Here is a 115343-nt window from a genome sequence, read left to right as displayed (position 1 = left end):
ACGCCTAAATACTGATTTTTGAGAAGCTGATAGCGCTGATTGCTGTAGTAATTTTTCATCAATCTTGTAGTCACCACCGTAATAACCAGTAGCATCAACTGGCTGGTCTGTCTTGGCGTTACAAATTGCAGAGTTACCACGTACAGCAAATTTTTGCTGCCCTTCGTACATGATTACTTTCATCTCATCATAACTTACGTCACCACGACAACCGAGATAATAAGGCACACTCACTTCGACAACACCGTTATTATTAATATCAGTCACTACGGCGGTGTTTTTAGCGAATTCTGCGATTACATCTAACCCATCGCAGGGTACATAATCATATATTTGCCATACTCGTAAAGCCTCTTGTTCATCTATAACATATAAATGCGTGAAGACCTCTCCTGCTGGCTCGTCAGGGCTATTGGTTGAATTGAAACGCTGTAATTGAACCAAATACTGTTCTCCTACTGTGCCAATCCAAGAACGAATAGCAACAATATCTTTGGTCTTTAGCCTCATTTTATTTTTTTTAGAGTCTATTTGATAATAGTTTTGAATAGAAGGCGGCAATTGACCCCATGATAGATGGCTCACAGATATATTATTCACATCTGTCTCTGCCATACTGAAACTGGAGCTAAAGGCTATCATTGCTGTGACGCTAAATTGCATAAGAGTATTTGGTATGTTATTTCGCATCATTTAATAACCTAAGGCAATCAAGTATAAGTTTTAGATAAAGGCTTAATATATCATCAATGTAAAAAGAGCATTGATTCTTATCGAACCAATGCTCCCATATTATACCTATCTTCTATCAATGGCGAATTCGCAAAGGATTGTCATCAATAAGCACTATCTAGCAATTAATAGCGTGTCACCAATGCAATTGGTTGATCTTCACCCATAATATCTTGTGGCATAAATACTGCTTCGCCACCATTATGAATGACATGCTCAATGATTTCGCCAATGGCATCATCAGTAACGCCTTCTGAAGCCGCATCATCTGCAAGACTCAAAGTCTGTGCCTTTTCATCAATTTTGGCCGATTGTATATAACCACGACGGACATAAAGCGTCTCGCCTGCACCTTGGAAGGCACTGCGGTAGACTTCTTGTAGATCTGTTTGCAACATATTGGCACCGCGTGCTTTATCAATCTCACCCATGGCAGCTTGATGCAGTGATGTACGATAGCCTTCCACCGCCTCTTGCACGCTATTGATAATATGCTGAGCACTACCATCTTCTAAATTGGTCGCATTTGACACTGTGGCAATGATGTTGTCTGGACGATCACAAACTTCTTTATAGTAGCCGATATTTTTAGCATCGCCAACGACAACCAAAGGCATTTTGTGCTCACCCCACAGCTCTTGTACACTTTTATCCACTTGGTTAAAAAACTCTTTTAGATAGCTGCTTTCATTATTAGACGAGCGATCCGATCCACCATCGCCTGTCGTATATAGACCATTGTTTTCAATAGGAAATGGGATATTATCCATATTTTTTTGCAGGTCGTCGTCCTTATCGAACTCTCTCACTACGCGATCATTAGACGCTTCAATCAAGCGGGCATTATCACGAGTGAGCACCAAGGTGTAATAATGCACCGCACTTGCCATATCACGCACCAAATCTCGAGTCGCAAAACGATGTGAAATCACCACACGCTCCGTGGTGTCAATCGGCATACGGATCACTTGTACATCCTCAGTACTGGCAAAAATAGCCAAGGTATCAAGATTTAAGTTGTGATTTAGCTCTTTGGTTTTATCATGAATCTTATCGAGTATGGTAGTCGCTGTGCGCTTATCGTATTCGTTGGTTAAGCGTTCTTCAGCCACTTTTAATTGGTTCTTCAGGGCAATGGGATCTTGATCATTAGCAGGATGCTCGCGATGAGTCTTAACAAAGATACTAACCGCAGGATTGGCTTTGGTTTCACGTAAACTTTTGAGAGTCGCTTTCATTTATTGCTCCTTGTTTTATTATCATTTACTTTTAACATTGTGATTTTTACTATTAATTAACTGATTCATAGTTTTTGCTATAAATAGTGCTTAATCTTTTTATTCCATTGCCTTGATGCTAGCAGTCAAACCTCACTCGCTGTAGGGTTAATTTGCAAGCAAATGATAGCGCTTTGTAAGTAGAACACTCTGTATTGTTCTAAAAGCCTGACGGAACGACTTTAAACCCGTTTAATATTCACTATCTTCTCGCTTCACTTTCTTTATAGTTAATGATTAGGTTGTATTTTCGTCAAACGAACCCATCTTTTATATAGCTTATCGATAAGACAGCAAAAAATAAAAATAACACAAAGCTAATGATGTTCTAAATGTCACGGCAAGCCAATCTCTTATATAAAGCTACGTTTACTCAATAATAATTCATTCACTACGATCAGATATCGGATACTTTTATGAAAACCCTTCCTGCAGATTTACGCCTTGTCGATTTTGACAACGTTTCGCCAAGTACATTACAAAGCCATGTCATCAGTGCCATCGATGCAGCCAATACATTTTTAGATGAGATGAGTGCAGATACTGACAACCATGATAGCGCTGCTAATATCAGTGCTGAGCAAGCGCTGGCTGATATTATGACTTTTGATCATATTAATCTGGCATTGGATCGCAGTTGGGGCATTTTATCGCACCTGAATAGCGTCATGAGCAATGACGACATTCGTCATGTCCATCATGAACTGCTACCCACACTATCAGCTTATGGCACACGTGTGGGACAGCACCAGCCGCTATTTAATCGTTATCAAACTATCGTCAATGACACAGCATTTTTTGCTGCGCTTGAGCCTGCACGAGCGCGGGCTATTGAGCTTGCGCTACGCAGTTTTGAGCTGTCAGGTGTCGCATTACCAAAAGATAAACAGGAAAAGTTTGCAGCTATTCAAAGTCAGCTTTCTACCTTATCAGCGACCTTTTCAGATAACGTATTGGATGCCACCCAAGCTTATGCCTTACCGCTGCAACAAGAACAATTGGCAGGTCTAACAGAAAGTGGACTGGCGCTACTCGCAGATGCTGGCGAACAGTATAAAGCGCGCGCGCTTGCCAACGGTACGCTCACGCAAGTAGAAGTCGATGCGTTGCCAAATCCTTACTACGTGGCAAGCTTAAACATTCCTGTTTATCTTGCCATCATGACCCATGCGGATGACCGTGAACTGCGCGAGACCCTATACCGCGCTTATGTCACTCGTGCTTCTGAGTTTGATGCGCATACCAATGCCAAAGGTGAGTCGCTAAATAACGCCGATATCATGAGTCAAATCCTGCAACTACGTGAGCAAAAAGCCAAGCTATTGGGTTTTGACAATTATGCAGAAGTCTCACTATCGACTAAAATGGCAGATAACGTGGCAGAAGTAGAAACCTTTTTACGGAGTTTGGCCACGCAAGCAACTCCAGCGGCTAAGCAAGACTTAGCTCAGTTGCAAAAGTATGCGCAAGATTATGGTATAGATGAGTTACAGGCATGGGACAGTGCGTATATCGCTGAAAAAGTCAAACAAAGCGAGTTCAGCTTATCGCAAGAAGAAATCCGCCCGTACTTTCCCTTACCAAAAGTAATTAGCGGATTATTTGCCATCGTTGAGCGTCTGTACGGTATCAAAGTCCAAGAGCAAAGTGAATCCGTATCACGCTGGCACGACGATGTCAGCTTTTATCAGTTGTTTGATGCTGATGATAACTTGCTTGGTGGCTTTTACTTTGACTTATTTGCACGCAGTGGTAAACGCGGCGGCGCTTGGATGAGTGGTTTTCAGTCACGTTATACTTACAGTGAACAAAATCATCAGCAGCTACCAGTATGCTTTATGGTGGGTAACTTTACCCCTGCCCTCGATGGCAAACCAAGCTTATTGACGCATGATGAAGTATTGACTCTATTCCATGAGTTTGGTCACGGCCTACATCATTTATTAACCCAAGTGACGGTCGGTGATGTCGCTGGTGTCAATGGCGTTGAGTGGGACGCGGTCGAGCTGCCCAGTCAATTTATGGAAAACTGGGCGTGGGATGCCGAAGGTATTGCGCTGATTAGTAGCCACGTCGAAACCGGTGCGCCATTACCAAAAGACAAACTTGCAGCGTTATTGGCGGTAAAGAATTTCCAAAGCGGCATGCAAACCCTACGTCAAATCGAATTCGCACTGTTTGACTTATTGATTCATGCGCAGACGCCAGCGCTAGATTATGATGGTATATTAGCCACGCTAAATACCGTTCGAGACGACATTGCTATCATGCAGACACCTGACTACAACCGTTTTGCCAACGGCTTTAGTCATATCTTTGCAGGCGGCTATGCGGCAGGTTATTACTCGTATAAATGGGCAGAGTTGCTATCGGCAGATGCCTTTAGCAAGTTTGAAGAAGAAGGTATTTTTAACCCTGTCACTGGTAAAGCCTTCCGTGAGACAATTTTATCCGTTGGTGGTAGTTTCCCTGCCAAGACCAACTTTGAAAACTTCCGTGGTCGTAGCGCCAGCATTGATGCGTTATTACGTCATAGCGGTTTTGATAACGCTAAAAATGACGATGCTGCCAATATTGAAAGCAATGCTCAAACGACTCACGAGGCGATTTAAATGCGCTACCAATCATCAAGCCCTAAACGCCGGTTTTTAGCAGGCGTTCGCTGCCCAAAATGCCAAGCGATAGACGCGGTAGTACAGGTGAATATTGTGACTCCTGCACCTGATGAATATATCGAGTGTACTTTGTGTGGGCACGCAGAGCATCGCCCCGACCCTGATGCCATCAGTGCTAAAAACCATGCTGAAGACCAAATTGCTCGTGATGCTATGGCTACTGGTACCAGCGGCATAGTAAAATTCAAGCCTTAAATATTAAGCGTCAAGTCTTAATAGCTACTAGCCTATCTAGCAATAGATAGGCTTTTTATTTTGAGTTTGCTATAGTATGGCTACTTATATTTCTAACATAAATCGACTATAGTATGAAAAGCCAAAAAATGCGTCCTCTGTCAACCAAATCACTGAAAAAAGAGCCCACTAAGTCACGCCAGAAATGGTGGTCAATTATTATATTAGCGGCATTACTGATTGGCTACTTGGTCTGGAAAAACAATTCAATAGACACTAATACTGCGCCTATCGAAAGTACACCACCGACTACCGAACCAGATAGCGCTACTCAATTAGATGCTACGCCCTTAGGTAATAATGACAATAGTTCAAACAATAGTGACTTAACGTCAAATACTAATGAGACAACCACAGTTAATCAAATACCTAATGCTGATGCGATCTTAAATGCGGCTTTACCAGAAACAGATAGTCTTGCCAAAGAAGAAATAGATCGCTTAGAAGACGAGCGTAAGCGCTTAGCCGAACAAGAAAAATTGGCGGCTGAACAACTGACGATGAACAAGCAATTAACTGATATGAAAGCAGAGCAAATCGCCCTACTTGAACAACAAATAGCGCAATTAGAAGCCGAGACAAACGGCGACAAACAGTAGCTAATTATTTAGACTTTTATCAAGGGGCTGACAATGGCGACTTTGCAACTTACCCACGCCCCTATCTTAAATAGTAGCGCGCAGCTGCTTATTCTACCAGTCAATACTGCAGGGATTCTTTTAGATCCTGTTCTCACAAAAGCTAAGACTTTATTTGCTGATAATTATCAACGTTACTATCGCGCATGCCGCGATGGCAGTCTGAGTGTTGGCCGCTGCTTACTGCATAAACGCGCGCTTGAGCAAGCTGGTTTAAGTGTCAGTAGTAATGGTAATCAGCCCAGTTATATCGCTAATCTTGTGGTATCAAATCATCCTTACCACCCCACACGGTCACAATGGTTAATTGCCGGGTTGAATGATTTATCTGAGCAGCTTATCCCGCTTATCCGTTATCAAGGCATCCGTAGGGTTGCCCTCCTCGCACGCCCACTTATTCATAACCACTCACGAAATGAGACAGCTAACGTGTCTAACGCAGCCAATTTAGCAAACACAGGCTCACTTGCGTTAGACTGGCCTGCTGATATCTTACCGTTACTCATACAGCACCTACAAGATTTGCCTAAAGTTCAAATCGATATTCACCTTCCTAAAAACATCAATATATAACGCCTCGTTTAATTCCTAGGGCATGTATTCCTTTTGAAAATAATGATAAAAATAAGATAAACTGCAGCTAAACAAGAGAAATAGCACTGATAATATCAGGATATTAACCAGCTGTTTGATGTAGCTTGGCAAGATTTGACCGTTTTTAGCCAATTTAGGCGCTTTCGTTCAGATTGAGGACACGCCTTAATATTTTTTAATTGCATAAAAAAACCGCCTTAAGCACTCATGACGAGAGACTTAAAGCGGTTTTTTTATGTTGACTATATTAGATATCGATTAGCTTTGCTCGATACCTTTCATAGTCAATTTAATACGACCACGGTTATCGACGTCTTGGACGAATACTTTAACGATCTGACCTTCTTTTAGGTAGTCAGAAACATTCTCAACGCGCTCTTCAGCGATTTGTGAGATATGTACCAAGCCATCAGTGTTTGGCAAGACGTTAATAAACGCGCCAAAATCAACGATACGAGCAACCGTACCTTCATAAGTTTTGCCCACTTCAACTTCTGCCGTCAACGCTTCGATTCTACCGATAGCTGCTTTAGTTGCCGCTTTGTTTTCACCAAAGATACGAATCGTGCCGCCATCATCGATATCGATAACTGCGCCAGTCTCTTCGGTTAGCTGACGAATCATCGCGCCGCCTTTACCGATTACGTCACGGATTTTATCCGGATTGATTTCGATAACCGCATAGTTTGGTGCATGAGCGTTGATTTCAGTACGACTCTCAGGCAATACTTTATTCATCGCATCTAAGATGTGGATACGACCAGCATGGGCTTGCTTAAGCGCTTGCTCCATGATGTCAGGCGTAATACCTTCGATTTTGATGTCCATCTGCAGCGCAGTGATACCATCTTTAGAACCAGCAACTTTAAAATCCATATCGCCAAGATGATCTTCATCACCTAAGATGTCTGATAGTACAGCGAAACGCTCGCCTTCTTTAACCAAACCCATGGCGATACCAGCAACTGGTGCTTTTAGTGGAACACCAGCATCCATCAATGCCAAACTTGCACCACAAACAGACGCCATAGAAGATGAACCGTTTGACTCGGTAATCTCTGATACCACACGGATGACATACGGGAAGCGTTCGCTATCTGGTAGCATCGCTTGTACACCGCGGCGAGCTAGACGACCATGACCGATTTCACGACGTTTTGGAATACCTTCACGACCTGTTTCGCCAACTGAGAAATGCGGGAAGTTGTAATGCAGCATGAAATGGTCACGAATCGTGCCACCTAGTGAGTCAATCATGTTGACATCACGGCTGTTACCAAGCGTGGTCGTAACCAATGCTTGCGTTTCACCGCGTGTGAACAATGCTGAACCATGCGTGTATGGCAATACACCAACTTGTACGTCAAGGGCACGAACAGTCTCAAGATCACGACCATCAATACGCGGCTTGCCTGACAAGATATTGTCACGAACCGTACGATATTTAAGATCGTTATAAATTTCTTTAAGCTCAGATACCGTATCAGCGTAAGTTTCTGACTCAGCATCACCAGCGAGCGCATCGATAATTGATTGCTTGATTTCATCAAGCTTAGTATAACGAGCTTGCTTATCAGTAATCGTATAAGCGTCAGCAACTTGCTCGCCAAACTGCTCTTTCATGCTGCTGGTAAGCGCTTGATCACGCTCAGGGGCAGTATACTGCTGCTTAGCAGTACCGATTTCTTCTGCCATTGAAGCAATGTTATCAATAACGATTTGCTGTTGCTGATGACCATATAGTACCGCGCCTAGCATCTGATCTTCTGACAACTCAGCTGCTTCAGATTCAACCATTAGTACCGCAGACTTCGTACCAGCCACAACCAAATCAAGATCACTCTCTTTAAGCTGCTCAATGGTTGGGTTCAGGATGTACTCGCCGTTGATAAAGCCAACACGGGCAGCTGCGACTGGACCATTGAATGGTGCATCAGAGATAGCCAGTGCCGCTGAAGCACCGATTAAGGCTGCGATATCTGCAGACTGCGTTTTATCTGATGAAACAACCGTTGCCGTAATTTGAATTTCGTTAACATAACCTTCAGGGAATAGCGGACGAATCGGGCGGTCAATCAAGCGTGAGGTTAGGGTTTCGAACTCGCTTGCACGACCTTCACGTTTGCCATAGGCACCTGGGATTTTGCCCGCTGCATACATTTTTTCTTGATAGTTGACCGTTAGCGGAAAGAAGTTTTGACCTTCTTTAGCCTCTGACTTTACCACTGCTGCGACAAGTACCGTAACGCCGCCCATATGTACTAAGATAGAGTTTGCTTGACGAGCAATACGACCTGTCTCGATCACAACCTGTTGGTTGCCATACTGAAATTCACGCTTAATGGTGTTAAACATTGTCATATAATCTTCCTAATGTTGACTGACGAAAGTAATATCAGCATTATAAAAAGCTGATATTTTTCATTAAAATTCTGTGTATGTGACTACTAGTGTATATGACTAATAATTGACAGTCTTTCTCTCAGAAATCATCTCAACCAGTGCCAATAACATTACCTAGTTATTCCATATGCCTATCGGTGCTAGACATCGTACTATTGTGTATATTTGGTCATTCAATTTTGGCTTTACTATAAATACTATCAAAAAGACCTTAAGTCAAAAGACTTCGGTGCTAAAAACCCTACAGGCTATTTTTCTGCGCTTTTGAGAGTTGGATATTAGCGCAGCTAGCTATTCTATAAGCTAAGAAATAGGTATTTTATAAATAGTCACCATATATGTAGTAGATATACTATCAAACTCACAAGGCATTATTTTACAGTGATTTATAGCCATTGACCAATGAATTGCGGAACACAGCAATTATCGATAGAAAACACTTAGCTCTAGTATTACTGTTTTCACGAAAAATTCTATTACCTACTTGAATTGGTCTTTATAACCAATGCTATCCAAAATCAATCTTGAAAATGAATAAGCATAAAAAAACGGCGTGAAACTATTCCACACCGTTTTTAGAAAAATCTATTTTATCGATAGCAACAAGCAAGTTCCAAGCGATTCAGCAAAACTTCTAGAATAGCACCATATGATGGCTTCTTTTATTTTAGCATCCACTCGTACTATTGTCGTTAGATTAACGACGTAGACCTAACTGGCTGATAAGCGTGGTGTAACGACCAAGATCTTTACCTTTTAGGTAATCAAGCAATTTACGACGCGTGTTAACCATACGGATAAGACCGCGACGGCTATGATGATCAGCTTTATGTGCTTTAAAATGGTTCTGCAAATCGTTGATACGAGCACTCAATAGAGCTACTTGAACTTCTGGAGAACCAGTGTCATTTTCGCCACGTTGGTATTGAGCAATGATTTGTTCGCGATCGGTATTAGTTAGCATAAATATCTCCGGCAATGCTAAAAGCTTTAAGACATTCTCGAATTTGAGTAAGATCTAAAGCAGTAGAATAGTAAATAGAATAACCTGCACGTCATTCAGGACAACCCTGCATTACTAGAGTTGACCTAGTGTACGACAAGCTAATTAGTCATAACGACCATTTAGGATAAGTTGCGATGAGAGAGCACTTAATATAACTATCCGTTTTGGACAGCCTATGAAGCACGATGTCTTATCTCAACCTAATGTAAATGTGACGGTGATTATAACAAAAAACTGCTGAACTAGCAGCAGTTTTTCATAATACTTGTAAAGTCAGATTTATTTTTTATAGTTAAATCATCCGTCAATAGGCAAAAGAATTTGCTTATTTCTTAACGTCATCTTCCGTCGCGTTACCGCCTAGTTCATCATCTTCAAGCGGTGCAGCTGTGGTAACTTCTGCTAAACTATCAGGAGTAGCATGCTCGCTAGGATTGATGTCTTCTGCAAGCCTTTCAATCTCTTTTTCTTGCTCATTCATGTTATTCAATGAATTACTCATATTAGCTCCTGAATTATTATTTTTTGAAGTAGCTGTTTTATACTTTTTACATTGAGATGCAAATGTCATCATTGATATTGAGATGATAAGCAAATATATCAGTGTCACCTTATTATGGATGACACTTTACGTACTCTACTTGTCTTCTTTAGCATTTCCTAGGTTGTCCGCAATACGATCTGCTGCGGCTTCACTATCTTCAGTATGATTGTTCTCAGTTTGGCTTTTAAGCGCTGCAGTTGCTGACTCAGAACGTTGTTGCTCAAGCTTGGTATCGTTTGGATTAGAATTTGACATAATATTTTCCTCAGTTACGGTTGTGAACGTTTAAGAAATATAAATAATTAATTATTCAGTAGATGGGTAGAAAAATTAAGATAACGCCTTATCAATAGCATCAACGAAATTGCTGATATCATCTGGATTACGTGAGGTAATCAAATTACCGTCTACCTGTACTGTTTGATCTACAAATTTTGCACCAGCGTTTTCTAAATCTATCTGAAGCGTATGATAAGCAGTGAGCGTTTTACCTTTGGCAATACCTATATTGATAAGTACCCAAGGAGCATGGCAAATGACAGCTAATGGCTTGCCTGCATCATTGATAGCATTGATAATACTATGAGCCTCTTCATTGCCACGAATCGTATCCGCATTGACAGTACCACCTGGTAATACCAACGCATCATAATCAGAAATGCTTGCGTCTTTTGCAAAAATATCAGCAATAAAGGTGTCGCCTTTGTCTACATCTTGCTGCATGGCTTGCACTTCTTTTTCTTTATTTGTGGTTATAAGAAGTGTCTTGTAACCTTTATCTTTGAGTTGATTATTAACCTCTTCGTATTCTGCTTGCTCGAAGTTATTGTGTAGTAAAAAAGCGATGGTTTTCATGATATTCCTTTTTTCGTTATGAGTGATTTTCTTTTAGTTGTTTTATTATTCATACTTTATTTTTATGAGTCGTTATTATTATTGGCTATATAGTCTTCCTCTGACCCACCTTGTTCCTATTAAATATTCTCTTTCGAACCTAGTTTTTATTTTTGATATATGACTTTTTATCTTATTATTTTTTTATGTTCTTATTTTTAGAGTCTTAGTTCGATTTATTTTTCTATCCAGACTTCCTATCCGGTAGATCTAAAGTACAAAAAAAACAGGTTCCACCATAGGTGAAACCTGCAATAAAATGTGAGGATATGTGATTAGTGTAAACTATTAGTAAGCTAAATCGTGTTTAAACGAGGGTTATATAAGAACCGTAACATTAACGCTGGATTAATTTTTTAGGCTGCAATCTACCGTTGAGACTTACGGCACCCAATCCAAGAAACTGACCTTGCTGATTTATTAAACGAATATCAACTGGAATCTCATGGATCAAGGGTTGTTGGTCATCTTCACTACTAACCATATCACTATCTAGTTGGGTATCATTGTTTTCTGACACAGACGACTGATGACTGATACTAGTTGAAATATAGTCGCGCAGACTGTCTGTCAGTTGCTCAAATACGTTCAAACGTTGACCCATGTGTATACGCTCACACTGCTCAAACGTCAACACCATCTCAGCTTCAATATTAATGCAAGCATCTACCGGCATCAATTGCTCTTGCCTGTTATCAAACGCTAATGCTTCTAAGTCTGGCAAAGTAATCGCATCATTGATTTTAAAATCACCAACCTGCGTACGGCGTAATGCAGTCAAATGCCCTAATGTACCCATCGCTTTGGCGATGTCTTCACCGAGTACACGCACATAAGTCCCTTTAGTACAGGTCACTGTCAATTGAATTTTCTCATGATCAAGCGCTTTTAAATCAATGGCCTTGATTACAATATCTCTAGGCACTCGTTCTACCTCAATTCCCGCACGAGCATACTCATAGAGTTTTTTGCCATCTTTTTTTAGTGCAGAATACATCGGTGGTATCTGCTGCTGAGCACCTAAAAACTGCTGGGCGACTTTGTCTAAAAGTACATCATCAAATTTTGGAATGGGTGCTTGTGCAACGATTTGACCATCGGCATCACCAGTATCAGTTTGACCACCAAGTAGAATAGTTGCTTGATAAGATTTATCTGCATCTAGCTGATAATGGCTAAATTTCGTCGCTTCACCCATACAAATCGGCAATAGACCGGTTGCCATTGGGTCAAGTGTCCCTGTATGCCCCGCTTTTTTACTGTCATGATTTGGCGACTTAAAAAGATACTTCACCTTTGACACCACTTGCTGAGAAGTCATGCCTTTGGGTTTATCAACTAAAATAACACCCGAGACTTTAATCTTGTTAGGATGATTACTAGACTTTTTATCCGCTTGCGTAGATGCGATAGACATAACGACTTTTACCCTTCTACTCTTCGTTTTCTTGCTCGTCTGACTCATTTTCTTCAGTCTTAATAACTGCTTTACTGATTAAATCCATCATGTAATTACCACGAGCAGTCACTTCGTCATAATGAAAACGCAAGCGTGGTGTGGTACGTGTTTTTAGGCTGTGGCTTAATTCGGTGCGCAAAAAGCCCGCCGCTTTATTAAGTACTTTGATGCTTTCTTCATGATTGGTCTTATTCATGGAATCATTAAGCTCAGGCTCCATGATGGTGACATAGACATCAGCATACCCTAGGTCAGGACTAACTTTGACACTAGAAATAGTGACAAAACCAGTTAAACGAGGGTCATTGACTGCATCACGGATGAGAACAGCAAGCTCACGTTGAATTTGGTCGGCTAAGCGTTGTAGACGTTGGTTCATATTGTTACCTTACTTTAATATGGCTTATTTTCACTGATTGATATATTGGCTTATTAACAAATTTTAGGACTAATAGTTGGTAAAAAAGGCCTAGCAGGATGTACCTGTTAGGCCTAAGTACAGCTAGATATTAAGAAGATACTAATCTGCTCAGCTGATTAAGCATATTGCATGATTAGATATCCTGCTATCGAACTGTAACGTTAGATAGTACGTGCAAACTCTTGGATTTCAAAGACTTCGATCTTATCGCCAGCTTCGACATCATAGCCACGAACAGCCATACCACATTCCATACCAGTACGTACTTCATTAACGTCTTCTTTATAGCGACGCAATGATTGCAATTGACCGGTAAAGATAACTTGGTCATCACGCAATACGCGGATAGGTTTGTTGCGATAAATTGTACCTTCAACCACCATACAACCAGCAGCAGCACCGAACTTACTAGAACGGAATACTTCACGAACGTCTGCAACACCAAGGATTTTCTCACGATGTTCTGGCGCAAGCATACCACTCATAGCTGCTTTGACATCATCAATCAAACCATAGATAACGCTGTAATAACGGATATCCATGTTGGCGGCATCCGCTTTGCGACGTGCGGTCGCATCAGCACGAACGTTGAAACCTAACAATACCGCTTCGCTAGATTCTGCAAGTGTCACATCAGATTCAGAGATAGGACCGACACCTGAGCTGATTACTCTGACTTTAACTTCATCAGTTGATAGCTCATTCAATGCTGAAAGCAGTGCTTCAAGCGAACCACGAACATCGGTTTTCAATACGATATTCAAGAATGACACATCACCTTGTTCCATCTGATCAAACATGCTTTCTAAACGCATGGCATTCTGACGTTCAAGTTGACGCTCACGCTCACGGTTGCTTCTAAACTCTGCCACTTCACGAGCTTTTTTCTCGTCGGTTAAGACTAAGAACTCGCTGCCAGCTGCTGGCGTTTCAGGTAGGCCTAAAATTTCTACAGGGATAGAAGGACCCGCTGATTGAATACGCTTACCATGTTCATCAGTCATCGCACGAACTTTACCGTAATGCTCGCCTGCCAAGACCAAGTCGCCTTGCTTTAATGTGCCTTTTTTAACTAAGACACTAACAACCGGACCGCGCCCTTTTTCAAGTCTTGATTCAATGACCACACCTTGAGCAGCGCCATCTAACGGTGCTTCTAGCTCCATTAGTTCAGCTTGTAGGCTAATAAGTTCTAACAGCTCATCAATACCATCACCGGTTTTGGCTGAGATGCGAGCCATTGGCGTATCGCCGCCCCACTCTTCTGAAACAACTTCTTTAGCAGTCAATTCATTAAGAACGCGATCTGGATCAGCGCTTGGCTTATCCATTTTATTAATTGCAACGATAATTGGCGTACCAGCAGCACGAGCATGATCAATAGCTTCTGCTGTTTGCGGCATCATACCATCATCAGCGGCAACAACTAACACAACAATATCAGTCGCCTGTGCACCGCGTGAACGCATAGCACTAAAGGCCGCGTGACCTGGAGTATCAAGGAAGGTAATCACACCACGATCGGTTTTAACGTGATAAGCACCGATATGCTGAGTAATACCACCTGCTTCACCAGTTGCCACTTTTGTTTCACGAATTTTATCCAGTAATGATGTCTTACCGTGATCGACGTGACCCATGATCGTGACTACTGGCGGACGAGTTTGAACGTTACTGCTACGCTCATCAACGGCGTCTTGTAGATCGTCTTCAACCTTAGTATCACTAACCAGTACTGGATTGTGACCCATCTCTTCAACGAGCAAACTTGCTGTCGCTTGATCAATCGTATCTGACTCACGAGCCATCTCACCCATTTTCATAAGCAATTTGGTGACTTCGCGCGCTTTAACTGCCATACGTTGAGCAAGATCTGCGACTGTAATTTGTTCACTAATCTCAACATCGTAAACAATTTTTTCAACAGGTTTTTCGAACTTATGCTGTGATGCTTGCGTTGAACGCAAACCGTTTTTACGGTTTTTGATTTCACGCTCATCTTGATTCTTACGACGACCACGGCCACGAGCACTAGTACTACTGGTGCCACGCTTGATTTCACGACGTTCTTTTTCAAATGATTCTTCTAAGGCATCACCAACCAAACCTTCAGCGAGTGGCTCATCTTTACGAACTTCAGAAGCAGGCTGATCTGTATATTTTCCAGCCATTTTACGCATTTGTTCAAGCGTACGTTTCTGTGCTTCTTCAGCTTGAGCACGGCGTGTTTCTGTTTCGATTTCACGTAAACGAGCTTCTTCTTTCTCACGCATTTCGCGCGCTTTACGCTCAACCGCCGTTTCAACTTTCGGTTTCGTCGCTGCAACTTTTTTCTTCGGTTGGTCTTTAGGTTTGACTTCGACAGTGGTTTTGCCACCTTTTTTCACAACCACTGAGGTTGAGATATCGTCGTTTTTATCATCTGACTTTTTGCTAGAGCCTAAGCTTGCACGCATTGCAGCCAAGGTTGCAGCTTGACGTTCTTCAGATTTCTTCTTGGTAGCAGCACGCTCTTCAGCATCTTTAGCAGCACGTTCTTGCGACTCAATCATCGCTTGCTCACGCGCAGCCAACTCTTCAGCCATTTTTTCTGGATCAGGCTTTTCAAATACTTTCTTTTTACGCACTTCCACATTGACGCTCTTAGATTTACCTGAAGAGCCGGTCACGCGCGCAGTGCTAGTTGTCTTAGATTTAAGACTAATACGACGCTTTTCTTGCTGACCATGACTTTGCTTTAAATACGTCACCAACTTCTCTTGCTCAAGCTCAGTGACTAGGTCACCTTCTGCACGAGCAGGCAGTCCAGCATCTACCAATTGCTGTTGTACAGCACTTGCGGTTTTGCCTACCATATCTGCCAGTTCTTTGACGGTCTTATCTGCCATTTATTATCACCTACTGTCTATTATTTGCTATATGTTCAATTCAGTTGTTGGCTACAAATGATTGGGGTAAGGCTGGTATTGGTACTGCGTTCATACCAGCACTTTATTATCGATAGCATATCACTAAAAGACAGCGATATGCAGTTACCGCTTATTCATTGAACCAAGATTCCCGAGCTTTCATGATGAGTTTTCCTGCGGTTTCAGAGTCTAAACCTTCGATATCTTCGAGATCGAAGACTGCTTGTTCTGCCAAATCATCAACGGTAATAATGTCTTTTTGTGCCATTTTATAGGCCCAATTGACTGTCATACCTTCAAGCTCTTGTAGCTCTTGACTTGGCTCTTTCATGTTCTGTTGTTTGACCAGCTCATCAGCGATGACGACTTCTTTTGCACGCTCTTGAATCATCTCAATCGCTTCATCGTCTAAACCTTCGATATCATAAAAGGTTTCAACTGGTACGTAAGCCACTTCTTCAATACTGGTAAAACCAATATCGACCAGTGCTTGTGCTAAGTCTTTATCCACTTCTAAACGTTCATAGAATAATTCGATAAAGGCTTTCGATTCATTTTGTTGACGCTGCTGATATTCTTCTTCTAGCATCATATTAAGCTTATAGCCCGTTAGCTCAGACGCCAAACGTACGTTTTGACCTTGTGAACCGATCGCACGCGCCAACTGATCATTGGTGCTAAAGATAATATCAGCCGTTTGCGTATCTTCATCCAAGATGATGCTACTGACGTCAGCTGGCTCTAAAGCACTGATAATGAACTGTGCTGGATCGTCTGACCACACCACCACATCAATGCGTTCGCCATCAAGCTCCTGCTGTACGGCTTGGATACGTGTACCACGCATACCAATACAAGCGCCAACTGGATCGATACGATGATCGTTGGTTTTCACAGCTATTTTAGCACGAGTACCCGGCAAGCGCGCGACGTTGCGGATTTCAATAATTTGTTCGGCAATCTCAGGTACTTCTTTTTGCATCAATGCTGAAAGCATTTCAGGATGAGTACGAGACAGTAGCAACTGAGCGCCGCGGTTTTCACGGTTGACATGATACAAAATAGCATTGATACGTGATTTTGCACGTAATTGCTCACGCGGCAGCATCTGATCACGTGACAAATAGCCTTCGGCATTGTCACCTAGATCAATGATATAGCCATCACGAGTCTGCTTCTTGACTTCACCATACATCATCTCGCCAACACGCGGCTCAAAAGCATCTGCTACTAAATTACGCTCAGCTTCACGAATCTTTTGGATGATGACTTGTTTGGCTTGAGTCGCAGCAATACGACCAAACTCAATCGATTCAATCTGTTCTTCTTTGACATCGCCGATTGACCACTCTTCTGGATCAAGATCGCTGATGGCTAGCTGACAAGCAGGCATTTCATGGTCTTCATCTGCAACCACTGTCCAGTAACGATAAGTATCATAATCGCCCGTTGTACGGTCGATAGCAACCCGTACTGCCACTTCTGGCTGTTCGGTGTATACTTTTTTCTTAGTCGATACCACCAAAGCATCTTCTATCGCTTCAAAGATATCTTCAGGATTTAAGCCCTTTTCATTACTGACAGTTTCTACTACCGTTAAGATTTCACGACTCATGCTATACCTGTCCTATCATTTTTAATTGACTTAAATTTTATAATTTATGTATTGCTATTATATTTTCACCGTAAGCTATATAAGCTGTTTGGATATTAAAATGCTGATGGATGATTTGTTACTTCAAGTTGTCAAATCAAACCAAGCTGTACAAAAGCTTAGGCATCTTCATAAATCAAATTGGCTTTATCAATATTACTCAGCGCAATCTCAAACTGCTGACCATCGCTTGATGTCAGATTTAAGACATTTGCATCGATACTATCTAAAATACCTGTCGCTTTGCGACGTTTTTGATCACCTTCACCAATCGCTTGTATTAAACGCAAGCTGACGGTTTGACCAACATAGGCATGCATCTGCTCATCGGAAAAGAATGCACGGTCGAAACCTGGTGAAGAGACTTCTAAGATAAACTCACCAGCAATCGGATCATGAACCTCAAGAATACCGCTCACTTGATGGTTCACTGCTGCACAGTTTTCAATGGTTACTTGTTTATTTTGGGCCTGCTCTTCTGGCAATGCCTCAATATAAATGCGTAATAAAGAGCGATTACCTTGCGGTGCAAACTCGATACCCCATAATGCCACATCGCAAGCCGCGACGGCAGGAGCAATAATATTGGTCAGTTCTGTAACTTTGGTTGAAAGCTTCATAATCTATTTATCTTTTCCTATTCACGTATCTATCGTACTTAGTAAACCGCGTAATTGTCGCTCACTCATGGAATTTATTTATTAGTAAGAGACACAGTCATTATATTATCTTAAATCACAAACATATTATTTTATATGATATGCGCTTATATAGGGATGAGCACAAAAAACATCAAGCTCAGCCAGACAATGCTTTTATTATTCACAAAGCAGTACTATCGATAAAGGAGTGAGGAATAAAGGATAGTGTGCTTAAGAAGCAGCGCGCCGATAGCGGCAGGTGACAACCAATAACGAATAATATCGCACTCTATAGAACTAGAGCTTAGCATAAGTAGGATAGATACCGCGATACCACTGACCGTCAGATACAAAAAAACCCACAAACATAATGGTGGGCTAATCGTTACTGACAAATTTAGTGTACAAAACATCAGTATAAAAAGTGGTAGCGGGGGCTGGATTTGAACCAACGACCTTCGGGTTATGAGCCCGACGAGCTACCAGACTGCTCCACCCCGCATCAATCTATGGTGCGTATTATAGAAGGGTTTTATATAAGTGTCAATCTTTATTTTAAATAAATTAAACTAAATTTCTTACCTATATTACTAACGCCGCACTCAATACGTTACAACTTTAAAAACTTGGTGCGATTGGGGGGACTTGAACCCCCACAGCTTGCGCTACCACCCCCTCAAGATGGCGTGTCTACCATTCCACCACAATCGCATTTTTCACTGCTCTATTATTACTATCTAATCTATCATAATAGATGCTTAAGGTAGGCATCGATAGAATCAGACTGCTAAAACAGAAAAGCATTGTAAATCTAACGCCTCAAAATAGCAAGAGCTGCCTCAATTAAAAGGCAATGACTAAAGACAGCTATTAAAGGCAAGTGTCTTTAAAATACAGTTATTGAGGATTCTGTGTCAATGGACGGGGCGTTTGTGGTGCTGACACAGGTGCATCTAAACGGAACTGATCTTCAGCCTGTTTGCGCGCGTGAACGGCTAGCGTCATACTGGTGATAAAAAATATCACTGTTAATACTGCTGTCGCACGCGTTAAAAAGTTCGCTGTTCCTGCCGCACCAAAGACCGTACCTGACGAGCCAGCGCCAAAAGAAGCTCCAGCGTCTGCCCCTTTACCATGCTGTATCAAAATCAAGCCGATCATGGCAATCGCCACGATAATATGCAGGGCTAATATAAACGTAAACATGGTGGCCTCTTTTGCCGCGTAATGACGACTGATAACGGAAAATAAATCTTACGGTTAATAGGAATAGCAATTGACGGGTAATGCTGCCAAATCGATTATATAAATAAGGCGCATTGTACACGATTGCAAGGGCACTGTTAAACCTACTTTTGCCAACTGATAAAGACATTTTATAATCGAGACCGCCATGAAATGCACGTTTTATCTTTATTGACTAGTCTTTAGCTCGACTAAAGGCATTGGCAATTGCCAAAAAACTCTCTACCTTTAATGATGCGCCGCCAACTAATGCCCCATCAATCATAGGATCTGCGGCAAAGCTATCAGCATTGTCCGCATTGACACTACCACCATATAGCACACTCATTACCTTTAGTGATTCTGCAAAGCCTGTGATGGTTTGCTTAATATGCTGATGCGTTTGACTGACTTCGCTCACGGTTGGGACTTTGCCAGTACCAATCGCCCACACTGGCTCATAAGCAATGATCAGTCGATCAGATAGTGATGATATGAGATCTGGTTGGGTAGTAATTACTTCTTTTATGACTGATAACTGAGTGTCAATTACGTCAAGGGTTTGCTTATCATCATATTGAGCCTGAGTTTCACCAATACAAAATACCACGCCCAAACCTTGGGTGAGTGCGTGAGTCACTTTCTGCAATAACGTATCGTGAGACTCGCTATGATACTGGCGACGCTCAGAATGACCTAGTATTGTCCAAGTTGCCCCAGCGTCTGCTATTTGCTGTGCTGAGCATTCACCCGTATAAGCGCCAACACTGGCACTATGCGCACTGACGTCTTGCGCTGCACTCAATATCGAACTACCGGCTAAACGCGTACTGACAGCTGCCAGATGAATACAGCTTGGTGCCACCATCAACTGACAGCGACTACTTGACCGTTCTGTGTCGGCTTGCTCTTTAGCATCAATCGTAGTCAACAAATTATTCAACAACAAATCGACGTCGTGACTCGTTGCTGGATTTTGCTTCCAATTACCAATTACCCAAGCTTGCATACTCATCTACCTTGTTTCATCTATTCTTGCCAATTTGGCTAATATGCGCGCCAGTATAACAAATAATTCCCAAGTGCTATAGTATGCTGCCGCTAGCAGAAAAACAGACAGTCAATGCAAATATTTACTAGGGCGTGTCCTCACTCTAAAAAATGATGATAAAAATGAGATAAATTACTGTCAAACAAGGAAAGTAGCGCAAATATTATCGAGATATTGATAGGCTATTAAACGATGTTTGGCAGAATTTAGCCTATTTAGAAAATAGTCTATTGAATTGAAGACACGCCCTAGACATTGTCTCAAGCTATGATTTTTTGGGTCAAGCACTCAATCGTCCATATAAAACCTTTAAACTAAAGTAATGTTTTATAGTATTGTGTCTATATATAACAGAACATTATCAATAATCTAACGACCAAGCTACTGATAACCCACACTATTAAAACGCTTTCTCTGCTAAATCTCTTATAAGAGCATCTCTGCATTGACTGTTATTAATGATGGCCTAAAGGCAAACAATGACTTATAGCAGGTATCTGTTAAAAATTATAATAGTAAGTGGCTCTCAGAAGTATATGGATTTCAGACAAATATATAGCATATTGGGTATTAAGGAGAAGTCGTAATGTCTATCACCACGAGCAAATATGGTGGTTTAGCGCATCAGCTAATCAGCGAAGGTATCGTCAGCGAAGCGAATATGAAAATCGCGCAGACCGAATCGCAACAGCAACAAGTAGGACTAGTGCCCTACCTAGTCGACAATAAATTGGCAGATGCTTATCATCTTGCACAGATGTTGTCACAAGCTTTTGGTGATCCTCTTTTCGATCTTGATGCTTTACATGTTGATGTCATTCCAAAAGACTTAGTAGATGAAAAAATCGTTCGTAAATTTAATGCGTTGCCACTATTCAAACGAGGACAGCGTTTATTCGTCGCGTTGAGTGATCCAACTCGTGTGGATGCAATTGACGCTATTGCTTTTAATTCACGGTTGTCTATTGAAACTATTGTCGTCGAAGAAGACAAGTTAAAAAAGCGTATTGAAAGTCTTTACGCTGATGCTATGCAAAATTTTGATAGCTTCTCTGATAGCGATTTAAATGTTGGCTTTGATGAAGGTGAAGAAGAGGAAGGCGAGACCAAGCTTAGTGATGGTGTCGAGGAAGCACCCGTTGTAAAATTTGTCAATAAAATGCTGGTTGATGCCATTCGTATGGGTGCCTCTGACTTGCACTTTGAACCCTACGAAAAAATCTATCGCGTTCGCTTTCGTGTCGATGGGGTGATGCAAAAAATGGCCAATCCACCCGTACAACTGGCTGGGAAAATCGCAGCCCGTTTAAAAGTCATGTCGCAGATGGATATTTCAGAGCGCCGTGTGCCACAAGATGGACGTATCAAGCTCAAGATATCTAAAGATAAAGCCATCGACTTTCGAGTAAGCTGTCTGCCTACCCTATTTGGCGAAAAACTTGTACTTCGTATTTTGGATCCTTCTTCAGCGATGTTGGGTATTGAAGCGCTCGGCTATGAACCTGATCAGAAAGATATGTTTTTAGAGGCACTGCATAAACCACAAGGAATGTTGCTTATCACGGGACCAACTGGTTCTGGTAAGACCGTGTCGCTTTATACTGGTATTAATATTTTAAATACTGGCGCGACCAACATATCCACTGCCGAGGATCCAGTGGAGATTAACTTGGAGGGGATCAATCAAGTCAACGTCAATCCAAAAGTGGGTCTAACTTTCGCAAATGCCCTCAAATCTTTTTTACGCCAAGATCCTGATATTGTCATGGTCGGTGAGATTCGTGACCTTGAAACTGCTGAAATTGCAATTAAAGCAGCACAAACAGGGCACATGGTGCTCTCAACCCTACATACCAACTCAGCACCTGAAACACTGACTCGGCTGCGTAACATGGGTGTGGCCTCCTTTAATATCGCGACTTCAGTGAACTTGGTCATTGCCCAGCGCCTAGCACGACGTTTGTGTAAAAACTGCAAAAAACCTATTAACATCCCTAAGCAAAGTCTGCTTGAGCTCGGCTTTACAGACGCCGATTTGGACAATCCAGACAATATCATTCACGAGCCAGTAGGCTGTAATGAATGCCGTGAAGGTTATAAAGGACGAGTCGGTATCTACGAAGTCATGAAGGTCAGCCCTGATATCTCACGCATCATTATGGAAGACGGTAACGCGATAGATATCAAAGACGCTGCACTTAAAAATGGCTTCCGAGACCTGCGTCGCTCTGGGATTTTAAAAGTCTTGCAAGGCGTAACCAGTATTCAAGAAATGATGCGCGTTACTTCCGAGTAAGGATGTTTGCTTTTTTACAGGTCAAATACGCACAGAAAAAAGCACTGCTGATTGCTGAAAGGGAACGTTCAAAGCGACTAACCAACTACTTTTTAATCTTTAGCTATCTAAAAAGCAGTCTTTGTCAGTGCGATGGTGAAAAGTATAGTCGAAAGTTCAGAATCACTCTTATATGAATAATGCCATTATTTATATGAGGACTTATATGATGGGTGGTAATCGTACAGACTTTTATAAATTAGCAATAATCCCTACCAGATATACTTAAATATAAAACAGAGTTATACTGGTTTTTTACGTTAAAATAAAGTATGCCTTTTTGATGTAATGAGTCAGGCATCGTTGTACATCTTTGCAATATATATATTAGACAATATTTTGAGGGTAGTAACATGGCAAAAGCGAAGACCGACATGCTGTTAGACTTTGTCTATGATGGGGTGAATCGACGCGGACAAAAAGTAAAAGGGGAGACTACCAGCCGTAGTTTAGAGTTGGCAAAAGCGACTTTACGCAAACAAGGTATCAGTGTCAAAGGTATTAAGAAAAAACCGAAGCCGCTTTACACTTTCAAGAAATCCATCAAACCTATTGATATTGCTATTTTTTCTCGGCAAATGGCGACCATGATGAAAGCGGGCGTGCCATTGACCCAATCCTTTGAGATTGTTGCTGACTCACTTGACAATCCCAGTATGAAAGACTTGGTATTACAAATAAAATCGGACATTGAAGCGGGTGGGACTTTTGCTTCAGCATTACGCAAGCACCCACGTTATTTTGACGATCTGTTTTGTTCACTCATCGATTCTGGTGAGCAGTCAGGTGCACTGGAAACCATGCTTGAACGCGTTGCTACCTATAAAGAAAAAAGTGAATTACTTAAAGCCAAAATTAAGAAAGCAATGAAGTACCCTATCGCCGTTATCGTCGTTGCTATTATTGTGACTATCATCCTGCTAATTAAAGTAGTACCTGTATTTTCTGGTTTATTTGAATCTTTTGGTGCAGAGCTGCCTGCTTTTACCCAAATGGTTGTCAATATGTCTGAGTGGATGCAGGCGTGGTGGTTTATTTTAATTATCATTATCGGCGGTACTATCATTGGCTTTTCAGAGACGAAAAAACGCTCTAAGAAATTCCGTGACTTCTTAGACCGTGCGGTTTTAAAAGCACCAATATTTGGCAATATTGCCTATCAAGCTATTATTGCGCGTTTTGCTCGTACACTATCGACGACCTTTGCTGCGGGCGTGCCACTTATTGATGCCCTCGACTCTACAGCTGGTGCCACTAATAATGTTGTATTTTATAATGCCACGCAGCAAATCAAAAACGATGTTTCTACTGGTCAACAATTACAGTTTTCAATACGCTCGACCAACCTTTTCCCAAGTTTAGCCATTCAAATGGTCGGTATCGGTGAAGAATCCGGTAGTTTGGAAGAGATGTTAGATAAAGTTGCTGTCTATTATGAAAATGAAGTAGATAACGCTGTTGATGGATTGACCAGCTTGATGGAACCTTTGATTATGGCAGTCTTAGGCGTATTAATCGGTGGCTTGGTGATTGCCATGTATTTACCGATTTTCCAGATGGGCGCAGTAGTAGGCTAAAAGCTAACTAAAGGACAGCTTGTTCATGCAATTTATAGAGTTATTACAAGATAATATGCCTATCGCTTTAGGCATATTCGGCCTATTAGGTCTTTGCGTTGGCAGTTTTTTAAATGTGGTGATTCACCGTATTCCGCTGATGATGGTTTATAGTTGGCGACAAGAGTGCAGCCAGTTTATGTCAGAACAAGCAGACATGCCTCGCGAACACACTCTGCCCCTAACAAATATCGTAGCAGCTGACCAGCCGATTACTTTGAGTCGACCAGCCTCACGCTGCCCTCATTGCGCCCACAAAATAAAGTGGTACGAAAACATACCGTTAATTAGCTGGTTAATACTACGTGGCCGTTGCTCAGAATGTAAAGCTGCGATTGGACTGCGTTATCCACTGGTTGAGCTAGCAACAGCCCTACTATCAATGTTAGTAATTTATCAGTTTGGCGTAACTGCAGCTGGCTTGTCAGCCCTGATTTTGGTATGGATGCTGGTCGCCTTAACCGGTATTGATTTTGATACCCAATTACTGCCCGATCGCTTGACCTTTCCATTAGCGGGTTTAGGATTAGCAGTAAATTCACAAGGCTGGTTTGTCTCACCTATCCAGTCAATTTGGGGCTTATTGCTAGGATTTTTGTCATTGTGGATAGTGGTTAAGATATTTTATCTAATCACTAAAAAGCATGGTATGGGACAGGGAGATTTCAAATTATTGGCAGTATTAGGTGCTTGGCTTGGACCCATGATGTTGCCATTGATTATTTTATTGTCTTCTCTATTAGGCTCAATCGTTGGGATTATTTTGATGAAGAAGCAGGGTGAAAGCAAGCCGTTTGCCTTTGGTCCTTATATCGCTATCGCTGGTATTGTTGCTTTATTATATGGCTCAGATATCGTCAACTGGTATCTCGGCATGTATACTTACTAAATTGTCCTAGAAAGTATTTCGGTCGCTCCTTTTCAAGCAGACACCAAATCTTAAAATAGACACCAAAATACTTCCTTAGCTTATAACCATCACTGTCATTATATCGAGCAGATAAGTCATTATTATGTCAAAACAATCATCTTCACCTTATTCTCATAAGCCCCAGACCCCGCAAAAGAAAAGCAAAACCTTAGTAGTTGGCTTAACGGGTGGTATCGGTAGTGGCAAGTCCGCTGCGAGTGCTTGGTTCGCTGAGCAAGGCATTGATATTATCGATGCGGATGTGATTGCCCATGAAGTCGTCGCTAAAGGTAGCAACACTCTGCACAAAATCCAGAAAAAATTTGGTGATTGGGTGTTGAATAGTGATGGATCAATGGATCGAGTGGCAGTAAGAACGCACGTCTTTTCACATCCTGAGGCATTGATTGAATTAGAAGCAATCACTCACCCAGCGATACGCGAAGCAGCAAAAGCACAGTTGGCAACCAGTACTTCGCCTTACGTGATATTGTCAGCGCCTCTACTTATTGAAGCAGCAGAAGCAGGGCTTGCGAATTTATGCCAACGTATCTTAGTAATGGATGCCACCGAGGATACGCAGATTGCGCGTGCCAGTCAGCGCGACGAACAAAGCATACAAAAAATCAAAGCCATCATGGTGAATCAGCTGAGCCGCGAAGAGCGTAATCGTCATGCAGATGATGTGGTGCTCAACGAAAGTGATCTTGCGGCTCTGTATGTGCAACTAGCGCCATTACACCAAGAATATCTTAAGCTTGCCCAGCAGCTAAAGTACGCTGTCGATTGACTTCATACAGCGCCATACCAGTGGCAACACTCACATTTAGACTTTGAAGGTTGCCATGCTCATTTCCTGACATCGGAATATACACCAGCTCATCACAGCTCTCCATAGTCAGGCGACGCATCCCCTCACCTTCTGAACCCATGATAATGGCTGTTTTACCAGTCAGATCAGCGGCATGAATCGGTTTGGCATCTGCATTAAGAGCCGTACCAAACACAAATACCCCGGCATTTTTGATTTGCGTGAGCGTACGTGCCAGATTGGTAACACTAATAATCGGCATCATCTCTGCTGCACCGACCGATACTTTAGCCACTGTTGGTGTCAGACTTGCCGCATGATGTTTCGGACAAACCACGGCATCCACACCCATCGCCACGGCGGTACGCAAGCAAGCACCAAAGTTATGTGCATCCGTAATTTGATCCAAGACCAGTAATAAGCATTGGTCACGCCCAGCAAGGGTAGCAAGCAAGCCTTCATCAGCAAAGCCTAGAGGACGCGCATTTAGCACCACACCTTGGTGCTGCGGGCTGCCACACAATTGCGTGAGCTTGTCTTTTTGCGTGGGTTGGATACTGATACCATTGTCACGTGCTTGCGCCATGATCGCTTGTACATGGCTATCAGTCTCACGACCTTGCTGCACAAACAAGCTTAGCCCATCTAAAGGACGATATTCGAGTAAGGCATCAATCGCATGAATGCCATAAAAATAGGTAGGTTTTGCCATAATAGGCCTATTGATTATAAAGTGGGTATCGCGCTATATGATAAAAACTAGGCGATAAAAAGAGATGACAGTAATTGTATCAATAAATGGATATCTGCATATAAATAATATCAGCAGAAAAAGAAAAACCTTACCAATCCGATAAGGTTTTTCTTTTTTTGAGTAAAAGGCTTTTTGCTGTCATCAATCACTTAATAACAGCTTTAGCAAACTTACCCTTCTAAGTGGCAAATATATTGAACAATTTCTTCTGTCCGCAGATTAAAACCACTATTGCCTTCAACCACGAATGATTGACCAGCGCGGTAATAGCTGAATTCTTCGTCACCATTAATTTTGACCTCACACTCACCGCCCGTAATCTCGATACGCTCGGAGGTATTGGTGCTAAAATGATAATGCTCAACCAAATTATCACAAGGCAAGATAACGCCCAGTGTTTTATGTCGACCATCTTCGAACATAATAGTGTGACTTGAACAACGACCATCATAAGATACCGTCGCTTGAGCATTGACTGTTACATTAGTAAATTGCGCCGCTGTCATAGTGGCTTCCTTATCAAATAATCATTACGAAACTAAAAAATAAGTAATTGGTTAGAGTACCGCCAGAGTTGCATCGTTAACCGACACCTCTGTACTACGTACTGTATCCTTCTATATTAGATATCTGTGCGCTAAAGCTTAAAGCTAGCTACAGGTTCTATGAAAATACTTTAGAATAATGACCGAGTGGCATACTCTTCCAACTATACGCCTATCATTTTACAAAATTATGACTCGTTATCGTGTATTACATTGCACCAATCTAATCAGAAGAGTTTATCATTATGTGAGATTATGCTACCACATTATATCTATAAAGTTTGTTAAAGCGACTAGGAAAATGCTGTTTGATGCGAATCTTAAACTTACTTACTCATCTTTTTTTGAGTCAGCACCTTATCACTATAATGGGGCTTTTTTTATACATTTGATCCGCAACCATTCTTAGTCTAACGCCATCATTTTGACAGGCTTAGTCATCTTAATGATTGATATTGTGAATATTATGATGACGACTCATTGCCAGTTTTTGATAGCTTTATGGTAATCTTCCAACAATAATATCTATTATACAGTGCCTGAAAGTTTGTATTTAAGCGCGTTTAACATCATACTATTTGCCTATAATATTTATCTCATTAACACGGTTAAATGAATAATTTCACTCCCTTATCTACCCTACTTTATCTATGGCTTCTTGAGATTTATATGAAGTCTATTGTCTGTCATGAGAGGCGTTGATGCTAGTATCATTAACTTTACATCAGTTTGCGTTGATCGCTCAGCATGAGCTGAGTGTGGCCGAAGGCTTCAATGTCATCACGGGTGAGACCGGTGCTGGCAAATCGCTATTACTCGATGCACTGTCTTTATGTGTTGGTGAGCGCGCAGACAGTGCGATGGTCAGACACGGGGCGGCGCAAGCTGATATTTATGCGCAGTTTGATGTGGAGCATAACAATGTCATCGCTGAGTGGTTTGCTAAAAATGATCGACCATTAGAAGAACCTGAAGTCCTAATTCGTCGTCAGCTCAGCAATACTGGACGCTCAAAAGCGTGGTTAAATGGCACGCCTGTCAGCTTGGCGGAGCTCAAAAGCTTAGGCGCATTGCTGGTCAATATTCATAGTCAACATGCTCAGCAAGCGCTCCTCAAGCCGCAATTTGTGGTGCAATGGCTCGACGAGATGGCACAAATCACGCCATTAGCCATACAAACTGCCAGTAGCTATCAAGCTTACCAGCAGCTCAAACGCCGTGCTGACGATATTGCGAGCCGTGAGGCTCAACGACAAGACCGTATTCACCTATTGCAAAGCCAACTTGCTGATATTGCGCCATTATTGGCGGTTGATTATGCAGAAGTTGAAGCAGAGCACGAAGAGCTGTCTAATATCGAAGCCCTCATGATAGAGGCCAGTCATGGCTTGCATCTGCTCGACAATGACACGGATGAGCCAGATGTGATGACTTTGCTTGGGCAAGCGATTAAGCTTTGTGATAACCAAATGAGTGTCAGTCAAACCTTTGAGCAAGCCTCCGAACAGCTGCATTTAGCACAGCAACAAATTACTGAGGTAACAGGCTTACTGTCAGATTATGCTGAGCAACAATTGCCTGATCCTGAGCGTTTGCAGACATTAGACAGTCTTATCAGCTTAGGACATCGCTTATCACGTAAACATAGCTTGCCAACGAGAGACTTAATCGATGAAGCAAAGGGTTGGGAAGCGCAATTAGAGCAGCTAGAAAACGAGCCAAGCAGTGATGCGATGGCGGCACAAATTGAACAAGCTTGGCAAGACTATCTTGTATTCGCCACTCAGTTAAATAAAGAGCGCTCAAAAGCCGCGCCGATCGTCAGCAAACAATTAATGCAGCAACTACAACCGCTCGCGCTACCCAATGCCCGCTGCGAGTTTGTCTTTACCAAGAAGGCCGAGCCGAGCCACTATAATGCGCAAGGTTGCTATGATATCGATTTATTATTTAGCGCCAACGTCGGTATGCCTATGCAGCCATTACATAAGATTGCCTCAGGCGGTGAGCTGTCACGAATGGCACTGGTGATGCAAGTACTGCAAGCGACCAATGCCGATAATAATGCCGCTAAGCCGATGCTCGTCTTTGATGAAGTCGATGTCGGTATCAGTGGCGGCACGGCGCAAGTGGTCGGTGAGCTACTGCGCGCACTTGGGCAGACGCAGCAGCTACTGGCCATTACCCACCAAGCACAAGTCGCGGCGCAAGCACATCAGCATATTTTGGTACAAAAACATCATGACGAGCAGACCGAAAGCGAGCTATTAATACTGACTGATAGCGCGCAAGTCGACGAGCTGGCACGCATGTCTGGCGGTGTGATCATCACTGACGTCACTCGCGACCATGCGCGTAGCTTATTGACCGATGTGAAATAAAGGCTTGGTCATTCATCAACCAGTTGTGCAGCGCTGTGTCTCATCACCGCTAAATATTTGCTTTGGTTGATTTTCACCTCAGTATCGCCATATAGTGGTGTGTCATTTCTGTTATTTTACCTTCAATATTAGGGTGCGTTTGTCTCTATGTCTAAAGCCAATTTGACCCATCATTTTTTAATCGCGGCACCAGAACTGTCAGACCCACGGTTTGAGCAGGCGCTGATTTATATTTGCCGTCATGATAAACATGGCGCACTCGGTCTGATGGTCAATCGTCCATTAGAGCAGGCACGTGTGGGCAAACTGCTAGAAGATCTAGACATTGAGGTGACGGATGCGCAAGTGATGGAAGATGTGGCGTTAGAGGGTGGCCCGATGTATCCAGAGGTTGGCTTTGTGCTGCATACGGGTCAACCAGAATGGGCATCGTCTTTTGCAATCTCAGAAAACGTCTGTATTACCACCAGTCAAGATATCCTTAAGCGTATCGCCGCAGGTCAAGGCGTTGGGCATTATCAGCTATGCTTGGGTCATGCCAGCTGGGGTAAAAAACAGCTCGATCAGGAACTTAATAATGGCGATTGGCTTGTCTGTCCTGCTGATCTGAATTTATTGTTTGATACGCCATTTGAAGAACGCTGGCAAATTGCCGCGGATAAGATTGGCGTTAACTTTGATTACCTTAGTAGCGATATCGGTCATGCTTAATGATTGGTTATGATTGTTAAATTATCCATTTAAACTAAAGATGCATTTAAATTAAAGCCGTTAAGCTAAATGAATCATGCCCAATAGAAATAGGAAGTATGCATAATGATGGTAGAGTCTGATACGAGCATTAAAATCGAAACTGCTGACACTACTGTGGCGGAACTTGCTATTAAGCCTCATCTTATTTTGGCGCTCGATTACGGGGTAAAAAAGATGGGTATGGCGCTGGGTAACACCATTACCGAGACTGCGCGTGCCTTTGATATTTTAGCGATGAATAATGGTCAGCCTGATTGGGACAATCTGCTCGGTATTATCAAAGTCTGGGGCGTGGCAAAAGTGGTGGTTGGGTTGCCACTTAATATGGATGGCAGCAGCTCAATGCTGTCTAAGCGTGCGCATAAATTCGCTCGTCGTCTAGCGCATCGAGTCATGGAACAGCATCTACCAGTGGTTGTGAGCCTTTGTGATGAGCGTCTAACCTCAGTGGCAGCGCGTGAGATCGCGTGGGATAATGGTTGGATTAAGCATGAACGCGACCCAATTGACGACATCTCTGCCTGCATTCTGATGTCGACTTATTTCGCTGATCCCAGTAGCAGTATCGCCATCGACGCTATCAAAGCCGATTAAATCAGCGACAAACCTGCTGTTAAAGCACTCTTAATTAAAACACTGCCAATTCTGACATATCGTCACTCTACACGGATAAATACCTGATTATTATGACCACTGTCTCAGACCACTCCCTGCAAAACAAATCGCAACATGGTTTTGCGCCGCTTGCCATCGCCCGTATAAAAGGCGCACAGCGAGCGAATCAAATAGCGATTTATCTCATTTATGCCGCTATTCTCGCCTTTATGGTCTTTGGCACCATTGCCAGTATCAAAGCCTTTCATGACAATCAACTGCTTTATCAACTTTTCTATAACTTGCCTTATGCCTTGGTTGCGCTTACGATTCCTATTACTATTTATGATGCGCTGGTGATTTATCGTTATCGATTAAACCAAGCGTCGATGATTGCCATGAGCATTGGCGTATCGACCATCATATTGATTGGTGGCTTATTATTCGCTGATACCGCCTGGTTAGGCTTATCTTGTTGGCTAGGTGTGGCGTTTTTATTTAAAGTGAGCTTTAAGCGCTTTTTTAATTTTCTAGAAGCAGAAAAAGACACTGAAACCGCTGAAGAAGCGTAAAGCATACTTATAAATGACGCAAAAAACTTTTACCTTATATTATCGATTTAAATGACTACTATGAGCACTTCTACCATACAAACGACGATCAATCATCATTTAGACACTCAAGGGCTGATTTGCCCTGAGCCAGTCATGATGCTGCATCGAACCATCCGTAACGCAGATGGTGGTGAGGTGATTGAGATATTGGCCACTGATCCCGCCACCACGCGCGATATTCCGAATTTCTGTCGACATTTGGGCCATGAGCTGCTCGGTCAGGAGACGCTGGCTGAGAATGTGAGCTTAGATACTGACCCTGATGAAATCAAGGTAGATAGTGATGATGCACCCATGAGTGTGACACTTTATCGCTATTTGGTTAAGAAAAAAAGCGCTTAAATGTACTCAAGTTACCGCAGCAAAGCATTGATAACAGCACAACATTGACAGCGCAATAAACAATATAAAGATATCTTTGCATTTTAACCAAAGTATTATTCAAAAAAGGTAGGCTATTACGTGTTACAAACAGAAAAGCAGTATGTACAATGGCAAGAAAACGAAACTCTACGTAATGCTCTTTGGTTGTCTGAAAGCAATCATATGCCACCTGCGCGCATTGTATTGGTCGATGATACAACGACCGCAGATGATGCTTACCGCTTGGCTTGCGAAGGCAGCTCACTGCTGTGGCGCGGTGACTTTCATAATGCACGCCAGTTGCTACAAGCGCTCGGTCGTCGCATAGATCGTACCAATGAGCGCTCTGAGCTGCGTAAAGCAAAAAAAGCGGCTAAATCTAAAACAGAATCTAATTCAATCAACTCTAAAGAAATACCCAATCTATTTCATCAGCAGCGCCAACTCCAAGCCCAGCGTTCGCGTATATTAAGCCGTTTGCTACTAGAGCTCGATGCCAGTTATGTCAGCCAACTACGCCGCGCCCCTGATGTCAGTGCAGCCTGTACAGCCGCTTTTGGCCCGTTGTATAAGGCGATGGATGAGTCTTGCGTGCTGTCGTTTCGTGACTTGCAAGGCGCACTTGGCGCAGCAGGATGGCGCGAAAAAGGCGTCCCAATAGATAGCTTAGGGCTATCAATTTTCCCGCATTATGGTGTGTTTGCACCAACCCGTCATGAGTATGTGCAGCTGTTGCTCGATGCACCGCTACCAGCGATCCATGATGTCGCTTATGATATCGGTACCGGAACGGGATTACTGGCTATTATCTTAGCGCAGCGCGGTGTTCCGCAAGTGATAGCAACGGATTTGAATCCACGTGCTTTGGCTTGTGCCAACGAGAACTTTACACGGTTAGAGCTGCCTGCCGTACAACTACAGCAAGCCGATTTGTATCCGACTGATGCGCCACTCGCCAATCTGATTGTCTGCAATCCGCCTTGGTTACCTGCTAAGCCAAGCTCGTCTCTTGAGTACGCCGTCTATGATGCCAAGAGCGCGATGCTACGTGGCGTTCTACAAGGTGCCAAACAGCATTTAGCTAAGCAAGGAGAGCTTTGGTTGATAATGTCGGACTTAGCTGAGCACCTGCAACTGCGCACTCGTGATGAGTTATTAAAATTGTTTGCTGATGCTGGATTGGCCGTAAAATATCGTCTGGATACCCAACCTAAGCATGGTCGCAGCCAAGATGATACGGACCCTCTACATGTCGCTCGCAGTGCTGAAGTCACTTCATTATGGTGTCTAACGCTTATCTAACATTCAACCACCGAGTACTGAGTTATGAGCCGTGATCGTGCCGTGCAACAGCGCCAACCTAAGGCGCTGGCAGTAGATGACGAACCCAGTTATATGACTGAGTTTCGTCAAGCCATGCTGGCACGTGGTCTAGCGACACGTACTCGTAATGCTTATGTCCGCGACCTGCGCTCTTGCGAGCTGACCAATCCTATTGCCCTGACACGCTGGCAGCCTGATGACGTGCTGCACTGCTTATCAACGCTTACTCAAGAAGGCAAAACCCCACGTACCCAAGCACGTATGCTCTCAAGCTTGCGTCAGTTTTATCTGTGGATGATTGCCAGTAACGTCCGTGAAGACAATCCTTGCGAACGTATCAAAAGCCCAAAGCTTGGTCGTCCATTACCTAAAGACTTAGCAGAAGCAGATGTCGATAATCTCCTTGCCGCGCCTGATACCAGCACCGCGCTCGGACTGCGTGATAAAGCCATGTTAGAGGTGTTATATGCCTGCGGTCTGCGGGTGAGCGAGTTGATTAACTTATCACTAGAGCAGGTCAATCTAAACGCTGGCTGGCTACAAATCACGGGGAAAGGCAATAAAACGCGACTGGTGCCATTGGGTGAATATGCTAGCGATGCGTTAGAAGATTATCTAACGCATGCTCGTGGTGATTTGATTGCACATTTGAAATCAGGAAATTGCCAAGCGGTATTTTTGACGGCACAAGGTGGCTATATGACGCGGCAGAATTTTTGGTATTTGCTCAAAAAGTACGCCAAGGTTGCTAGTATCGATAAAGAGCTATCACCGCATACCCTGCGCCACGCATTTGCCACGCATCTACTGAATCATGGCGCGGACTTGCGTAGTGTGCAGTTATTACTTGGACATAGCGATTTATCAACCACACAGATCTATACCCATGTGGCGACAGCGAGGTTGCAGAAATTGCATGCTGAGCATCATCCGAGAGGCTAGCGTTGTACTAGATATTTAATCTATCTATCCTTCCGTTTTTTCGACCTACTCTCAAAGTATTGCTAGGGAATAATGGCTGTATTACAACATTTTCATTAAATATATAAACTTTAGAAGATAATGCCATAACATCGTAAATATTATCTATTATTAGTTTTAAATTAGACTTGAAGATAGGTATTTTTTCATCATCAGCTAGAACGTAAAAATGGATTTTCGCTAGATCTGAGAAGTCACTTAACAGCTCTTCCATATAATCATAATCTTTATACTCAATTCTACCCCAAACCATATAATTCTCTTTCAAAGGAAAAGTTTGTAGCAGCTTTATTGCTTCCTTCTCATTATCTACGAGATTAAAATCCTGCTCTAAGACTTCTCTACATTCTTCAAATAGTGTCATAAATTACTCTTTATTTAAGCGGTTACGTTAAGATGACCATTATTTATCTCTTAAATTATTTGACATGCCGTAGCTCAAATTCCAGCCTGGAATTTTTAGCAAAAAATTTTAGTTAATCCACTTACCATAGTCGGCCTACTCTTTTTCTTCATCTATCACTATTTTAGGATTACGTGCTTGTATCTCTTGATAAAAACTTGCTCTATCTTTCGGTGATATCAATACTTCTTTGTCCGATATTCTATTTTAAATCTATCCAATGATAGTGCTGGCGCAGATGTCATGCTTCGAGTTGGCGTAATATGTATGATATCTGCCAGCTCAATGGTTTGAGTAGACAGGCCACTATCAACATATAGCTGGCTATCAGTTAGAGTGTATTTAGTACCAAAAAAAGGCATAAGCATCAGTACTGCAAAAGGCAGTAGGATAACCATTAGCAGTATGTTTCGCATACGTGAATTACTTTTGCCCCAGCGCCATTCCCATAATGGAATGAGGATAAATGATAAACTACCGACCCATAAAATCAACGCGATCCAGAAGTCGACTTTAGATACGAATATAATGTCTGGCATAAATAATACTTAGAGACTATCAGGTTAAATTTGATTCTATCTTAAGCGATACCTCTTATCTCTAGCATTTTTTCTTAAAAATTTTTGCGATATAGCAAAATGCAGTTCTAGAAATAGATAGCTGCAAACCTGCCCTTTTCTCGTTACAATACACTTATGATGTGCACTCTGCATGATTGAGCACCGCACCACCTTTTACTTATCTATTATCCGAGAACCTCATGAGCCATAGACCACCTGCTGACCTATTAAAAAACGCCCAACATTGGCGCGAAGACATTAATTTTCGCCAAGACGTACTGGGTAAGCCATTTGATTTTTCGACCACGTGGGGCATTTTTTCACCGCAAAAGCTTGATGATGGTAGCTTGATGCTGCTTGATTATATTGATTTTGAAGCGGATGACGATTCGATTGATTTGGGCTGTGGCTATGGCGTACTCGGTATGACGGCAGCGCGTGAATGTCCAAACGGCCTGCATACTTTGATTGATAAAGATTTTATGGCAGTCGAATATGCCCGCCTAAATTGTGAGAAAAACGGTCTAAAAAACGTCGATGTGCATTTATCAAATGGCTTCAATCACGTAGCAAAAGACAAAGACTTTAGCCTTGTGATGTCGAACTTACCAGCCAAAGTAGGTAAGGAGCAGCATTATCTGTATTTCCTCGATGCTTATGCACGCATGCGTAAAGGTGGGCGTTTTTACGTGGTGACGATCAATGGCTTGCGTCAGTTTATGAAGCGCTCGTTTACCGAAGTGTTTGGCAACAGCGAAAAGATCAAACAAGGTAAAACTTATACCATTACCATGGCGACCAAAGACTAAGCTTTAAAAGCTTATGTATTAAAAGCTGCGTAAACAAAAAGCCCGCTAAATCGTCATGATCTAGCGGGCTTTTTTTATGGCTAAATTTCTAAAATTACATCTGCCGTTTAAGCAAATAGCCACCCAATATCGCACTGGCGATAATCGGTAATATCACCATTAATAATGGCGAAAATCCAGTCGCCAATGAGACAAAGCCAACCAAGTCTTGCACATAACTAAACAGCAAGCCAAACAATAATGCTACGACGATACGCAAGCCTAAGCTATGCGTCCGCAGTGAGCCAAAGACGAATGAGCAGGCAACAATCACCAGCGATAAAATCGATAGCGGTGAGAGCAGTTTTTGCCAAAAAGCCAGCTCATGACTTAACGAGCGTGTGCCTTGTTGGCGCATAAATTGACGATGCTCATACAGCTGAGTCAATGATAAATCCTCTGCCTTACGGGTAAGCAGATATACCGATTCAGGGGCAAAGGGCAGGCTTAAGGTATCTGACGGTGAGATGGCTTGGCTACTCTCAAAGCCTTGGTTAATCATCAGCTTGGTCATGTTGTTCAGCTGCCACTCATAGCGATATTGCTCGCTCGGTTTGCTGCTGGCAGGATTAACAGGTTCACGACCAATATATTTACCACCCTCAGCGTGAATGGCCGTTTGCAGATTGCCATTATTGTCTAAATGCCAGCGTTTAACTTCACCGATATTACCTTGTACATCGGCATAATCGATATATAAAATATCGCTACCATCTGGCTTGGCACTGCCGTCTTTTGTACTCTCAAAGCGTGGCTGCAACGTCCAATAACCGCGTACCGAGGTGACCAATGAACTGCTGTCTTCGTCGTTGATTTCTTTTGCCAATTGATTAGAGTGCGGCAGCACGAACTGATTGATAATCAATGCGAGCAACACAAAAATCAAAGCAGGCTGCAATACCCAACCGACGATACGATAAACGCTGACGCCAGCGGCACGCATCACGACCAGCTCACTTTTATTGGCAAGCAAGCCCAAGCCAACCACTGCACCTAGCAATGCGCCAGTGGGAATAAATTGCTCTAAAAAATAAGGCGAGCGATAAAAAATATACTTAATCGCCTCGCCCATCGTATAGCTATCATCTAACGAATCCAGCTCAGACAAATAAGAGAATACCAGCTGTAATGCCCACAAGCCTATGACAGCTCCGACGATTGCGAGCAAAGCGTTCAGTTTGACGTAACGGCTCAGCACTTTTAGCTTGGCAGGTTTGCGAGCGTACTTAGCATGAGCGTTTTGCGAGTCAGGATTAGATGGTTTAGAAGATAAGACACTCATTAGGACTGCCCTCCTTGTGAGCCACTGCTCTGATGATCGGCAACCGTTAAAGGCGTGTTCTTCGGTTTGCGAAAGCGTAATCGATGCTGCACACGGCTGCCCCAATTCATATAGAGTGCCAATGCCATAAATCCTAAAATGAGCCACGCATATGCCCAGACGCTTACGCTGCCTTTGCTAACAGCATTTTTGAGTGAAATAATACCCAGCGCACAGCTGACAAACAATAAAATAGAAGGGAATAGGCGCAACCAGCGACCTTGACGCGGACGTACTTGCGCCAGTGGTACAGCGAGCATTGGTGCAATGATCATTAACCACGGCAATGCCAAACGATAGCCAAGCTCACTTTGTGCCACACGCAGCGAGTTGCCACTACTTGCCGTACCACCCGTCGCGGCTTGCCATAATGGTCCAATCGCTTGCGTTTCGATATTATCTTCGGTGATAACTTCTTTTGAGGATTCTGTCAAAGTAATGCGGTAACGATCAAAGCCCACTTGATTGTATTTCAGACTGCCAGCACCGACTTCATAACGCCGCCCTTGGAACAAGTCCAATTGGGTCACACCGCTATTACCCGTGTCTACTTGCTCGGCACGCTTAGCCAACGTGATAGTATCTTTGCTGATGTTGGTATTATTAGTAATCGCCGTTGGCATATTTGGTATGTCTGAAATATTTAATTGCTCAGCCGTTTCTGGATTGATGGTATTTTTAACATCGACGGCAGCCTCTTTAGCAGTACTATTTTTTGCTGCACCGCCCTTTTTTTCAGGCTCAGATTGAATCAATATCACATCTTGCAATTGCTTTTTATCATCACTCAAGCTGCCCACATACAAATGATAATTGCCACTACTAATAAATTCATTGGGACGAATTAAATCAAAAGCGCTGGTCAATGCCTGCTGTTGCCAGACACTTTCCGATGAGCGTACGCCCCACGGTTTACCAACGATAGATAAAGCCGCTTCCCCAACGAACAATGCCAATATTAAAGGCGTCATCAAACGGGCAAGTTTACCACGCGACACCCCACTGGCATTAATCACCGCCATTTCTTGATCAACATACAGCCGCCCGAATACCAGCATGAGAGCGATAAAAAATGCTAATGGCAGGATAAGCTCTAAAAAGTACGGCAAATTATAACCAATGATGGTAAATAATAAGCTGATATCTAAATTGCCTTCTGCGGCAATCCCAAAGTAACGGATCAAACGACCACCCAGCATCATCACCACTAAAAACCCCAAAACCAATGCGGTCGTTGAGGCAACTTGTTGAGTCATATAGCGGCGTAATATCACAATGGGTACTCTTTTAAAAAGGTTGATAGTCGCACGATTTATCGCAGCTTTAGTGGCAAACACTGACAATTATGGACCGCTCTAAATACAATAGCTGATACCGATAACTGAACAATAGAAATACAAGACCGTGCTGCTCAATCAGATACTTAAACAGCCCTAAAAGCAACGGCAAAAGATATGAAAATATCTGCGAGACGGGTTAACGACATGCTGTAAAAATTAGCGATAAAGATAACCGCTAATCCTAGCATATTTTGCTCAAAAATGGCTGTGAAATGTGTTCGCAAACATTGCGTCTATCTTGCTATAACGCTGTATGGCTCACCAATAATAGATAAGATATGAAAAGAATAATGAGAACTTAACTCATTAGTTTGTCTTATCTAAGAAGCCTTTTTATTAAGTCTTTGCATGATATTTTTACTTGATGTCATTTGGAAACCTTTGTGTGTCATTCGTATCACTGCCCTCGCACCATTAAGATTACTTGTTAAACTGAGAAAACTAAGAATTCCTAATTAGCTCGCCCAATGGAGAATATTAATGACAAATAAACTCGGTTCTACCCCTTCTACTTTACTTGAAATCGCTGGTGGTCAATTTGATACGCTCGATTGGTCAAATTGCGCCGTAGTTTTTATTGACTATCAAAACGAATATGTCGATGGTGCGATGCCATTGGGGCAAGCTGGTACGAATGCCATTGCAAATGCGCGACTATTGCTAGATAAAGCTCGTATACAGAACGCTCCGATATTCCATATCGCCCATCACGGCGCAGATAATGGCAACGTTTTTGATCCTTTATCATCTAACGTCGAGATTATCGCTGAATTACAACCAAAGGATGGCGAAACCGTCATCGTCAAAAAAAATCCCAATGCGTTCCATGATACCCAGCTGCAAGCACTTATTTCAGCTGCGCAAAAACAGCAAATTATTTTTGCAGGTTTTATGAGTCATATGTGTGTTAGCTCAAGCGTGAGAGCCGCCTTTGATTTAGGCTTTGACAGTTTTGTTTGCCATGATGCTTGTGCCACTCGCGACCTGCCTGACTATAAAAAAGAGAAAATCAGCGCTGATACCATGCATGCTACCGCCATGGCAGCACTGCAAGATAGATTTGCCGCTTTAGTAGCAACCGATGAGTTAGTTAATAGCTAATAAGCGGTTCGAACCCATGACCTAAACCTTGCTCACTGCGCACTCACCTCGCAATATGCTACACTATTGCGATTGCTTGATTGGCCAAACAATCTGATAATTTAACAGGTATCAGCAATTAAAAAATCTGCCATTTTCATAGCGCTAACGTCATAACTATAATGTCATAACCCCAATAAGGATAAATATATGAATATTAAATTAACCCAAACACTGCCAAAAACCCATACGCAAAAAATCCTCAAAAAAGAAGCCAAAAGTAAAGACGCGGCCTGCCTTGTCGTTTTGATCGATGATAAGAAAAATATCTTAGCTGAGTCAGTATTGAGCGATTATCAAACCCGTATTGAGCAATTAATTGAAGTATCACACTTTAACGGCAAAGCTTGTGAAACAGTTGCTGACTATGCGCTAGCGGGTGATAAGAAAACCACCAAAGAAAATCCAGTACAGCTATTATTGGTCGGTGTGGGTAATGTTGATAAATTGCGTCATAGCGTTCTAGAAAAAATTACCAATACCATTTATAAGAGCACCCAAAAACGCGTCGACTCTATCACTGTGGCGCTGGGCGACAGCTTAGAGGAAAACCAGTTTAGTCAATTTGCGCTGAGCCTACTGGCAGCAAGCTATCGTTTTGACAAGTACAAATCTGAGCAGCAAACACCTGTTTTAACGGACATCTACTTACTGGCAGAGTCGTCTTTAGAAGATTCGTTAGACTTTGCACAAGCGGTCTTTACTGGTCAAAGCTTGACCCGTGATGTCGCCAATGAGCCAGGTAATATCTGTTTCCCAGCGTATATGGCTGAGCAAGCACAGGAGTTGGCAGCCACTTATCCTGACCTACTAAAAGTAACGGTACTTGGCGAAGACGAGATGTCAGCACTGGGTATGAACTGCTTCTTATCGGTCGCGCAAGGCTCTACCAAAGAAGGTAAGCTGGTACTGATGGAGTATCGTGGCAAGTCTAACTTTAGCGTCAATGCTGATGCCGATACTAGCAAAGCCACTACCAACAGCGCAAAAGTAGCTGGCGGTCTAAAAGCCTTGGCTGATAAATTACCAACCAAAGCTGCTAGCAAAAAAGCCGCTAAAAATGCTGAACAGAATAGCGAAGACAATGCCAATGCTGTAAATAATGACGCGCCTATCGTCTTAGTCGGTAAAGGTGTTACCTTCGATTCAGGTGGTATCTCAATCAAGCCGGGTGCGGCGATGGATGAGATGAAATTTGATATGGGCGGTTCTGCTGCGGTACTTGGTACCCTAAAAGCACTATGTGAAGCGCGTCTACCTATCAATGTCGTCGGTGCACTAGCTTGTGCTGAAAATATGCCATCAGGAGAGGCAACGCGTCCAGGCGATATTATCATAGCAATGAACGGTAAGTCCGTTGAAATCCTAAATACCGATGCTGAAGGTCGTTTAGTATTGTGCGATACCTTATGCTACGTACAAAAGTATTATCAGCCAAAAGCTATCATTGATGTCGCAACCTTGACTGGTGCTTGTGTGGTTGCGTTGGGTCATGTACGCTCGGCAGTCTTTAGTAATGACGAAGATGTGTTGTTTGACTTAGAAAACGCCAGTAACTTATCGGGCGACCTAATCTGGCACATGCCGATGGATGACGAATATCAAGCGCAGATTGACTCGCCTATCGCTGATATTCAAAATATCGGTGGTAAAGGTGCGGGCGCTGTGACTGCTGCCTGTTTCTTATCGCGCTTCATCGAAGAAGGTCAAGCATGGGCGCATTTAGACATCGCTGGTACGGCATGGATTTCAGGTCAAGACAAAGCCGCGACTGGTCGTCCTGTGCCATTATTCATGCAATACCTAAAAAATAGCTCAAATATGGCATAATCTATTGATGAATCATTACTCAATGAAAACCACTCTATGAAAGTTAGCTTCTATGTATTAACTGAGAATAAAGCTCAAGATTTCTTGGGCTTTATTTGTCAGCTGACCCAGACGGCGCTCAACAAGAGCAACCAATCGTTATTAATCCTTGCTGAGGATGAAACGTTAATTGGTGAGCTTGATAAAGCGCTTTGGGCACAAGACGATACGAGCTTTATACCACATCAACGCCTTTTATATTCTAATACAGAAGGCGCTGATATGGATGTTGCTAATACTAATACTGATATTAATAATCAATTATTAGCACCAGTGTTGCTTGCCAGCTATATGCCAACCGATTTTAAAGGGATCGTACTCAATACTACGATACGTCCCGTTAATGACTTTATAAATGCTACCAGCAATACATTGCCAACTCGTATTCTAGAGCTTATCAAACCTGATACGGTCAGCACTGAGGCAGGCCGCGCTAAATATAAGCACTACCAGCAACTCGGCTATGAGCTTACCCATTTCAAAGTTTAGTTTTCTATTACAAAATCAAACGCCAGTCATGGCGTTTTTTTATGCTTAAATTTTGAATTTTAAAATCCTTAGAGGCTTATAAGTAAGTTATTGCCTACTGCTTCATAAAATCTGTCAGTAGGCGCTCATCACAAAAAATGCTAACATCCTTCGGTTGTTAAGCTAACGATTGTTAAGCTAATATTTATTTCCAAATGGACTAAAGGGGTAAAAATGCATTCATTAATAGCGATGTACCAACGAATCGGATTGGTAACGCTGATTGTTATCGGTTTAGTACTAGGTACTTTGATAGGATGGCTGGCGCCAAGTGTGGGTATTGCCTTAGGGATTTTGGGGACTCTGTTCGTAGGTGCCCTAAAAGCCGTTGCCCCTATATTGGTGTTTTTCTTAGTGATGGCAGCTATCTGTCAACATCGTAGCGGGAATAAGGTCTATGTAAAACCAGTGCTGTTTTTATATCTGATAGGCACTTTTATAGCCGCTTTGGTCGCTGTTGGTGCCAGCTTTTTATTCCCAACCGAATTGACGTTAGTGAATGCGACCATCGAGCAAGTACCGCCAGCAAACTTAAAAGAAGTATTGAATAATTTATTACTCAGTCTCGTCGCCAATCCAGTTGCTGCACTAGCCAATGCTAATTATATCGGTATATTAGCTTGGGCCGTTATTATTGGCATTGCGCTACGACAAGCTGGCGAGACGACTCGCAGCACTGTCAATGACGTTGCAGATGCCATCTCAAAAGTAGTCAAATGGGTCATCTCGCTAGCACCTTTTGGCATTTTGGGATTAGTCGCCAATACCGTCGCTGATACTGGCTTTGCTGCGTTATTGGGCTATGCACGAATTTTGCTAGTATTGATAGGCTGCATGTTGTTTATTGCTTTGGTGACGAACCCTCTCCTCGTATATTTCAAAACGGGTAAAAACCCTTATCCACTGGTATTCACCTGCTTACGTGAATCTGGTATTACTGCGTTTTTTACCCGTAGCTCTGCTGCCAACATTCCTATCAATATGAACCTTGCCAGCAAATTAGGGTTACATGAAAATACTTATTCAGTCACCCTGCCATTAGGCGCCACTATTAATATGGCAGGTGCCGCTATTACTATTAATGTGTTAACCCTTGCAGCCGCGAATACACTCGGTATTGAAGTGACCTTTGGCTCAGCATTACTGCTAAGTATAGTCGCTACAATCAGTGCTGGCGGTACCTCTGGCGTCGCTGGTGGCTCATTACTACTCATTCCTTTGGCGGCCAGTTTATTCAATATTCCTGATGATATTGCGCTACAAGTGGTGGCTATTGGCTTTATTATTAGTGTGCTGCAAGACTCCGCAGAGACCGCATTGAACTCATCAACAGACGTCTTATTTACTGCCGCTGCTGATCCAAAATATGCACGCTAATGTTGGGTCTGTTAAAGACGACCATGGCACTGACAGTGCCTATTTGTGAATATTCAACAGACCATGTTTAAGACGACCATAACAAACCAATCATCTTAAATTGATAGGTATAAAAATAAAAAAGGGCTTAACTGCCCTTTTTTTAGTTATAATTTACCCATTTTTATTCTGTTTTACGAATCTTACCTGTATATGAGTATGAGACTAGTAAAGCAAAAAACATAAAATGGCTTGATCTCTTTTATTATTCATTAGATTGTCGGGGTAAGGATGTATTCATTTTTTGCGATGTATAAGCGCATTGGTCTAGTACCACTTATTATTATCGGTTTGATAGCGGGAGTATTGATAGGTTGGTTGGCACCAGATATCGGTATTGCCTTAGGATTGTTGGGTACCTTATTTGTAGGAGCACTAAAAGCCGTTGCACCAATACTGGTATTTGTGTTGGTCATGGCGGCCATTAGCCAACATCGCAGCGGTAATGAGGTTTACGTCAAGCCTGTGCTTATCATGTATATGTTTGGCACTTTTTTAGCCGCACTGACTGCTGTTGGCGCGAGCTTTTTATTCCCGACAGAACTGGTATTGGTCAACGCCACAATTGAGCAAGTCCCACCAGCCAACCTCAAAGAAGTACTGACCAACCTACTACTAAATCTGGTTGCCAATCCTGTTAATGCCATCGCTGAAGCCAACTATATTGGTATTTTAGCGTGGGCAATTATCATCGGTTTCGCACTGCGCCAAGCCAGTGATACCACACGCGCTGTGGTCGGTGATTTTTCTGACGCCATCTCCCAAGTGGTGAAGTGGGTCATTGCCCTAGCACCTTTTGGTATCTTGGGTTTGGTCGCCAACACCGTCGCTGAAACAGGCTTTGCGGCTTTGGCAGGTTATGCGCGTATCTTGATGGTACTGGTCGGTTGTATGTTATTTATCGCTTTGATTGCCAATCCTATTATTGTACTGATCAAAACGGGCAAAAACCCTTATCCGCTAGTATTCAAATGCTTGCGTGAGTCAGGGATTACCGCATTCTTTACGCGTAGCTCGGCTGCTAACATTCCCGTCAATATGAACCTTGCCCGCAAACTGGGTCTACACGAAGATACTTATTCGGTAACGATTCCACTGGGTGCGACCATTAATATGGCCGGCGCGGCGATTACGATTAACGTCTTAACGCTTGCAGCCGCGCATACACTCGGTATTGAAGTGACCTTTGCCTCAGCACTGCTACTCAGTTTGGTTGCAACCATTAGTGCCTGCGGTGCCTCTGGTGTCGCTGGTGGTTCATTACTCTTAATTCCATTGGCAGCAAGCTTATTTAGCATTCCAAATGATATCGCCATGCAAGTGGTTGCGATTGGCTTTATCATTGGTGTGATACAGGATTCAGCAGAAACGGCGTTGAACTCTTCAACGGATGTACTGTTTACCGCAGCAGCTGATCCAAAATATGCGCGTTAAACGCTAAATATATTATTTGCAAAAAAAGGGTCTCATTTTAGAGACCCTTTTTTTGTGCTGATTTTTTATGTACTGAATAAAGGGGAAATAAGTTATTTTAAAGGATCGATTTCAATTTCAATCACTGGTGTCTGCATGTCTAATTGGCGTTTAAATTGGCGTAATTGTTCGAGCTCATCCAATAACTCAAGTATCAAGCCAATCGCAGGAACACTGGCTTCAAAGTCGCGGCTAAGGCGCGAGGCACGCCGCACTGTCGTCAGCTGATAACCAGTGAACTGCTCACGTTCCGGCACATCATATTCGATGATGTCCTCTTCAATCAATTCGATGACCCATTGGCGCTCTTGGCCACAGGCAGATACCAGCTCATCCAAGCTCATGATAATGTCGGTAAATTCAGGCGAGTGTTTCATAGCTATTATCCTCGTTTGCTCTTTATTTCATCGTTGTCGTATGGTCTTCATCTCTATTACAGTGTTTCAATGTGAGTAATTTTTGGTGGCCATTAACGACTAATATTGATATCGGCAAAGGCTTGTTTTAGTTGCTCATAAGCTTGGGTCGCGGCCTCAGTGCTGATATCAGGGTTCACGATGTTTAAGGTTAGATACAAATCACCCGCTTGCTTAGCAGGGATACCTTTACCTTTTAGGCGTAAATTGCTGCCAGACTTACTGTTCTTAGGCACAGTCACAGCAAGCGTACCAGCTGGCGTACTGACGTTGATTTTTTCACCCAACGCCGCTTCCCATGGCGCTATATTGACGGTTTGATAAACATCAGCGCCTTCGATACGGATATTGTCTGCGTGACGGATTTTTACTTTTAAAAATAAATCGCCATTTTTACCGCCACCAATACCAGCGGCACCTTGCCCTGCTAGGCGAATTTGCTTACCATCAGTGATGCCTTTAGGAATTTTAATTTTCAGCGTTTTGTTGTCATACTCGACACTGCCATTCGGTTGACGAATAGGGACATTCAACTTAATGCTGTAGTCGTCGCCATTATAAACGGACGCCAAATCAACCGTAATCTCTGCATGTTGATCTTGACCTTTACTATCTTGCGAGCCAAAACCACCACGCTGCGATTGTCCACCCGCTGAACCACGTGCACCGCGACCAAATGCCGAAAAGATGTCATCGAAGCGGAAGCCACCATCGCCATAAGCTTCGCCTTCACCAAACTGATCTTTGATATCTTCCCAGCGATAGCCGCCTTGCCCGCCACTTGCAGATTGACCACCAAAACCACCACTTTGACCAGCAAAGGGATTGTCTAGCATGGCGTCGTATTCGGCACGCTTTTCTTTATCTCTAATGGTTTCGTAAGCATTATTAATCTCAGCAATCTTATTGTCTGCATCTGGATCATCGCTCACATCAGGGTGATATTGACGGACAAGCTTACGGTATCTTTTTTTAATATCTGCAGCTGACGCGTCTTTTTTGACCCCTAAAATGTCATAGTAATTTTTCTCTGCCATGTTTTTGTCCTCAACATAAAAGCATGTTAATGATACTGGTATGCCCATTTTAAACGATATGGTACGGAAATTTATTCAACTGCGACATAACAGGTGGTAACGATAGTCTATCTAATAATGATAGTAATATAAAAATTCAATACCGTTATACAAATATTACCAGTAATAGTGCCGAACAACAGCAGTGTTTAAGTTGTTTGAAGCATTTAATACATTATGATTCGCCTTTGTCACTGCATTGGCATATTTCTCTATGATTCTGACATTACTATTCTTTGATAACCACAGACGTTATATCAATTTAACACTCGCCCTAATGAAAAAATAGAGTGTCAAGCCAAAAATACCATTAACAATGTAAATCATTATTTAAAACAATTACATACAGATCACTGGTATTCACTAGCTAGCGTGCCTAAATGAGCGTTTTGACCTTGGTAGTTCTTTTACAGAACCGTAAGAATATGACAAAGTATGTGTTGTAAAATGAATATATTATTTGTACTCATAGGGAGTATGAATAACATAGGCAAGTGTATCTGTCTATTTTATAAATTGCTTAAAGGTATTAAATGTCTTATTTAATCAAGTCTTTGGTTATCACATTATCACTATTGCTGAGTACCACCGTTTTTGCTGGAAACACCAGTTATTACGGTAGTCAGTTCCACGGTAAACGCACTGCTAGTGGTAGTATCTTCAACATGAACTCTTTGACCGCTGCGCATCGCACGTTGCCGTTTGGTACGAAGGTACAAGTGACCAACAAGAAGACAAAGCAGAGTGTAATCGTAAAAATTACCGATAGAGGCCCTTTCATTCGGGGTCGTATTTTGGATTTATCGAAAGCCGCTGCTGGTCAAATAAACTGTCAGTTATGTACGACCACGATGGAAATACTGTCTTATGGTGATGGTAAATACCGTAAGGAATAACGTAATAAAAAAGGGAGAGCCAGCGCTCTCCCTTTTTTGTGACTGTCTTTATCAAGTAAAAATAGCTTAAAAAACAATCAAAACCCGCTATTTACTATAACGAACAGCTCTCTACTCAAAACCCGCTTCCATTTCTTCTAATGTTGTCATCAAAAGCAATAGTTTTTCTTCATTGTCACTGTGCTGCTGCTGCAATGCCGTTTGCTCGTTAAGTAATAACAGCAAATCAGACTTGCGACTTTCTTCGTACAAATCCGTATCAGCCAGTTTTTCTTCAAGCGTCACGAGCTGTCCATCAATTTTAGCCAATGCTTTTTCTATCTCTTCTATCTCACGGCGAATAGGCGCGGTGAGTTTGCGTTGTTCAGCCGCCAATTTGCGCTGCGCATCTTTACTAAGCGTAGGCGTCGTCGCTTTACTTTTTGATGAATTATCAGGTGCTTTATTATTCACTTGACCATTATCTGTTTCACGTGAAACGAATTTCTTACTCTCTTTTTTACTTTTCTTCTTACTGGTACTTTTATCTGATGAGTTCTCTTGTTTACGCTTCTCTGCCAACCACTTACCGTAGTCGCTGATGTCACCATCGAACTCCTCGATTTGACCATCATGTACCAAAAACAGCTCATCACAGACGTTGGCAATCAACTCACGATCATGCGAAACCAGTACCACTGCCCCCTCAAATCCTTGCAAGGCGATGGTCAACGCTTGGCGCATTTGTAAGTCCAAATGGTTGGTCGGCTCATCGAGTACCAGAACGTTGGGACGTTGCCAAACAATCAATGCCAGCGTCAAACGCGCACGCTCGCCCCCAGAGAATAGCTCACTCGGCGTATCAATACGCTCACCGCGGAAGTCAAAACTGCCTAAAAATGAGCGTAGCATCGCATCAGAGGTTTTACCGGCTAGACGACGCAACATCTCTATCGGCGTGGCTTTGGCATCCAAGATATCCATTTGATGCTGGTTGAAGTAGCCTAATTTTAGGGTATCCGAAACACGATACGTCCCTGTTAATACGCCAAGCTCGCCGACCAGTGCTTTAATCAGTGTTGATTTACCTGCGCCATTCATACCTAGCAAGCCAAGACGCGTATCCGGCGTTACTTGCACATTGGCATTATATAGAAGTGGCGTATCGCTATAGCCAATATCCGCTTTGGTCAGCTCAATCAGTGGTGAGCTCATATTTGCTGGCTCATAAAAGCGGAAAGAGAACGGGTTGTCCGCCATCATCGGTGACAGCTCAGCCATGCGCTCAAGCTGCTTGATACGGCTTTGTGCTTGCTTAGCTTTACTGGCTTTAGCACGGAAACGACGAATAAAGTCATCCAAGTGTGCTTTAGTCGCTTCTTGTTTTTCAAACGCTTGCTGCTGCTGCGCCATACGCTCGTGACGGGTGCGGATAAATTGCTGATAGTTACCGGTATAAAGGGTGATTTTTTGTTGTTCGACATGCAAGATATGACCAACGGTGGCATCCAAAAAGGCTTGGTCATGCGAGATGACGATGACCAGACCAGTATAGGCATTGATCCACGTCTCAAGCCACAGAATCGCATCCAAATCCAAATGGTTGGTCGGCTCATCGAGTAACATTAAGTCCGCACGGCTCATCAATGTTTTGGCGAGATTCAAACGCATGCGCCAACCACCCGAAAACCCTTCTACTGGCAATTCATGCTGGCTGGTATTAAAACCAAGACCTGCCATGATTTGTGCCGCTTTAGTCGGTGTGCGATAGCCATCAATTTCATCGAACTGCTGATGCAATACCCCGATCTGATCATCACTGACGCTACTCAAATCATTCAAAGAAGCATTAATCTCATACCACTGCTCATCACCGCTCAATACATAATCGATCGCAGACTGCGTCGTAGCGCCAACTTCCTGAGCCATGTGTGCCACATGCCAGCTATCAGGAATACTGACTTCACCTCTATCAAGCGTGACCTCGGTATCTCCTCTGCCCATTCGCGTCAACAATAAGGCAAATAAGGTAGATTTGCCGGTGCCGTTGTTGCCCGTCAAGCCAACTTTGTGGCCCGGATGTAGCTGGAAGCTTGCCCCTGCAAACAACTCACGACCATCACGGCGAACACCAACGTCTTTAAATTCGATCATATAATCTCTTCAACTCAACAGTAATATAAAATATAAGGCAATAAAAAACACACATCTGGCATGTTAACTGGCGGCTATTATTTCAAACGCTTGCCCCATAGGCAAACGATTAAATAACTATTTCAAAACCAAGTGTTTATTCGCACAAAAAGTCTTTCTCTTAGCATGAGTTTATGGGGATAATAACCACTAGTATCAATCAGCCACCTTCAGCCAGTAGCGTCACTCTTGACAAACGAATCAATACCCCCATTATGATATACTGCGATGAGATAAGTGCCCATTATCAACCAAATCGTTGTAATGACACAGATATCATATTTATAATGCGCCATTAGTCATACCAATAGCAGCGCCATAATAACAGCACCCAATTGAATCAAACGCCGTGCGTATCTTTATTTGCAACTATTTCATTGCAAACCCTAACTGGACGACCGCATTTGATCCTAGCAACTGAGGTAGATATGAACGAATCAGCCAACCAATTTAATCCAAGCGCCAGCCAGCCAGTAGACCCAACTGTTTTAAGCTTAACCGATAGCGCTGCACAAAAGGTGCGACGTCTACGTGAAGAAGAAGGCGACAGCGATCTGATGTTACGTGTCTATGTGACGGGCGGCGGCTGCTCAGGTTTTTCTTACGGCTTTAACTTCGCCAATGAGCTCAATGAAGATGATGCCAATTTTGATAATGACGATGTAACCTTGGTCGTCGATTCACTAAGCTATCAGTATTTACAAGGCTCTACCGTTGACTATACTGAAGGGTTAGAGGGCGCACGCTTTATCGTCACCAATCCAAATGCCACCACCACGTGTGGCTGTGGCTCATCCTTCTCTATTTAAGTTGGCAAGACGCATGACTTTTGATCAAGATACCTTCCTCGTTAGTCAACGCTATCATAAACCGCTTAACGTCGTACTTTTGAAGCATCTATCTCGTAGGTAGATGCTTCTTGTTTTATGCGTTTTTTAGAAAAAAGTAACGCGCTGTTCATAAAATTTTTTATTGAAATACCTATTAAAATCAAGATGAATGAGCGCCTGTAAAGCTTATCGTATTTGTAATTGTCCGTGGTTTTCAGGGCAGCTTTGAGCTAAACTGACGGCATTCTTAATCCAATATTTACCTTCATTATGGTCAAACGCCAGTCGTGTTTTGTGCCGCCATAATAAATAACAATAGATGACTATTATGAGTAATTTTGCGAGTAGCTTTGTGAATTTTGACATTCCTAATTGGTTTGATAGCAAGCATTTAACGGGCATGCTCCGCGGTATCGAAAAAGAAGGGCTGCGCGTAAGACCCGATGGCTACTTGGCTCAGACACCGCATCCAGCCAAACTTGGCTCAAAGCTCACCCATCCGTTTATCACAACTGATTATTCAGAAAGCCTACTTGAGCTAATTACTGACCCCAAAACCTCACCAAAAGAGACGCTAAACATGCTGCGTCAGTTGCATGTATTGGTCTATCAAGCCATGCCTGAAGGTGAGCTGATGTGGCCGCTGTCTATGCCTTGTATGCTGTCATCGAATGATGAAGACATCCCACTGGCTGATTATGGCAGCTCTAATACAGGTAAGCTCAAGACGCTATACCGTAGCGGGCTTGGTATCCGCTATGGTCGGCGCATGCAAACGATTGCAGGTTTACATTATAACTTGTCTTTTGGTGATGGACTATTTGAAGTCTGGCAAGCTGAAATGCCTGCTGCACAAGCGCAAACGCTGACAGAATTTAAAAACGAAAAATACTTAGGGCTTATCCGTAACTTTAAGCGGCTGACCAGTTTGGTACTGTATTTACTGGGTGCTAGCCCTAGTGTTTGTCCTTGTTTCTTAGCTGGTCGTGAGCATGATTTAGAGCTGCTGAACGACTCAACTTATTATAAGCCTGCTGCCACCAGCCTACGTATGGGCAAGCTCGGTTATACCAATAGTGTGCAAGAACAGCTCGATATTCGTTATAACTATCTGCCAGAGTATGTCGATGGACTGCGCCGTGCGATTCAGACTCCGCACGAAAGCTTTGCCAAGCTTGGCTTAGATGATACCGATGGCAACCCTATCCAAATCAACAATCATATTTTACAAATAGAAAACGAATACTATAGCCCTATTCGTCCCAAACAAATCGCGATGAGCGGCGAGACACCGACCGAAGCATTAGAGCGCCGCGGTATCGCTTATGTTGAGTTCCGTGCAATCGATCTGGATCCTTATAGCGATGTCGGTATTCGTCTATCTAGCGCCTGTTTCTTAGAGGTCATGGCGCTGTACTGTCTGCTGAGCGACTCACCTGATCTATTACCTGAGGAAGAAGAAACCTTAGCCATCAATCTTGAGCGCGTGGTAAACGAAGGTCGACGCGAAGGCTTACACATTATAAACAACGGCGAAGAGCAACTGCTTGAGAGCTGGATGCTGGTGCATTTAGAACGTATGCAACCACTTGCCGCGCTACTTGATGCGCATTATGGCGGCAACGATTACCGTGCAGCAGTCGCGTTAATGCAAGGCAAAGCAGGGCACTCAGAATCGACTATTTCAGCACAAGTAAACTCTGATAGTCAGCGTTTAGGCAGCTTATGGCAGCTTGGCTTTACCTTGGCGCAGCAGCATCGTGAGTCTTTATTACAGCAAACGCTTAGCCCAAACACCCAAGCCAAATATGAAGTGTTGGCAGAAAAATCGATATTACAGCAAGCTGAGATTGAAAAAGCCGAAACTGAAGATTTTATGGAATTTTTACAGCAATATCGCTAAGCTTTGAATACTAAACTCTGACCGTCACTTAACGTGTATAAATGATCTACCTTATAAGAGTAACTGCCCGATGCTAAAGCTGACCACTTACCGCAATTTGCAAATATTTTTGGTGATAATAGCCGTAATAGGTATGAGTTTTGCGCTGTTTTTTTTACAGCGCTATATGGGGTTTTCGCCTTGCCCACTGTGTATTTTTCAGCGTATTGGCCTCATACTCATGGGCAGTTTTGCTTTGATAGCCGCATTATTCAACCCTAAATCTAAGGCAGTTAGACTGGTATTGTGGCTTGGTAGCTTAGCAGGTATCGGCTGGGCGACTGCCGTGGCTGGACGACATGTTTGGCTACAGCATCTGCCTGCCGACCAAGTACCTTCTTGTGGTCCGGGGCTGGATTATTGGTTAGATACGCTACCGATTTTGCAAGTATTTAAAGAAGTTTTTGCGGGCTCTGGCGAATGTGCCTCTGTTGAGTGGACATTTATGGGACTGAGCATTCCTGAACAATCTTTGATTCTATTTAGTCTGCTATTGGTGGTACACGGGTTGATATTATGGCGTATTTTACGACCTGTTGCCCCTAGCCGCCTTGCTTGATAGCGAATTAGCCCCTACGTTGCTTTTTGCTATATCCTTTGTTTTTACTATATCCATTTTTCCAAACGAACAGGTGTGTTTATTAATAAACATCTGTTCTTTAATGAACCACTATTAAATATCTCCGATAATTTTCGTTCGTCATATCTATCAATGTTAAACCATTATTCTTAGCTCATGGCTAAACCTATCATAACAAAAAGGCCACAGAGATATCTTTAACCTTTGATATCTTGACACAGTTTATTTGCTTTTGATGGGTAAAATAGCGTTTTAAATATCCATCACTGTTGACTGATTGGCGATAGGCTACCGATAGCTTCTTCTTGCCGCCTAGCCTCAGATGGCACTTGTAGTCTCGTAGTCTTCTACTCTAATTTAAACATTTATACTTCCTATTATCTTTCCTTTTTGACAAAGTATTGAGTTGTCGATAGTGTCGATAATCATTTGGAATGACTATTAAAAAACTGTTTTTTGGTGTGACCATGATATATTTTTTGCCTACTTGTTCTAACACGCTAACTATCCTCAAACGCGGTGGTCGTTGTTTGCTAGCGCTGCCCCTCTGTGTGCTGCTCATCGGCTGTGATAGTACCTCGTCTAGCGGCGATAAAGGTATGACGACTAAGATTGCCCCTATCGATCATGTAGAAGAGAACAGCGCACAAGCTAGCGCAGAGGACTTAACAGAGACCAATCTCTTAAATACTGGTAGTGAGCTAGATAAAGTGTCAGAAGGACAATCGCTGATTGCGGCTGCCCAATCGAGTAACGGTGCATATCCCCATCAATCGCTGACACGCTCAGAGCCGCGTAAGGGCACGTTACAAGCCACGTTAATGGGCGATTATGGTGGCATGGTACCCTGTAAATCTTGTGATAGCACTGATATTACATTGAATTTGTTCGCTGATGGTTCAGTGCTAAAAACCAGTATAGATAACAACCCGGAAATGCCGAATGCACCCCTGTTTGAGCCGGGTGTTTATCGTCAAGACAATGATATGATTACGATTGTCTATGAAGACAAAAACATTGAAACGTATCATATTCAAGACAATCATCTTGTCTTAATGGATGAACATAAAAAACCTAACAATGACTATACCCTGTCGCGCAAATAATAAAATAGCGGCATAAACATTTAGAGGCTCTAAATTTTAGGTGCTCTGAATATAGTGATGCTCAATGAGCCAAACCATTCTTTTAATAACGCCTACTTACTGGGCGTTTTTTATTGGTCATCATACGGTGTTTACTTTACAATAAGTGCTTGTTTTCGACGCTGCTATTTGGCGAACCTATGCTGTTTTTGTGACAGAATATAGGGTTGAAGCAATATAAAGTAGAGGTAAGCCAAGCGGACGTCAATAGTACGTTTGGTACATGAAGCACGGTTAACGCCGTCGCCATTTATAATATTTTAACTATAGCCAAGACTGATGATCATTAGGTTGAGCGTATCCTAGAATACACCACGGTTAATATCGGTAACTTTTGGGATAATGCTCCATTTTTATTCTTTTAATTTAAGCTCGTACGGAACGTCTATGCATATTCATATTCTTGGTATTTGTGGTACTTTTATGGGCTCGCTGGCATTGCTAGCGCGCGAGCTTGGGCATACGGTTACGGGCTCAGATGCCAACGTTTATCCGCCGATGTCCACCCAACTGGAAAACGCGGGCGTGACCATTGAGCAAGGCTATCTGGTAGAGCATTTACAACCAGCACCAGATTTAGTCGTCGTTGGTAATGCCATGAAGCGCGGTATGGATGTCATCGAATATATGCTGGACACAGGTCTACGCTATACCTCAGGACCACAGTTTTTATCTGAGCAGGTATTACAATCGCGTCATGTGATAGCCGTTGCCGGTACTCACGGTAAAACCACGACGACGACTATGCTCGCTTGGATATTGCACTATGCGGGTATCGACACTGGGTTTTTAATCGGCGGTGTGCCACTGGTTGATACCACTGATGAGCATTTACAGCACGTCTTCGCTCACAGCAGTTATTTGGGTGCGGATAAAATTGATAATGACGATTCGGTAAATACTGGCTATTTCGTTATCGAAGCGGATGAATACGATTCTGCATTTTTTGATAAGCGTTCAAAGTTCGTTCATTACCGTCCGCGTACGGCTATCTTAAATAACCTAGAATTTGATCATGCGGATATTTTTGCGGATCTTGAGGCTATTCAGACCCAATTCCATCATATGGTGCGCATGATTCCAAGCATGGGCAAAATCATTATGCCTACAGCGACTACCAGCTTAGAGGAGACGTTAGCGAAAGGGGTTTGGACACCCGTTTGGCGGACCGCAGTACTGGGCTCAGCACCACATACCACCCATACTATCGATGAGCACTCAAAAGATAGTAGCGATTGGCAAGCTGAACTTATTAGCGAAGATGGTGGTCAATTTGCGGTTAGTTTTACGGCTAATGTTGCTGATGAAGAAGCCACAGGAGTCGTCGACTGGTCGATGAGCGGCATGCATAATGTGAATAATGCCTTGGTTGCTGTAGCAGCAGCTTATAACATCGGCATCAGTGTAAAAACTGCGTGCGCGGCGTTATCAGCATTTGCTGGTATCAAGCGTCGGATGGAGCTGATTGGCGATGTCAATGATATCTTAGTCTTTGATGATTTTGCCCATCATCCTACAGCCATTACTACTACTTTAGATGGTGCCAAGAAGAAACTGGCGGACAGACGCATTTGGGCGATTATTGAACCACGTAGTAACACCATGAAAATGGGCATTCATCAAGACAGCTTGGCTGAATCTGCTGCTCTCGCCGATCATACCTTATGGTATGAGCCGACAGGACTGGAGTGGGGGTTAAAAGAAGTCATTGAAAATGCCAATAGCGCAAATCCTAACATGGGCAACCAACAGGTGCTCTCTAGTATCGATGCTATCATCGAGCATATCGACACGCATGCAAAAGCGGGTGACGCCATTGTGATTATGTCGAATGGCGGTTTTGAAGGTATTCATCAACGCTTATTAACTGTGCTACGTAATAAAGCAACTTAATAAAGCAACTTAATAAATAATTTAGCCGGTCTAGTTCTGGTGTCAAATAAGAGCGTTGCTTATTATAAATGAGCAACGTTTTTTTATGATCAAATTTTTCTGATTACTTGCGATTACTATAGAAAGTATCAGTATTAGGGAGCGTCGATATCCAAAAATGCTTTAATATATAAACAGCGTTTTCGACTTCACTACCTTTGTAACCTTTCATTTACCTATTCTACCTGCATATTAGCAAATCTACGATTTTCCTCACATAGCTCATACACTGGTAACATTTCGCGCTTACCTTTACGTCTATACAGTGCTTACAATGGGCTTATCAAAATTGGTTAACTATTATAAATGATAATAAATTAGGAGAATAATATGAGCTTTATTTGGATGATTATTGTAGGTCTGGTTGCAGGTTTATTGGCACGAGCTATCAAGCCAGGTAGCGACCCAATGGGCTGGATAATGACGATTGTATTGGGTATCGTCGGTGCTTTATTAGGTGGCTTCTTAGCTGGTCTTATCGGTATCAATGCTGATGGCGGATTTACTGGTTTGATATTCTCAGTAATCGGTGCGATCATCCTGTTATTTATCTATGAGATGATTATGAGCAAACGTGGCGTATAACTTGGCACTTTTGCTCAGATGTTTTAGCTGCCCCAAGTGACTTTAATGACTCAGAAGTGATTTGATTTACTAAACTCAATTTACTAAAAAGCAGCTCTACTTATACAAGTTAGATTACATCTAATCTAGCTTATATAAATCAAAAAGCCTTGCGAATTGCAGGGCTTTTTTATACCTATAATAAAAGCGATCTCCCTCATTTTTTACAATGATAAAAAGCAATAATTGTGCGAAAGTATTGATAAGCATTACTTTTGTCCCCATTTATCCTATAATATCAACCCTATTTTATCCCTATCATTGAGGTGAGCGTTATGGCTTTACTCCCTATTTTAAATTACCCAGACCCGCGCCTGCGCACTATTGCTACGCCTGTTAAGGAAGTGACTGCTGAAATCAAAACCTTAATCGCTGATATGATTGAGACGATGTATGAGGCACAAGGTATCGGTTTGGCGGCAAGCCAAGTGGATCGCCATATTCAGCTCATCGTTATGGATCTGTCTGAAGATAAAAATAGCCCTAGAGTTTTTATCAACCCAAAGGTGACACCATTGGTGGAAGAGAAACAGCCCTATGAAGAAGGTTGTTTGTCCGTACCTGAAGTCTATGACAGTGTTGAGCGCCCGAACAAAGTGCGTATTGAAGCCTTAGATGAGAATGGTCAAAAAATCGATGAAGAAGTAGAAGGCTTACTCGCGGTATGTATCCAACATGAAATGGATCATTTAAATGGGGTCATATTCGTCGATTATTTATCACGTCTCAAGCAAACTCGTGCTCGCGATAAAGTGCGTAAAATCGTTAAAATACGCGAAAAACAAGGCGAACAAACGGCGGATAAACAGCCGCAGCCCACCCATTCTTAGTCCATTCATCATCTAAGCTATTTTTACGTCATTTAATCAGCATGGAAGCAAGGTTTTATCACCTGTGAGATGCGTGATGACACTAATGTGAGATGACAATGACGTGATGCGAGCATTTACTCTTTAACACCTACTGTCTTTATTAAAGGTTCCCTACCATGACCATGATCAAAATTGACCAATATTTTGACCCTGCCGGCTGGCAGAAATTCACTCAAGCTGCTGAAGGTCGCGAGACGCCATTTTTGGTCGTGGACCTTAGCCGTATCAAAACCAAATATCATGAAATGGTTGGGTTTTTTCCCAATGCTAAAATCCATTATGCAATGAAGGCCAGTCCTGCTGTTGAAGTGATTAACTTGCTTGCTGATCTTGGTTCGAACTTTGATTGTGCCTCCATCTATGAGCTTGATCGCGTATTAGACTGCGGCGTTGAGCCATCGCGTATCTCTTATGGCAATACCATCAAGAAAGCGGAGCATGTCAAATACGCCTTTGAAAAAGGTATTGACTTGTATGCGACCGACTCAGAAGCGGATCTAAAAAATATTGCCAAGCACGCCCCTGGTTCAAAAATCTTTGTGCGTATCTTAGTACAAGGCTCTGAGACCGCTGAATGGCCATTGTCTCGTAAGTTTGGTTGTCATCCCAATATGGCGATTGAGCTGTTGATTCAAGCTCGTGATTTGGGTCTAGTGCCTTATGGAATCTCATTCCACGTTGGTAGTCAGCAAAAAGACGTTGCCGCTTGGGATGATGCGCTAGCCAAAGTCAAATACATGTTTGATTGGATGAAAAACGAAGAAGATATTAAGCTACAAATGATCAATTTGGGTGGCGGCTTTCCAGCCAACTATATCAGTGAAGTGAACCCTATAAAAGTCTACGCTGAAGAGATCACTCGTTATTTGACAGACGACTATAGTGAAGAGGACATGCCTGAGATTATCCTTGAGCCAGGTCGTTCATTGGTTGGTGGATCGGGCGTATTGGTCAGTGATGTGGTGCTTATCTCGCGTAAGTCGCACACGGATTTAACGCGTTGGGTCTATACCGATGTAGGCTTATTCCAAGGCTTAATCGAGACATTGGGAGAGGCCATCAAGTATCCAGTTTATACGCCTAAGATGGAAACATCCACCAGCAAAGGCACTGTAGTACTGGCAGGTCCTACTTGTGATTCAACCGATATCATGTATGAAGAAGCGGGCTATCAATTGCCAGAGGAGCTGGAGATTGGTGATAAAATCTTTTGGTTGACCACGGGTGCGTATACTAACTCGTATTCATCTATTGAGTTTAATGGTTTTCCACCGTTAGAAGTGATCTACGTTGACTAATCTGCAATAAATTATTATCGATAAAAAGCGCGCTCATGACGGGCGCGTTTTCCATTGACAGTAGGTCTCTTGTAAAAGTACCCTTTTATTGAGTCCAGTAACGGAACATCTATGACTTACCATGTCCCTGACAAAAGGCATTATTATCGAAAAATTTTATGCCAATAGAATCTACAACCTCCTGATAGCTATTTACGATATTAAATGTAGGTAAAGCTTTCTCTAAGACCTCTTTTGAAGGTGAGAATAAGTATCCATGAGATACTGCTTCTAACATACTAAAATCATTAAACGCATCGCCTATTGCCATACTATTTCCCAATGATAAAGGATATTTTCCTATAATCTCATGTTTACCATGCTGGCGACTGTATAGCACTTTATTAATATAACCTGCACTATCAACCTGTAAACGATGACAATATATGGTGTCCATTGGAACTTCGAGCTGCTGCAAGAATCCTTCAAGTAATTCATGAAAGCAGTCTGACACGATCTTAATCTCAAAACCTTTCATCTTTAATGCATGCAGAAACTCTTTTGCTCCTTCAATTGGATTGAGTGGCCCGATAATACTTTGTATTTTTGGCAGAGTAATCTGATGCTTTTCTAGAACAGCTATGCGATATAGCATCAGTTTTTGATAATCCTCTACTTCCCTTGTTGTTATGCTTAGCTCAGATATATATAGGCGCTTAGCTAAAAACTTCCATATCTCTGGGACTAAGACACCTTCCATATCAATAAAGGCTACTTTATTCATTTTGACTCTCCTTAGTTTAAGTTTGTAAAGAGCAAAAATACACCTAACAAACCTAATATGGAACCAATCACTCGATTGATCGCTACTTGTTTATTTAACATTTTTTCTCTTAGAGTACGCTGAGAGAACAATAAAGCCACTAGAGCAAACCATATAAAATGAGCTACAGACATGAACAGCCCGTAACCGATTAAAATAGATTTTGGGGTGATAGCGCTAACAATTTGTGTATAGGTACTAATAACAAACAAGGTAGTCTTAGGATTCAGGGCGTTCGTAAAGAAACCATATCGTAACGCTTGTGCAGAACTGATGCAGGTAGAAGAACCCACATCCTTTACAGGTTTTTGTCTAAATGTTTTATAACCAATATAAATGAGATAAAATGCACCAAGATATTTTATGATAGTCAAAAAATTGGGCGCAAACTCCATGACAATGGCAACGGCTAACAAGGTATAAGCGACATGGACTAATACTCCTAACGCTATACCAATAGAAGTTAATACACCAATAGAGCGCCCATATAAGTAGCTATTCTTGGTTACGATAGCGAAATCAGCGCCTGGACTGATGACAGCAAGAATAGTAATCATAATAACGGCTAAAAATCCCGTCATTTGTCTATCTCTTTAAAAGTAACAACTAGTACATCTCTTAGAACTACTTTGTTATTCCTATAATCTTGTAGTTTTTGGAATAATTTACTATCAATAAAAACATATCCTATATCTTCTAGGATGGATACAAACTGATCAATATGATTAAATTTATTTAGCTCTATACTTCTATTAGCTATATTTCCTGTGTTTTTCACACTTACCTCATGTAATTATTCAATTCAGTTGTATCTTCCTATATTTATTAGTAAACTAAAATTGATTTATTTACATGAGTGTTGATGAGTTTTTGGCATGATAGAAAAGATATCCTTAAATTCGCTAAAGTTTTTTTATTACGTTGCACAGCATGGTAGCGTGACGTTAGCATCTCAAAAATTATTTGTGACACAGAGCGCAGTAAGCAAACAGATTAAAAATCTAGAAGATGCTTTAGGTCTTATTTTATTTGATAGAGTGAACAAGAAGCTCATACTTACATCCAATGGCAGCTTACTTTTCGCCTGTTGCCAGCAAGTTTTTGCAAAATTAGACGATTGCCTTGTCGATTTGAAGAATCAACAATATGAAAAAAAACAATTGGTACTATCCTGCGAACCTACCATTTCTATGAAATGGTTGATACCACGTTTGGCTGAATTTAACTCACTAAACTATGGCTTTGAAATTGTGTTACTGACGGGCGGTGGAATCGTAGACTTTCAAGGAAAATCTATCGATATTGCCTTGCGCAGAAATGATTTTGAATGGGACAAGAATATATTTCATGAAAAAATTATTGAAGAATACATAGTTGTTGTTCGCAACACTAGAACGGATCAGACCAATACACTTTTACTTACTTCTTCTCGACCACATTTATGGCAACACATAAATAAGTCTAAGTTGGTGAGTAGTGACATTTTATCGTACGAACACATGGTGTTAGAACATTTCTATTTGTGTATTGAGGGATGTTTAGCTGGTTTAGGAACAGCCATTGTTTCAATATTTATGGTGGAAAAGGAAATCTCACATCAATTTTTAGAATTGGTACATTCTCCCGTAGCGGACAGTTCTTCTTATCATTTATTGTCCTACTACCCTTTTTACGAAGATGAAAGGAAGGTTATATTTAAAAACTGGTTGAAAATAGAGATGACACGCAGTAAAGAACAATTTATGAAAAATTTGCAAGATAAGTTGTAAAGTATGTCGGCTATCTGCCCTCTAAAAACAAGGCTAACATTCTCTAGTTACGGTCACATAGACGAGTACATCAGAGATGAATAATAAAAAACGCGCTCATGATGGGCGCGTTTTTTATTACCATTAGTTTTGTTCAGATATTCAACGCTATCTAATCATTCAAACCCAACACATCCTGCATATTATATTGCCCAACCTCTTGTTTGATAACCCAAGTAGCGGCACGTACAGCACCCGCGGCAAAAGTCATACGCGCGCGGGCCCGATGGGTAATTTCAACCACCTCACCATCGGCAATAAACATCACGGTATGATCGCCAATGATTTCACCGCCGCGAATGGCATGAATACCAATAGTACCTGCTTTGCGTTCGCCCGTTTGTCCTTCGCGACCATAAACAGCGACGTCTTTTAGATTCTGTCCACGAGCTTCTGCAACAGCTTCTGCCATCATATATGCTGTGCCTGATGGCGCATCGATTTTATGCTTATGGTGGGCTTCGATGACTTCTACATCGGCATCCTCACCAAATGCCTTCGCTGCCATGTTGAGCAATTTCAATGACAGATTAACACCTGTTGAATAGTTACCAGCATAGACAATCGCAATTTTCTCGCTGGCTTTTGCCAACACTTGCTCTTGCTGCTCATTGAATCCTGTCGTACCAATAACCATCGCGACATTGTTTGCCGCGCAAATCTGCATATTTTGCTCAGTAGCATCAGGCAAGCTAAAGTCAATCAGTACATCGATGTCATTAATGACAACTTTTAAATCATCGACAATCTGCACCTCTAAGCGACCGATAGCGGCGACTTCGCCAGCATCTGCACCAACAAGGCTTGAACCTTGACGTTCTATCGCGGCATTTAATATCGTTTGCGAGTTGTCTTGTACTGCCTCTATTAGCATACGCCCCATACGACCACCAGCACCAATCACCCCGACTTTGATGGCTTGTTTATTTGTATTTTCTTGCGCTGTTATCTGTTGGCTCATATGTTTACCCTAAAAGCTCTATATTAATAAGAAAGGTTTTAAATGTTATGATGCTAAGTTTAGCAAATATCACCACCTGAATGGTTTTTTATAACGTCAATAAAAACCCCCAGTGTTTCATGTGAAACACTGGGGGTTTTGTATCTAGTCATTTAACCAAACGGGTGATTAAAACAACTCAGTTAATCAAATAAGTCGCCAATCTTTTTAAAGAATGACTTCTTATGTGGCGACTGCTGATGCTTGCTATCACCGTCAAGCGTATCTTGGAACTGGCGCAACAGGTCTTTTTGCTCGCGAGTTAAGTTCACTGGGGTTTCGATAACCACACGGCAAATCAAATCACCTTTCATGGTGGTGCGTACTGGCGTCACGCCTTTGCCGCGTACACGTAGCAACTTACCACTTTGCGTGCCTTCTGCAACCTTGATTTTCACTTTACCATCTAGGGTTGGTATTTCGACCTCTTTACCCAGTGCTGCATCGGTGATGCTCACAGGCACATCCATATATAGATCAGCGCCTTGACGGGTAAAGACATTATGCGGTTTTACGCGTACTTCAACGTATAAGTCGCCGTTTTGGACGCCCGCGCCGCCCGCTTCACCTTCGCCTGCTAAGCGGACGCGATCACCATCATCAACACCAGCTGGGATAGACACTTCTAGCGTACGTGATTTATCTTTAACGCCATTACCATGACAGTCAGAGCACGGATTTTTGATTTGCTTACCAGTGCCGCCGCAATGTGGGCAGGCCTGCTGCACGGCAAAAAATCCTTGCTGCATACGCACTTGACCTTGTCCATGACAGGTCTGACAAGTCACGATATCAGAGGCATTTTTTGCCCCTTTACCATCGCACGTGTCGCAAGGCGCAGGCGCAGTAAAGCTGATTTCTTTTTTACAGCCACGTACCGCTTCTTCTAAAGTCAGCTCAATCACATAGCGCAAATCTGAGCCACGGCGCGAACGTCCACTGCCGCCGCCACGCTGCTGACCGAAGATATCGCCGAAGTTGCCGAAAATATCACCGAAAATGTCTTGGAAGTTGCCACCACCTGCACCGCCAAAGCCGCCGCCGCCCATACCATTTTCGAAGGCTGAATGACCCATGCGATCGTAAGCAGAGCGCTTCTCTTCGCTGCTTAGTACTTCGTAAGCCATCGATGCTTCTTTGAATTTATCCTCAGCATCGGGATCATCAGAGTTACGGTCAGGGTGATATTTCATAGCCAGCTTGCGGTAAGCTCGCTTAATTTCTTTGCTTTCAGCGGTCTTGCTCACACCTAATACTTCATAAAAATCGCGCTTACTCATGGGCTCTCCTATCGTCTTTACAGTCCACCGGACAGTCGATTCAGTAGTTCTAGTCAACCACCACCTTAATACGACTCACTATGGCACTCAAAGGTTTCACATGAAACATCATAAATAGTGAGAGAAAAGAGGTGATACTGCTATGAATCTTACAAAGCGAATACGGCGGGATGCTGCTTAGCCAAATCAATTATTAAAAGTTTGCGCTATTTATGGAGATGCTATGGTGATTTATCAAGCGCTTAGGCAGGGAAAGTATCCACTATAGTGCGCTTGGCCATACAAAAAGGTTTTATTAAGGAATGAACAAAGGTTTTCATACCTTAAAAAGGCTCAGCCATGCTAATATTTATCGCTATATTTTTGGGGTTTTAGATTTATACTCACCAGTATTAAATCTGCCCATCATTACGTTTTTGTTTTGCGATAAGGGTTTGATTTTTATGAAGAAGCTGATTATTTTATTAATCGTCATTGCAGTCGCTGTCTATGCAGGCTCGCCCTATTACAGCGCTTATCAGCTTAAAAATGCCTACGATGCCAAAGACGGCGCGACCATCGCAGCAGCGATCGACTATGAGCAAGTGCGACCTAGTATCCAAAACCAACTCACCAGTCAGTTTACGGCGACTATGGCCAATTATCCATTGGTCGCTGAGTTGGGCGGCGAAGCATTAACCCAAGCCGCTAATAGTTTTATCACGCAGGCGGTGGATGGTGCTATCACGCCACAAAATATCGAAAAAGCCATCAATACCCAAGGTCAGGCCAACACCGCGACCAAAGAGCTGGCCGCTGCATGGGCAATCGCCAGCAATCAAGTCGATCTCAAAAATTTGATTCAAAATCTTATCATCCAGCGCGGTGATGTGGATGCAGTGATCAAAAGCCAAATGCAGCAAATCATGAAAAAACAAGCCGCTGAACTGGAGCAACAGGTAGCGCAAGGGTCGGACAGTGACAAGCCAAAATTAAGCTATTGCGGTATTAATTGCTTCACCATTAGCGGTCAGGTGAAAGGTTATCCGCTCACCATCGAGATGCAGCGTAACGGCTTAATTGATTGGAAAATCGTTGATATCGTGTTGCCACAATAGACTTGCTATCTCCATCTGTTAGAGGTAATAAAAAAACCGCCACATAGATTACTTATGTGGCGGTTTTTTATTAATATTCAGAAATATCATTTCTTAACACATTTTTTATTCATAACTTTATTCAACATCTATGTGAGCTACTGTACGCCCAAAAATTCTAAAAACTCAGGACTCTCAAAGCTCGCTTGATAAAGCACGCCATCTTCACGGTAGATAGCAGGCGTTGCCATCACCGCAAGCCCTGCTGCTTTTTCACGATTGGGCGTTACATGATCGGCTTTACAACTTGCTGGTGCAGGTGTCATCTCACCCTGCAACATTGCTTTATCAAAAGCTTTACGGCGGCTGTCCTCGTCACCTTGGCACCAAATGCCACGCATTTGCTCAGGGGACTGCTCGTATATCGGATAACCAATGGTTTTGACCGTCACACCTTTGGCATTAAGCATCGGTAGCTGCTGATGCAAGCGGCGGCAGTAAGGACAATTGACATCATTTGCCACATAAATAACGGCTCTCTCAGTGCCGGTCGCTGGATAATTAATCAGCTGGCTTTCATCTAAAGTTGCAAACACAGACTGATTTTTACGCTTCTCAAACTGCTCATCGAGTCCGATGAATTGACCATTTTCGATAACAGAAATCTCGCCATCAGTAATATACTGTGCATCATCCGATAGTAAAAAAGGCACGCCTTCTAATGTCGCACCCCAAATCACGCCTGGCACTGCGGTATAAAAGAACGGCGTCTTAGTGCTCATATTTTTCAGCGCATCCATATTTGCCAATATATCAGCTTTAACACTCGCACTGACAGGTTTGCCTGACTGCGCACTGGTGCTACGCGCTGGTGTCTTGGTGACTACACGCTTGCTTGGATTCTTTTGTAGCTCGCCTTGAATGACATATTTGCCATCTTCAGTGATATGCAAAGGCAACTGCCCCGCCAAATTGACTTGATACATATTGGGTAAGTTGGACGGCACAATAGAGCTGATTTGTGTTTTGATCCCTGCCTGAGTGAGCAATTGGCGCAAGCGACTGTCAACAGACTTGCTAACGGTGCCAGCGGCTTTTGTATTTTGAGTACTCTGGCTCGCTTTTTGGTTAGTAGCGGCAGTATCACTAGACTGGGCACAAGCGGTGGTTGCCAATAACATGGCGCCAATTAAACTGGCAGATTTTAATAGAGATGATTTCACAGAGACAGTCCTATCTGGTTTCAACAAAAACAGCTTTTAATAACAGCGCGTTTCAGTAACAACGATTTTTAATAACCTTTAATTTTAACAACACTCAATCTTAAGAATAGCTGTTTCTAATAATGCTCGCTTCTAACAATATAGGTTTTTAACAATAGCTACTTTTAATAAAGATAACGATATTATGTAAAAAAATAGATTAAAAAAAGATAGGCAGACTTTAGCACAAGGAATACTTTTGCAAAGGTTTAACGGCTCAATTTTGCAAAACTGCTACTGAGCTTTAAGAGATAGGCAACACAGTGTGCACGCGAGACATAACAGGGTAAAAGTGATAGTCAAAAACCATGGTCAAATACTACGGTCAAAAAAAGCAGCACACGTGAAGTGGCTGCTGATGGTAAGGATGTGCTTGCGAGTTCATTTCAAGATGAAAAACTTAGAACTTAGCCACTTCTTCAGGTGTTAAAAAGCGACTGTCGCCTTTCTCTAATCCTTCCAAAGTAATGTGACCGACACTAGCGCGATGCAGCTCAACCACTCTATTACCAAAGTAACCCATCATCCGTTTTACTTGATGATATTTACCTTGCTCAAGCGTCAAACGTGCATGCGTCTCATCAATAAATTCGAGAACAGCAGGTTTTGTTTCTTCGTGGTCGCCTTCTAAAAGAATGCCTTCAGCAACTTCTTTGACGGCATTGGCTTGCGCCGCTTCATCCATCGCATCTGCTAAAGTCAGCTCATAAATTTTGGCATGTTCATGCTTAGGGCTGGTGACACGGTGCAACCATTTACCATCATCACTCATCAGTAATGCGCCAGTCGTATCAACATCGAGACGCCCTGCAATGCGCAAACTACCAAGCTCTGGCACCGCAATCAGCTCAGTGACAATTGGATGCTCTTTTACTTTCAGCGTACATTCAAAGCCTTCAGGCTTATGTAATAGAATATAACGACTGCCCGCAGCGACCGATAGTGGCTCGCCTGCCCAAATCACATCGTCATTGACCACATCGACATGGACACCTGGGTCTTTGATGACCTGATCATTTACCGTCACTTCACCAGCGTGCAGAATTTTTTTGGATTCTTTACGCGATAGCTCAGTGGCTTTACTCAAAAATTTATCTAGACGCATATATTGCCTACCATTCGTTTGATGATACCTACTTTACCGTAGCAGCTAACGACACCAGCACTCGCACTGAGCTTGTCCGCTATCTTCATGGGTCAGAAGTGGTACTATAATAAAAAATTAAATGAACACTGCGCCCAATACGGACGACAGTGAAAGTTAGACAAGTTTACCATATCCAACCTAGACCTGATGAAATATGAGCTATCAAACGCTAAAACGTGCTGTCACTGCGCGCTTAGAAATTAAAAAATCCGAGTTTATTGCTTACGCTTATCCAGTCACTTCGCGTGAACAAGCAATGTTTCACGTGGAACAGCTGCGTCAACAATATGCTGATGCGCGCCACCACTGCTGGGCGTATATCATTGGCGATCCCAATAACACCACTAGTGCTGGTTTTGATGATGATGGCGAGCCAAATGGTACGGCAGGTCGCCCGATATTAAATGTGTTGCAACATAAAGCGATCGGTAACGTCATTATCATCGTCGTGCGTTATTTTGGTGGTATTAAACTGGGCGCAGGCGGTCTAACCCGTGCTTATGCAGGCGCAGCGCAAGCAGTCGTCGACCAGATGATATTACTGCCTTATGTGCCAATGGTACAAGTACAAATACTGGCAGAATTTGCCACCGAAGCGCAATGCCGCTATGTGGTCGAAAGTTTAAATGGCAGTATCGATGATGTCGCTTATAGTAAACAAGTGACATTGACCGTGACGATTGCTGAGGCAGATATCAACCATTTAAAAGAACGTCTAGCGATGGATGGGCGCGTATTAGATGCGTCGGAAAAATTGAATGAGTAATCATGCGTTCACTGAGCATTCACTAAATCTTATTGGTTTTGATAACTGCCATGGGTATGATAAAGCTATGATTATTCACAACGATTTTTAATAAACATAAAATAAGACTCATATATGCCAACCTCAAATTCGCCAACGTCAAAACCGAGCCAATCCTTCTCTCCAGCACCTTTTAAACCGCCCTTTTGGCTGACCAATCCGCACCTGCAAAGCATCTTGCCTAAGTTTTTTGCGCCCAAAACGCCCACTTATCGCCGTGTGGTCGAAAAAGACTCGTTGGATGAAAGTGATATTGCTTATGACTTTTATGATGCGCATCCTATCGCCACCGTAGAAAACAGCGAGCGTGAACAAACGCCATTAATCGTGCTATTCCATGGTATGGAAGGCAGTAGCGACAGCCATTATGCACGTGCTTTGGCGCATCAAATACATGCGCAAGGCTGGCATTTTGTGGTGGCGCACTTCCGCAGTTGTGGCGGCATTCCTGCTAATGGTCGAGTTTTTTATAATGCGGGTGACACGGATGAAGTGCATCACGCGCTGCAAAATCTAAGTCAGCAATACGCCAATATCTATGCGGCTGGGGTGTCGCTGGGTGGTAACGCGTTGGCGAAATACATGGGCGAATATGGTGATAAAGCAATCTGCCAAGGCGCGGCTGTGATTTCTGCGCCAGTTGATATGTCCTCCGCTGCCCTTAGTATGCACAGCTTTTTGAGTCATCGCATCTACACCCCTTATTTGCTCAACCCGATTATCAAAAAAGCCTTAGCCAATGACATCAGCAAAGAAGAGATTGACTCGATCAAAGCGGTCAATCGCATCAGTGACTTTGACGATATCTTTACCGCGCCGCGTCATGGCTATCGCTCTAACAATCACTACTATCAAGCCTCATCAGCCCTGCCTTATTTAATAAAAGTGACGAAGCCATTGTTACTCATTAGTGCCAAAGACGACCCCTTCCTTGGTTTTACCGCCACGCCGAATGATGTGTCTAACAGTGTCACTATCTTAGACACTGAGCATGGCGGGCATGTGGGTTTTATTCGTTATCGCTCTGACAAAGACAAATCACCTCATCTTTATAAAAAATCAAGATTTGATATCAACTGGATACCTGAAACTGTCAGCGCTTATTTTAATCATATCGGTGTAGCATCTAATAAGCCCTAAAATAAGAATACTCACCTTACCTTTTACTCTTTTGAGATTGCACTATGTATCCATTTATCCGTTATGCCAGCACCATCGCCCACGCCGCGCTACAAGTCAAAAAAGGCAATACCTTAACGTTTAAAGATACGAGTGAGATTAGCTTTCGCTGTCGTCTGACAGATATTGATAATTTCTTAGAGATGAATAATGGTCGCGTACTTACCCTTTTTGATATGGGTCGTACTGACTTCGCGGTGCGTAGCGGGCTTGGACGTCAACTGCTCAAGCAGCGTTGGGGTTTGGTCGTCGCTGGCAGTACCATCCAATATCGCAAACGTATTCGCGCTTTTGATAAGGTCACCATGAAAACGCATATTGTCGGCTTCGATGAGCGTTGGATATATATCGAGCAGTCGATGTGGGTAAAGGGCAAACCTTGCTCCTCTGCTCTACTGCGGACGGGCGTGACTGAAAAAGGTAAGGTGATAGAAACAGCACGTGTACTAGCCTCATTGGGGCAAGCAGATTGGCAGTTGCCACCGAGTGGCTATGTGGCAGAATGGATCGTCAGTGATGCTGATCGCCCGTGGCCACCGCAAAGTTAGCATTTATTTTTTAACGTGATTCATAAGTCACAAACACCTATTCACAATCAGTTAACCTTATAACTACTATTTCCTAACAATACATTATATAAATATATATATTAAATGCTAGGATAGTAATGAGCATCATACTCAGCTCAACTAAATACTATTTAATTAAAACAGTCTTATAAGGAGAATAATATGGCTAACACGACGGATTATGTCGGTACGTTATTTGATAATAGTGAATCAAATCCAAGCAAAATCACCTTAGCATTTACTATGGCAGGTGTCGCACTTAAAAAAGGTCATTCTGCCTCAGTGATATTGATGGTGGACGCGGTACATTTGGCATTGCCCAACGCTTTAGACAGTGTCAATATTGGCGCGCCATTTGAACCTGCGGGCGAATTGTTAGAAGCCTTTATCGAGAACGGCGGTCAAGTATTGGTCTGCGGCGCTTGCATGAAGCACAACGGCGTGGAAGAATCAGACATCGACAAGCGCTTTGAAGTGATCAGTGGTGATGATGTGGTTGAGCTGCTGATGAATGCGAAGGGATCTTTGCAGTTGAATTGATCATTTAAGCTAAGCTATAAGTTTATAAAAATAGGTCAGTTTTCTGAATTATCTTTTTGATAGTTTAGGAGTTGACCTTTTTTATCATATAATTTTAAGTGATCACTCATTTCAATCAAGACTCTATATGAATAATTTCGTTGTTATCTGTCAACAAATATTGTATGTTCATAACATTTATCAAAATATTGCTAATAGCAAAGTTTTGAAATAGACATAAGGTCAATTAGTTATGAGTGATATTGTGCAACAATATATAGATATAAGTAGAGAAGAGTTATCTGTTTCAAAGAATAAAATAGACATTAATTTATCTGATGAGCTCTTATTCGGCACTATATGCTACAAATATTTTTATAACGAAGGTAGGTTTGATGTTACTGATTTTAGAAACTCCTATACTGATGGTGCAAACGATGGTGGAGTTGATCTTATAGCCGTAAACGAAGGTGATATATACAAAAGCTTAGTTTTAATTCAATCCAAAAATGTCAAAGATTTTAGTTCAAAAGATGAGATAAAAGATATTTTCACTAAAATGGCTCAAACAGTAAAAGATTTCAGAAATGATAAGGTAGGGTCATATAATAAGAACTTAAGACGCATATATCGTGAAAAATACGATGACGCAGTAGAAGATGAAAATTTTTCTATAGAGCTAGTATTGTTCATTAATACTAACAAATCTGAAGAGTATCGCGATGAGATATCTTTACATCTAAAAAAAATAGAAGAGCTTGAAGACTTTGAAGTATCTATCTTTTATAAAAACGAAGTTGAACAGCAAATAAAAAATTTTGAGAATGGACAAAGATATGTAAGGGAAGGAAAAGTAGATATATACAAAGAGCATGGATTTATCAAAAACGGTGATAATGGTTTGCTGGTCAATATTTCTGCTCTTTCAGTTAGGAATCTTTATGATAAATATAGAGACGAAGGTCTATTTGAACAAAATTTTAGATATTTCGTTAGGAATAAGAAAATTGATGATCAAATTAATAGTTCCCTTAAGAAAAAAAGAGACAAATTCTGGTTCTTGAATAATGGAATTATCATTGGTTGCAAAGACTTTCACCTAGATGGTGATAACATCAAGTTAGAAGATTTTTCAATTATTAATGGGTGTCAAACTACAACTATATTAGGTTCTTACAAAGGTTCGAACGAAGATCTAGACTTCCCAATATCTTGCAAGATCGTCAAGCCAGATCATGGAGGAGAAGATTATTTTAATGTTTTTATCTCTGAAATTGCTGAAGCATCAAACTCACAGAAGCCTATTTCGGATAGAGATTTAAAATCTAATTATCCTGAACAGAGAAACTTACAGCAAGATTTAAAAGCTTATGAGCCTAAAATATATCTTGAAATTAAACGTGGGGAAGGTATTTTAAGAAAAAAGAATATCCAAAGTTGGCAAAAAATAAAAAATGATGCATTAGGACAATTGATTCTCAGTGTTCTACTACAACGTCCGGGAACAGCTCGAAGTAATAAGAAGAAAATTTTTTCTGACCGTGGGACTTATAACAGTATTTTTAAACGTAACCATGATAAAGATACACTTGTAGATTTGTTGCAGCTGGCGAACTACTACGATGACTTTGTAAAACTATCAAACTTGAGTGAAAAACCTTCCAATATAGCTAAAAACGGTCGATTATGTGTTATTGCTATAATAGGTTTTATTATAAAATACAATCGTCAACAAATAGATATCAAATTAGATAGTAGTAGCACGGAATGGATATCTGACCTTACTAGCGATACTCTCACTGGTTCATTTTTCGACAAAGATAGACCTGATGATTATAGAGATGCTTTAAATTCGTTATTCAATCAAATTATTATGGCTTTGCTAAATTTATATACATCTCGTGGAGATACTGAAACTTCTGTGACGAATTTCTTTAAAACTGATAAGAAATATTTTTCAGTTATCCTTGAGTTTATTAAATCTAGTATAATTTTGGATGAGTATGAATTCCGAAAAGTGAAAGAAAAGATGGATCAAATATTCTATTAAATTTTATTCAGTTTCTTTTATTTGGCTACCACTTCGTAGCCAAAACTCACTCTTAGCTTTGCTAAAGTAAGTATTGCAACTATTTTAACAAAATAAAAAGGAAGCCCGTCATGACCTTACTGAATACCCTTAATTTGACCTACCCTATCGTGCAAGCGCCGATGGCAGGCGCAACCACCCCTGAGCTTGCAGCGACGGTGAGTAACTTTGGTGGACTGGGTTCATTGGGATCGGGCATGACGCCGCCAGAGGTTTTGCATAGCCATATTAACACCATTAAATCGCTCACCGATCGCCCTTTTATGATCAATCTAATGGTGTTGTCTGAGCATGAGTCGAGCACCTTTGATACCAAAATCCCTGCTTGGCTAAGTCATTACTATGAAGAAAACAATATCGAGTTTGCGCTACCTGAACGCCCAGCGCTAAGCTTCGCGGATCAGGTACAAGTGCTCTATGACAATCCAGTCGCCGTCGCTAGCTTTACCTTTGGCATTATCAGCGCCGAGCAAGTTCAGCATCTGCAAGGTCTAGGCACGCGCGTCATCGGGACGGCAAATCATCCATTAGAAGCGAAAGCATGGAGCGATATTGGTGCTGATGCGGTATGTGTACAAGGGGTCGAAGCGGGTGGGCATCGCGGTGGCTGGCTTACGCAAAGTGAAAACGATCCATTGGGATTATTGACGCTAATTAGTCAAACGCGCGCGTGTACCGATATTCCGTTAATTGCAGCAGGTGGCATCATGACTGGGCAAGATATCAAAGCAGTGCAAACGGCTGGCGCTGAGCTAGCGCAAATCGGAACGGCATTTTTGACCACAGATAAATGCGGTATTAATGATATTTATAAACAAGCACTACTTGATGCTAGTGAAAATAAACGCAGTGCTGAGACACGCTTAACGAGACTGTTTTCAGGTAAGCAGGCTCGTGGTTTATTAAATAATTATTTGCGTGATTTTGCTCGCTTTGAAAGCGCGCATGAGCTACCGCCCTATCCACAATTAAATGCGATGACCAAATTTTTGCGTGGTCATGCGACCAATAATCTTGACCCAGAATATCAGTCTTTATGGGCAGGACAAGGCGTCGCTTTGGTCAGACAAGAGCGCACGATTGAGCTGTTAGAGCGCTTGGTCAAAACGTTATAGGCTTAAATACTTTTATCAGTCCGCGCTACTCTAGTAAGAAATCCACCGCTGCCGCTGCATGAATCACCGTGGTATCAAATACGGGAATGGGGCTATCTGCTTGTTTAATGAGCAGTCCAATTTCTGTACAGCCTAAGATGACGCCCTCTGCGCCTTGATCTGCTAAATCTTTAATCACCTGCTGATAATACTGACGCGAGCTGTCTTTAAATTGACCAATGCATAGCTCTTTTTTGATAATTCGATGTACCTCTGCTCGCGCATCACTCTCTGGTATCAACACTTGAAGCCCTGCATCCACCAAACGCTGCCTATAAAAATCTTCCGTCATCGTAAACTGAGTGCCCAGTAAGGCAATTTTAGACAGATTCTGTTTTTTGATGGCGGCAATAGTGGCATCAGCGATATGAATAACAGGTAAATGCGTCGCGGCTTGCACATCATCGAGTAATTTATGCATCGTATTAGAGGCAATCATGAGCCCTTGTACGCCAGCGGCTTGCAAACGCTGAGCACTGCTGGCCATGATTACACCCAGCGCTGCCCATTCATCTTGCTCTTGGTGCTTATTAATCAACGCAAAGTCCACGCTATGTATGAATAAATCTGCTGAATGTAAGCCACCCAGCTTATCCTTGACACCCTCATTTATCAACCGATAATAGCTTTCGCTACTCTCCCAACTCATACCACCGATGATGCCCAATGTTCGCTGCTTGTGCACGGTCATTTTATTGCCTTATTCGTGGGTTGTAATCGATTTTATCGTAGCAAAATTAATCATCTTTAGTTTGTTATTTTTCAGGAATTTTTATTTTGATGCATGAGACAACAGTCATTAAAATATAACGAATGCCACCATTGATAATAACGATTTTATCCACTCAACAACATACGATATCATGGTTAGTAATGACGACACATGACGCTACGCAACATCGTTCATCGTTCATCAAACGCCACCATCACCATGTAGGACACCTCCACACTATGGCAAAATTCCCTACCATTAGAATACGCACACGGCGCAAGTACTACCGGCTTATTTTCACCTTTTTAATGGCACTGCTAATGTCCACGATTATCTCAACTGCATTGCTGCTGATCAATGTAGGATTCGTCGATGGGTTCTTTATCACGCTGTTTCACTCATGGAAATATGCCTTTATAGTCGCGTGGCCGAGCGCTTATATTTGCGCCTATCTCATCCAAGAGCATTTGCTCAGTCGTATTGAGTTTTATTGAACCAGCTAGAAGTTAAAGTATGAGAATGCCATGATGAAGCATTGCTGTGTACTGATGGTAAATCATCATGCCGCTATGAATTAAGAAATCTGTGGTCGTATGCACAGCCTTGCTGAAGGCATTTTATGCGAAGATAAAAGGGTATTTTTTGATTGGATATTAGGGACGTTGAGTCATCTTATAATAAGTAACTGGATCTGGATAAAAGGCTTTCATGACCTTCCTAATTACTCCCGTAATAAGTCAATCTCCAAGCCCACCATCGTGGTCAGCTAACAATATTACTTAATGAAATGGCTATTGATATCGGTGAAACTGATTGATTGATACTAACTGCTGACGTTTAAAACCAATGAGCAAAAACATTAGACTGTATTAAGAGCATTTGAATAAGTCCGCATGCTTTTAATACCGTCAATATTCATAAACCAAAAACCACTTTTAAGCCACCTCGACCTTATTCTTTAAACAAGCCACTCGGTGATTTATGGTGCCTTCTAACACGGGTTTAATCTGTGCGCACTCTTCATCAGCTAGTGGACAACGGGTACGAAAAACGCAACCTGATGGCGGATTGATTGGACTGGGTAAATCACCCTCTAATAACTGAATGACCTTACTACGTTCAGCAATAGGGTCAGGTAGCGGTACAGCAGACATCAGTGCTTTGGTATAGGGATGAGTCGGATTGCCGTATACGGCTTTGTTCAAACCTAGCTCGGCGGCGTTGCCTAAATACATGACCAAGACTCGATCAGCAATGTGCTTAATCACAGAAAGATCATGGGCAATGAAGATAAGCGCTAACCCCATCTCTTCTTGCACATCTTGCAATAAATTAATGACCTGTGCCTGAATCGAGACATCAAGGGCGGAGACTGGCTCATCACAGATAATAATTTTGGGCTTTAATATCAGTGCTCGAGCAATGCCTATTCGCTGGCACTGACCTCCTGAAAACTCATGCGGATATCGGTTAATTTGATTGGACAGTAGCCCCACCTTTTTCATGATGGCGCGTACCTCGTTTTGCACCTTAGGCTTCTTCATTTCAGGATAATAAGTGCGAAGAGGCTCGGCGATAATATCCCCTACAGTCATGCGCGGGTTAAGTGACGCCAGCGGATCTTGAAAGATCATTTGAATGTCTTTTCGCTTTAATCTCATGGTTTTTTTGGACGCACCCACCATCTCTTCATCACAAAACTTGATACTGCCAGAGTCAGCTTGTATCAATCCGATGATAGTACGAGCGAGTGTTGATTTGCCGCAGCCTGATTCGCCTACCACCCCTAAAGTCTCACCAGCAAATAGCTCAAACGATACCCCATTAACTGCTTTTAGAGTGACAGGCTTCTGCCAAAAGTAAGTACCTTTTTGTTTGATATTAAAGGTGGTATGAATGTCCTTTACTTGCAATAACGGTGCTGGATTATTGCTTTTGGCGCTATCTAAATTCTGTATCATCATGAGCTAGCCCTCCATCCCTGATTGATTATTGGCATCGCTATCTGTTGAGCTATCTAGTGAGTGATCAACGGGTGTTTCAGGATGCCAGTGGCAAGCGCGTTGACGCTCGTTCGGTAGAAATTCCAGCGGTGGCGGTGTATCACGGCAGATTTCCATAGCATGAGAACAGCGCTCATAAAAAGGACAGCCTGCAGGCAAATCTAATAAATTTGGTGGACTACCTGGAATGGTTTCAAGCTTGCCCATATCGTTATCTAAACGAGGAATCGCTTTTAGTAATCCAATAGTATATGGATGACTTGGGGCATAAAAAATCTCTTCAGTCTCTCCATACGCCATGGTACGCCCAGCATACATCACCAGTACTCGATCACAGATACCCGCCACAACTCCCAAATCATGGGTAATCATAATAATGGTGGTGCCAAAGTCACGTTTTAGCTCGTTTAATAGAACCATAATCTGCGCCTGAACAGTAACGTCGAGCGCGGTGGTTGGCTCATCAGCAATCAACAACTTAGGGCGACATAATAATGCCATCGCAATCATGACCCGCTGACGCATACCACCTGAGAACTCATGCGGATACATGCCAATACGGTTCTTGGCTTCTGGAATCTTAACCGCGTCTAGCATTCGTATGGATTCGGCCCAAGCATCTTTTTTACTCATGCCTTTATGTAAAATCAATACTTCAGCGAGCTGGTCGCCTATCTTCATATAAGGATTTAATGAGGTCATCGGATCTTGAAAGATCATCGCGATCTGCTCGGCGCGAATCTTATTTAGTGCTTTTTGTGACAATCCTAGTAGCTCATTACCCTCAAAGCGTACCGCACCTTTGGCATAACCGTTATTTGCCAATAACCCCATAATAGCAAATGCTGTCTGCGACTTACCTGAACCGGACTCACCAACGATACCTAAGGTTTCACCTTCATGTAGGTTAAAATTTAAGCCATTAACTGCCGTTACCAGACCCTCCTCGGTCGTGAACTGTACCGATAAATCTTTGACTGCTAACAAGGTATTTTCTGCATTAGCTGGCTTATCGAGCGCTGAACCAGTACCCATCTTAAAGGTAGTAGACTCTATTTTCTCAGGAGCACTAGACGCGTTGGCGGCGTTATGAATCTTTTGAGTTGTTATGTTTTTATCTTCCATGCTTTTATCCTTCATACTTTGGTTTTTCATGATGCACCCTCTTAGCGGTCTTTAGGGTCAAACGCATCACGCAGACCGTCGCCAATAAAGTTAAAGCAAAATAAAGTAATGACCAAAAAAGCTGAGGGAATCAAAATCTGCCAAGGTGCTACCTGCATGGTTTTTGAGCCTTCTTGCAACAGCGCTCCCCAACTGGTCATCGGCTCTTGAACACCAAGTCCCAAAAAGCTTAAAAATGACTCAAACAAAATCATCGTTGGCACTAATAAAGAGGCATAAACCACCACCACCCCGAGTACATTGGGCACGATATGGCGTAAGATAATATTGAAGCCTGATACGCCGCCTACGTGCGCAGCTTCGATAAACTCTTTACTCTTCAGGCTTAGCGTTTGCCCGCGAACGATACGCGCAACATCCAGCCACGATACCAGTCCAATCGCCACAAAGATTAAGATAAGGTTACGACCAAAGATAGTGACTAATAAAATCACAAAGAACATGAAGGGGAAGGCGCTTAAAATCTCTAATACACGCATCATCACGGTATCGACTTTGCCACCAAGATAGCCTGACGTTGCACCGTATATCGTACCGAAAATCACTGCAACCGTAGCGCCGGCGACGCCTACCATCAAGGAGATACGACCACCTACTGCGGTTCGCACTAACAAATCACGACCGAGTGAGTCAGTACCGAAGTAGTGCTTGTTATCGATGGCTGGCGCGGACTGCATAAAGTTCCAGTCGGTTTCGGCATAACCAAAAGGTGCTAACATCGGCACAAAGATGACGAAAGCAGCCACGAGTAGCAAGATAAAAAGACTGGCTACGGCGGCCTTGTTGCGATAAAAACGGCGCTTAGCATCTTGCAAAAGGCTGCGGCCTTTGATTTCCTGAGCCCCTATTTCTGCTAGGTCAGTTGTCTGGTCTGCGGTAAGGCTCATAGTCGTCCTTTTAATAATCTATTTAGCATAATAATAATGAATGATACCCATCAAACCGTATTGGAATGATAGTGCGCTTAAATGGTCGCCTTAATACTGAATTTTTGGATCAATTACCGCGTATAAAATATCGACGATAGCATTAAAGGCAATGGTCAATACCCCGACTAAAATAGTCAAACTAAGCACTACCCCATAATCACGATTAAGTGCGCCGTTAATGAATAACTGTCCGATACCAGGTAAACCAAAGATAGTCTCAATCACAATAGAGCCTGTGATAATACCGACAAAGGCTGGACCTAAATAAGAGATAACGGGTAGTAGTGCGGGTCTCAGCGCATGCCTCATCACTATTTGGCGCATCGGCAAACCTTTCGCCTTGGCCGTTCGGATATACTGGCTATTCATCACCTCAATCATCGAGCCGCGCATGATACGAGCAATACTCGCAACATAAGCGAGCGCTAAAGCGGCGACTGGTAATACAAGGTTTTTGAGTGCCCCGTCATTCCAGCCACCAGCCGGTAGCCATTGCAAAATAATGGCAAAAATCAGCACTAATAATGGCGCTTTAACGAAGCTTGGAATCACAACGCCTGTCATAGCAAAGGCCATCAGTACGTAGTCTATCCATGAGTTTTGCTTAAGGGCTGCGATAACACCGAAGATAAGTCCTAAGACCAATGCCAATATAAAAGCGTATAGACCCAACTCCATAGAGACGGGAAACGACTGCGACAACAGCTCGTTAACCGTATAATCTTTATACTTAAAAGACGGTCCAAAGTCGCCTACCGCTAGCTGCTTTAGATAATTAACATACTGTAGCCACATAGGATCGTTGAGATTGTATTTGGCCTCGATATTGGCCAGTACCGCAGGTGGCAAGCTACGCTCACCCGTAAACGGACTGCCTGGCGCCAAACGCATCATAAAAAAGGAGACCGTGATCAATACGAATAAGGTCGGAATGGCCTCTAAGATACGCCGAAAAATCAGTTTTAGCATAATGCCTCTTTTATAATGATGCTTATTTTTCAGCTAAATTAAAATGAGATAACTAGCACAAACCTAACGCCCAGTTATCGTTCAACTAGCAATCTTCAATGACTTGGTTTTAACTAAAATATCGATAATCGTCGTTTATAAATAACAAAAGTTTCATCTAACACGCCTAATAAGAGTGGCCGTGAAAAATGAAACTAATGGCACTATCAGCGTTGTTTGATAGGAGCGATAAATAAAACCAGCTAATTTTACCGCTCTCAGATACTTACTCAATAGAATTATTCAGCGATCAGTCAAACAATTAGTGCTTAGCAATTGAGAGATTTTTTACCTGCCAATTGTCTAATATATCCTTAGTTGGAAACCCAATGACATAAGGTTTTACTAGACGCGGGCTGACGTAATGATAAATGTTAAGTAAACCCATATCTTGATCGAGCTGAGCTTCAGCTTGCTTGTATAGATTGGCACGCTGCTCAGGGCTAACGCCAGCTTTCAGCGTTTGCGCCATTAAACTGTCAAAGTTAGCGTTATTGTATTTACCGTAGTTGCCACTATTGTCAGATTTGGCAATATTTAAGAAAGCTGACGCTTCGTTATAATCACCACACCAGCCAGCACGCGCAATTTGATAGTTACCATTACGGCGGGTATCCAAATAGGTTTTCCATTCTTTATTGGTCAAAGTCACATCGACGAAGCCGAGCGCTTGCTTCCATAGTGAAGTAGCCGCGACCGCAGTCTTTTTATGATTGTCATTGGTGTTGTATAGCAGCTCAAAAGTCAGTGGATTGCTATCGCTATAGCCTGCTTCAGTGAGCAGTTTTTTGGCCTCAGTAACCCGCTTTTCTTGATCCCAAGTCGACCATTCTGGATTATTTGCAATATCGCCATTGGTGGCAGGGGGTGTCAACTGATAAGCGGCCGTCTGTCCTTGACCGATAACTTTATCCGCAATGGTATCGCGATCCAAAGCTAAGGCTAAAGCGCGGCGTACGTTGGGATCGTTGAACGGTGGCTTGACCGTATTAAACTCGTAATAATAAGTACAAAGATAAGGAGATACGGTTAGCTGATCGCCCACTTGCTCTTTAAGCGAAGCGAACTGCTCGGTTGGAATCTCATTGTAGGTCACATCGATTTCACCCGCCTGATAGCGTGCGACGTCAGTCGTACTAGAAGGAATCGGCAGGAAAGTGACGGTATCGATAGTCGTATTAGCATCGTCGTAATAAGAAGCGTTGCGCGTTAAAACGATTTTGTCGTTAATTTGCCACTGGGTAGGCTTGTAAGGACCGTTAACCACGATATTCTCAGGAGCTGTCCACTTATCACCAAAGGCTTCAACGGTCTTTTTATGAACGGGCTTGACTGAATTATGAATCAACATATCTGGAAAATAAGGGACTGGCTCTGATAACGTAATTTGCAAAGTTTTATCATCGATAGCCTTTACGCCAAGGGTTTCAATGCTTGCCTTACCATCAACGATTTGATCAGCGCCTACTACTTTGGCATCGACCAAATAGCTTGAATACGGCGACGCAGTATTTGGATCGACCAAGCGGCGCATACTGTAGACAAAATCCTCTGCCGTTACTGGATCATCATTTGACCATTTAGCATCGCGCAGCTTAAAGGTCCATACTTTATTGTCTTCGCTTTCCCAACTGGTTGCCATTGCTGGAATGGTCTTACCTTCGGCATCCGTATTGGTTAAACCTTCTAACATCTGGCGGCCAAGGGTAGATTCTGGTACCCCCGATACTTTGTGTGGATCAAGTGATTCAGGTTCGGTACCGTTATTGACGACGAGCGCTTGAGTATCAGCCAGTACATTAGGATCAACGGCAGCTGCTTGGCTGTCAGTGCCAGACTTATCGCTACTACAGCCAGTCATAGACATGGCGAGCGCAAGAGAGGTAGGCAAAAATATAGAGGACAAAAAGTGATTAGGAGTGCGCATCATATAATAGCTATCCTTGCTGGTCAGTGGCTGGGCGGATCAACTAAATAGTAGTGATTCGAGTTAATATATCCGTATATTGACTATGTTTATTAACAATACTTTAACTAACTATTGGTCATATTGTAGACAACTATTAGTAATTAAAAACGATACAAATGTCAATAAGTTTTAATGCATCCCCGATACTAACAAGCAAAATAAGGTTGCCGTCAAAGCAGTTTCGACGACCAAAAATCAGATGAGATTACTATTACTTTAGTAATTTTTATAGCTACTTATTACCTTTCATCAGCAATATGCTACCGCTCATTCGAAGCCTGTCTTATTACTACAAATTTCAGTTTCTAAATCACTAATTATCACTGTCAAGTGAATGAAATCAATGCTATCAAGCAATAAAACCCTAGTAGATATGATGAATTTTATTTATAAGACTATTGTTAATAACTAATCACACACTAGAATTTTTAAGCCTATGCTGATGAATAATAGTGTGGTATTTTCGACACTCAAAACTAGACCTATTCGCTATTCAGAATCGTGCAACTTTTTCATTTTTGCAATTACTTATTTTTGTAATAGCTGAGTAAGATCATGATAAAAATCACTAAATTTAGAATAGATACCTACCAATATCACTATTAATTCCTTTTTATAAAGCTAATAACGCTGATCTCTTGATGAAATTTTGATCTTATAGTCGCGTGGCCGAGCGCTTATATTTGCGCCTATCTCATCCAAGAGCATTTGCTCAGTCGTATTGAGTTTTATTGATTAAAAAACTATAAACTTTAGTACACCTGCCTCTCACAAAAAAGCTAAGATAAGCAACATCATCTTTTTATTTAGAGGACGCTATGAGCCAACCACGGCGTACTATCGAGCATTTACTCAAGCAAGGCATACTGCCATTGACGCATGCCAACGATGCAGCGATTCATTTGCAAGTCTATCCTAGCAAACGCTCATGGCTGGTCTTTTTTGATAAAGCCATGCTGATTATCGGGGCGATCGCGCTGGTATTATCGCTGGTATTTTTTATTGCCTATAACTGGATAAATATGGGCAAAATGGGCAAGTTCGCTTTGGTCGAAGGGGCCTTGGTTATCACTATTGCTTTGTACGTTGCACTATCTTTTAGGCAACGGTTTCAGCTTATTCGCCAATTATTATTGCTCATTGCCAGCGTGATTACGGGCAGCTTATTGGCGCTATTTGGGCAGGTCTATCAAACGGGTGCTGATACGTGGCAGCTGTTTTTTGGCTGGGCCGTATTGATTATTCCTTGGGTAATCATCGCCCGCTTCCCTGCGCTTTGGTTGTTATGGTTGGGGCTCGTCAATACTGGTCTCATCCTATATTTCGGCGTTACGGACTTTGCCTTTGTCAGTTATTTTTATGAAGGTGTCTTACAAATAGGCGTGCTTGCCGCTGTTAATTTTGTGGCGCTAAACTTGTGGCTCGCGTTTATCGACCGTCAACCACCATCAGTCACACGCAGCCGATTTAAGCCCGAGATGGATTGGAGCGCTTATGTCGTCGGTTTACTCAGCAGCTATTTTATTACCTACCTTGCCATTCTTTATGTCTTTGATGACGCCAATATTTTAATGACGCTGATCGCTTTGCTGCTATGGATGAGCTGGTGCGGATTTATGGTTTGGCGATTTTATTGGTATCGCATCAATCTATTAATGCTGACCTATTTATGTGGCTCTGTCATTGTCGTGGTGATGTTTTGGGCGGGTAAGTTGTTTTTAGACAATTTTGATATGGGTGGTTTTCTCATCTTAGCCCTATTGTTGATTGGCATGAGTTCAGCGGCGGTTGTTTGGCTGCGTCATGCGGCACGTTTAAACAGCGAAAACAATATACCCAGTGCTGTCGTCAAAGGAGGTAATTATGAGTAATGATATGAATAATCAACACTCGGACAATGTCCTTTTACAGCTGCAACAGCTTGGATTGATTGATGGAAATGTGATTGATGCCCGTACTGGTGAGACAAGTCCTAAGGCAACGATAGCGAATCATCACTCTCAAAACGATACTCCTTGGTTTATACAGATACTTTTTGGTCTCAGCGGTATTGTAGCAAGTCTGTTTCTAATCGCCTTTTTGTCTCTATTATTGTTCGGCATCGATGGCTTTGACAGCGTGATTGCCTTGTTAATTACAGGTCTAGTACTCAGCGCGGCGGGTTTTGTGCTATTTAGAAACAAGCAAAGCCGTGATAATACCTTTATCAGTAGCCTAGCATTGGCTATTAGCTCGGCTGGGCAAGCCTACATTGCCTTTGCTTTATTTGATAATAATTTGTCGCATCCTATAGATGTTTGGCTTTTTTTAATCGTGCAAGCCGTTATGACGGTCATTATGCCCAACCGTATCTATCGCCTATTGGGTAGCATAATGACACTAGGTTTGACGGTTTATCTGCTTAACTATTATCATCTACCTGAGGTTAGCTTGGGGCTATTAACACTGATTACGACTGGCAGCAACTTATCACGCTATTCTCTATTGCAGCGTATACCTAGTAAATGGCGCGCGGATGCTTTTGATATTATTAAAGCCCTTGGTTACGCCAGCGCGCTGATGCTGTTGTGCGTTTCTGTGTACTTTATTGCCGCTGAACATAGTCATAGCCTTGCTACTTATTATGGCGACACTTTTCGCTACAATTACTATTTGGCGCAAGTACTGCTTACACTTGCCAGCCTTTATGCCGCTTATCTGATTCTAAAACGTTACGACGTTAAATTACTATCGGCAGCGGGATTCTTCATTGGTGGTGGGATTGTATTGCTTGGGATAATATCGATTTACGTCTCAGGACTGCTCGCGACCAGCCTTATTATCGTCATTGCGATCGCCAATAGCCAACGAGTGCTATTAGGTTTGGGCGTCACCGCCTTGGTCAGCTATGTATTTTGGTATTACTATCAGCTCGATACTTCGTTGCTAATCAAATCTCTCTCGATGCTAATCGTCGGACTGACCATGCTGATGGGGCGTTGGCTATTGATTAAACGCTATTTCGCTAACTCCCTTATCAACGATACTGACTTGACAATGAGCGCCAACGATCATCAGGAGCGCCACTCATGAAAAATAAAATTTTGACTAAGCGCTTGATTGATGACACGTCACCATCCACGCATTGGCTAAAAAAACGAGCCGTTACGATTACGATTGCCCTACTGGGGTTAGCCTTGATATTGGTCGTAATGACACTGAATATCATCAAATACGAAAACCATCTTAGTAATGGCAAAACGGTATTATTAGCGCTCGCACCCGTTGATCCACGTGGTTTTATGCAAGGCGATTATATGGCGTTAAGCTATGCGCTAGAGGGTGATTTTCTTGCAGCGTTGCGAGCGAAAAAGCTGCAAGAATACTTAGGTAGTTTTAAAAATTCAGAGAATCTACAACCAGCTTTCCACCCTTATCAACCCAGCCAAGGCTATGTGATTGTGAAAATCGATGGTAATAATGTAGGACATTTTGTCCGCTTAGCTGATAGTAATAGTCGTGAAGAGTTAACTAAAAGTGAGCTGCCCATTTATTACCGCATCCGTAACGGCAGTGTGCAATTGGCGACCAATGCGTTTTTCTTTCAAGAAGGTCATGCTGAGGCGTTTGAAGCGGCTGAATATGGTCTGTTTCGCGTCAATGACAAAGGCGAACCATTACTCACAGAGATGGTAGACGGTGATTTTACAGTCATCGTCGGCGACATAAGTGAAAAGGATAAAGCCTCTCAGTAGACGTTCACGCTGTGACTTATCATGCTTTACTACTTATGCTTTACTACACGCGATACGAGCAACGCATAACATTCCTTAACTAAAGTAACATTGAGGGTACTGAGACAAACTTGTTACTGTTGCTCACAACTTAAAAACAATAAAGGAAATGATTATGCGTAGCGCAACTTATAGTACCTTCGGTAAACCATCTGACGTTCTCAGTTTAGGTGACACGCCTATTCCTGAACCAAAAGCCAATGAAGTCCGAGTCAAAATGGTACTCGCCTCTATCCACAACCATGATTTATTAACCATTCGCGGTCAATATGGCTTTAAACCTGAGCTGCCAGCGGTTGGTGGTAGCGAAGCGGTTGGCATTATCGATGCCGTCGGTCAGGATGTCAAAGACTTAAAAGTGGGTCAGCGCGTGGCAGCGGCGAGCGTACAAGCGACATGGGCAGAGTATTTTGTCGCCTCAAAAGACATGGTATTCGTCATGCCTAATAGCTTAGAGGACGAAATGGCGGCGCAGCTCATTGCGATGCCACTCAGCGCGCTGATGCTGATTGAGTTTTTAGCACTAAAAAGCGGTCAGTGGGTGATTCATAATGCTGCCAATGGCGCGGTAGGGAAATCGCTCGCCATGCTAGCCGCCGCGCGTGGTATTAACACCCTTAATGTCGTGAGAAGTGGCGATGCTATCAAGGAATTAGAAGCACTGGGTATCAAGCATAATATCAACACCTCAGATGACGACTGGAAAGACCAAGTAAAAGACATCCTTGGTGATGAGAAAATCAGTGCCGCGGTTGATTCTATCGGTGGTGACTCAAGTAATGATCTGCTGGCGTTACTGGGTCATGGGGGCACATTGGCATCGTTTGGCATCATGTCAGGCAAACCAATGGTACTAGATCCAACCCATATTATTTTTAAACAAGCGACGATCAAAGGCTTTTGGGGTAGCAAAATCAGTCAAGAAATGAGCGTTGAAAACAAACAGCGCTTGATTGATGAGCTAATCGAACGTGCTAACGATGGCAATTTAAAACTGCCCGTTGAAGCGACGTTTGATTTAGCAGATATCGTCAAGGCCGTCGATGGTAAATTGCAGGCAAGTAAAAATGGTAAGGTGTTGTTAAAAGCATAAATGACTGTCTTACATACATCGATGTAGTTGCAAATGATGTACGTGCAAGTAAAAACACACACCAAAAAACCTCACTAGGAATAATATGATGTCTAATAATAAAACCTTTAGAGCCTTAGTCGTCGAAGAAAATACCGACGGCACCTTTAGCAAAAGTATTCAAGAACGCAACATCAGCGACTTGCCAGAAAATGACTTGTTGATAGAAGTACATTATTCCTCGTTAAATTTCAAAGATGCGATGTCGGCATCAGGCAATAAAAGAATCACCAGACAATATCCGCATACCCCCGGTATTGATGCAGCAGGCGTCGTTGTCAGCGACAAATCAGGCACGTTTACCACAGGGCAAGAAGTATTGGTATTTGGCTATGATTTGGGCATGGATACGGGTGGCGGTCTGGGTCAGATAATCTCTATCCCTGCCGATTGGGCATTGCCCTGCCCAGAAACGCTGACGTTAAAAGAAGCAATGACTTACGGTACGGGCGGCTTAACCGCAGCACTCAGTATCCAAAAATTAGAAAAAATGGGTGCAAAACCCAGTGATGGTCCAGTCGCGGTAACTGGTGCAACGGGCGGCGTAGGTACAATCAGTATCGCTATCTTAAAGCAGCTTGGCTATGAAGTGATTGCATTCTCAGGTAAGCCAGAGCAAAGCGAGCATTTAAAAGAGCTTGGAGCGAGTGAAGTGCGTCATCGCGATACCATCAATGAAATCGGTAACAAGCCTATTGGTCGTGAACTGTGGGCAAATGCCATTGATACCATTGGCGGTGACTACTTACCAAACCTGCTAAAGCAAACCAAATCTGGCGGTGCGGTGACCAGTTGTGGCCTAGCCAGCGGCGCTGAGTTTTCGATGTCAGTGATACCTTTTATCACCCGTGCGGTGTCACTATTGGGTATCGATTCGGTCTATATTCCACTGGCTGACAAAGAAGCTATTTGGAAACGTGTTGCGACTGATATGAAACTGCCTAATCTAGAGAGCTATGGTGAAGAAATTACACTAGAGCAAACGCCAGAATACCTAGATCGCTTTATGTCTAGCAAAGTGGTTGGACGTTATGTGGTGAATGTGAAGGGGTAGTTAGCATTTGGTTTAAAACTAATTTTCATAAAAAAAGCAGCATCTCTTTTGAAATGCTGCTTTTTTAAAGTTAAAAAATTAATAGAATAACTACCAACTACTTATATGCCTTTGATAGCTATGTAATTTTTTATAGTGATTACATTGGATATATAATATACAATATTAGAAATATGCATAATAAACCTCTTGCATAAGTCATCGCTAGCCCTTATAACTCCCTCAGTGGAAGTCAATGAACTGGTACTTTTGCCAGAGGTCTAATAGACTTGAGACCTTTATATATTTCACTTCAGTTTTTTCTCTAAAAAGGTCTAGTTCATGAAAGAAAAAATAAATACCTTTTATAGAAAAATAAAAATACAACCAATAAGAATGATGCTAAGTATATTTTTTTATTTGATGAAATTAGCAGAAACTATAGTTGTAAATATACTCTCTCACGGGTTTTTTAATTTTTTTGTAGTTATTTCGCAATTGTTTTTAGGTGCTATGATTGGAGCAAAGTTAGGATCTATAATAGGGAGTAATTCAGATTATGTTTTTTATTCTTTTTCTGGATTGAAAATTTTTTGGAATGATACAGCAATATATATAAAAATTACAATATATTTTGTTTTAATTATTTCATCCCTTAAAGCATATGCAGATACACGATATCTATCTATAGAAAGAAAATCTAGAAAGAGGAGACTCGAACAAGAGCGATTATTACCAACAGAGAGTTACTTTGTTACAACTTACCCTAAAGCTGTTAAAAAAGCTCTAGAATACGGACGCTTAATTGATCAGAAGGAAGAGGATGCTCTAATTGTTGTGACTAATATCCTTCAACTTATCCGTAAGTTGGCATCAGAATATGAAAGTTTACAAAGTGATACTATAAGTGTTAATCTAATGATAGTGATGAGAGTTGACGAATCGAAAACTTATATAGAAAAAAACTGGAGCAATATTTCCATATTTTTCGATGGCGCTAATGCTGACTCTGCATGCTCGCAAATCGACGCAGTATTAGTACCGTTTGCTGTATCACATAAAGACTCTACTAGAAACTTTATAGAAGAGGAATCTAGAGGGGACAAATCCAAGTTATATCTCCCTGTGGTTGAAGATAACTCCGATGAAAAAACAAAGCAACGGGTGATTGGTGCTCCAGAAGCCTTCTCTACAAATCATTACCAATATTACCCAGACTTCTTGCACAGTGTTAATGACTGGTTGTTCAAGGAACAGAAAAGACACATAAATAAATCACAAGCAGATTCACTTTACGAGTACTATTTTAACGATAGTTCTGCACGTTCCTTATTATCTATACCTATCAATGCACCTTATGCAAGAAGTTATTCTAACGGTAACGAGCTGACAGCACCTCCTACTTTGGCTGTCCTAAACATTTATGCTAGACATAATTGTCTATTGAGAGGTAATCCTACGATTTATATTAGTTTAATCGAGCCTCTTTTGGATACTCTTTCTTATGCTCTTGATATGTATCTTTTTGGAGTTGGAGCTGAAGAAGCCGACTAACCTACAACATATTAGTACTTTTGAATTTGTAGATAACCTACTCCCTATATTTTGTAAATAGGAGAAAATAATGTCTAAAACTATTGAACATCAAAAAACTGTTACTGTAATGGTAGTTGAAAGAGATAAATCTCCTCATATAAAACGTGTGCCAGCACCAGTAAGAAAGTTAGAGTATTCTGATAATACTGCTAAAACATCTCGAATACGCCATATACCGAATATAGCACTAGCTAAAGCTATTTTTGGTTAGATCTACCATTCATGTAATATTTATATGATGAGTAATTCAAAGTTACTTATTGCATATAGTAAGTAGCTCAATTTTCAAAGAGTAAAAAAGCCCACGTTATCGTGGGCTTTTTTTATGACTAATAGCAGTACTCAAAGAAAAACTACTCCCACTCAATCGTTGCAGGCGGCTTGCTCGATACATCATAAGTCACGCGTGATATCTTAGCAATTGTATTCGCAGTTAGATAAAGATGAAATAAAGATGGAGCAAATGACTTTCAAACGCAGCCATTTTTACGTTATCAACACCTAGCCACACGCCCAGTCAAACTGACTATTCAGCAAATCAATTTGCCCATTACCACCGCCCATATTGGCATCGCCAAGCGTTTCTTCAAACTCAATATAAAAAGGGCTAAATTCTGGTATCGCTTGAATGGGATTGGCCGTACCACCAAAATGACTTTTTGCATGAAACCTATCAAGCTTTAACATCTTACCTTTTTCAGAGAACATCGGAATATAGGCATTTCCATCATCTTCATCTGGCCACTCATCAAGCATTTTTCCGACATTAGGATCATCTATTCGGACAACGTGCTTAATAAACTGAGCGGGTTCATCTTTGGCAAAGCAAGTGCTACTCCACTCTTCAATCTCATAATTTGGATATATACTATCTTCTTTATTAGGCAGTGCTGTCGCTTCACCTTCAAACTCCTCCTTGGTTAGCCAAATCAATGTCCAGCCACCACCAATAATATCTTCAAGATAGATTTCTTGAGGGTGACGATAGTTAGCATAGCGACTCAGTGACGCCCAAAAATTCTCAGCGTCTGTATAATTCACCTCAGTGAGGTTAGCAATCATATCTTCAACACCGTCTACCCTATCTTCAACATGATCATCCGCTTGAAAAAGTGATATTGCCACGAGATCTTTCCCTTTTACGCGATACGCTTCAGGCACTAATATCGTCCATAAGTGCGCCATCGGTAGACCGTTAATCCTGCTTCGCGGCCATTGATCCGTGGTGATGCCGACTGGGCGACCAAAATCCCAACCTTGCCCATGATCTTTATCCGTGAGTTCCAAATCATATGCTTGTTTTAATGGTTCCATCACTTTTGTCTCGCCTCCTTAGATTAACCTTATTTATTAGAGGTACTACACCAACCAATACCACTCAGGCGCAAACAAATAGGACATACCCATAGATAGCAATACTGATAATATGCTACCCACAATGGCGCCAACCCATGACGTACCACCCTTTGCCGCTAACTCCTGTTCGACCGTCGCTGGGTCAGCTGTATTACTCATGACTTTTTTTATATTTTTGACGCTGTGACTAAAGTAAAAATAATTACCTAAAAGTCCTGTCAGTACTGCCCATGCGACAAAAAAGCTGGTTTGACCTATAGAGCTATACGCCTCCATACCGAGCAGATGCATTAAGACTAAATCAACTGCATTAATGCCAAGTACAATAAAAAAAGCGACTAGATACATTTTACGATAGCACAACCAAGACGTTCCCAGGAGAAGTCCAGCCAAATTAAAACTGTGTATACTAGAGCCATCATTATTAACCTCTAAGCGTGGCTCGCTGTCCTTAAACCATTTGTCACGATAAAAACTGTCATACTTTTCACCGACGAAAGTCGCTAATAAAGCATCAGCACTTTCAGAGCTGGAAGCCAACTGATTTTGCGGGATTTGCGCATCTTTAGAAATATTAACCGCCGTTAATGGTGGCGGTGTTTGTGCTTGAACGTCAGAGAGCTGATGCCCACATTTTGAACAAAATCCTGCCTCGCTTGAATTTTCTTGATTACAGTTATTACAAAACATCTTATCCCTTAATTTTACTAAATACTGAACGGTTGATAGGCTTATCTCGACTTTAATAAATAATAGCCAATTAAAGTTGACACTATTATAGATAATAAAGACAAATGTTCAATGAAAAATTAGAGGATTCTTAGTTGCCTGTTTGTTTTAACCAAAAAAAGCACCCAACCAAGTTGAGTGCTTTTTTATCGCTATATTGAACTAATCTAATTCTTGATTAGTCGTATATCAACTCATAAAACATGAGTTGAAAAGCTATTTAGATAAGTTTACGTAGTCTAAAATGGTAACAAGGCAACCGAGCGCAGATAGTACGTGTTTGTACATCTAGCTAGGTTAATACCGTTACCGTTTAGAATACTTAAACGGTTTATTCCCACTCAATCGTCGCTGGTGGCTTGCTAGATACATCATAAGTCACGCGTGAAACTTCAGCGATTTCATTCATAATGCGATTCGATACCGTCTCAATCAAATCATACGGCAGATGCGCAAAGCGCGCGGTCATAAAGTCTACGGTCTCAACCGCACGTAGCGCAATCACCCACGCATAGCGGCGACCATCACCGACCACGCCAACTGATTTGATCGGTTGGAATACCGCAAATGCTTGCGCGGTCTTCTCATACCAGCCTGAACGCTCAAGCTCTTCCATAAAGATAGCATCAGCAGCACGCAAGATATCAGCGAATTCTTTGGTCACTTCGCCCAAGATACGCACGCCCAAACCCGGTCCTGGGAACGGATGACGGTTAATCATCTTCGCTGGTAGACCAAGGGTAATACCCAATTTACGCACTTCATCTTTAAACAAATCGCGTAATGGCTCAACCAACTCAAATGCCAAATCATCTGGCAAACCGCCTACATTATGGTGACTCTTAATCACGTGGGCTTTACCTTGATGCGACTTCGCTGATTCAATCACGTCTGGATAAATCGTACCTTGCGCCAAGAATTCGATGACTTTACCATCGCTTTGCTCACTGACTTCACGAGCACTATTAGCGAATACATCGATAAAGGTTTTACCGATGATTTTACGTTTGGCTTCCGGATCAGACTCGCCAGCCAATGCCGTCAAGAATAACTCTTCAGCATCAACACGAATCACTTTTACGCCCATGTTTTCAGCGAAGATTTGCATCACTTGGTCGCCTTCGTGCAGACGCAAAAGACCAGTATCAACAAACACACAGGTTAATTGATCGCCAATGGCTTTATGCAATAATGCTGCGACGACTGAACTGTCCACACCACCTGAAAGACCAAGTAATACTTGCTTATCACCGATTTGCTTTTTCAGTTGCTCAATACGCATATCGATGATGTTATCAGGCGTCCAGCTACCCGCGCAGCCACAGATTTCATGGACGAAACGTCCTAGCAGTGCAGAACCTTGCGCGGTATGTGTGACTTCAGGGTGGAACTGAAGACCGTAATAGTGACGCGAATCATCTGCCATAATCGCAATCGGGCAGCTTGGCGTACTAGCGACGATATCGAAGCCTTGTGGGGCATCGACCACTTTATCGCCATGACTCATCCACACATTTAGCTTCGCTGCTGCGTCTTCGATACCATCAGTCAGCGTTGATTTGCCATCGATATTGATGGTTGCTGCGCCAAATTCATGGATGTCACTGGCGTGAACTTTACCACCGAAGCGCTCTGCCATCGCTTGCATACCATAGCAGATACCCAATACTGGTACGCCTAGATCAAATACGGCATCATTGATGCGTGGGCTGTCATCTGCGTGGACGCTCTCAGGACCGCCAGATAAGATAACGCCTTTTGCGCCAAAATCGATAATGCGCTGAGTGTCGATATCATAAGGGAACATCTCACAAAATACCCCAGAATCACGGACACGGCGGGCGATAAGCTGGCTGTACTGTGAGCCAAAATCGAGAATTAAGATGCGATCTTCTTTAATAGTAGGAACGTTGGCAGCAGTTGTCATAACGTAGTGTCCATCAATAAATAAATTGGTGCGCTATTTTAACAAGTTTGAGCAGTCTATTGGTTATAAAAATACGCTAATCTGCTAACTGGTATATAAATCTATAGCTCATCAGTATAAACCTCTACTTTATTTCATCAATGAATGCATTTCTTCTATATTTTTCTACATCTAGGTAGCGATGATAAGGCACTGTAGAGTAATCAACAGAATAAAAACGCGATTAATTGACCTAATGCTTTTATAGGCAACGCCTAAATTCTGGTTCAAGCATTATTACAAATAAGTGTTATTACAAAGCAGCCATTATACTTTTTTACCTAGCATTCTACAGAGAAGCTTGTATCAGTATCGCCTATGACTACCGTATATTATTAGGCAACACGTAGACTTCACCCGAAACCTTCTCTAGCTTAGTCTCACCGCATTGGTATTTTTATATGTTAAATTTTATTGGTGTTATTTGGCACTACTTAGCGCATAGACTGATGGTTTTGGTGGAGAATAAAGAATTAGTAAGTCGGAACAGCACACCAATCGTTGTTGACTAATGTACAGAAAACAGTTACTTATTATAGTCACAGATAATCATAATAAATTGACAGGTATGTCCCTATGAGCAAAATCAAAGCCCTTATCCGAAAACGCCCTAAATCTGACCCGTCTAAAGCTATTTCAGTCAATTCTGATAACCAAAATACCAATAACACCAGTATAGACGCCGCCTTAAAAGGTCATACGGCAAATACCCCAATCGAGCAAACGCGCTGGAATGGCTGGGGCAATATCAATATTAATAAAAAAGTCTCAGCGCACGGGGCGAAACTGATCAAATCGCACATTGGTAAAACCAAAAAACTATCATCAGTGAGCTTACAGCAAGTACTTAAAACCGTCCCCAAATCCCGCTTGCCTGTTGCTATGACTGAGCTTGATACCGTATCTGTCGATAACGAAGTAAGACTTAGACATGCTCGTGGCCAAAGCTTTCCAGACTGGATAGCGATGCACGGTGGCGACTTTGAAGTCTTTCCTGATGGGGTCGCTTTTCCTGAATCGACCGCTGATGTCGAAACCTTATTAAAGCTAGCGAGCGAGCACGACCTCATCGTCATTCCTTTTGGCGGTGGCACTTCAGTAGCGGGTCATATCAATCCACAAAAAGGCTCACGCCCCGTATTGACCATCGCCATGAGCAAGATGGCTCAGCTGATTGATTTAGACAGTGAGAGCCAAATTGCTACTTTTGGCGCAGGTACACAAGGGCCAGCAGTCGAAGCACAACTGGACGCACACGGCTACCGCTTGGGACATTATCCTCAGTCTTGGGAGCTATCGACACTTGGCGGCTGGATTGCAGCGCGCTCTAGTGGTCAGCAGTCGTTAGGCTACGGACGCATCGAGCAGATGTTTGCCGGTGGTACGTTGGTGACGCCACAAGGCGTGCTCAATATTGCGGATATTCCAGCGTCAGCGGCAGGACCTGATCTGCGTGAAATGATGATGGGCACCGAAGGCCGCGCTGGTATTTTTACGACAGTCAAAATGCGGGTACAACCACAACCCGAAGAAGAGCTGTTTAAAGTTGCTTTTTTACCGAACTGGGCAGCGGGTAAAGAAGTGCTCAGACAAGCCGTACAAAAAAATATTCAATTATCAATGCTACGCCTAAGCAATGCGGTCGAGACTGACGCGCATCTACATTTAGGTACTACGCCTAGCCAGTTTATGGCGATTAGCACTTATCTTAAAGCGCGCGGACTCAGCTCAGATAAAGTCATGCTCACTTATGGCATTTCAGGGGATAAAGCACAGAATAAACTGGCACTGACGCAGTTTAATAAGCTATTAAAGCAGCACGGTAGTGTCACGGGTAAAATAACCGATATCATGGGCAGTGTGTGGGCGCATGGACGCTTTAAATTTCCATATCTACGTGGCACTTTATGGGAAAAAGGCATCATGGTCGATACCTTTGAGACCGCAACCAACTGGAATCATATCGACGAGCAGATGCAGCAGATGCAAGAAGCGGTGAAAAACGCTCTGGCAGAGGAAGGCGAAAACGTCATGGCCTTTACTCATATCTCGCATGTCTATAAACAAGGTGCCAGTCTTTATACCACCTACTTCTTTAGAGCAGCACAAGACCACGCTAGTACCTTAAGCCGCTGGCAAAAAATCAAACATGCCGCCAGTTCAAGTTTAGCCAATGGCACAGCGACGATATCGCATCAGCATGGTGTTGGTCGCGATCATGCCCCGTACCTTGCTGCCGAAAAAGGTAAGCTCGGTATTCAAGTAACCCATGATATGCTGAAAAGCCTAGACCCTGAACAGCGTATGAACCCAGGCGTTTTAATCGAAGATTAAAAGGTAGCTACAGTCTGACCAGATGACTTAGCAATACTGAGTCACTGATTAATTTGAGTATCATTTGAGATGAGTCGGTTATGAACCAAGCCAATCAGCAACGCCAGCAAGCATTAGCGCCTTTATCTTGGCGCTCGTCTCAAGAGGAACCTTGGGATATGCTCATCATCGGTGGCGGCATTACTGGCGCTGGCATTGCTCGCGAAGCAGCACGGCGCGGCTTAGCAGTTTTATTAATTGAGCAAAAAGACTTTGCGTGGGGCACGTCCAGCCGCTCAAGTAAAATGGTACATGGCGGGCTACGCTATATTGCTTCGGGTGATTATAAGACGACCTTGCTTAGCGTGCGTGAACGTGAGCGCATGCTCAGTGAAGCAAAAGGTCTGGTCAACGAGATGCATTACGTCATGCCGCATTATAAAGGCAAGTTTCCACCGCCATGGATATTCAATACCCTGCTACGTGTCTACGATGGATTGGCGGGCAAACGCTATTCTAAATACTTTAAAAAAGACGCTTTTTTACAGCTTAATCCGCACATCAAACAAGATAAGTTTTTAGGAGCCAGTCAGTTTAGTGATGCAGTGACCGATGACTCACGCCTTGTGATGCGGGTACTTGATGAGGCGATTAATGATGGCGCGCAGGCGATTAACTACCTTAAAGCTGAGTCATTAATTACTAATGAGCAAGGCTTGGTGGTTGGCGCTACTCTATTAGATACTTCTGCTGAATATAGCAATCATACTTACGATATTCATGCCAAAGTGGTGGTTAGTGCCACGGGGGCTTGGGCTGATACCTTACGAATGCAAGCAAGCAAACAAACAGAACAAAGCTTTCATAAGCAAATTCGCCCGTCGCGTGGCAGCCATCTGGTGGTCAGTCAAGAGCGCCTACCGTTGCAGCAAGCCTATACTTTTTTGCACCCTATCGACAAAAGAGCCGTCTTTGTCTTTCCATGGGAAAACCGTACCGTCCTTGGTACCACCGATTTGGATCATCCGCCATTAGACGATAACGAAGTCGGTATCACTAATGAAGAGGTGGATTACCTATTGGCAGCGACCAATAATCTCTTTGATAATGTAGACATTAGCCGCAAGGATGTCATCAGCTCATGGGCAGGCGTGCGTCCACTGATTTCTGACGGCGGTGATGGTAAGCGCGTCAGCCCGAGTAAAGAAAAACGCGACCATAGCGTTTGGTTGGATAATAATTTAGTGACCGTCAGTGGCGGCAAATTAACCACCTTTCGCCTAATCGCCCTTGATGTACTGAAAGTTTGTCAAAAGGTGCTCGAACTTGATGAGTCAGCTACTCAAGATAATGTCTCATATAGCAGCCAAGTCTTTAGTAATCAACCGCCAACCAATCCCAAGTTTTCAACCCTAACACCACTATTGCAACAACGCTTGCAAGGGTTTTACGGTCTACAGCTTGATACCTTATTAGAATTAGCGCATGACGATGATTTGGCTTATGTGACCGATAGCAACACCATTTGGGCGGAAATCCGTTTTGCGGCGCATTATGAGCAAGTCATTCACTTGGACGATTTGTTACTGCGACGCACGCGCCTAGGATTGATACTGCCACATGGCGCGATGACCCCGCTGATTAGTGCAAGACTGAAGCAAATATGTCAGCAGGAACTGGGCTGGGATCAGCAAAAATGGCAGCAAGAAGTTGAACGCTATACCCAATTATGGCAATGCTATTATCATTTGCCAGCGGCTTAGCGCTTTTTTATATTGTATTAATAGCAAATGCTACTGGTTTAAGTTTTCCTTGCTTGCTATGCCTACGCAGACAGAGGCTGCGGAAAACTTACCCCAGTAGCACACTATAATCATCGTATTTTTATTGAGCTATATATCTATTCCCACATAGTTAAGGATGACTATGACCAACCACTTTGATGCCCCTATTTATTTCTTAGCTATCGACAATGGCACCCAAAGCGTTAGAGCGCTGATCTTTGATCAATTCGGTAGCGAGATTGCCAAAGCCCGCGTTATTATCGAGCCGTATTTTTCAACGCAGCCAAATTTTGCGGAGCAACATGCCGATTATTATTGGCAAAAATTAAGCGAGGCTTGCCAGCAGTTATGGCAAACCTGTGATATTACGCCCGAGCAAATTGCCGGCGTCAGCCTCGCCACTCAGCGCTATACCATGATATGTTTGGATAAAGACAAGCAGCCGCTACGTCCCGCTATTGTGTGGATGGATTTGCGTCGCGGCGAGAACAATGACATAGGCTTTCTAGGTCCACTCACCAAAGTCATCGGTATGAACGAGTTGGTACAAGAGGCGCAGCAAAAAGCACGCTGTAACTGGCTTGCGCATCATGAACCAGAAATGTGGGCAAAAACCGCTCATTACGTCAATTTATCCGCGTACCTCACCTATCAGCTCACAGGCGAGTTGATAGACTCAAGCGGTCACGCCCTCGGTTACCTGCCTTATGATTACAAAGCGCAAGCTTGGTTTAAGCCAAACAACATTAAATGGCGACTATTTAATTGCCGACTAGAGCAAATGCCCAAGCTTGTTGCACCGGGGAAAAAGCTCGGTAGTATTAGTGCAAAAGCAGCTAAAGCTACTGGTATTTTAGAAGGCACGCCGATGATCGCTGCCGCCAGTGACAAGGCTTGCGAAGCATTGGGTTCCGCTGGAATCGCAGCAGACACCGCCTGTTTAAGCTTTGGCACCACCGCGACTATTAATACCACGTCGAGCAATTACGTCGAAATCCTTAAGCACATGCCCGCCTACACTGCCGCTGCGCCGAATTACTATAATCATGAATATATGATCTATCGCGGCTTTTGGATGGTCAGTTGGTTTAAAGAGCAATTTTCCCACTATGAAGAGCACCTAGCAAAGACCCAAGGCATCGATACCGAAAAACTCCTCGATCAAGCGATAAAAGACATTCCAGCGGGCTGTATGGGTTTGATGATGCAGCCATACTGGTCGCCAGGTGTGCGTCATCCGGGTCTTGAAGGCAAGGGTGCGCTCATTGGATTTGGCGACGTACACACGCGAGCGCATGTTTATCGAGCTATATTAGAAGGGCTCGCTTACGAGCTAAAACTAGGCTTCGATACTATTGAAAAACGCACAGGCAAAGCTATTAAACACTTGCGTGTTTCTGGTGGCGGCTCACAAAGTGACTCAGCGATGCAGCTCACCGCCGATATCTTCGGTATGCCCGCTTACCGGCCGCATACTTATGAAGCCTCAGGCTTAGGCGCGGCTATCAATTGTGCAGTAGGGCTTGGCGTTTATCCTGACCATTTAACCGCCACTCAGGCCATGACCCATTTGGGTGATGAGTTCGTTCCTATTGACGCCAACGTCCAGCTCTACAAGCGCTTATATAATGAAGTCTACCTGAAAATGTATGAGCGCTTAAAACCTTTATACCAAAGCATTCAGGACATTACTGGTTATCCTGCTAAATGATATTACTGTTTAAAAGCATCGCTATTTAATGCAGTATGCATACGAGTTAGCCCTTCTATAAGCAGCGCTTTAGGGCACGCTACATTAAGGCGCATTTTTAGATGCCCCTCATTACCATATTTGATACCTGCACTCAGCTCAACCTTAGCGGCTCTTAGTGTGTCATAAAGTATTTGATCGTCTTGCGCATATGCCGAGCAATCAAGCCAAATCAAATAAGAAGCTTCTGGACGCATCACCTTAATTTTAGGCAGATGCTTTTCTAAAAATTGTAGCGTTAAGTCAATATTGGCTTCGATATAAGTCAGCGCCTGCGCCAACCATTCACCGCCTTGCTCATAAGCACTACGCATGGCCGTATAAGCAAATAAATTTAGCTCATGCTCGTCACTCAAACGCTGCTGCTGGTTAATTTTACTCAGTAATGCCCTGTCTTTAGCAAACATCATCGAGCCTTTGATACCGGCAATATTAAAGGTTTTGGTCATCGAGGTTAGGCTGACTACTTTGTGCTCATAGCCTGTTGCTAGGGTTAAAAAGGGAATAAAGGTGTGACCACTCAAAGTTAAATCTTGATGAATCTCATCACTCACAATCGCCACATCGTGCTTTTTGCAGATTAAAAGCAGCGCTTCAAGCTCATCCGCTGTCCATACACGTCCGCCCGGATTATGCGGATTACACAACAAATACAGCTTAACTTTATGCTCGATAATTTTAGCTTCTATATCAGCTAAATCCAGATAGTATCGCCCCTCATTCTCCTGTAATGCAGAGGTCACCAGCTTACGATTATTATCCAAAACCTTGGTCATAAAAGGCGTATAAATCGGGTCATTAATGAGTACCGCATCCCCTGCCTCGGTAAATACTTTCATCATCAGCACCAAACTTGGCACGACACCCGTAGAGAAAAGAATATCCCGCTTATCCAGCCACAAGTCGTAACGACTGCCATGCCAGTCGATAATCGCTTGATACAACGGCTCGGTCGGCACGGTGTAACCCAATATGCCATGCTGCGTCACTTGCTCAATCGCCGCTAAAATAGGCTGGGCGGTCTTAAAGTCCATATCCGCGACCCATAGCGGAATCGTGTCATCGCTATAATGCCATTTAAACGACCCCGTATCACGTCTGTCTATTATTTCATCAAAGTTGTACAGCACCGATGCTCTCCTTTACGGTAGTTTTATATTATAACTGTTCATTCGTCGGCTTAAATGACCTTTGAAAATATAATGCTATCATTATTTGAATAATGGTTAAAAATTAGTGTTACATTAATGTTGCGGACTCTACATATGATCAGGTTATTTATGCCAGAGTATGCTCATATTGCAAGGATTGTGATCTATCAGCTTTTACCCAAACCCTCTACTAAGCCAAGATGGCTTGTCTAAAAGGATTTAGCATGATGAAAATGGATTCCCTATCAAAATTAGCACTCAAAATCAGTTCCCTTACTCTCGCCATTGCCGCAACTTCTGCATGCACTGCTATGGCAACAGGTGCTGACTCCCAAGTTTCAAATACCCAAACCACTACGAACAGTACTGCCATTACTTTAGGCAATAGTGCTATGTCTAGCGGCACTAACGACACGGTTGCTATCGGTAATATGGCCAATGCAGGTCTGAACTCAGCAACCGCTGTCGGCGGTCAAGCCAACGCTGCAGGTTTAGGCTCAACTTCTATCGGTTGGCAATCAAAAGCCACTGCCGAACGCGCGCAAGCCTTTGGTCATCTAGCCAATGCTAGCGGTGTTCGCTCTACCGCAGTCGGCGAAGCGGCAATCGCTGGTGGTACTAACGATACGGTCGCTGTCGGCAATAAAGCCAATGCAGGTCTAAACTCCGCAACGGCTATTGGCGGGGAAGCCAATGCCGCAGGTTTAGGCTCAACGTCTATCGGTTGGCAATCAAAAGCCACTGCTGAACGCGCGCAAGCCTTTGGTCATATAGCCGATGCTAGTGGTGTACGCTCTACCGCAGTTGGTGAAGCGGCAGCCGCACAAGGTGCAAACTCGGTAGCGCTAGGCAATAAATCTATGGCAGGCGGCATGAACAGCATCGCTATCGGTAACGAGGCAAAAGCGACCAAAAACAACCAAGTCGTCTTAGGTAATGCTGGACAAGTGCAATCTAGTACCGCATCACAGTCTGGTACGGTTAGAATAGTCACTATCGATGACAACGGCACATTAGGCACTATGATGGTTGACTACTACCAAAAAGCTAAATAATTATAGTTGCGTGGTCAACACTGATGCTGTTGTAGTCAGTCATACTAAATAAAACAAAAAACCTCGCGATTGCGAGGTTTTTTTGGTTGGTATGTTTGGTTTGCTTGGTAGTATTTTGAAGTGCTGTATTAGATTGCGTGGTTATCAGAGCTACTATGAAGCTGAAGCCGATCATCCTGCCATCCGCTATTATCTGCTTATCTAGGTGTGAGGATGGATCAAGCGAAGTACTGCTTCGCCCTGACGCAAGAGAAAATCTATGATTTTCTGTGGCTAGGTTTGGTCTCGAGACTACCCCAAAACCTAGCCTTCGCAACACGCCTATTCAAGCAGGATAGCCGATACTGTCAGGGCTAAACCGCGCCTTCACAGTATCGATTAAGTATATTTGATTTAATAGTAGAGCTTATCAAAAACACCTGTAAACAGATAGAGAGCTAACAACCTTTAAATTTTCTAATATTTTTTTCAGGCACAAAATATAGTTTGTTTCTTGCTCTACTACAAGCTACATAAAGTTTATTGATAGTTTTTGAAGGTAACTCATGAAGAGTATTTTCAATATAATGCTTTAAAGTGATATTATTCAAAACCACACAAACATCTGAAAAATCATCTAGTCCTTTAACAGCACCCCAATTATCGCCATAACACTTATATTTATTACTTGATTGATAAAATAATTTCACTATTTCATCATCCTTGAATAATCTTAAAGCATCTTTTTCACAGCTAACAAACTCTATTATAGTTGAATCACTACGGTGCGAATTTATGCTTATCTTTAGTTTATCACTTATGAATAAGCATACAGTTGGACTACAACGATGGCTAGCAGATAAGGTTGGCCTGTCGATTGTATGTCCAGATTTGCTTAATCTTGTTATATATTTAACGTAATCTTCGTGGAGCTTTGCATTTGTATTACCATCTCTACTTGTGTCAAAAGTGTGTTGATAAAAATCACCAACAAGTAGTTGATTCAACTTAGCTGCCCCTAACTCAACTAAAAAGTTGAAATCATTACCTCCAAAATCTTGAATTTCATCAACATATAAATAGTCGAAGTACTTCTCTACTCTATTTATTGTTTCAGCTAACGACCGATTAATGATTAATTTCGCAAGTCTATTAGCATAGATGTAATCGTTTCTCGTAAAATAATGATTTCTATTAGTTATCTTAGTTCTAAGTGGAGGTTTTTGCCATATCAACCCTTTAGAATTCAATTCAACATGAAGTATAGGTTTATAGCAAAATGTATAAAGAAAAGAGAAGTATCCATATACCTTTATTCCGTTTGGAATTAACCCAAACTTCCTTATAATCCTCTTCTTTATATTTTCAACATTATTGATAGTATAAGTTATGATTAAGGCTCTACTATCAGTTTGAAGATCGTTGATAATCGATGTTGTTTTACCAGAACCTGCGACTGCAAGAACTACCCTCTTATCCATTGTATCGCCTTCTCTATATAAACTGGAATATTGATTTCATCTGCTCTTTCATCAAGTAACTTGAAAGCACTATCTGCTTTATTTTTGAGCATATAATCCAAAATAGGTAGCGTTCTTTTAGGAGAAGAAAATATTTGATCGCAAAGTTTTTTGTTTATGTTATAAAGACATATTTCAAAGGTTTCATTTTTATTATCAGAGTCATAAAATACTTCTATATCACTAGATAAATAATCACGGTATCTCTGTAGACAGTGCTTATTATAGTCTCCATCATTATCCCTAATGACAGCAGTTTTAATACCTAATTTCTCAGCTAAATCTAAGTACCTTTTAAAACTTGTGCCTCCTACCGATAAGATATGTACATCGTCAACATCTGGTGTAGATTGGCTACACTTCTTATAGAAAGCTTCTAATAATATAAACTCAGCATCACCTTCTACAAGAATTACTTTTTTAGATAAAATAAATTCTAAAATATTATTGTTTGGTGCTTTCATAAAGAACTTAGCAGTATCTTCTGGTATATCTTTCAAGGTTACAGGATATCTACTATTACTATTTAATAAGATAGACTTCCTTAGATCTAGACGCGTGCTTACCAGACTACTATGAGTTGCAATAAAAATCTGGTCTACTGAAGAGGCAGATATCCGATTGATAAGCTTTTTCATACTAATGTGGCTCAAATGGTTCTCTGGCTCTTCCAATAAAATTGTGTTTACTGATTTTCCTTGAGGCTGACTTAAAGCAAACTCTGTTTTGACAAAGCACTGCTTTCCTTTACCTTTGTGTTCAATGGGTATATCTCCTTCAACAATAGTTAAGTCAGTATCAAGGTTTGAGCGTGGGTTTGAACGTATTGAAAACTCATAGTCACTTAAATTATTGTTAACTCTGTGTAAGCTATTATCCTTAAAACTAATTTTTTGCTGCCTATACTCGTTAGCTAGGATGCTTCGATCAACTGGGCTTAATAGTGATTCGTAAAGATTTGATATGTACCTTCTAGTAGCATACTCATTATTAATCTGTGTGCTATCAATAGCTATATATCTAAAGTATTTACTATAACCAGAAAATGCAATTCCTGCGAAAGTACTAAAGTTAATATCGTAAAGCTCAAATGGAAAATTATCACCGGACTGGCTTAGTATAGAACTAATCTCTCCTAGTAGACTTTCATTTGGTTTACAGATTAATGGAAGCCCATCGCTATCTTTTTTATCTAGATTATAGTTACCATAAAGGTTAGGATAATTTTGCTCTTCTAAATATATTTCTACATGAATAGTAGGTAATTTATCAATTTCTTTACTACTTGAAAGAAAGTTTTTAATTACTGACATTGAGAAAATATTTTCTAGCCCTATACTTTCGACACGAGCAGCACTTCCACTTATCACAAGCTCTAATGCCGTTAGTATCGTACTTTTCCCAGCCTCATTATCCCCAATTATTAGATTTATATTTGGCGTAAAATCAACTTCAAAATCCTCGAACCTTTTAAAGTTCTTTAGTTTCAACTTTTTTATAACTTTCACATTTAATCTCTTAAATAAAAGGGCAAAATAATAATGTCAGAATAAGTATTTACTATCAACATTTGTAATGAAAATAGTCCAATATTGATTAAGTCTAACGCCCCACAAACTCAGCCTCACGTCTCTCAACCATCGCCATCGCACCCTCTTTCGCATCTTTTGAATGAAACAAATGCGGCAGATAGCCATGAATATTAGCTAATGCTACTTTTGCGCCATTGCGACTGGCATCTTGTGCTGAGGATAGTAATCCTTGTACGCCAAGCGGTGCAGCGTTGCAAATCTCTTGTGCGATAGTTAGTGCGCGTTCGTATTCTTCCCCATTTGCCACCACTTCACTAACCAGATTTAGTCGATCAGCAGTTTGTGCATCAAAGTTTTTACCCGTTAATAGATACGGCATCGCTTTTTGCCAACCAGCTGCCGCGACAAAGCGTACCGTTGCGCCACCAAACGGCATGATTCCGCGCTGGACTTCCATTTGCGCAAAGTTGCAGTTATCACTGGCGATAACGACATCGCTATTTAACATCAGCTCAATCCCAGCGGTGAAACACGTTCCTTGTATCGCCACGACCACAGGTTTGGTGCGCAGTTTTCCACCAATTCCCCATGGATCTATTTGGGTTTCATCGAATTCAAATGCGCCTTTATCCCATTTATCTTGTAGCTCCATCAAATCAAGCCCTGCGGTGAAGTGCTCACCATGGGCGAATATTAACGCACAGCGTAGATTCGCATCATTTTCATATTGAGTGAGTGCCTCAGACAGCTGCTTAATCATATGGCTGTCAAAAGCATTGCGTTTATCAGAACGATTTAGCCCAATCAGGCAGATATAATCTTGAGTTTCATAGGTGATGCGAGAGCCATTGCTAGTAGAATTGCTATTATTACTTTCCGTAGTCATGTTTTCATCCTTATTAGAGCGATCATTTTATGGTTTATTCTATGGCGAATTAATACTACTAAAAATCATGTAACTTACTTTCAATATAGACATACGCTACGTGCAACGCAAGCATCGTTTTAGCATGAGCATCAATAGCTGGTATCGATATTAGTTGACCTAATTTACGCTAATATGCAACTATTATCCAACTCAAGAAATGAATCAGAGCACGTTATGGAATTTTGGCACGGTTTTTTGCTTATCACCAGCGTCCATCTACTCGCTGCCGCCTCTCCGGGTCCTGATTTTGTATTAGTCTCACAGCAAACTTTGGCAAAAGGGCGACGCACAGGTTTGATTTGTAGTCTTGGTATTACTTTGGGTCTTGCGATACACATCACTTATTCGGTGCTAGGACTGGCAACGCTCATCGCCCATTCGCAGCCACTACTCACTGCTATTAAATGGTTGGGCGGCAGTTATCTTATTTATCTAGGATGGCAAGGTATTCAAGCCAAACCGAAAAAAACATCAGAATTAGCAAATCCAGTAGAGCTAATAGATTCAGGTGTTCACGTTTCACAAGATATGCTTATTAAGCAAACGACTTCTACCAATCATACCGAGCTTTCTGATAAAGCCATTTCTAATAAAAAACCGCCTACTGATACAGGCTCAACCGCTTCCATTCTGCGCCGTGGCTTTTTTTGTAATGTGTTTAACCCAAAAGCGCCAGTATATTTCGTGGCGATATTTACTCTCGTTTTATCACCCGACATACCGCTGTGGCAATTGGCTATTTATGGTGTATGGATGATGGTCTTGCAGATGGCATGGTTTAGTACCGTGGTGATGTTACTGTCTATTCCTGCCATTCATCGTCGCTTTCAGCGTTTTGAACATTGGATCGACCGCGTATTGGGTACAGCGATGATAATATTGGGATTAAATCTTATTTTACGTAGTCGATAAGACGCTAGTGACTCGTGAAATCTGCTAAAATGGTGCATTATATTCAAACATCAAAGCCCGATACTATGACCAGTAAGCCTATGAACCGTCGCCCGACCGCCAACAATCACCGAAACAGATCGCCTGAGACTGCTAAAAAATTAGGGCAGCTACATCCGCGCAATCCGCACCAAGGTCGTTATGACTTTGAAGTATTGACTCGCGCTTTGCCTGAGCTTGCTAAGCATACCATTACCAATCCTAAGGGCGAGTCGACGATTAACTTCTCAGACAGCGCCGCCGTGCGCGTCCTTAATCAGGCACTACTAGCAAATTATTATGGTGTGAAGTTTTGGGATATCCCGGAAGGCTATCTATGTCCACCGATTCCAGGACGTGCCGATTATATTCACTACATTGCCGATTTACTCGCGCAGACGACGCATGTTAATAAAGACAATACGCCACCGACTGGTAAAGAAATCCACGCCCTTGATATCGGTACTGGTTCTAGTGCTATTTATCCGATTATTGGTAGTCAAAGTTATGGCTGGCGCTTTACCGCTTCAGACATTGACCCAATTTCGGTCAATACCGCCGCGCTGATTTGTGAGACCAATCCAAAGCTAAAAAGTGCCGTTAAAGTAAAACTACAGACCGAACCTAAATTTATTTTTAAAAATATCATCGGTCGCCAAGATTACTTTGATGTGGTGGTTTGTAATCCGCCGTTCCATGCCTCATTAGAAGAAGCGATGGAAGCCAATAGCCGTAAGCAGCATAATTTGCAACGACATCGCGGTAAGAATGAGAACGCACAAATCAGCCGCAGCTCAACCAAGTCTGGCAATGCCGCACAGAATCTAAACTTTGGTGGTCAGCATAAAGAGCTATGGTCTGAGGGCGGTGAGATTGCCTTCTTAACCAAGATGGCAAAAGAGAGTCAAGATTTCGCTGAGCATGTTGGCTGGTTCACAAGTTTAGTCTCAAAGTCAGAAAACGTGAAGCCTATGCAATTGCTGTTAAAACAACTTGGTGTTGCTCAAATGCGCATCATTGAGATGAGCCAAGGTCAAAAAAGTACGCGTATACTTGCATGGCGTTTTGATACTGACGAAGAATAGAGAGTAGTTAATATAAGATAGTTATAGTTTCACGTGAAACAAAGCCTTTATTAAAAAAGCACCCCTTTGATCATCAAAGGGGTGCTTTTTATTGTAGAGAATTCAGCCATCTAATGATGATTATTAACGGATAAACATCACCTTTATACCAATGGCTATCAATACTAATCCACCAAGCATCTCAGCTTTATCCTCCAGCCAAGTTCCAGAAGACTTACCTAAATAGCTACCGCAAAAGCCAAATCCAGCGGTGATAATAGCGATAATGAAGCACGCTAGCCACGCATTAACTGCTAGTAAATTCAAAGTAAAGCCTGCTGCCATCGCATCAATACTGGTAGCGATAGCCAATGTAAACATCATACGATGATTGATTTTTTCTTGTATGTTGACGTCAAAACTGTCTGCTAATACCGCTTCAACCTCACCATTAAACGCTTCATATAACATCTTAGCGCCAAGCATAATAAGAATCCCACCACCAATCCACGGTGCAGCAGTCGCCAACCAGCCTAGCAATACTGCACCCAATAGATAACCTATCAGCGGCATCACACCCTGTGCAATACCAAAATACAGTGCTGCATAAACGGCTAAACGCAGCACATAAGCAGATGATTGCTTTTGCGACTTAGCCCCTAACCCAATTGATACCGCAAATGCATCCATCGCCAAGGCTATCGCAAGTAAAAAAACTTCGATCATTTCTATATCCATTATCTAAAGCAATTCGTAAACTAAGTTTCACGTGAAACAATTCTAACATTAAAAAACCACCGCCTTGATTGCCAAAGCGGTGGTTTTTTAATTAATTAACAATGATTTCGCGACTCTTTATGTTCAACTTAGAGGCTCAACCTAGATGTCTAAATTAGACACCGTCAATGCGTTCTCTTCAATGAAAATACGACGCGGTTCAACATGATCACCCATCAAGCAGGTAAACATATGATCCGCCGCAATCGCGTCTTCAATCGTCACACGTAACATACGACGGTTTTCAGGATCCATCGTGGTATCCCAGAGCTGATCTGCGTTCATTTCACCCAGCCCTTTATAGCGCTGAATTGCTAGACCACGACGCGCATCAAGCATCATCTGCTGCCAGAGATAATCAAAGTCGCGTACAGGGATATCTTTGGTCGTACCAGTCGTTGCTTCACGGCGGATAAAGGCATCCTCTTCAAGCAAGGTATTCCATTCAGCAGACAAACGCAGCAACTTGCTGTACTCGCCGGAATTGATAAAGCTAGCATCTAGCAGATAATGATGGGCTAACTGGTGCACATACACCGTAATACGCGGTAGCCACTGTGCTTTTGCTACTGGAGCTTCAGCGTCAACATTTTCCCCGCCTTCAACCTCAATGACAGGCTTCATACCCAATAAATCAGCAGCAGCAGCATCCATATTTTTAGGCTGCGGCGCGTGGATATTCACCAGTTCAATCTCCGGACTCAAGTCACTACCGAAGTGCTCAAGCTGGGCTTGCATTACCTCTTTCCAAGCTTGCATCGCAGGCAAATCATAAGTCATATCGGTGCTAAGCTTCGGTGTATGCGTTAACGCATCCAAAAGTACCGCTGGAAAACGAATCTGCAAACGGGCTTTGATCAGCTGCGTTTGGTTATAATCATTTAGTAGCGTTTCTAGCGCTTGCCCCGTAATAGCAGGCGCATCCGCACTGATATGCAGCTTAGTATTATCAATCGTTGAAGACAATAAATACGCTTTAAGTGCTTCGTCGTCTTTTAGGTACAGTTCTTGACGACCTTTTTTCACTTTATAAAGCGGTGGTTGGGCGATATAAATATAACCACGTTCAATCAGCTCAGGTGTTTGACGGAAAAAGAAGGTTAATAAAAGGGTGCGAATATGTGACCCATCAACGTCCGCATCGGTCATGATAATGATTTTATGATAGCGTACTTTATCTGGATTATATTCGTCTGGACCAATGCCGCAACCAAGCGCAGTAATGAGGTTACCAACCTCAGCAGAAGACAGCATTTTGTCAAAACGTGCGCGCTCTACGTTTAGGATTTTACCTTTCAATGGCAAGATCGCTTGGGTTTTGCGGCTACGGCCCTGCTTTGCTGAACCACCTGCAGAGTCACCCTCCACAATGTAAAGCTCTGACAATGCCGGATCTTTTTCTTGGCAATCTGCCAACTTACCAGGCAAACCAGCGATATCTAACGTGGTTTTACGACGCGTCATTTCACGTGCTTTACGAGCAGCGTCACGAGCACGAGCGGCATCAATGATTTTGCCAGCAATAGCCTTACCAGCGCTTGGATTCTCTTGCAGATAGTCATTAAACTTATCATGCATTGCTGATTCGACCGCAGATTTTACTTCACTTGATACCAGTTTATCTTTGGTTTGACTCGAAAACTTAGGATCTGGAACTTTAACGGATACGATAGCGGTTAGACCTTCACGCGCATCATCACCAGTAGCAACGACCTTCTCTTTTTTAAAGAGATTCTCGCGATCCATATAGGTATTCAAACAACGCGTCAACGCTGAACGAAAGCCAGATAAATGCGTACCACCATCCCTTTGGGGAATATTGTTGGTGAAACAAAACACTTTTTCGTTATAAGTATCTGTCCACTGTAATGCCACTTCGACGCTGATACCGTCATCTTGCTCACTCACAAAATGAAAGACTTCATTGATGCCATCTTTACCAGCATTGATATAGCTGACAAATTCTGACAAGCCGCCTTTGTGTTCAAACTCATGACGCTTATCAATACGCTCATCCGTTAAAACAATGCGTACACCCGAGTTCAAAAATGATAGCTCACGCAAACGCTTCGCTAAAATATCGTACTCAAAGATGGTGCCAGTAAATACATCGCTACTTGGATAAAAGCGAATTTGCGTACCGGTTTTGTCGGTTGGCTCCATTTGCTGAATGTCTGCATCAGGCACCCCATCAGTATAGGTTTGATGATAGTGATAGCCTTCACGCCAGATATTCATTTCAAGCTTTTTCGATAAGGCGTTAACGACCGAGACACCAACACCATGTAAGCCGCCTGATACTTTATAGCTGTTATCATCGAACTTACCGCCTGCATGCAAGACAGTCATAATGACCTGCGCCGCAGATACACCCTCTTCTGGATGGATATCGACAGGCACGCCGCGACCATTATCCATGACGCTCACAGATTCGTCTTCGTGGATAATGATATCGATTTGATCACAATGACCCGCGAGTGCCTCATCGATAGAGTTATCCACCACCTCAAAGACCATATGATGTAAGCCTGTACCATCATCCGTATCACCGATGTACATACCAGGGCGTACGCGTACCGCTTCTAACCCGCGCAATACACGAATATCTTTGGAGCTATAATCAGAAGGTAAACTTTCAGGAACCACCGCTGGTGCCGTAGTTTCAGCAATGCTGTCTGACGTCAGTTGCTCGTGGTCGGTAGGTAATGAATCACTCATGTGCATTCCTTAATCTAGCCATAATCAGCCGTTTGTTATTAGCGCACCACTACGATGACGCCTCATAACGTTATTTTAGACTTAATTTTTATAGTCAAAACCTTTGATAAGCATTACCAGCTAAAACACGATTAGCTAAAAATTCTTGAGTGTTGATAGCGACTTAAAAAGAGTTTCAAGTCCGCGCTTTTTTTCTCTAACATCGGCTTCTTTTTTTAAACATTATAAAAACCAAGAGAGCAAACAAAACATCTATTTATCAAATACTTAGAAATTTACAGGCATTGGAAAACACCTATATAACGTCATCAAACAACTTGCTGAGAACAGGACAAAAATAAAGCCCCATTTTAGCATTTTTTTGCCTCTAAGTCACTGTTTACTGAGCGTTTTATCCCTATAAAACCAGCTCGCAAAGATAGCCTATATCATTACGAAACGACAGGTAGATAAGTATCGATATAAAAGACCGTGGAGAAAGGAAATAACATAAAGGAGATAATTAAGGACTCAAGATTTGACCTTGTTTCACATGAAACGTACTGGGTTTTGACCAGTATTGATGCACCAAAGGCAAAATATCATTGGTTAAGCTGGTCATAAATACCTGACATGGCAGCTGCGCTAACGTCGACAATAGAATATCTATCGCCCTATCATCAAGCTCTGCAGTAATATCATCTAGCAATACCACTGGTGTCACCTGAGCATGAGCGCTATCATTTGATAGATCATTAGTCTTTTGGGTATTTAGCAGTAATGGCAGTTGCGATAAACGCAGTGCTGTGATTAATAGCTTTTTTTCACCACGCGACAATACATTGGCTGCCTGCTCTTTTATAACAGGTACTTTGAGGTTAGTGTCCGCTTCATGCATTGTATCTGAGAAATTATTATTCGACGCTGCCGAGTCATTAGAGCGCCAATGCACATGAACATCAGCACGGTGATTACCGATACGAGTATATCCCAGTTGCAAATCCTGTTCTAAGCGCTCGTTAAGCTGTATATCCAGCGCAACAGTAGTATCATAACCAGCATTATAGCTAAGGCTCAATTGCTCCGCATAAGCGGGCAATAACTGCGCGATACTTTCAGCAAAATAAGGCTGCCATTCTGCGAATATCCGTTCACGATAATGATGAATCAGTGCCGCATGATTACTAAGTCCTTTGTCCCACGATTTTAGTTCAGCGAGCTGCACTTGGGTCAAATGACGTGTCTTTTTTAGTAAACTATTGCGCTGTTTTAATAGACGCTGATAGGCGAGCCATTGCGGATGGAAACCTTGTTTCATGTGAAACACTAGCCAATCTAGCAGCTGGCGACGACTAGCACTTCCCTGCTCTAGCATATCCATCGTCGACGGATCTAGCAGTAGCGTTGGTAGCTTCTCAGTTAAGATGCTTTGGTTATAGACAGTGGTTTGATTCAGACGTAAAATTGTGGTCGCGTCAGCTTGTTTTTGGATAGCTAAAGTATTGCTATCATTGATTCTAGCGTACACAGTCACTGTATTTTGATGGTGCTGAATGTAGCGTTTTGGCTGGTGATGACGAAAGCTTTTTCCTCTTGATAGCAGAAATATGGCTTCGAGTAATGAAGTTTTTCCACTGCCATTGGCACCGATAATGACGTTGCAAGCTGTTGCATGTAGATTGACGTGCGTCAGGTTGCGTAGGTTCGATATTTGTAGACGTTCAATCATAATGCCGACAGCCGCCTATTGACGCTACCTATAATAATAGGCAAAAGTTTAATGATTATTAAATTTAAAATACTGAATTTTAATCAAAGACACTCAGCTTACCTTAATTTTTAAGTGCAAACTGAGTGTCTTTAGTCCCTGCTATTAAGCCTATTGAAAACATATAGAAATTATACAGAAACTATATACGCATTGGCATAATGACATACTGATGGAACTCATCATTCAACTGATTGACTAGCACCGACGCGTTTGATTGGCTCATGTGCATTTGCAAGTCACCTTGAATAACGCCAAGCACATCTTGTAAATAAGCAGCGTTAAAGGACAGCTCCATCGGCTCACCTTGATACTTCGCCTGTATCATCTCCACCGCTTCATCTTGCTCTGCATTATTAGCACGCACTTCTACCATGCCGTCGCTGGCAAAATTAAACACCACACCGCGAGATTTTTCATTACTTAAAATCGCGACACGGCGCAGTACGTCCGTCATTTTTTCTTGATTGAATAAAGCCAGTTTATCCGTATTACTTGGCATCACTCGGCGATAATCAGGGAATTTTCCATCAATCAGACGCGCAGTGAAAGTAACCATCAGATTTTGATTGACCTGTCCTGCACTATCAACGTCACCAAAGGGTAAGCTCACTTGCAAAAACTCACGACCAAAGCTCAAGGTGACCTGATTGTCTTGCTCACCAAGCATTTTTCCTAGCTCAGAGGCCAAGCGCTCAAGCTCAATGACAGCTTTACGGGGCAAAATAGCCTGCATATTTAAATCAGCACTGACATCGATAACGCTGCGCGCCAAAGCCAATCGATGCCCATCGGTTGCAACCGTCGTTAGCTGCTGTTGCGACACGTCAAACAACATGCCAGTCAAATAATAGCGTACATCTTGAATCGCCATTGCAAACTGCGTTTTATGAATCAAATCGATAAGACGATTGCGACTGATGGTCAATGGCGTGATATTTTCGGGATTACCTAAACTCGGATAATCTTCGCTAGGTAATGTGCCTAAGGTAAAGCGACTCTTGCCACTGGTTAATAAGCAGCGTTCATTTTCTTGAGTGGCCAAATTAATTTGAGCTTGTGCAGGCAATGATTTACAGATGTCTTTTAACTTTGTTGCGGGTAAAGTCGTGGTACCAGCTTCAACACAAGCACCAGCAGGCAATTTCAAAGTCGATGTCAGCTCTACTTCTAAATCAGAAGCCGTCAAAATAAGCGTTGATTCGGATAGCTGTAGCTTGATATTGCCCAAAATAACCATATTGTGCCGTTTATCAGCAGCCTTGGCGATCAAATTAATGGCTTTTAGTAACGACTCTCGATTAATCGATAATTGCATGCTTGGTTACTCTTATTTAAATGATTTTTATTATAAAACTTAACAATAATGGCTTAATCATACCCTGTCTATTGACTATAATCCATTTGCTGTCTGTCTACTCGTATTTTTAATATTATAAACCATATCAATCCACTAAAACATAGTGATACCGCGGCCTGCTAACCCGCTTGCAGCATTAATGCCAGTGTTTTGTAATCCTTATCAAACGCAGGATCTGCTGCTCGTAGCTCATTAACTTTGTCGCAAGCATGCATCACCGTTGTATGATCGCGACCACCGAATGATTGACCAATCTCAGGAAAGCTATCACCAGTCAACTCACGTGATAATGCCATCGCTATTTGACGCGGTCTAGCAATACTGCGCGTGCGTTTACGACCCATCATCTCTTTGATGGTCACATCATAGTACTCAGCAACCACTTTGCGAATATTATCCATATTCACAGCTTGCACACGCATCGCGACGATGTCTTTTAGCGCATATTGCACCATTTCAAGAGTAATCTGTGCACCCGTCAAGTTAGCATTGGCAAAGACTTGATTTAGAGCACCTTCTAAACGCCTAACATTTGAAACCACGTTTTGAGCGATGAATAATGCGCATTCTTTAGGCAGTGTCATACCATATGAAGCTGCTTTTTTTTGCAAAATTTGCACACGAGTATCAATCTCAGGCGGATCAACTGCTACAGTTAGCCCCCAAGAAAATCGCGATCTAAAACGTTCATCGAATTCGGTCATTTGCGAAGGATGACGATCTGAAGCCAAAATCAGTTGTTTATCACCACTGGTAAAATCTGCAAATAATGTCAAAAACTCATTACTACTTTTGGTTTTTCCTGCCAGTACATGAATATCATCTACAATCAATAAATCCACTTTTTTAATTTTCTTTTTAAAATCTTCTATTTTATTATTTCTTAATGAATAAACCAATTGATTAATAAATTTTTCAGAAGTGAAATAATAAAAACTTTGACTATTTTTTAAATAGCGATGTGCTACAGAATGCATTAAATGCGTTTTCCCCAAACCAGAAGGTCCATATATAAATAAAGGATTGTGTCGATTTTTTGATTGGCGCTTACCAAGCTCATAACAGGCTTTATAAGCCAGATTGTTAGATTTGCCAGTGACAAAAGTTTCAAAAGTAAAGTCAGGGTTTAGGTAACTTAACGACTTAGCATCAGCAGAATCAACCAATCCTGCGTGACGCATATTGGCATCAATATCTGCTTTTGCATTGTCATGATGAATGGTTTCAAACTTATGGTCTGCAAGGGTAGGGGAGGGTTTATCTTCATCAAACAAAGACCCTGATTGCAATTGACGATTGTCTTCGCTATCGCGGCCAGCGTTATCAACACGCACAACTACCTCTTCGATACTTCCTTGACTGTGCTTAGCAACCAGCTGCTGTATCTCTTGCAAGTGGTTTTTTTTGATGTAAGTCACAAAATAATCATTAGGAGCAAGTATAGTCAGCGTTTGCGCCTCTTGATGAGCTGACAATGGTCTCAACCACATAGTAAATACGTTGTCTTTGACGTTATATCGTAGGTCATTTAGACATTTATCCCAAATATTTGCTGTGTCTATCATGAAAAATACTAACCCTATAATTTGAAATAATATTTGTGTTTTAGCAGTGTGATCTGTTCCGTAGCCCTTCAT

The 115343-nt window shown here is 42.3% G+C and carries 99 protein-coding genes, 2 tRNA genes and 1 pseudogene (1 of these 102 running past the window's edge); 52 read left to right on the top strand and 50 right to left on the bottom strand.

What is annotated here, in order from left to right; genetic code table 11:
- A protein-coding gene (locus AK822_RS00510; protein ID WP_157292331.1) for a M949_RS01915 family surface polysaccharide biosynthesis protein crosses the window boundary here: on the bottom strand, positions 1–615 show its 5' portion. Its footprint begins 60 nt before the window's first position; only the first 615 of its 675 coding nucleotides appear in the window; the start codon lies at positions 613–615; the stop codon falls past the left edge of the window.
- A gap of 242 nt (positions 616–857) precedes the next feature.
- Positions 858–1970 (bottom strand): AOC03_06830 family ribosome hibernation factor, encoded by a 1113-nt coding sequence (locus tag AK822_RS00505; RefSeq protein ID WP_045454884.1) that lies wholly within the window; start codon positions 1968–1970, stop codon positions 858–860.
- A gap of 455 nt (positions 1971–2425) precedes the next feature.
- Here AK822_RS00505 and AK822_RS00500 point away from each other — a divergent pair, with 455 nt between their 5' ends.
- The 4 genes from AK822_RS00500 (at position 2426) to AK822_RS00485 (ending at position 6129) form a co-directional block, all read left to right on the top strand.
- Entirely contained in the window at positions 2426–4621 is a 2196-nt protein-coding gene (locus AK822_RS00500) for a M3 family metallopeptidase (RefSeq protein WP_060490181.1), read from the top strand.
- Entirely contained in the window at positions 4622–4879 is a 258-nt protein-coding gene (locus AK822_RS00495) for a YheV family putative metal-binding protein (protein ID WP_060490180.1), read from the top strand.
- A 113-nt stretch (positions 4880–4992) separates the two neighbouring features.
- Positions 4993–5517: a hypothetical protein gene (locus AK822_RS00490; protein WP_060490179.1), complete on the top strand. Its 525-nt coding sequence runs from the start codon at positions 4993–4995 to the stop codon at positions 5515–5517.
- Positions 5518–5550: 33 nt separating this feature from the next.
- Complete coding sequence (locus AK822_RS00485; protein ID WP_060490178.1) at positions 5551–6129, top strand: hypothetical protein; 579 nt, start codon at positions 5551–5553, stop codon at positions 6127–6129.
- A gap of 279 nt (positions 6130–6408) precedes the next feature.
- Here the strand turns inward: AK822_RS00485 and pnp are convergent, their stop codons facing one another.
- From pnp to tpiA, 14 genes are all read right to left on the bottom strand, one after another.
- Complete coding sequence (pnp, locus tag AK822_RS00480; protein ID WP_060490177.1) at positions 6409–8511, bottom strand: polyribonucleotide nucleotidyltransferase; 2103 nt, start codon at positions 8509–8511, stop codon at positions 6409–6411.
- Between the two features lie 739 nt (positions 8512–9250).
- On the bottom strand, positions 9251–9517 hold the full coding sequence (rpsO, locus tag AK822_RS00475) for a 30S ribosomal protein S15 (protein WP_045443035.1): 267 nt from the start codon (positions 9515–9517) through the stop codon (positions 9251–9253).
- Between the two features lie 367 nt (positions 9518–9884).
- Positions 9885–10061, bottom strand: a complete 177-nt coding sequence (locus AK822_RS14970) for a hypothetical protein (RefSeq protein WP_167541661.1) — start codon at positions 10059–10061, stop codon at positions 9885–9887.
- A 135-nt stretch (positions 10062–10196) separates the two neighbouring features.
- Positions 10197–10358: a hypothetical protein gene (locus AK822_RS14760; RefSeq protein ID WP_157292328.1), complete on the bottom strand. Its 162-nt coding sequence runs from the start codon at positions 10356–10358 to the stop codon at positions 10197–10199.
- A 75-nt stretch (positions 10359–10433) separates the two neighbouring features.
- Positions 10434–10958, bottom strand: a complete 525-nt coding sequence (locus AK822_RS00465; protein WP_060490175.1) for a type 1 glutamine amidotransferase domain-containing protein — start codon at positions 10956–10958, stop codon at positions 10434–10436.
- Positions 10959–11334: 376 nt separating this feature from the next.
- A complete protein-coding gene (truB, locus tag AK822_RS00460) occupies positions 11335–12414 on the bottom strand; it encodes a tRNA pseudouridine(55) synthase TruB (RefSeq protein WP_060490174.1) in 1080 nt (359 codons plus the stop codon).
- Between the two features lie 16 nt (positions 12415–12430).
- A complete protein-coding gene (locus tag AK822_RS00455) occupies positions 12431–12835 on the bottom strand; it encodes a ribosome-binding factor A (RefSeq protein ID WP_045443024.1) in 405 nt (134 codons plus the stop codon).
- A gap of 203 nt (positions 12836–13038) precedes the next feature.
- Positions 13039–15765: a translation initiation factor IF-2 gene (gene infB, locus AK822_RS00450; protein ID WP_045443021.1), complete on the bottom strand. Its 2727-nt coding sequence runs from the start codon at positions 15763–15765 to the stop codon at positions 13039–13041.
- A gap of 151 nt (positions 15766–15916) precedes the next feature.
- The gene (gene nusA / locus AK822_RS00445) at positions 15917–17401 is read right to left on the bottom strand and encodes a transcription termination factor NusA (RefSeq protein ID WP_055123697.1); all 1485 of its coding nucleotides are present in this window, start codon (positions 17399–17401) and stop codon (positions 15917–15919) included.
- A 158-nt stretch (positions 17402–17559) separates the two neighbouring features.
- Positions 17560–18060, bottom strand: a complete 501-nt coding sequence (gene rimP, locus AK822_RS00440) for a ribosome maturation factor RimP (protein WP_060490173.1) — start codon at positions 18058–18060, stop codon at positions 17560–17562.
- A gap of 446 nt (positions 18061–18506) precedes the next feature.
- Positions 18507–18583: transfer RNA gene (locus AK822_RS00435), tRNA-Met, on the bottom strand.
- A 125-nt stretch (positions 18584–18708) separates the two neighbouring features.
- Positions 18709–18792: transfer RNA gene (locus AK822_RS00430), tRNA-Leu, on the bottom strand.
- 186 nt (positions 18793–18978) lie between these two features.
- Positions 18979–19287 carry a preprotein translocase subunit SecG gene (gene secG / locus AK822_RS00425; RefSeq protein ID WP_025652589.1) on the bottom strand — a complete coding sequence of 103 codons (309 nt, stop codon included), beginning with the start codon at positions 19285–19287 and terminating at the stop codon, positions 18979–18981.
- Positions 19288–19501: 214 nt separating this feature from the next.
- Positions 19502–20314, bottom strand: coding sequence for a triose-phosphate isomerase (tpiA, locus tag AK822_RS00420; protein ID WP_060490172.1), 813 nt, complete (start codon positions 20312–20314; stop codon positions 19502–19504).
- A 628-nt stretch (positions 20315–20942) separates the two neighbouring features.
- Here tpiA and pilB point away from each other — a divergent pair.
- The 4 genes from pilB to coaE all read left to right on the top strand — a co-directional run bounded on the left by pilB (position 20943) and on the right by coaE (position 26007).
- Positions 20943–22652, top strand: a complete 1710-nt coding sequence (pilB, locus tag AK822_RS00415; protein ID WP_060490171.1) for a type IV-A pilus assembly ATPase PilB — start codon at positions 20943–20945, stop codon at positions 22650–22652.
- 392 nt (positions 22653–23044) lie between these two features.
- The gene (locus AK822_RS00410; RefSeq protein WP_045443014.1) at positions 23045–24268 is read left to right on the top strand and encodes a type II secretion system F family protein; all 1224 of its coding nucleotides are present in this window, start codon (positions 23045–23047) and stop codon (positions 24266–24268) included.
- Between the two features lie 25 nt (positions 24269–24293).
- Positions 24294–25196: a prepilin peptidase gene (locus tag AK822_RS00405; RefSeq protein ID WP_060490170.1), complete on the top strand. Its 903-nt coding sequence runs from the start codon at positions 24294–24296 to the stop codon at positions 25194–25196.
- A gap of 124 nt (positions 25197–25320) precedes the next feature.
- Complete coding sequence (gene coaE, locus AK822_RS00400) at positions 25321–26007, top strand: dephospho-CoA kinase (RefSeq protein ID WP_060490169.1); 687 nt, start codon at positions 25321–25323, stop codon at positions 26005–26007.
- On the opposite strand, the gene rlmB is transcribed toward coaE, so the two are convergent.
- Both rlmB and AK822_RS00390 read right to left on the bottom strand, forming a co-directional pair.
- Entirely contained in the window at positions 25970–26740 is a 771-nt protein-coding gene (rlmB, locus tag AK822_RS00395) for a 23S rRNA (guanosine(2251)-2'-O)-methyltransferase RlmB (RefSeq protein WP_055123702.1), read from the bottom strand. The two genes, coaE and rlmB, sit on opposite strands and share 38 nt — an antisense overlap.
- Positions 26741–26952: 212 nt before the next feature.
- Positions 26953–27288, bottom strand: coding sequence for a pyrimidine/purine nucleoside phosphorylase (locus AK822_RS00390; RefSeq protein WP_045443006.1), 336 nt, complete (start codon positions 27286–27288; stop codon positions 26953–26955).
- Between the two features lie 740 nt (positions 27289–28028).
- Here AK822_RS00390 and recN point away from each other — a divergent pair.
- From recN to xerD, 7 genes are all read left to right on the top strand, one after another.
- Positions 28029–29708 carry a DNA repair protein RecN gene (recN, locus tag AK822_RS00385; RefSeq protein ID WP_060490168.1) on the top strand — a complete coding sequence of 560 codons (1680 nt, stop codon included), beginning with the start codon at positions 28029–28031 and terminating at the stop codon, positions 29706–29708.
- 147 nt (positions 29709–29855) lie between these two features.
- Positions 29856–30419 (top strand): YqgE/AlgH family protein, encoded by a 564-nt coding sequence (locus tag AK822_RS00380; RefSeq protein WP_045443003.1) that lies wholly within the window; start codon positions 29856–29858, stop codon positions 30417–30419.
- 108 nt (positions 30420–30527) lie between these two features.
- On the top strand, positions 30528–31055 hold the full coding sequence (gene ruvX, locus AK822_RS00375; RefSeq protein ID WP_060492122.1) for a Holliday junction resolvase RuvX: 528 nt from the start codon (positions 30528–30530) through the stop codon (positions 31053–31055).
- Positions 31056–31147: 92 nt separating this feature from the next.
- Positions 31148–31627, top strand: coding sequence for a hypothetical protein (locus tag AK822_RS00370; RefSeq protein WP_060490167.1), 480 nt, complete (start codon positions 31148–31150; stop codon positions 31625–31627).
- A 60-nt stretch (positions 31628–31687) separates the two neighbouring features.
- The gene (gene tusA, locus AK822_RS00365) at positions 31688–32011 is read left to right on the top strand and encodes a sulfurtransferase TusA (RefSeq protein WP_060490166.1); all 324 of its coding nucleotides are present in this window, start codon (positions 31688–31690) and stop codon (positions 32009–32011) included.
- A gap of 120 nt (positions 32012–32131) precedes the next feature.
- Complete coding sequence (locus AK822_RS00360) at positions 32132–33334, top strand: methyltransferase (RefSeq protein ID WP_060490165.1); 1203 nt, start codon at positions 32132–32134, stop codon at positions 33332–33334.
- A 24-nt stretch (positions 33335–33358) separates the two neighbouring features.
- Positions 33359–34297, top strand: a complete 939-nt coding sequence (gene xerD / locus AK822_RS00355; protein ID WP_060490164.1) for a site-specific tyrosine recombinase XerD — start codon at positions 33359–33361, stop codon at positions 34295–34297.
- Positions 34298–34304: 7 nt separating this feature from the next.
- Here the strand turns inward: xerD and AK822_RS00350 are convergent, their stop codons facing one another.
- Entirely contained in the window at positions 34305–34700 is a 396-nt protein-coding gene (locus AK822_RS00350; RefSeq protein ID WP_060490163.1) for a CDI toxin immunity protein, read from the bottom strand.
- Positions 34701–34918: 218 nt separating this feature from the next.
- Positions 34919–35278, bottom strand: a complete 360-nt coding sequence (locus tag AK822_RS00345; protein WP_060490162.1) for a PH domain-containing protein — start codon at positions 35276–35278, stop codon at positions 34919–34921.
- Positions 35279–35499: 221 nt separating this feature from the next.
- On the opposite strand from AK822_RS00345, the gene AK822_RS00340 reads away from it, so the two are divergent.
- The gene (locus tag AK822_RS00340) at positions 35500–36108 is read left to right on the top strand and encodes a class I SAM-dependent methyltransferase (protein WP_045442989.1); all 609 of its coding nucleotides are present in this window, start codon (positions 35500–35502) and stop codon (positions 36106–36108) included.
- A 94-nt stretch (positions 36109–36202) separates the two neighbouring features.
- On the opposite strand, the gene lptG is transcribed toward AK822_RS00340, so the two are convergent.
- Positions 36203–37429, bottom strand: a complete 1227-nt coding sequence (gene lptG / locus AK822_RS00335) for an LPS export ABC transporter permease LptG (protein WP_060490161.1) — start codon at positions 37427–37429, stop codon at positions 36203–36205.
- A complete protein-coding gene (locus tag AK822_RS00330) occupies positions 37429–38724 on the bottom strand; it encodes an LPS export ABC transporter permease LptF (RefSeq protein ID WP_060492121.1) in 1296 nt (431 codons plus the stop codon). The genes lptG and AK822_RS00330 overlap by 1 nt, the downstream gene beginning before the upstream one ends.
- A gap of 564 nt (positions 38725–39288) precedes the next feature.
- On the opposite strand from AK822_RS00330, the gene AK822_RS00325 reads away from it, so the two are divergent.
- From AK822_RS00325 to sstT (AK822_RS00305), 5 genes are all read left to right on the top strand, one after another.
- On the top strand, positions 39289–39909 hold the full coding sequence (locus tag AK822_RS00325) for a cysteine hydrolase family protein (protein WP_060490160.1): 621 nt from the start codon (positions 39289–39291) through the stop codon (positions 39907–39909).
- A gap of 189 nt (positions 39910–40098) precedes the next feature.
- Positions 40099–41778 (top strand): leucyl aminopeptidase, encoded by a 1680-nt coding sequence (locus AK822_RS00320; RefSeq protein ID WP_060490159.1) that lies wholly within the window; start codon positions 40099–40101, stop codon positions 41776–41778.
- Positions 41779–41814: 36 nt separating this feature from the next.
- Positions 41815–42306 (top strand): DNA polymerase III subunit chi, encoded by a 492-nt coding sequence (locus AK822_RS00315; RefSeq protein WP_060490158.1) that lies wholly within the window; start codon positions 41815–41817, stop codon positions 42304–42306.
- A gap of 213 nt (positions 42307–42519) precedes the next feature.
- The gene (sstT, locus tag AK822_RS00310) at positions 42520–43722 is read left to right on the top strand and encodes a serine/threonine transporter SstT (RefSeq protein ID WP_060490157.1); all 1203 of its coding nucleotides are present in this window, start codon (positions 42520–42522) and stop codon (positions 43720–43722) included.
- A gap of 270 nt (positions 43723–43992) precedes the next feature.
- Complete coding sequence (sstT, locus tag AK822_RS00305; RefSeq protein WP_060490156.1) at positions 43993–45195, top strand: serine/threonine transporter SstT; 1203 nt, start codon at positions 43993–43995, stop codon at positions 45193–45195.
- Positions 45196–45287: 92 nt separating this feature from the next.
- Here the strand turns inward: sstT (AK822_RS00305) and AK822_RS00300 are convergent, their stop codons facing one another.
- Positions 45288–45611, bottom strand: coding sequence for a chaperone modulator CbpM (locus tag AK822_RS00300; RefSeq protein ID WP_060490155.1), 324 nt, complete (start codon positions 45609–45611; stop codon positions 45288–45290).
- 92 nt (positions 45612–45703) lie between these two features.
- Complete coding sequence (locus AK822_RS00295; RefSeq protein ID WP_045442971.1) at positions 45704–46687, bottom strand: DnaJ C-terminal domain-containing protein; 984 nt, start codon at positions 46685–46687, stop codon at positions 45704–45706.
- A gap of 572 nt (positions 46688–47259) precedes the next feature.
- On the opposite strand from AK822_RS00295, the gene AK822_RS00290 reads away from it, so the two are divergent.
- The gene (locus AK822_RS00290) at positions 47260–47622 is read left to right on the top strand and encodes a septal ring lytic transglycosylase RlpA family protein (RefSeq protein WP_045442968.1); all 363 of its coding nucleotides are present in this window, start codon (positions 47260–47262) and stop codon (positions 47620–47622) included.
- 111 nt (positions 47623–47733) lie between these two features.
- Here AK822_RS00290 and AK822_RS00285 read toward each other — a convergent pair whose 3' ends face one another.
- Positions 47734–49755: an ABC-F family ATP-binding cassette domain-containing protein gene (locus AK822_RS00285; protein WP_060490154.1), complete on the bottom strand. Its 2022-nt coding sequence runs from the start codon at positions 49753–49755 to the stop codon at positions 47734–47736.
- A gap of 467 nt (positions 49756–50222) precedes the next feature.
- Here AK822_RS00285 and erpA point away from each other — a divergent pair, with 467 nt between their 5' ends.
- The 8 genes from erpA to AK822_RS00245 all read left to right on the top strand — a co-directional run bounded on the left by erpA (position 50223) and on the right by AK822_RS00245 (position 59017).
- Positions 50223–50603 carry an iron-sulfur cluster insertion protein ErpA gene (erpA, locus tag AK822_RS00280; protein ID WP_045443732.1) on the top strand — a complete coding sequence of 127 codons (381 nt, stop codon included), beginning with the start codon at positions 50223–50225 and terminating at the stop codon, positions 50601–50603.
- A gap of 349 nt (positions 50604–50952) precedes the next feature.
- Positions 50953–52527: a glutamate--cysteine ligase gene (gene gshA / locus AK822_RS00275; RefSeq protein WP_087945514.1), complete on the top strand. Its 1575-nt coding sequence runs from the start codon at positions 50953–50955 to the stop codon at positions 52525–52527.
- A gap of 70 nt (positions 52528–52597) precedes the next feature.
- The gene (locus tag AK822_RS00270) at positions 52598–53125 is read left to right on the top strand and encodes a disulfide bond formation protein B (RefSeq protein ID WP_060490152.1); all 528 of its coding nucleotides are present in this window, start codon (positions 52598–52600) and stop codon (positions 53123–53125) included.
- A 488-nt stretch (positions 53126–53613) separates the two neighbouring features.
- Positions 53614–54252: a copper resistance protein NlpE N-terminal domain-containing protein gene (locus AK822_RS00265; protein ID WP_060492120.1), complete on the top strand. Its 639-nt coding sequence runs from the start codon at positions 53614–53616 to the stop codon at positions 54250–54252.
- A gap of 426 nt (positions 54253–54678) precedes the next feature.
- Complete coding sequence (gene mpl / locus AK822_RS00260) at positions 54679–56184, top strand: UDP-N-acetylmuramate:L-alanyl-gamma-D-glutamyl-meso-diaminopimelate ligase (protein WP_060490151.1); 1506 nt, start codon at positions 54679–54681, stop codon at positions 56182–56184.
- Between the two features lie 369 nt (positions 56185–56553).
- On the top strand, positions 56554–56808 hold the full coding sequence (locus AK822_RS00255; RefSeq protein WP_055125583.1) for a GlsB/YeaQ/YmgE family stress response membrane protein: 255 nt from the start codon (positions 56554–56556) through the stop codon (positions 56806–56808).
- A gap of 314 nt (positions 56809–57122) precedes the next feature.
- Positions 57123–57677 carry a peptide deformylase gene (def, locus tag AK822_RS00250; protein ID WP_060490150.1) on the top strand — a complete coding sequence of 185 codons (555 nt, stop codon included), beginning with the start codon at positions 57123–57125 and terminating at the stop codon, positions 57675–57677.
- Positions 57678–57841: 164 nt separating this feature from the next.
- Complete coding sequence (locus tag AK822_RS00245; RefSeq protein WP_055125679.1) at positions 57842–59017, top strand: type III PLP-dependent enzyme; 1176 nt, start codon at positions 57842–57844, stop codon at positions 59015–59017.
- A gap of 109 nt (positions 59018–59126) precedes the next feature.
- Here AK822_RS00245 and thrH read toward each other — a convergent pair whose 3' ends face one another.
- A complete protein-coding gene (gene thrH / locus AK822_RS00240) occupies positions 59127–59780 on the bottom strand; it encodes a bifunctional phosphoserine phosphatase/homoserine phosphotransferase ThrH (protein WP_060490149.1) in 654 nt (217 codons plus the stop codon).
- Positions 59781–59791: 11 nt separating this feature from the next.
- Positions 59792–60400 carry a LysE family transporter gene (locus AK822_RS00235; protein WP_060490148.1) on the bottom strand — a complete coding sequence of 203 codons (609 nt, stop codon included), beginning with the start codon at positions 60398–60400 and terminating at the stop codon, positions 59792–59794.
- Positions 60401–60694: 294 nt separating this feature from the next.
- Between AK822_RS00235 and AK822_RS00225 the strand changes: the two genes are divergently transcribed.
- Positions 60695–61588 (top strand): LysR family transcriptional regulator, encoded by an 894-nt coding sequence (locus AK822_RS00225; RefSeq protein ID WP_060490146.1) that lies wholly within the window; start codon positions 60695–60697, stop codon positions 61586–61588.
- 151 nt (positions 61589–61739) lie between these two features.
- Here the strand turns inward: AK822_RS00225 and dapB are convergent, their stop codons facing one another.
- A complete protein-coding gene (gene dapB / locus AK822_RS00220; protein ID WP_060490145.1) occupies positions 61740–62588 on the bottom strand; it encodes a 4-hydroxy-tetrahydrodipicolinate reductase in 849 nt (282 codons plus the stop codon).
- A gap of 182 nt (positions 62589–62770) precedes the next feature.
- Entirely contained in the window at positions 62771–63907 is a 1137-nt protein-coding gene (dnaJ, locus tag AK822_RS00215; protein ID WP_060490144.1) for a molecular chaperone DnaJ, read from the bottom strand.
- A gap of 302 nt (positions 63908–64209) precedes the next feature.
- Here dnaJ and AK822_RS00210 point away from each other — a divergent pair, with 302 nt between their 5' ends.
- A complete protein-coding gene (locus AK822_RS00210) occupies positions 64210–65004 on the top strand; it encodes a DUF2939 domain-containing protein (protein WP_228139042.1) in 795 nt (264 codons plus the stop codon).
- 137 nt (positions 65005–65141) lie between these two features.
- Here the strand turns inward: AK822_RS00210 and AK822_RS00205 are convergent, their stop codons facing one another.
- On the bottom strand, positions 65142–66206 hold the full coding sequence (locus AK822_RS00205; protein ID WP_060490143.1) for a disulfide isomerase DsbC N-terminal domain-containing protein: 1065 nt from the start codon (positions 66204–66206) through the stop codon (positions 65142–65144).
- A 439-nt stretch (positions 66207–66645) separates the two neighbouring features.
- Positions 66646–67350 (bottom strand): pseudouridine synthase, encoded by a 705-nt coding sequence (locus tag AK822_RS00200; protein WP_045442943.1) that lies wholly within the window; start codon positions 67348–67350, stop codon positions 66646–66648.
- A 196-nt stretch (positions 67351–67546) separates the two neighbouring features.
- Between AK822_RS00200 and AK822_RS00195 the strand changes: the two genes are divergently transcribed.
- From AK822_RS00195 to AK822_RS00170, 6 genes are all read left to right on the top strand, one after another.
- On the top strand, positions 67547–68158 hold the full coding sequence (locus AK822_RS00195; protein WP_060490142.1) for a YigZ family protein: 612 nt from the start codon (positions 67547–67549) through the stop codon (positions 68156–68158).
- Positions 68159–68272: 114 nt separating this feature from the next.
- Positions 68273–69337 carry a YheT family hydrolase gene (locus tag AK822_RS00190; protein ID WP_060490141.1) on the top strand — a complete coding sequence of 355 codons (1065 nt, stop codon included), beginning with the start codon at positions 68273–68275 and terminating at the stop codon, positions 69335–69337.
- A gap of 44 nt (positions 69338–69381) precedes the next feature.
- Entirely contained in the window at positions 69382–69924 is a 543-nt protein-coding gene (locus AK822_RS00185; RefSeq protein ID WP_060490140.1) for an acyl-CoA thioesterase, read from the top strand.
- Between the two features lie 183 nt (positions 69925–70107).
- Positions 70108–70485 (top strand): DsrE family protein, encoded by a 378-nt coding sequence (locus tag AK822_RS00180; protein ID WP_060490139.1) that lies wholly within the window; start codon positions 70108–70110, stop codon positions 70483–70485.
- Between the two features lie 232 nt (positions 70486–70717).
- Entirely contained in the window at positions 70718–72514 is a 1797-nt protein-coding gene (locus tag AK822_RS00175) for an AIPR family protein (protein WP_060490138.1), read from the top strand.
- A gap of 110 nt (positions 72515–72624) precedes the next feature.
- Positions 72625–73668, top strand: coding sequence for an NAD(P)H-dependent flavin oxidoreductase (locus AK822_RS00170; protein WP_060490137.1), 1044 nt, complete (start codon positions 72625–72627; stop codon positions 73666–73668).
- A gap of 25 nt (positions 73669–73693) precedes the next feature.
- Here the strand turns inward: AK822_RS00170 and AK822_RS00165 are convergent, their stop codons facing one another.
- Complete coding sequence (locus AK822_RS00165) at positions 73694–74398, bottom strand: aspartate/glutamate racemase family protein (RefSeq protein WP_060490136.1); 705 nt, start codon at positions 74396–74398, stop codon at positions 73694–73696.
- A gap of 260 nt (positions 74399–74658) precedes the next feature.
- Between AK822_RS00165 and AK822_RS00160 the strand changes: the two genes are divergently transcribed.
- Complete coding sequence (locus AK822_RS00160; protein ID WP_045442930.1) at positions 74659–74913, top strand: DUF2798 domain-containing protein; 255 nt, start codon at positions 74659–74661, stop codon at positions 74911–74913.
- Between the two features lie 441 nt (positions 74914–75354).
- Here the strand turns inward: AK822_RS00160 and oppF are convergent, their stop codons facing one another.
- The 5 genes from oppF to AK822_RS00135 form a co-directional block, all read right to left on the bottom strand.
- Positions 75355–76383 carry a murein tripeptide/oligopeptide ABC transporter ATP binding protein OppF gene (gene oppF, locus AK822_RS00155; RefSeq protein WP_087945513.1) on the bottom strand — a complete coding sequence of 343 codons (1029 nt, stop codon included), beginning with the start codon at positions 76381–76383 and terminating at the stop codon, positions 75355–75357.
- 3 nt (positions 76384–76386) lie between these two features.
- Positions 76387–77457: an oligopeptide ABC transporter ATP-binding protein OppD gene (gene oppD / locus AK822_RS00150; RefSeq protein WP_060492117.1), complete on the bottom strand. Its 1071-nt coding sequence runs from the start codon at positions 77455–77457 to the stop codon at positions 76387–76389.
- Positions 77458–77588: 131 nt separating this feature from the next.
- Entirely contained in the window at positions 77589–78494 is a 906-nt protein-coding gene (oppC, locus tag AK822_RS00145; RefSeq protein ID WP_060490135.1) for an oligopeptide ABC transporter permease OppC, read from the bottom strand.
- 90 nt (positions 78495–78584) lie between these two features.
- Complete coding sequence (gene oppB, locus AK822_RS00140; protein ID WP_045442924.1) at positions 78585–79505, bottom strand: oligopeptide ABC transporter permease OppB; 921 nt, start codon at positions 79503–79505, stop codon at positions 78585–78587.
- A gap of 301 nt (positions 79506–79806) precedes the next feature.
- Entirely contained in the window at positions 79807–81474 is a 1668-nt protein-coding gene (locus AK822_RS00135) for an ABC transporter substrate-binding protein (protein ID WP_228139041.1), read from the bottom strand.
- 857 nt (positions 81475–82331) lie between these two features.
- Here AK822_RS00135 and AK822_RS00130 point away from each other — a divergent pair.
- The 7 genes from AK822_RS00130 (at position 82332) to AK822_RS00100 (ending at position 89258) form a co-directional block, all read left to right on the top strand.
- Complete coding sequence (locus AK822_RS00130) at positions 82332–83384, top strand: DUF2157 domain-containing protein (RefSeq protein WP_060490134.1); 1053 nt, start codon at positions 82332–82334, stop codon at positions 83382–83384.
- Positions 83377–84585: a DUF4401 domain-containing protein gene (locus tag AK822_RS00125; RefSeq protein WP_060490133.1), complete on the top strand. Its 1209-nt coding sequence runs from the start codon at positions 83377–83379 to the stop codon at positions 84583–84585. Before AK822_RS00130 ends, AK822_RS00125 begins: the two co-directional genes overlap by 8 nt.
- Positions 84582–85247 carry a GDYXXLXY domain-containing protein gene (locus AK822_RS00120; RefSeq protein ID WP_060490132.1) on the top strand — a complete coding sequence of 222 codons (666 nt, stop codon included), beginning with the start codon at positions 84582–84584 and terminating at the stop codon, positions 85245–85247. The genes AK822_RS00125 and AK822_RS00120 overlap by 4 nt, the downstream gene beginning before the upstream one ends.
- A 154-nt stretch (positions 85248–85401) precedes the next feature.
- Entirely contained in the window at positions 85402–86379 is a 978-nt protein-coding gene (locus AK822_RS00115) for a zinc-binding dehydrogenase (protein WP_060490131.1), read from the top strand.
- 88 nt (positions 86380–86467) lie between these two features.
- Positions 86468–87472 (top strand): oxidoreductase, encoded by a 1005-nt coding sequence (locus tag AK822_RS00110; protein WP_060490130.1) that lies wholly within the window; start codon positions 86468–86470, stop codon positions 87470–87472.
- Between the two features lie 321 nt (positions 87473–87793).
- The gene (locus AK822_RS00105) at positions 87794–89005 is read left to right on the top strand and encodes a hypothetical protein (RefSeq protein ID WP_060490129.1); all 1212 of its coding nucleotides are present in this window, start codon (positions 87794–87796) and stop codon (positions 89003–89005) included.
- 70 nt (positions 89006–89075) lie between these two features.
- Positions 89076–89258 (top strand): hypothetical protein, encoded by a 183-nt coding sequence (locus tag AK822_RS00100; protein WP_060490128.1) that lies wholly within the window; start codon positions 89076–89078, stop codon positions 89256–89258.
- Positions 89259–89400: 142 nt separating this feature from the next.
- Here AK822_RS00100 and AK822_RS15225 read toward each other — a convergent pair.
- The 4 genes and pseudogenes from AK822_RS15225 to guaA all read right to left on the bottom strand — a co-directional run.
- Positions 89401–89475 (bottom strand): annotated as a pseudogene (locus tag AK822_RS15225) (hypothetical protein); the annotation flags it as partial.
- Positions 89476–89548: 73 nt separating this feature from the next.
- Positions 89549–90364 (bottom strand): hypothetical protein, encoded by an 816-nt coding sequence (locus AK822_RS15070; RefSeq protein ID WP_157292325.1) that lies wholly within the window; start codon positions 90362–90364, stop codon positions 89549–89551.
- A 42-nt stretch (positions 90365–90406) separates the two neighbouring features.
- Positions 90407–91093 (bottom strand): zinc ribbon domain-containing protein, encoded by a 687-nt coding sequence (locus AK822_RS00090; protein ID WP_060490126.1) that lies wholly within the window; start codon positions 91091–91093, stop codon positions 90407–90409.
- A gap of 370 nt (positions 91094–91463) precedes the next feature.
- On the bottom strand, positions 91464–93059 hold the full coding sequence (gene guaA / locus AK822_RS00085; RefSeq protein WP_060490125.1) for a glutamine-hydrolyzing GMP synthase: 1596 nt from the start codon (positions 93057–93059) through the stop codon (positions 91464–91466).
- Positions 93060–93674: 615 nt separating this feature from the next.
- Here guaA and AK822_RS00080 point away from each other — a divergent pair.
- From AK822_RS00080 to AK822_RS00070, 3 genes are all read left to right on the top strand, one after another.
- Entirely contained in the window at positions 93675–95432 is a 1758-nt protein-coding gene (locus AK822_RS00080) for an FAD-binding oxidoreductase (RefSeq protein WP_060490124.1), read from the top strand.
- An 80-nt stretch (positions 95433–95512) separates the two neighbouring features.
- Positions 95513–97174: a glycerol-3-phosphate dehydrogenase/oxidase gene (locus AK822_RS00075; protein WP_060490123.1), complete on the top strand. Its 1662-nt coding sequence runs from the start codon at positions 95513–95515 to the stop codon at positions 97172–97174.
- A 163-nt stretch (positions 97175–97337) separates the two neighbouring features.
- Positions 97338–98906 (top strand): FGGY-family carbohydrate kinase, encoded by a 1569-nt coding sequence (locus AK822_RS00070; protein ID WP_060490122.1) that lies wholly within the window; start codon positions 97338–97340, stop codon positions 98904–98906.
- Between the two features lie 2 nt (positions 98907–98908).
- Here the strand turns inward: AK822_RS00070 and AK822_RS00065 are convergent, their stop codons facing one another.
- Positions 98909–100075: a MalY/PatB family protein gene (locus tag AK822_RS00065; RefSeq protein ID WP_060490121.1), complete on the bottom strand. Its 1167-nt coding sequence runs from the start codon at positions 100073–100075 to the stop codon at positions 98909–98911.
- Between the two features lie 245 nt (positions 100076–100320).
- Between AK822_RS00065 and AK822_RS00060 the strand changes: the two genes are divergently transcribed.
- The gene (locus AK822_RS00060; protein ID WP_060490120.1) at positions 100321–101151 is read left to right on the top strand and encodes a hypothetical protein; all 831 of its coding nucleotides are present in this window, start codon (positions 100321–100323) and stop codon (positions 101149–101151) included.
- 437 nt (positions 101152–101588) lie between these two features.
- On the opposite strand, the gene AK822_RS00050 is transcribed toward AK822_RS00060, so the two are convergent.
- From AK822_RS00050 to AK822_RS00040, 3 genes are all read right to left on the bottom strand, one after another.
- The gene (locus AK822_RS00050) at positions 101589–102611 is read right to left on the bottom strand and encodes a DEAD/DEAH box helicase (RefSeq protein ID WP_060490118.1); all 1023 of its coding nucleotides are present in this window, start codon (positions 102609–102611) and stop codon (positions 101589–101591) included.
- Complete coding sequence (locus AK822_RS00045) at positions 102596–104158, bottom strand: ATP-dependent nuclease (RefSeq protein WP_060490117.1); 1563 nt, start codon at positions 104156–104158, stop codon at positions 102596–102598. Before AK822_RS00045 ends, AK822_RS00050 begins: the two co-directional genes overlap by 16 nt.
- 94 nt (positions 104159–104252) lie before the next feature.
- Entirely contained in the window at positions 104253–105068 is an 816-nt protein-coding gene (locus tag AK822_RS00040; protein WP_060490116.1) for a crotonase/enoyl-CoA hydratase family protein, read from the bottom strand.
- Positions 105069–105284: 216 nt separating this feature from the next.
- Here AK822_RS00040 and AK822_RS00035 point away from each other — a divergent pair, with 216 nt between their 5' ends.
- The gene (locus AK822_RS00035) at positions 105285–106022 is read left to right on the top strand and encodes a LysE family translocator (protein WP_060490115.1); all 738 of its coding nucleotides are present in this window, start codon (positions 105285–105287) and stop codon (positions 106020–106022) included.
- 65 nt (positions 106023–106087) lie between these two features.
- Complete coding sequence (gene rlmF, locus AK822_RS00030) at positions 106088–107125, top strand: 23S rRNA (adenine(1618)-N(6))-methyltransferase RlmF (protein WP_060492115.1); 1038 nt, start codon at positions 106088–106090, stop codon at positions 107123–107125.
- Positions 107126–107248: 123 nt separating this feature from the next.
- Here rlmF and AK822_RS00025 read toward each other — a convergent pair whose 3' ends face one another.
- The 5 genes from AK822_RS00025 to dnaA form a co-directional block, all read right to left on the bottom strand.
- On the bottom strand, positions 107249–107830 hold the full coding sequence (locus AK822_RS00025; RefSeq protein WP_060490114.1) for a manganese efflux pump MntP: 582 nt from the start codon (positions 107828–107830) through the stop codon (positions 107249–107251).
- Positions 107831–107983: 153 nt separating this feature from the next.
- Positions 107984–110599, bottom strand: a complete 2616-nt coding sequence (gyrB, locus tag AK822_RS00020; protein WP_060490113.1) for a DNA topoisomerase (ATP-hydrolyzing) subunit B — start codon at positions 110597–110599, stop codon at positions 107984–107986.
- A gap of 502 nt (positions 110600–111101) precedes the next feature.
- A complete protein-coding gene (gene recF, locus AK822_RS00015; RefSeq protein WP_060490112.1) occupies positions 111102–112307 on the bottom strand; it encodes a DNA replication/repair protein RecF in 1206 nt (401 codons plus the stop codon).
- Between the two features lie 181 nt (positions 112308–112488).
- Entirely contained in the window at positions 112489–113664 is a 1176-nt protein-coding gene (dnaN, locus tag AK822_RS00010; protein ID WP_060490111.1) for a DNA polymerase III subunit beta, read from the bottom strand.
- 161 nt (positions 113665–113825) lie between these two features.
- Positions 113826–115271 (bottom strand): chromosomal replication initiator protein DnaA, encoded by a 1446-nt coding sequence (gene dnaA / locus AK822_RS00005; protein ID WP_060492114.1) that lies wholly within the window; start codon positions 115269–115271, stop codon positions 113826–113828.
- Between the last annotated feature and the right edge of the window lie 72 nt (positions 115272–115343).

The organism is Psychrobacter sp. P11F6 (genome assembly GCF_001435295.1).
GTDB lineage: Bacteria > Pseudomonadota > Gammaproteobacteria > Pseudomonadales > Moraxellaceae > Psychrobacter.
This window is presented reverse-complemented; position numbering and strand designations above follow the sequence as displayed.

What these genes read in the sequence shown, in the direction of transcription:
- AK822_RS00080 (WP_060490124.1), top strand. Translation starts at nt 93,675, where the DNA reads ATGAGCAAAATCAAAGCCCTTATCCGAAAACGCCCTAAATCTGACCCG.
- rimP (WP_060490173.1), bottom strand. Translation starts at nt 18,060, where the DNA reads ATGAAGCTTTCAACCAAAGTTACAGAACTGACCAATATTATTGCTCCT.
- sstT (WP_060490157.1), top strand. Translation starts at nt 42,520, where the DNA reads ATGCATTCATTAATAGCGATGTACCAACGAATCGGATTGGTAACGCTG.
- AK822_RS00245 (WP_055125679.1), top strand. Translation starts at nt 57,842, where the DNA reads ATGATCAAAATTGACCAATATTTTGACCCTGCCGGCTGGCAGAAATTC.
- oppB (WP_045442924.1), bottom strand. Translation starts at nt 79,505, where the DNA reads ATGCTAAAACTGATTTTTCGGCGTATCTTAGAGGCCATTCCGACCTTA.
- AK822_RS14760 (WP_157292328.1), bottom strand. Translation starts at nt 10,358, where the DNA reads ATGTCAAATTCTAATCCAAACGATACCAAGCTTGAGCAACAACGTTCT.
- AK822_RS00200 (WP_045442943.1), bottom strand. Translation starts at nt 67,350, where the DNA reads ATGCGTCTAGATAAATTTTTGAGTAAAGCCACTGAGCTATCGCGTAAA.
- AK822_RS00285 (WP_060490154.1), bottom strand. Translation starts at nt 49,755, where the DNA reads ATGATCGAATTTAAAGACGTTGGTGTTCGCCGTGATGGTCGTGAGTTG.
- erpA (WP_045443732.1), top strand. Translation starts at nt 50,223, where the DNA reads ATGAACGAATCAGCCAACCAATTTAATCCAAGCGCCAGCCAGCCAGTA.
- recN (WP_060490168.1), top strand. Translation starts at nt 28,029, where the DNA reads ATGCTAGTATCATTAACTTTACATCAGTTTGCGTTGATCGCTCAGCAT.
- AK822_RS00455 (WP_045443024.1), bottom strand. Translation starts at nt 12,835, where the DNA reads ATGAACCAACGTCTACAACGCTTAGCCGACCAAATTCAACGTGAGCTT.
- AK822_RS00495 (WP_060490180.1), top strand. Translation starts at nt 4,622, where the DNA reads ATGCGCTACCAATCATCAAGCCCTAAACGCCGGTTTTTAGCAGGCGTT.
- AK822_RS00330 (WP_060492121.1), bottom strand. Translation starts at nt 38,724, where the DNA reads ATGACTCAACAAGTTGCCTCAACGACCGCATTGGTTTTGGGGTTTTTA.
- nusA (WP_055123697.1), bottom strand. Translation starts at nt 17,401, where the DNA reads ATGAGTCGTGAAATCTTAACGGTAGTAGAAACTGTCAGTAATGAAAAG.
- rlmB (WP_055123702.1), bottom strand. Translation starts at nt 26,740, where the DNA reads ATGGCAAAACCTACCTATTTTTATGGCATTCATGCGATTGATGCCTTA.
- AK822_RS00270 (WP_060490152.1), top strand. Translation starts at nt 52,598, where the DNA reads ATGCTAAAGCTGACCACTTACCGCAATTTGCAAATATTTTTGGTGATA.
- AK822_RS00120 (WP_060490132.1), top strand. Translation starts at nt 84,582, where the DNA reads ATGAAAAATAAAATTTTGACTAAGCGCTTGATTGATGACACGTCACCA.
- recF (WP_060490112.1), bottom strand. Translation starts at nt 112,307, where the DNA reads ATGATTGAACGTCTACAAATATCGAACCTACGCAACCTGACGCACGTC.
- AK822_RS00315 (WP_060490158.1), top strand. Translation starts at nt 41,815, where the DNA reads ATGAAAGTTAGCTTCTATGTATTAACTGAGAATAAAGCTCAAGATTTC.
- xerD (WP_060490164.1), top strand. Translation starts at nt 33,359, where the DNA reads ATGAGCCGTGATCGTGCCGTGCAACAGCGCCAACCTAAGGCGCTGGCA.
- AK822_RS00135 (WP_228139041.1), bottom strand. Translation starts at nt 81,474, where the DNA reads ATGATGCGCACTCCTAATCACTTTTTGTCCTCTATATTTTTGCCTACC.
- AK822_RS00370 (WP_060490167.1), top strand. Translation starts at nt 31,148, where the DNA reads ATGACCACTGTCTCAGACCACTCCCTGCAAAACAAATCGCAACATGGT.
- AK822_RS00165 (WP_060490136.1), bottom strand. Translation starts at nt 74,398, where the DNA reads ATGACCGTGCACAAGCAGCGAACATTGGGCATCATCGGTGGTATGAGT.
- AK822_RS00130 (WP_060490134.1), top strand. Translation starts at nt 82,332, where the DNA reads ATGAGCCAACCACGGCGTACTATCGAGCATTTACTCAAGCAAGGCATA.
- lptG (WP_060490161.1), bottom strand. Translation starts at nt 37,429, where the DNA reads ATGAGTGTCTTATCTTCTAAACCATCTAATCCTGACTCGCAAAACGCT.
- dnaA (WP_060492114.1), bottom strand. Translation starts at nt 115,271, where the DNA reads ATGATAGACACAGCAAATATTTGGGATAAATGTCTAAATGACCTACGA.
- AK822_RS00295 (WP_045442971.1), bottom strand. Translation starts at nt 46,687, where the DNA reads ATGGCAGAGAAAAATTACTATGACATTTTAGGGGTCAAAAAAGACGCG.
- oppC (WP_060490135.1), bottom strand. Translation starts at nt 78,494, where the DNA reads ATGAGCCTTACCGCAGACCAGACAACTGACCTAGCAGAAATAGGGGCT.
- pnp (WP_060490177.1), bottom strand. Translation starts at nt 8,511, where the DNA reads ATGACAATGTTTAACACCATTAAGCGTGAATTTCAGTATGGCAACCAA.
- dapB (WP_060490145.1), bottom strand. Translation starts at nt 62,588, where the DNA reads ATGAGCCAACAGATAACAGCGCAAGAAAATACAAATAAACAAGCCATC.
- AK822_RS00180 (WP_060490139.1), top strand. Translation starts at nt 70,108, where the DNA reads ATGGCTAACACGACGGATTATGTCGGTACGTTATTTGATAATAGTGAA.
- AK822_RS00050 (WP_060490118.1), bottom strand. Translation starts at nt 102,611, where the DNA reads ATGGATAAGAGGGTAGTTCTTGCAGTCGCAGGTTCTGGTAAAACAACA.
- AK822_RS00290 (WP_045442968.1), top strand. Translation starts at nt 47,260, where the DNA reads ATGTCTTATTTAATCAAGTCTTTGGTTATCACATTATCACTATTGCTG.
- AK822_RS00500 (WP_060490181.1), top strand. Translation starts at nt 2,426, where the DNA reads ATGAAAACCCTTCCTGCAGATTTACGCCTTGTCGATTTTGACAACGTT.
- AK822_RS00350 (WP_060490163.1), bottom strand. Translation starts at nt 34,700, where the DNA reads ATGACACTATTTGAAGAATGTAGAGAAGTCTTAGAGCAGGATTTTAAT.
- AK822_RS00195 (WP_060490142.1), top strand. Translation starts at nt 67,547, where the DNA reads ATGAGCTATCAAACGCTAAAACGTGCTGTCACTGCGCGCTTAGAAATT.
- pilB (WP_060490171.1), top strand. Translation starts at nt 20,943, where the DNA reads ATGTCTATCACCACGAGCAAATATGGTGGTTTAGCGCATCAGCTAATC.
- AK822_RS00340 (WP_045442989.1), top strand. Translation starts at nt 35,500, where the DNA reads ATGAGCCATAGACCACCTGCTGACCTATTAAAAAACGCCCAACATTGG.
- AK822_RS00235 (WP_060490148.1), bottom strand. Translation starts at nt 60,400, where the DNA reads ATGACGGGATTTTTAGCCGTTATTATGATTACTATTCTTGCTGTCATC.
- AK822_RS00060 (WP_060490120.1), top strand. Translation starts at nt 100,321, where the DNA reads ATGATGAAAATGGATTCCCTATCAAAATTAGCACTCAAAATCAGTTCC.
- AK822_RS00255 (WP_055125583.1), top strand. Translation starts at nt 56,554, where the DNA reads ATGAGCTTTATTTGGATGATTATTGTAGGTCTGGTTGCAGGTTTATTG.
- dnaJ (WP_060490144.1), bottom strand. Translation starts at nt 63,907, where the DNA reads ATGAGTAAGCGCGATTTTTATGAAGTATTAGGTGTGAGCAAGACCGCT.
- AK822_RS00405 (WP_060490170.1), top strand. Translation starts at nt 24,294, where the DNA reads ATGCAATTTATAGAGTTATTACAAGATAATATGCCTATCGCTTTAGGC.
- gshA (WP_087945514.1), top strand. Translation starts at nt 50,953, where the DNA reads ATGAGTAATTTTGCGAGTAGCTTTGTGAATTTTGACATTCCTAATTGG.
- AK822_RS00190 (WP_060490141.1), top strand. Translation starts at nt 68,273, where the DNA reads ATGCCAACCTCAAATTCGCCAACGTCAAAACCGAGCCAATCCTTCTCT.
- AK822_RS00170 (WP_060490137.1), top strand. Translation starts at nt 72,625, where the DNA reads ATGACCTTACTGAATACCCTTAATTTGACCTACCCTATCGTGCAAGCG.
- AK822_RS00160 (WP_045442930.1), top strand. Translation starts at nt 74,659, where the DNA reads ATGGCAAAATTCCCTACCATTAGAATACGCACACGGCGCAAGTACTAC.
- sstT (WP_060490156.1), top strand. Translation starts at nt 43,993, where the DNA reads ATGTATTCATTTTTTGCGATGTATAAGCGCATTGGTCTAGTACCACTT.
- AK822_RS00505 (WP_045454884.1), bottom strand. Translation starts at nt 1,970, where the DNA reads ATGAAAGCGACTCTCAAAAGTTTACGTGAAACCAAAGCCAATCCTGCG.
- AK822_RS00125 (WP_060490133.1), top strand. Translation starts at nt 83,377, where the DNA reads ATGAGTAATGATATGAATAATCAACACTCGGACAATGTCCTTTTACAG.
- AK822_RS00100 (WP_060490128.1), top strand. Translation starts at nt 89,076, where the DNA reads ATGTCTAAAACTATTGAACATCAAAAAACTGTTACTGTAATGGTAGTT.
- AK822_RS00345 (WP_060490162.1), bottom strand. Translation starts at nt 35,278, where the DNA reads ATGCCAGACATTATATTCGTATCTAAAGTCGACTTCTGGATCGCGTTG.
- AK822_RS00070 (WP_060490122.1), top strand. Translation starts at nt 97,338, where the DNA reads ATGACCAACCACTTTGATGCCCCTATTTATTTCTTAGCTATCGACAAT.
- rpsO (WP_045443035.1), bottom strand. Translation starts at nt 9,517, where the DNA reads ATGCTAACTAATACCGATCGCGAACAAATCATTGCTCAATACCAACGT.
- AK822_RS00490 (WP_060490179.1), top strand. Translation starts at nt 4,993, where the DNA reads ATGAAAAGCCAAAAAATGCGTCCTCTGTCAACCAAATCACTGAAAAAA.
- dnaN (WP_060490111.1), bottom strand. Translation starts at nt 113,664, where the DNA reads ATGCAATTATCGATTAATCGAGAGTCGTTACTAAAAGCCATTAATTTG.
- mpl (WP_060490151.1), top strand. Translation starts at nt 54,679, where the DNA reads ATGCATATTCATATTCTTGGTATTTGTGGTACTTTTATGGGCTCGCTG.
- secG (WP_025652589.1), bottom strand. Translation starts at nt 19,287, where the DNA reads ATGTTTACGTTTATATTAGCCCTGCATATTATCGTGGCGATTGCCATG.
- AK822_RS00185 (WP_060490140.1), top strand. Translation starts at nt 69,382, where the DNA reads ATGTATCCATTTATCCGTTATGCCAGCACCATCGCCCACGCCGCGCTA.
- AK822_RS00040 (WP_060490116.1), bottom strand. Translation starts at nt 105,068, where the DNA reads ATGACTACGGAAAGTAATAATAGCAATTCTACTAGCAATGGCTCTCGC.
- AK822_RS00175 (WP_060490138.1), top strand. Translation starts at nt 70,718, where the DNA reads ATGAGTGATATTGTGCAACAATATATAGATATAAGTAGAGAAGAGTTA.
- AK822_RS00265 (WP_060492120.1), top strand. Translation starts at nt 53,614, where the DNA reads ATGATATATTTTTTGCCTACTTGTTCTAACACGCTAACTATCCTCAAA.
- AK822_RS00300 (WP_060490155.1), bottom strand. Translation starts at nt 45,611, where the DNA reads ATGAAACACTCGCCTGAATTTACCGACATTATCATGAGCTTGGATGAG.
- AK822_RS00115 (WP_060490131.1), top strand. Translation starts at nt 85,402, where the DNA reads ATGCGTAGCGCAACTTATAGTACCTTCGGTAAACCATCTGACGTTCTC.
- AK822_RS00105 (WP_060490129.1), top strand. Translation starts at nt 87,794, where the DNA reads ATGAAAGAAAAAATAAATACCTTTTATAGAAAAATAAAAATACAACCA.
- AK822_RS00225 (WP_060490146.1), top strand. Translation starts at nt 60,695, where the DNA reads ATGATAGAAAAGATATCCTTAAATTCGCTAAAGTTTTTTTATTACGTT.
- AK822_RS00320 (WP_060490159.1), top strand. Translation starts at nt 40,099, where the DNA reads ATGAATATTAAATTAACCCAAACACTGCCAAAAACCCATACGCAAAAA.
- gyrB (WP_060490113.1), bottom strand. Translation starts at nt 110,599, where the DNA reads ATGAGTGATTCATTACCTACCGACCACGAGCAACTGACGTCAGACAGC.
- def (WP_060490150.1), top strand. Translation starts at nt 57,123, where the DNA reads ATGGCTTTACTCCCTATTTTAAATTACCCAGACCCGCGCCTGCGCACT.
- AK822_RS00035 (WP_060490115.1), top strand. Translation starts at nt 105,285, where the DNA reads ATGGAATTTTGGCACGGTTTTTTGCTTATCACCAGCGTCCATCTACTC.
- AK822_RS00210 (WP_228139042.1), top strand. Translation starts at nt 64,210, where the DNA reads ATGAACAAAGGTTTTCATACCTTAAAAAGGCTCAGCCATGCTAATATT.
- guaA (WP_060490125.1), bottom strand. Translation starts at nt 93,059, where the DNA reads ATGACAACTGCTGCCAACGTTCCTACTATTAAAGAAGATCGCATCTTA.
- AK822_RS00110 (WP_060490130.1), top strand. Translation starts at nt 86,468, where the DNA reads ATGTCTAATAATAAAACCTTTAGAGCCTTAGTCGTCGAAGAAAATACC.
- ruvX (WP_060492122.1), top strand. Translation starts at nt 30,528, where the DNA reads ATGGTAGAGTCTGATACGAGCATTAAAATCGAAACTGCTGACACTACT.
- AK822_RS00390 (WP_045443006.1), bottom strand. Translation starts at nt 27,288, where the DNA reads ATGACAGCGGCGCAATTTACTAATGTAACAGTCAATGCTCAAGCGACG.
- AK822_RS00485 (WP_060490178.1), top strand. Translation starts at nt 5,551, where the DNA reads ATGGCGACTTTGCAACTTACCCACGCCCCTATCTTAAATAGTAGCGCG.
- AK822_RS00025 (WP_060490114.1), bottom strand. Translation starts at nt 107,830, where the DNA reads ATGATCGAAGTTTTTTTACTTGCGATAGCCTTGGCGATGGATGCATTT.
- AK822_RS00325 (WP_060490160.1), top strand. Translation starts at nt 39,289, where the DNA reads ATGACAAATAAACTCGGTTCTACCCCTTCTACTTTACTTGAAATCGCT.
- infB (WP_045443021.1), bottom strand. Translation starts at nt 15,765, where the DNA reads ATGGCAGATAAGACCGTCAAAGAACTGGCAGATATGGTAGGCAAAACC.
- coaE (WP_060490169.1), top strand. Translation starts at nt 25,321, where the DNA reads ATGTCAAAACAATCATCTTCACCTTATTCTCATAAGCCCCAGACCCCG.
- AK822_RS00075 (WP_060490123.1), top strand. Translation starts at nt 95,513, where the DNA reads ATGAACCAAGCCAATCAGCAACGCCAGCAAGCATTAGCGCCTTTATCT.
- thrH (WP_060490149.1), bottom strand. Translation starts at nt 59,780, where the DNA reads ATGAATAAAGTAGCCTTTATTGATATGGAAGGTGTCTTAGTCCCAGAG.
- tusA (WP_060490166.1), top strand. Translation starts at nt 31,688, where the DNA reads ATGAGCACTTCTACCATACAAACGACGATCAATCATCATTTAGACACT.
- AK822_RS14970 (WP_167541661.1), bottom strand. Translation starts at nt 10,061, where the DNA reads ATGAGTAATTCATTGAATAACATGAATGAGCAAGAAAAAGAGATTGAA.
- truB (WP_060490174.1), bottom strand. Translation starts at nt 12,414, where the DNA reads ATGTCTATCGCATCTACGCAAGCGGATAAAAAGTCTAGTAATCATCCT.
- tpiA (WP_060490172.1), bottom strand. Translation starts at nt 20,314, where the DNA reads ATGCAAGCTTGGGTAATTGGTAATTGGAAGCAAAATCCAGCAACGAGT.
- AK822_RS00380 (WP_045443003.1), top strand. Translation starts at nt 29,856, where the DNA reads ATGTCTAAAGCCAATTTGACCCATCATTTTTTAATCGCGGCACCAGAA.
- oppD (WP_060492117.1), bottom strand. Translation starts at nt 77,457, where the DNA reads ATGGGTACTGGTTCAGCGCTCGATAAGCCAGCTAATGCAGAAAATACC.
- rlmF (WP_060492115.1), top strand. Translation starts at nt 106,088, where the DNA reads ATGACCAGTAAGCCTATGAACCGTCGCCCGACCGCCAACAATCACCGA.
- AK822_RS00465 (WP_060490175.1), bottom strand. Translation starts at nt 10,958, where the DNA reads ATGAAAACCATCGCTTTTTTACTACACAATAACTTCGAGCAAGCAGAA.
- AK822_RS00410 (WP_045443014.1), top strand. Translation starts at nt 23,045, where the DNA reads ATGGCAAAAGCGAAGACCGACATGCTGTTAGACTTTGTCTATGATGGG.
- AK822_RS00090 (WP_060490126.1), bottom strand. Translation starts at nt 91,093, where the DNA reads ATGTTTTGTAATAACTGTAATCAAGAAAATTCAAGCGAGGCAGGATTT.
- oppF (WP_087945513.1), bottom strand. Translation starts at nt 76,383, where the DNA reads ATGATGATACAGAATTTAGATAGCGCCAAAAGCAATAATCCAGCACCG.